This is a genomic window from Caballeronia humi (assembly GCF_001544475.1).
GTDB classification, from domain to species: domain Bacteria; phylum Pseudomonadota; class Gammaproteobacteria; order Burkholderiales; family Burkholderiaceae; genus Caballeronia; species Caballeronia humi.
Genome location: NZ_FCNW02000006.1, coordinates 115,344 through 230,686, shown reverse-complemented (window position 1 = coordinate 230,686; position 115,343 = coordinate 115,344). Strand labels below are relative to the sequence as shown.

Here is a 115,343-nt window from a genome sequence, read left to right as displayed (position 1 = left end):
AGGATGGCGGCGCTCAGGGCCGAGCGCGCCACGTTGCTGAAACTGCGCGCCGATCAGACGATCAACGACGAAACGCTGAACAAGCTGATGCGGGAGATCGATTTGTCGGAGACGGCGATCGTGACGAGGAAGAGAGGGGCGACGGTTTGAGGTTGTTCAGCGCGTTTTGACCGCGCTTGAGGCGCGCTGGTTAGCGCTTTCTTCCGACCGCGCGCGAGTCGCGCCGGACTGAGCGCATTTCGATCGCTCACGAGCCGCGCCGGTCTGCGCCCGTTTAAACCGCGCGCGAACTGTGTCCCTTCAAGCACCCTCAAACCACCCCCGACCCACGCCGACGCAGCAGCGCGTACAAAATGATCGCGCCGAACGTCGCCGTGCCGATCCCGCCGAGCGCGAACCCACCGAGCTTCAGCGTGAAATCGCCCGCGCCGAGCACGAGCGTGACAGCCGCGACGATCAGATTGCGGTTGTCCGAGAAATCGACCTTGTTCACGACCCAGATGCGCGCGCCCGTCACCGCGATCAGCCCGAACACCACGATCGACACGCCGCCCAGCACAGGACCCGGAATCGTCTGAATGACCGCACCGAACTTCGGCGAGAAGCCGAGCACGATCGCGATCACGGCAGCGATCACGAACACGAGCGTCGAGTAGATTTTGGTGACCGCCATCACGCCGATGTTTTCCGCGTAGGTCGTCACGCCCGTGCCGCCTGCGAAGCCCGACGCGATCGTCGCCAGCCCGTCGCCGATGAATGCCCGGCCGATGTAGCGGTCGAGGCTCTGCCCCGTCATCGCGCCGACCGCCTTGATATGCCCGAGATTTTCCGCGACGAGGATGATCGCGATGGGCGCGAGGAGCGTCATCGCCTGGCCGTTGAAGACGGGCGCCGTGAAGTGCGGCATGCCGAACCACGCGGCGTTCGAGACGATCGAGAAGTCGATCGGTTTGCCGCCGAGGCCCATGCCGTTCGTGAGCACGGCGTAGATCGCGTAGGCGATCGCGAGGCCGATCAGGATCAGGAGCCGCTGCGCCATGCCGCGCGCGAACACCGCGACGCCGCCGACGCACAGCACCGTCACGAGCGCCATCCACGAATCGAAGTTGGTGGCCGAGACGCCCTTTACGGCGATCGGCGCGAGATTCAGCCCGATCACCGCGACGATCGCGCCGGTGACGACCGGCGGCATCAGCGCTTCGATCCAGTTGGTACCGATCGCCGCGACGATCAACCCGATGATCGCGTACACGACCCCGCAAGCGATGATCCCGCCAAGCGCCACGCCGATGTTCAGGTTCGGGCCGTGGCCGCTGTAGCCGGTCACCGCGATCACAAGCCCGATGAACGCGAAGCTCGATCCGAGATAGCTCGGCACGCGGCCGCCGACGAGCACGAAGAACAGCAGCGTCCCGATGCCCGACATGAAGATGCAGAGGTTCGGATCGAAGCCCATCAGGAGCGGCGCGAGCACGGTCGAGCCGAACATCGCGACGACGTGCTGGACGCCCATTGCGAACATCTGCGGCCAGGGAAGCCGCTCGTCGGGCGCGACGACACGGCCGGCGTCGGCGCTCGGCTGGGTCCGCCAGCGCGGGAAATAGGAATCGGACATGGGCGCTCTCCTTCTTGGCGTGGATGCGCCGTCCGTGCGGCGCGCTTGTCTTGCAAACAGGCGCGAGTGTACGGATGGGGATTCGCGCTGACAAGCGAGGGGAACGCCTTTGGACGGCCCGGGCGAGCCGGGCGGCTTTCAATGGAATTTCAAAGCCACCGCGCGCCTTAAACCCTGCGCTCCAGCTCGAACACCGCAACCGCTCCCTTCAACTGCTCGGCCTGATCGGCCATCGCGCCGGCGGCCGCCGCAGCCTGCTCGACGAGCGCCGCGTTCTGCTGCGTCACCTGGTCCATCTGCGCGACCGCGCGGTTCACCTGCTCGATGCCCGTGCTCTGCTCGTGCGATGCCGCCGAAATCTGCGCCATGATGTCGGTCACGCGCTGGACGGCGTCCGTGACCTCGGCCATCGTGCTGCCCGCGCGTTCGGCGAGTTGCGCGCCGCTGTCGACGCGTGCCGTCGATGCCTCGATCAGCTCCTTGATCTCCTTCGCCGACATCGCGCTGCGCTGCGCGAGCGAGCGCACTTCGCCCGCCACGACCGCGAAGCCGCGCCCTTCCTCGCCCGCCCGCGCCGCCTCGACGGCCGCGTTCAGCGCGAGAATGTTCGTCTGGAACGCGATGCCTTCGATCACCGCGATGATGTCCGTCATCCGTTTCGAGCCGGCGGCGAGTTCGCGCATCGTATCGACGACGTCGCCGACCAGTTCGCTCCCCTTCGCCGACACCTCCGACGCCCCGCGCGCGAGCCCGCTCGCCTGCTGGGCGCTGTCGGCGTTCTGACGCACGGTCGACGTGAGTTCTTCCATGCTCGACGCCGTTTCCTCCAGCGACGCCGCCTGCTCTTCCGTGCGCTGCGAGAGATCGGTGTTGCCCTGCGCGATTTCCCGCGACGCGAGCAGAATCGACTCGCTCGACTCCCGGATTCCGCCGACGATGTCCGCCAGCTTCGCGCTCATGCCGGCGAGGCTGTGCAGCATGCTGCTGTCGTCGCCTTCGCGGATCGCGACGCGCGTCGCGAGGTCGCCCGCCGCGATGCGATCGGCGATCTGCGCGGCATACGCCGGCTCGCCGCCGAGTTGCTTCGAGAGCCGCCGGCCAATCAGCGCCGCGAGCAGCCCGGCTGCGACGATCGAGCCGAGCACGAGCGAAATCATCACGATACGCATCGATTCGTACTCCGCCGCCGACGCTTTCTGCGCTTCGGTCGCGCTGCGCCGCTTGAAGTCGACGAGCCGCTCGAAGGCGACGCGCGTTTCACCGCTCGCGGCGATCGCTCGCTCGATGAGGCCCATCTGATCGATGGCGGCAGGCCGCGGCTTCGCGCCGGTCTGCATCAGCACGATGTCTTCCCAGGCGGCGGCGCGCTTGGCGGCGTCGTCGTAGAGCGCGATGCCTTCGGCGGACGAAACGGTCGCGCGGGTGTTGTCGAGCGCGCGATGCATGCTCGCGAGCGATGCGTTGATGTTCTGCTTGAGCTTTTCCTTGCCGGCGTCATCGGCGAAGGTGAGGTTGGCGGCGGCGAGGTCGGTGTCGAGCTTGTGCTTGTTCGCTTCCTCGACGGAATAGAGGCCGTCCATGTGATGCACGCTGATGTCTTCGGTGAGGCCGTGCATCTTCGCGAGCGCGAGGACGCCGGTCCCGCCGACGCACGCCGTAATCACGATCACGACCGCGAACGACAGCAAGAGCTTGTTCATCACGGACAGGCGGTCAAACCATTTCATCTGTGTCTCCCCTTGGTCCGACGCGCCGCCGACGAATTCGACGGGCCGCTTTGATCGGACGCTTCCACGCGAGCTAGTTGTCGCGCACAAAGCTTTTACGGCGGGGTTCTGTGGGTTCTTGAGGGTGGGATAGCGGGTATATGGGTGCTGCGATAAGCGTCATCGTGCTATGCCCCTGTTTTTAGGAGTTTCCGTATGGGGCCCGATCGCTTCGCCAAGTATGCTGACGGACATGCGTATCTCCATGTATGCGCATGTTGTCGTTGTAACTCTCCGATCTTGTCCGCTCACTGCCACCCGGCATTGGGCGGTTTTTTTTGCTTTATCAGCGAATTGGGGAGCACGCGTGATCACAGGTTTGGCTGCCCTTGGTGCCGGGTGCATTGGCATATTGCTGATGCTTTTGCTTCAACATCAAATACGCGCAGCACCAGACGCACGCATCATCGAGGCATTGGAAATTGCGGAAAGCGCATGGAACCAACGCGCAGTTGAGTCCGCGAATAACCAAGACGTTTCCCCGCCGACGACTCGGACACGTTAATGTTTTCTCGGAAAGGACGATCCAACCGAGAAGTCCCGCTGGCACGCGAGCAAGCTTCAAAGATCGATCCAAGCGTTGCCGCGTTTATGCAGGTCGTGATCAGCGTTGCTGTAATCAGTTCGGCACTCTATGTACTTTTACTAGCGCACGAAGTTCAACCAGCGATGCGTGATTGGGCCTGTGGAATGATCGGAACCATCCGGGATCCTAGCTTAGAACGTGAAGCAGCGGGGCGGAGAGGCGTACCATGCCGCCTCCAAAAACAAAAGCGCACTACACCTTCCGATGTAATGCGCTTATGCGTGAACCCTTGGTGGAGAGGAGGAGGATCGAACTCCCGACCTTCGCATTGCGAACGCGACGCTCTCCCAGCTGAGCTACCCCCCCAACGAATTTTGATTCTAGCACAGGGTCCAGACGGTCTGCCAAGTGGTCCGGACCCGAATACATACCGCCCTACTTCGCCGGCGCCCCCGCCAGAACCCAGCTCACCACGGCCTGAATATCGCCGCTGTTCATCGCTGGATGGGAGGGCATCGGGATCATGCCCCACACGCCCGAGCCGCCGTTCTTCACCTTCAACGCGAGCTTCTCGGACGCCTTTGCGTCACCCTTGTACTTCTCCGCGACCTGCTGAAACGACGGCCCCACGAGCTTTCGATCCACCGCGTGACAGCCCATGCATGCGTTCCTGCGGGCGATCGCCATCCCATCGGCCGCAGAAACAGGCTGATCGGCAGCCCAAGCCGACGCGCCCATCAACATCACAGCGCACAACAAAAAAAACAACCGCATCATTTAGTAACCGGCTTCGCAGGATTCCCCGGATGCACGTCCGAGTTCTTCACCGGCGCGGGCGCCTGCTGATCCAGCGGCTTCGAACTCACCGACGAATCCGGCACGGCACCGACTGTCGCTTCCGTCGATGCCGGCGCCGCCGTCGTGGTCGCGCTCGCGCCCGACGCAGCAGCCGCGTTGAGCGCCGTCGCCTCTTCCGGCTTGATGTACTGGAACACCTTCACGACCTGCTCGACCCCCGGCACGCGCGCGGCGACATCGGCGCCATGCGCGCCTTCGTCGGGCGTGACGAGGCCCATCAGATAGATCGTGCTCCGCTCGCACACCACCTTGTAGAAGTTCGCCGACAAATCCTTCTCGCCGACCATCGCGGATTTCACGCGGCCTTCGAGATACGAATCGTTGGCGCGCGACGAAATCGAACTCGCGCCCTGCACGGCCAACTCGTTGACGATCGCGCCCACGTTGTTGATCCCGCGCGCGACTTCCTCGGCCTTCTGCTTGGCGGCGTCGTTCGGCACTTCGCCGGTCAGCAGCACACGCCGGTTGAACACGGTCACGTTGACGTGCGCCTGGTCGGGCAGGTTCTGGTTGATCTGCGTGGCGGCCTTGACCTGGATCTCGCGATCCTCGGTCTGCGCGCCGAGCGTACGCCGGTCGGTCGCGACCAGCGCGCCGCCCGCCACGCCGCCCACGACCAGCAGCGGACATCCCTGCAGCAGCGCGACGCCCGACAACAGGCTCGCTATCAGCGTGGCTCGCGCCAGCGTCGCCTTGACGCGTGTCTTGTTCATCAACTCGGTTCCCCTTGGTTAATCAGTCTTGGTGAATCGTTAGTCAGTTCGTCAGTCTTCGCCCAGCAACATCGCGTCAATGCCGTCGCACAGACAATGAAGCGTCAGCAGATGCACTTCCTGCACACGCGCCGTGCGTTCCGCCGGCACGCAAATATGGATGTCCGTCTCGGCGAGCACTTCGGCAATCACGCCGCCGCCCTTGCCCGACAGCGCGATCACGATCATCTCGCGCTCGTGCGCCTCCTGGATCGCGGCCAGCACGTTGACCGAATTTCCCGACGTGCTGATCGCGAGCAACACGTCGCCCGCCTGGCCGAGCGCGCGGACCTGCTTCGAAAAAATCTGCTCGAAGGCGTAGTCGTTGCCGATGGCGGTGAGGATCGACGAATCGGTCGTGAGTGCGATCGCGGGCAGGCCCGGACGCTCGCGCTCGAAGCGGCCGATCAGGTCGGCGGCGAAGTGTTGCGCATCGGCCGCCGAGCCGCCGTTGCCGCACGCAAGAATTTTGCTGCCGTTGGCCAGCGCGCCGAAGAGCGCATCGACGGCGGCCGTGATCGGGACCGCCAGCGCTTCGAGTGCTTCGAGTGTGACTGCCGCGCTGTCGCGGAATTGCTGTTGAATGCGTTCGACGGACATCGAGTCTTGTGTTTGACCGCGTCGTGCGCGGCGGTTCGTTGCGTGTGACGTTTGAGCTCGCGGCAAGCGCGCTCGAGGTCGGCGAAGGATGCAGGCTCCGCGCAGTTTACCGCATGCATCAGGCGCGGCGAGTTCAAGCGTCGTCGGCGCGAAAGGCATCGGCGAGCCACACGATGCGCCCCGCATCGAACGCGACGACATCGAATCTGCACGCCGGCCACGCGCCACGCCACGCGCTCAGATAATGTTGCGCGGCGCGAATCAGCCGTCGCCGCTTGCGCACGCCGATGCTCGCGGCTGCGTCGGCAAACCGGCGGCTTGCACGCGCCCGCACTTCGACGAATACGAGCGCGCCATCGCGATCGCGCATCACGAGATCGATCTCGCCGCCGCGGCACGCCACATTGCGCGCGACGAGCCGCAACCTATGGCGCTGCAAATATTCGAGCGCGCGTGTTTCAAAAGCATCGCCGACCGTTTTGGACACCGCTCCTCCCTAAAAGTTGTCGCGCGCTCGCGTGGCACAATGTCGTCCTTCAAACGGGCCGCCCTCATGACTCAACTCACGGACCTCGCACAAGGCCAGCACTATCCGGCGGGCGCGCTCTACATCGTCGCGACGCCGATCGGCAACGTCGCCGACATCACGCTGCGCGCGCTGCACGTGCTCGGCCTCGCCGACCGCATCGCCGCCGAGGACACGCGCAACACCGCGCAACTGCTCGCTCGCTACGGCATCGCGAAGCCGTCGATCGCCGTGCACGAGCACAACGAGCGCAGCGCCGCCGAGCGCGTGATCGAGCACTTGCGTAACGGCGAGCGGATCGCGTGCGTGTCGGATGCGGGCACGCCAGGCATCTCGGACCCGGGCGCGAAACTCGTCGATGCCGTGCGCGACGCCGGCTTTCCCGTGATCCCGCTGCCGGGCGCGAGCGCGCTCACGACCGCGCTGAGCGCGGCCGGCGCGTGGGTGCAAGCGTTCACGTTCGTCGGTTTCCTTGCGACGAAATCGAAGCAGCGCGCGGCGCAACTTCAGGCGTACGCGAAGCAGCCGGCGGCGCTGGTGTTCTACGAGGCGCCGCACCGGATCGTCGAAACGGTGCGGGCACTCGTTGATGCGCTCGGCGGCGATCGGCAATTGCTGATCGCCCGGGAACTGACGAAATTACACGAGAGCCTGCATCGATGCACCCTGGCCGAAGGGCCAACGTGGCTCGCGGGCGATGCGAATCGTCAGCGCGGCGAGTTCGTGCTGGTGGTGGAAGGCGCGCCGCAGCAGGAAGACGCCGACGACGCCCATGACGCGCTGTTGGCGATGCTGCTGGAGGAGTTGTCGGTGAGCAGCGCGGCGCGACTCGCGGCGACGTTGACGGGAGCGTCGCGCAATGCGCTTTATGCGAGAGCGTTGCTGCTCAGCAAATCTGCAGAAGAATAGAAAACGGGCCGTTAGAAAACGGCCCGTTCTTGGTGATGCGCATGAAAGCGGCTGATCAGTTCATCGCCTGCGTGGAAGCGTACTCGGCGCGCGCCTCACGCGCTTCCTGCTGCGTCAGGCCTTCGATCTTCACGTTACCCGTGCCGGATCCGCGCATGCCGAGTGCGGCAGCCGCGGCATAGGACAAATCGAGGATACGACCCTTTGCGTACGGACCACGGTCGTTAACCTTCACGACGACCGTCTTGTGATTGGCCGTGTTCGTCACACGAATCCACGATGCCAGCGGCAACGAACGGTGAGCCGCCGTCAGCGCGTGCATGTCGAAGCGTTCGCCGCTCGCAGTCTTGCGGCCGTGGAAACGCGGGCCGTACCACGACGCGCGGCCGTGCTGTTCAAAGTCACTGACGTCGGGACCGCTCGTGATCGGCGCCGCATTCGCAAGCGACGGCGCCTCCGCCGGCTTGGCATCGGCGACGGCCGGCACGTTTTGGAGCTTTGACGCGTACGCAAGCGGTGCGACCGCACGGGCATCGTTTGTGCTGAGGAAATTGTTCCCCGGCTGCTGATTGGCAGCGCTCAAGTCGCTGGAACCCGGCGCGGCACAGCCAGCCAGGATCGCAACGGCAAAGAGACTCCCAATATGTCGAGTAAGTCGAGCATTCATAGACGTGTATCAACGGTTGTCGAGCCGCCCCTGCGCCGCGAAAAACCGCGCGCATGCTGGCGACTCAAGGCTTTTTCCGCGCAACGCGACACGCCGTTCGATCTTCGCGAACGGCGAATCAATGCACGGCTGCGACGTACCTCGCCGCAAACGCCCGGTTAATTTTCACGTCTGGCGCAACCTGTCCCCGGCAGCCTGACCAGACCCCACATGCCGCCATCGAACGTGGCAATCACGTTCTTGCGCGATGAACAACGCAGGAACGGCGGCGTAGGCCCCATCCAGCATCGCGGCAGCTTCGGCCGCAGCAGGCGCATCGCACCTGGCTGGACAAGACGTGTGCATCGAATGAAACGATGCTTGAGTTGCAGTTACGAGGCTTTTGGCCCCCAACAGCTTACTGACAGTGATTGTAAAAACGCGCTGGCGCCTGACAATTCACCTGTTGATGGCATGGAAGAACACATGCACAAGTGATGCCATTATAGCCAAAAACATTAGTTCGACCGGGCGAACTACGATTTTTGTCATTGATTTTCGCTATGAGCGTAAAGATTGCCGTTTTTGAGATGCTTTCGGCTCACTTGCGGCGCCGCAACGAGCCCAATCCGGCCCCGGTACAATGGACATTTTTACGCGTCGTTGTAGCCATGAAAGTGACCCTGATCCCCGTGACGCCGTTTCAGCAGAATTGTTCTATCGTCGTGTGCGAATCGACGCGGCGCGCCGTCGTCGTCGATCCGGGCGGCGATATCGAACGGATCACTGGCGAGGTCGAGCGGCAAGGCGTGAGCGTCGAAAAGATTCTGCTCACGCACGGGCATCTCGATCACTGCGGCGGCGCGAAGGCGCTCGCGGACCACTATGGTGTGAAGATCGAGGGCCCGCATCGCGATGACGCCTTCTGGATCGACCAGTTGCCCGAGCAGATGCAACGCTTCGGTTTTTCCGGTGCGCAGGCGTTCACGCCGGAGCGCTGGCTCGAAGATGGCGAATCCGTCGAATTCGGCGACGAAACGTTCGAGGTCTACCACTGCCCCGGCCACACGCCCGGCCATGTGATCTTTTTCAGCCGTGCGCATCGGGTGGCGTTCGTCGGCGACGTGCTGTTCGCCGGATCAATCGGCCGCACCGATTTTCCGCGCGGCAATCACGCCGATCTGATCCGCGCGATCCGCGAAAAACTGTGGCCGCTCGGCGACGATGTCACGTTCGTGCCCGGACACGGCCCCGCATCGACGTTCGGCGACGAGCGCCGCACCAATCCCTACGTCGGCGACGGAGTCCCCGCATGACCACCAACGCAATTCCCGAAATCTATGTGAGCACCGACATCGAGGCGGACGGCCCCATCCCCGGCCCGCATTCGATGCTGAGTTTCGCGTCGGCTGCCTACACGGCGGAGAAGGAACTGATCGGCACGTTCTCGGCGAATCTGGAGACGCTCGAGGGCGCCGCGCCTCATCCCGTGCAGGCGGCGTGGTGGAAGACGCAGCCCGAAGCCTGGGCCGCCTGCCGCACCGACTTGCAAACGCCCGAGACGGCATTGCGCGCCTATGTCGAATGGGTGGAGGCGCTGCCTGGCAAGCCCGTGTTCGTCGCGTATCCGGCGGGTTTCGACTTCACCTATATGTTCTGGTACATGATGAAGTTCGCCGAGCGCTGCCCGTTTTCGTGGTCGGCGCTCGACATCAAGACGCTCGCCTTCGCGATGACCGGCCTGCCCTATCGCAAGGCGATCAAACCGCGTCTGCCCAAGCACTGGTTCGATGAATTGCCGCACACGCACGTCGCGCTGGATGACGCCATCGAGCAAGGCGCGCTCTTTTGCAACATGCTCGCCGAACTGCGGGCGTCGGGACCGATCGCCGGCAAAACCGACGCTTCCTCCGACAGTGCAAGTCAGACAAATCCGGAAGGTAAAACCGCGCAGTCTTGACGGTGAGTTAGGGAATCTCCCTCAGTTCGGGCGCTCCGCATTGCCTTTATTTTCCGGCGCCTCTACCATGAGAGTCAGGTCGCGACCACACGGAGGCGCAGTTGACTCTCGATACGTTCTCACAAAAAATCCTGCGTCTCCTGCAACTGGACGCACGCCGTTCCGTTCAGGAAATCTCAGATCAGGTCGGGCTGTCGAGCACGCCGTGCTGGCGGCGCATCAAGGACATGGAGCAGTCCGGCGTGATTCAGCGCTATACGGCGCTCCTTGATCGCGAAAAGCTCGGCCTGCATGTCTGCGCGCTCGCGCATATTCACCTCACGCGGCACACCGAAGGCGGCGTCGAGCAATTCGAACGCGAGATCGCGACGTGCCCCGAAGTCACCGAGTGCTACAGCACGACCGGCGAATCCGACTACATCCTGAAAATCGTCGCGCCTGACATCAAGGCTTACGACGCCTTCCTTCACGATCGCATCTTCAAGATTCCGGCCGTCGCGCAAGTGCGCACGAGCGTCGTGCTGCGCGAGATCAAATTCGATACGCAACTGCCGTTGTAATTTCTAGCGCGGCTCGGCCGCGGTTTGCGTCGTGGGCGTTTTGATCGCGCGTGCAATGCGGATCTCGCGCGCGCCCAGACGACGCTTCAAAGCGTCGAAATCGACCTGTGCGAGGCGCTCCTGCGACTGCGCCAGTTCCTCCACGCTCGATACCGCCGGCAGCAGCACGTCGACGTCGAAGCCGCGGCTCAGGTAATGCAGATTCAGCGTATCGCAGGCGAGGTTCTGCGCGCTCAACGCGGTTCGCACGGCGTCCTGGACCGTTGTCCGCGTCGGCAGATGGCGGGGCGGCGGATGATCGGCGTCATTTTCGGGATCGACGTGGATCAGCGCATCGACGACACGCGCATCTTTCAGCAATGCCGCCCGCGCCGATTCCGCGATGTAATGCCCCTCCGAAACCGAAATCAGCGGATCGACGAGAATATGCGCGTCGACGATGGCGAGATCGCCCATTTTGCGCGTGCGCAATTCATGCACCTCGCGCACGCCCGGCGTGCTCAATACGGCCGCGCGTAAATCGTCGGCGGTAGCCTGATCGAGTGCGCGGTCCGACAAGTCCTGCAGCGCATCCCAGCCGAAACTCCAGCCCATTTTCCCGACCATGAAACCGACGATCGCGGCCGCGATCGGATCGAGCACCTGAAACCCCGCCATATTCCCGATAATCCCCAGCGCGACAACGAGTGAAGATGCGGCATCGGATCGCGCGTGCCATGCATTGGCGATCAGCATTGCGGATCGAACGCGCTGGGCGGCGCGCAACATGTATCGAAATAGCGCTTCCTTCGAAACAAGTACGACGAGCGCCACGATAAGCGCGCTCGAATGGACAGGCGGAATATCCTGAAGATTCGCAATGCGTTCCCCGGCTCGCCATAACATCCCGACGCCCACTGCGATCAACAATCCGCCGAGAAATAATGAAGCAACGGTTTCATATCGATTGTGACCGTAGTTATGGTCGACGTCGGGGGCGGCGGCACCGCGCCGGTTTGCGATCAGGACGACAAAATCGGAGACTAAATCGGCGAGCGAGTGAATACCGTCGGCGATCAGCGCCTGAGAGTGCGCGAATATTCCGACAAGAACCTGCGCCGTCATCAAAACCGCGTTCAGCGCGATACTCGTGTACGTTGTCTTGCGCGCGATTTCCCGTTTTTCCGCCGGCCGCGGAACATAGAGCGACATAAGATAGCTCTTACTAATTCCAATGCCTTATATTACCAAGCGCGCGACCGGATCGCTGCCTGAGTCAACAAATTACCCTTAGAAATCATCGAGTTATTGGAACAGGACGCGTTCTCATTTTTCCGACCGAGCGCACCCGTCCACACGATAAACCGGGCGCACCAAAACAAAAAAGCCGCGCTATATGGCGCGGCTCGTTGGGCACTGGCTCGATTACTTCTGGATCAGGAAGTTATCGCGTTCCTGTCCTGCGATCCACTTCGGCGGCTTGCCCCGCCCAGACCACGTGCTGCCGCTTTCCGGGTCGCGGTACTTCGGGGCGACGCCCGCGCGTGCACGCGTGGTTTTGGCACTCTTGCCGCTTCGACCGCCAGCCAGTTCCTGGAGAGTGATGCCATAATCAGCCATTTTCTGCTTGATCTCATTAAGTACTTCGGCATATTCCCGCGACTTGGCCTCTTCAATCTGTCGTTCCAGATTCTCGCGCTGAGCGAGGAGTTCCTTGTATGAAGACATGGTATTTCCCTTGTGGTTTGCTAAACAGGCGAGTCGTGTGCTCGCTTCCAATTATTGGTGTGGCCTCGGATTGGAACGCAGATTAACACAGATCGAATTAGATATGCATGTTGGCGCGGACACTAAAAATCGGTTTTTCAGATTTAGTTCGTAACAATTGATGCAGAGTGAACCATGGCGTGTGGCGTTCGCTATTCGCAATAGCCAGGATGCTTCCAAGTTCCCGCCAAATGAAATTGAGTCAAAACCCAAGTGAGCAAAGTTTCATAGGATGAGAGTTCCACCTAGACCTTCCCATGTTCAACCCGAGTTCAACCCGAGTTCAACCGATTGTTACGCCGGCAAATATATCGGGTCGAATCGTTTCTCGCCGCGCGATGAAATTTTAAGTAATGTTAGCGATGCCGCTCTATCCAGTCGAACAAAGCGGCTTTCAGATCGGTAAAGGAAAGTTTCGGCTTATCGAATGTAAAACGATTGCGACGTCCGTTCTGCCGGAAATCGCATCCATAACGGTCGACGCCCAATAAATCGAGTGTCGGCTGGCGCCGTTCAAAATCATCAAAAAAGGCACAAAGCTGCGACTCCTCATTCGTCGATACCGGTTCGAGCGGATCGAGTGCTTCGGCATCGAGCCAGCCCATCGCGCCGAATCCGCCGATAAACCGCATGCGTTCCAGCGACATCGTCCAAAGGGTGAAATCGCCTAATTCGAGATAGCGCCCCGCGTCCGGGTGATAGCGCAGATAGCGGCGCGCGAAAGCCGGCGCGTCTTCGGGCGACGCAGGCGCGAACGAGCCGAGCATCGTGAGCCGCTGACCTTCGAGGACGCTGCCGTCCACGGCGTGCGCGACGAGAAAGCCCGCGCGCGCATCCGCCTGCAGGTTGCGCGTGTGCTCGGCGAGATGGCTGATGAGCAGCATCGGCAGATGGCGCGCGGTCGGCGCGAACGGCAGCGCGGTCGGATACGGGAAGCCGCGCGGCTCGCGTGAATGCGTGGCGAGCGTGCCGTCCGGCACCCGGTGCAGCAGATGGAGCGGCGCTTGCGGCGGAATGTTCACGGCTTGGTTCTCCTGTGCGTTGTGCCGTCCGCGCTTGGCGTCAGGCACCGATCGATCTTAATGCACCACGCGCGAGCATGTCTCTAGGCCGTTCGATAGAATCGAAAGCTCCGCGCATTCGCTTTAAGCTGTCGCGATTCCCCTTCAAAAGAGCCTTTTCGTGTCCGAATCGACGCCTTCCGCCACTTCCCCAGATCACCACGATCACGATCACGACCACGCGCTCGCCGCGCATCGCCAGTTGCCGCCCACCGAGCGCGAGCGCGCCCGCTACGCGACGATGGCGATCTTCTTCATCGCGGGGATGATCTACGCGTCGTGGGGCGTGCACGTCCCGACCGTGCGCGACAAGTTTGCGCTCAGCCCCGGCATGCTGTCGTTCGCGCTGCTCGCAGTGGCGTGCGGCTCGATTCTGGCGATGCTGACCACCGCCTCGTGGATCGCCCGCGCGGGCACGCGCGCCGCCAGCCTCGCGGGCGGCATCGCAATGGCCGTGAGTTGCGCGCTGATCCTCGTTACGCCGTCGTACGGGATGTTGCTCGGCGTGCTTGCCGCGTTCGGCTTCGGCATGGCGACGCTCGACGTCGCGATGAACGCCGAGGCGAGCGCGGTCGAACAGGCACTCGGGCGGCCGATCATGTCGTCGCTGCACGGCATGTTCAGCGTCGGCGGGATGGCGGGCGCGGCCGTCGGCGGCGCGCTGCTCGCGCACGGCATGGCGCCGGAGATGCATCTGGCGCTGGCGTCGGCGGTGAGCGTGGCCGTGTTGCTGATCTCGATGCCCGCCGTCCTGCCGCACGTGCCGCATCACGCCGCGCACGCGAAGGCGTCGTCGTCGAACCGGTGGCGTTCGTCGGCGCTGTGGGCGCTCGGCGGCGTGGCGCTGATCGCGCTGATCGCCGAGGGCGCCATGTACGACTGGGCGACCGTTTACATGCGCGACGTCGTCCTCGCGACGCCCGCGCTGTCGAGCGCGGCGTACGCGGCGTTCACCGGCGGCATGGCGGCGGGGCGCTTCGGCGGCGATTTCGTGCGCGCGCGCTTCGGCGCGCCGCAGCTCGTGTTCGGCAGCGCGGCGCTCGCGTTCGTCGGGATGGTGATGGCGCTCGTGCTGCCCTACGCGTTCGCGACGATGACCGGCTTGACGCTGATGGGTCTCGGGCTCGCGAACATGATGCCGGTACTGTTCGCCGCGGCGACGCGTGTCAAGGGCGTAAGCGCGGCCGAAGGGCTCGCGCACGTGGCGGGACTCGCGTATTTTGGCTTGCTGATCGGGCCGGTGCTGATCGGCGGGGTCGCGCAGGTGAGCACGCTGCCGATCGGACTGTCGGTGGTCGCGGCGTGCTGCGCGTTGATCGCGCTGGTGGGGCCGAGGATTTTGAGGCGGTTGAGGGTTTGAGGGGAGCGAGGCGCGCTTGGATCGCTGGCTTTCGGCGTCGGCGCTCGGCTTTCCCCTTTCTGCCAACGGGCGGCTCTGGCTCTGGCTCTGGCTCTGGCTCTGGCTCTGGCTCTGGCTCTGGCTCTGGCTCTGGCTCTGGCTCTGGCTCTGGCTTTGGCTTTGGCACTCGCTTCGGCTTGGCTTCGGCTTGGCTTCGGCTTGGCTTCGGCTTGGCTTTGGCTTTGGCTTTGGCTTGGCTTCGGCTCGCGGCTCGCGGCTCGCGACTCGCGGCCCTCAGCTTCGGCTCGGCTCGCAGCTTCCCTATTCCCGCTTCGCCTTCGCCGCGCCCCCCGCCCCACGCCCCCACGCCTCACGCCCCAAGCCCCACGCCCCCACGCCCCACGCCCCACGCCTTCAGCCCAAGCAAACCCAACCCACCAGCCCAAAAAAAAGCACGCGATTCCGCGTGCTTTTTTCATCCACGAAGGCGGTTCCGCAAGAAACCGCCCATCGCGAATTTACATCTTGACCACGTCGAGCAGCGTCTTCTTGCCCTTCTTGTAGTCGTACAGCGAGATCACGCCGTGCTTCAGGTCGCCCTTCGAATCGAAGGTCGTCTGGCCGATCACACCCTTGTAGTCGGTGTTCGGCATCGCGGCCAGAATCTTCGCCGGATCGGTCGAGTTGGCGCGCTTCATCGCGTCGGCGACGATGTACACCGCGTCATACGTGAACGGCGCGTAGATCTGGATCGGCTGGCCAAAACGCTTCTTGTACTTCTCCGCGAACGCCGCGCCGCCTTCCATCTTCTCAAGCGCCATGCCGGCTTCCGAGCACACGACGTTGTCGGTCGCGTCGCCGGCCAAGTCGGCCAGCTTTTCGGTACAGACGCCGTCGCCGGCCAGCACCTTGGCGCGCAGGCCGAGCTGCTTAGCCTGCTTGGCGAACGGGCCGCCCGTCGCGTCCATGCCGCCGAACATCACGGCATCCGGGTTTTCGCCCTTGATCTTCGTCAGAATCGCGCGGAAGTCGACAGCCTTGTCGTTCGTCGCGTCATGCGAGATCACCTTCAGGCCGAGCGACTTGGCAGTCTTCTCGAACTCGTTGGCAAGACCCTGGCCGTAAGCCGTCGAGTCGTCGACGATCGCGACGCTCTTGATCTTCAACTGCTTCGCGGCGTAGTTGGCGAGCGCCGGACCCTGCTGCGCATCGGTCGCAACGACGCGGTACGTCGTCTTGAAGCCTTGCTGCGTGTAGGTCGGGTTCGTGGCCGACGGCGAGATCTGAACGATGCCCGCATCGCTGTAGATCTTCGATGCCGGGATCGACGTGCCCGAGTTCAAGTGACCAATGACGGCGACGACCTTGTCGTCGACGAGTTTCTGCGCAACTTGCGTGGCGGTACGCGGGTCGGCCGCGTCGTCTTGCGGGTCGAGGACCAGCGTGACCTTCTGGCCGTTGACCGTCAGGCCCTTCGCGTTGATTTCTTCGACTGCGAGCCGCGCGCCGTTTTCGTTATCCTTGCCCAAGTGAGCAATGCCGCCGGTCAGCGGTGCAACGTGACCGATCTTGACAGTTTCGTCGGCTGCCGCGGTCGTTGCCAACGCAGCGAACATCATTGCTGCAGCGCTGATCGGCAACAATTTTTGAAGCTTGGTGTTCATGTAAGTCTCCAGTTTCGGTCCCAAAAACAACGTAATCGCCCTGTGCCCCGTCTTTCATCACGATCGCTCAGTCCCGTGGACGACCACGCCGGATGCATCGTCATGCACTTGGCAAGTCCTTCCGGCTGGCCGTTTTTGGCAGCCGCCATCCGCACTGCGCGCAAGTGTAGGGTTGTCAAATTAATTTGGGGAAGTTTTTTAAGATAGTGGTGTCACTACTGATTAAAGTCTTGTTGAGAAGCGCTGAGGAATGTGCTGGAGTCCGCGCAAAGCCCCTGTACATGCGGGTTTCCGAGCATCGGGAACGAGTGGGCAATGGTTTGGCGGGCGAGTCGATTCAAGTTTTACGATTGCGCGCCGTTAATCGCCGGACGCGTTTTTTATAACCTTGTTTTTAAAAGCTTATTTGTAGAAGCGATGCTCTAATTCAGAAGCGCCGTCAAGCATCGTGCCTGGTTGGCTTTTCGAGGATTTCCGGCGCAGCGGAAAGGTGTCCGAAAGCGCCCGGGAGCCGCGCCAGCATTGGGTGTTGAATGGTGGCACACTCCCTCGCCTGACCTCTTTCACGCACTATAAGGAGCAACGACGTGACGACGACCGTGACTTCCCGCTGGATCGACATTCCCGCCGGCACCGACAGTTTCCAAGGCTATCTGGCGCTGCCGAAGACGGGCACAGGCCCTGCCGTCATCATCCTGCAGGAGATTTTCGGCGTGAACGCGCACATTCGCAGCGTCGCCGACCAGTACGCCGCCGATGGTTATGTTGCGCTCGCGCCCGATGTGTTCTGGCGCACGCAACCGCGCGTCGAGCTCGGCTACGAAGGCGCCGACCGCCAGAAAGCGATGGAACTGCTGCAAAAAACCGGCGTCGAGCAGGCCGTCGCCGACGTCGGCGCGGCTGCGCAAGCGTTGCGCGCGCTGCCTGAAGTGAGCGGCAAGGTTGCGGCGATCGGTTATTGCTTCGGCGGACGCCTCGCGTATCTGGCCGCGGCGCAGGGCGCGATCGACGTGGGCGTGGCGTACTACGGCGGCGGCATCCAGACGCAACTCGACAAGGCCGACAGCATCAAGGTGCCGATGCAGTTCCACTACGGCGAACTCGACGCGCACATTCCGCCGTCGGCGGTCGGCGAGGTGCGCGAGCGCTTCACCGGCCGTAACGACGCCGAAGTCCACGTCTATCCGAACGCCGATCACGGCTTCAATTGCGGCGATCGCGCGTCGTACAACGCGCAGGCATCGGCGCTCGCGCACGGACGCACGCTCGTGTTCCTCGGCGAACATCTCAGATAAAGGCCGTCTGGCGTCGCGTGAAGAGATAGTGCGCGACGCCCCACTCCGCGCCGCCCGCGTAGCCGAACAGTTCCGCGACCGCCATATAGAACATGCGCCAGCGCTGGAACCAGCGCGCGGCGTCGGCGGGGCCGTAGGTGTCGGTGAACAGCGGCATCAGGCGCGAGCGCGCCGCGTCGAGATTGCTCAGCCAGTCGTTCGCGGTGCGCTCGTAGTGCGTGCCGCTGACCCACCACTGGCGCTCGATCGCCACGTCGTCCTGAAAATAGAGCAGCAGCGACTCCGACGGCATCGTCCCGCCGGTGAAGAAGTATTTCGACATCCAGTCGCGGCCGTCCTTCACCTCGAAGTGATATGCCAAAGTCCGGTGCGCGAACACATGCACGAAGAGTTTGGCGTCGACGCGCATCCAGCCCGCGATTTTCCGCAGCAGGAGCCGGTAGTTCTTCATGTGCTCGAACATTTCGACCGACAGCACGCGATCGAATCCGCCGACTGCGAGCGTCCCGCCGAACTCGAAATCGACGATATCGCCCGTCAGCACGCGCAGGTTCGACAGCCCGCGCTCGACCGCGCGCGCCTCGATGAACTCACGCTGCCCGCGCGAATTCGATAGACCGACGATCTCCGCATTCGGATAACGCGCCGCCAGCCACAGCGCGAGCGATCCCCAGCCGCAACCGAGATCGAGGATGCGCTGGCCGTCGGCCAGTTCGGCGCGCGCGGCATATTCCTCGAACATCGCGCGCTCGGCTTCGGCGAGCGTCTCGCTGCCCTCTCGATACAAACAGCACGAATACTTCAGATGCGGCCCCAGATGCGCGTGGAAAAACGCCGCCGGAAGCTCGTAATGCTGCGCGTTCGCGGCATGCGTGTCGATCGCGATCGGGCTCGCGCGCAGTTCGTCGACGAGGCGATTCAGGCGCAGCGAGCGGGCTTCGCCGTCGCCGGCGGATTCGTCGGCGAGACGGCTTTTCAGCAACTGGCGCATGCCGAAGCGCACGAGCGCATCGGGAATGCGGCCGCGTTCGCACAAGTCGATCAGCCAGCCATCCGGCGCCGCGCGTTGGGGGACGGTCAAGTCGCTCATGGTTTCATCAGGTTCGAGGGCGCGGCGGCCACGGGATCAGCGCGCTAGTCGTGCGCATGTAGTCGGCGTAGCCCGCGCGCTTTTTCGCCGATTCGGCTTCGACCATCGGCACGCCGGAGACGCGCATGAGGAGCCACGCCATCAGAACGGGCGGCAGGAGCATCGCCCAGAACCACGCACCCGCGCCGCCCGGGCCTGACCCAACTGCCAGCGGAATGTACGCGACCCAGTGCACGCATTCGAAGAAGTAGTTCGGGTGCCGCGAATAGCGCCAGAGGCCAGCACGGCAGACCTGTCCGTGGTTCTCCGGATCGGCTTTGAAGTCTCGTAACTGGCGGTCGGCGAGGGCTTCGCCTGCGATCGATGCTGCCCAGATCAACGTCGCCAGCGCGACCCACGCGGGTGCGGGCGGCGTCGCGCGATAGGCGGGGATCAGGAAAGCGATGGAAAGCAGCATCGAAATCACGACTTGCAGCAGGAAGAACAGGAACATGTTGCGGTTCGCCACTTCGCCCCACTTGTCGCGCAATTTCCGATAGCGCGGGTCTTCGGCGTGGCCTGAATTCCGCCGCCACAGGTGCGCGCCGAGCCGCGCGCCCCACACTATCCCGCCGATTCCTACTATCAGGCGTGTGTGTGGGTCGCCGTTCGCCAGGGCCGCGTACAGCACGGCGACGCCGCCGAGCGAGAACGCCCAGATCGGGTCGATCATGCCGGCATTGCGAGAGCGAAGTTGCCAGGCCCAGACGGCTGCGAACACCGCGAGAAGCGCGGCGAGTGCGATAGCGGCGACGGTGAGGAGCGGCATGGGAGCTCGTTGCAATTGATGCTGTGCTGTGAATACGCGTGTCGAAGCACGGTGGATGCGATGTTGCGTGCAGATGGCGTGCCTGGGGGACGGCTCGCGCGCGAACGATGGGGCGTACAACTACGCGCTTATGTCTGATGATCCGAGCGGCTCGCCCTGCCCGGCAGGAGCACGCTACGTGTCTGATTCGGACCCGATGTGAAACTTCGCGGAGAACGGATTGTTTGCATCGCGCGCGGTCGGCGGCATGCGGGTTCGGCTTGGGAGGATCGACGCATGAGTACGCGGCGTCTGCTGGGAAATCGTCGAAGCTTCCGAACCTGCGCGGCAGGATGCAAGATCCGGTTCGGGCGCATCGAAGTATCGGTACGCGGCGTCTGCGCCGCAACGGTCGAGGCAGCCACACCGGCGCAGCCGGTGCACGCCTGGGCGCACGCGGATGAAGAATCGAAACGGGGCGTCTGCGGGGAAACGGTCGAGGCGTCCGAACCGGCGCGGCGTGGAGCGCGGCGCCTCGACACAGCGATCAGAAAACGCGAATCGCAAATCGCGACGTCACGCAGAGGCGTGTGGCGCCGAAGAGAAATGTACCCGCGGGGAAGCGGTCCAGTTTGCCCGGGCGGCCGAAGCGCATGGCGCCAGAACGGAGCGATCCGCGCATCCCTGCGCGAACGTCGGGAAACGCGAAGGCCGCAAGCGAAAACTTTTGGAGGATAAATCCCGAACGTGGCGCGCTCAGACGCTGGGACATGTCGACGCCCCGCGTCAAGCGAATCGCAAAACCGCCGCCAGCGTCGAACGCAAGCACGCGCGTGCGTCACCAAGTGCGCGGCTCGCCAACGCGAAGAAGCCCTATATCAACGCAGGCAGCCCTTCGACCAGCAAAAACGCCACCAGCACGCCGACCAGCGCGCCGAAAGCTCTGAGCACATTGTTCTTGAAGTGAGACGCGCAAGGAATCGCGCCTAGAAACAGCGCGCCGGCGAGCGCCATTGGGATGATCAGGATGAAGTCACCGATTGTGAAGTACGTCGTCATTGCTCGTCTCCCATCGTCTTGCTTTTGCGTCGAGCCGTTCGCCCGGCGCTGCACTGGCGATTCGAGTATAGGCCGCGTATCACGGTGTGTCGCCGGATATCCGCGTTTCTGCGTGGCGGAGCGAACGGCCGTGCCTTATGCCGCAAGCCTTTGCGGGCGGTCGATTTAAGCGGACGCGGAAAAACCCTGATACGCCGGCGTTTTCGTTTTCCTTTCGATCAGACGAAAAGACTATGCCTCCCGCCGACTCAAATGCACCGCCCCCGCCAGCCCGATCAGCAACAACGCGCCGACGAGCCCCGCGACGCCGCCCCATCCGAACCCCGTCCAGAAGTGCCCGCCATACGAGCCGATCAGACTCGACCCGATGTAATACGCCAGCAGATAAAGCGCCGCCGCCTGCCCTTTCGCTTGCGTGGCCAGGCGCCCGACCCAACTGCTCGCCACCGCGTGCCCCGCGAAGAACCCGAACGTGACGCAGGCAATTCCGCCGATGATCATCGGCAGCGAATTTGAAAGCGTCAGCAGCACGCCGCCGAACATCAGCAGAAGACTCGCGATCAGCACGCGCCCGCGCCCGAAGACATCGGCCATCTTCCCGGACCACGGCGACGCCACTACGCCCGTCAGGTACACCGTGAAAATCGCGCCGATCTGCGTCTGGCTCAGCCGGAACGGCTCATCGATCAGCCGGTAGCCGACGAAGTTGTAAAGCGTGACGAAGCTGCCCATCAACACGAAGCCCATCAGGAAAAGGAACGGCAGGTCGCGGTTGCGAAGGTGCGTCGCGAGCGCCAGTCGATGATGGCGAAAGCCCATGCCGCGTCGCGGAACGAAGCGTCGCGAGGGTGGCAGAAGCGCGCGGAACGCGAGCGTCGAGAGCAGTCCGAGCGCGCCGATCCCGCCGATCGCCACGCGCCACGAGAAGAAATCCGCGAGCACGCCGCTGATCACGCGCCCGGCCATCCCGCCGATCGCCGTGCCGCCGACGTACAGTCCCATCGCGAGACCAAGACCTTCGGGCTCGACCTCCTCGGCGAGATAGGCCATCGCGACGGCCGGCACGCCACCGAGCGCGAGCCCTTCGAGCGCGCGCACGACGAGCAACCCGTGCCAGCTTGGCAGAAACGCGGCGATGATCGTCAGCACCGACGACGCCGAGAGCGAAAGCGTCATCAGCCGATGCCGGCTCCATCCTTCGGAGACGAATCCGGCGACGAAAATCGCAATCGCAAGCGATGCAGTCGATACCGACACCGCCAGCGCGCTCTGCGCCGGACTCACGCCGAACGTCGCGGAGAACTCCGGCAGCAGCGGCTGCACACAGTACAACAGCGAGAACGTGGCGTAACCGGCAAACAGCAGCGCGAGCGACGCGTGCCAGTAAGCGCGCGAGCCGCGTTCGAGGTACGGCGTGGGATCGGGGGAAGGACGACGGGCGTTGGAAGAAGACGCAGACGAAGCGGGCCGGTCCGGCGCCGGCGAGGAAGTCACGACAAAGCCTCCTGCAAAGCAAAGTCCATCACCTTACGCCGAACGGCTGCGCCCTGCCCGCTAACGCGTCAGTGGCTTTCGCGCGGCTTTCATTGACGGCGTCTTTACCGGCGGCCTTCGCGGCCCGCAAGTCGCCAAAAATCGCTACGTTGGCTTCCGCGCACGCGCTCTTGGACCGCGTGCATCGCGATGCGCTAAAGTAGTAGCGCAACGTCTTGTCACAAAGCCGCGCGCGCCCGCCTCAGGCGACGCCGAGCGGCCTGCGGTCTGGTGCACGAACCCTGGACAGTCCGTGCTTGGTAACCAAAATTGACCGGTACAGCCGGCACTCTGACGGGGATTCATCATGCAAATCGGCTCGATCGTCCGCTCCGTGCATATCGCCGTGCCTCAAGGGGCGCGCGGCATCGTGATGCGAATTCTTGGCGACATGGCAATGGTCGCGTGGTACGCGGGCGAGCCCGGTGTGTCGCAACTGCTCAACACGGAGCCGTTCTTCCTCGAAGACCTGATCGATACCGGCGACGTCGTCCGGCCGGCGAATTCCGTCGTTCACTGAAGGCGGGTTGGGCGCCGGCTGATCAAAGCCGATGCGCGGATAATGCCGGAATGAACTCAGACCATTCCGAAGCACCCGGCACGCCGTCGTCCGGCGACGCGCATCCGGCTCCCCCCTTCGCCGATCTCACGCCCGAGCGCGTCCTCGATGCGCTCGACAGCGTCCTCCTCCCGCTCGGCGAACGCACCGACGGGCGCATGCTCCCGCTCAACAGCTACGAAAACCGCGTCTATCAGGTCGGCATGGAAGACGGCCCGCCGGTCGTCGCGAAGTTTTACCGGCCGCATCGATGGTCGGATCAGGCGATTCTCGAAGAGCACGCGTTCGTCGCGGAGCTGTATCGGCGCGAAATACCGGCGGTGCCCGCGCGCGTGTTCGACGGCACGTCGCTGCATCGTTTCGACGGCTTTCGCTTTTCGATCTTCGAGCGCCGTGGCGGCCGCGCACCGGATATCGATCGTTCCGACACGCTCGAATGGCTTGGGCGCTTCATCGGGCGGATTCATGCGGTGGGCGGCATCGAGCCGTATCGCGAGCGGCCGACGCTCGATATCCAGAGCTTCGGCTACGAGCCGCGCGAATTCCTGCTGACGCACGGCTTCGTTCCGCGCGACGTGCGCGAGGCTTATGAGACGGTCGTGAAAATGGCGCTGGAGGGCGTCGAGCGCTGTTTCGAACGCGCGGGCGACATCACGCCGATTCGTCTCCACGGCGACTGTCATCCGAGCAACGTGCTGTGGACCGACGCGGGCCCGCATTTCGTCGATTTCGACGACAGCCGCATGGGCCCCGCGATCCAGGACCTGTGGCTGCTGCTGCCGGGCGAGCGCGCGGAGGCGTCGCGCGCGCTGGGCGATCTGCTCGCCGGCTACGAGGATTTCTGCGATTTCGAGCCGCGCGAACTACATCTCGTCGAGGCACTGCGCACGCTGCGGCTGATTCACTACGCGGCATGGCTCGCGCGCCGCTGGGACGACCCCGCGTTCCCCGCCGCCTTCCCTTGGTTCAACACGCAACGGTATTGGGAAGACCGCATCCTCGAACTGCGCGAGCAGGTCGGCGCGATGGAGGAAGGGCCGCTCTGGCCAGTCTGAATTTTTACGCTTTATTGCAAAGCGTTGTCTAAACCCCTTGGCCATGTAATGATAACGATTCTCATTTGTGGCCAAAGTGGGTCGATGCGTCGACCGCTGTTGGCCTTTCTTTTTCTGCCGAACAACGGAGAGACGCGTGAACGCGCCCGAAACCATCAAGCCCCCGCGGACATCGAACGCATCCCCGATGCAGTACAAGGAACACGGCGCGCATCGCCTTATCGACGACGCCGACCAGGCCGTCCGCAAGAACCGCTCGCGTCGCGCGACGTTCATCAAGTGGCTGCGCAAGATTCACGGATGGGTCGGTTTGTGGGGCGCGGTGCTTGGGCTGCTGTTCGGCACGACGGGGTTCTTGCTGAATCATCGCGGCGGGCCGCTGCGGATTTCGACCGGCGAGCCGCAGGTCTCGCAGATGCAACTGGCGCTTCCCGCCGAGGGACTGAAATCGCCGAAGGAGCTTGGTGGCTGGCTCAAGCATGAACTGAAGCTAGAAGGCAATCCCGGACGCGTGAAGCGCGAACCGGCGCGCGCCGTCGCATGGGGCGATCAGAAGACGATGCAGCCCGAACAGTGGACGGTTATGGTGGCGTCGCCGAGTGGCGGGGTATCGGCGGAATATTGGGTGGGGAACGGGTTCGTGTCGGTGAAGCGCACGGACAACAGCTTCCTCGCAACGATGAGCAATCTGCACAAGGGCGTGGGATTGAGCGTCGGATGGGTGCTGCTCATCGATACGCTTGCGGGCAGCATTATTTTGCTGTCGCTGACGGGGGTGTTGCTTTGGACCGAGCTTAATAAGCGGCGGACGGTGGGCGCGGTGCTCGTCGGAGCGTCGATCGTGGCGATGGTGGTTTGCGGGATGATGTGATCGTTTGACTCCGAACAAGGGCCGTATCCGGTCCTTTTTTACGCCGATGCGCCGCGCTTGCGCTTGTTATGGCGCGTCAGCCAGAGATACAAGCCGCTCCCCAAAACAACGATCGTCAATACGTCGAACGCTGCCCAGAAGATCTTGAGCGGCATCCCGCCGAAGTCACCGAAGTGCAGCGGCTGCGAACCCAACAGCAGCTTTAAGTACCACGGCAATTCGCGTGAATCGGTAAGCGCCCCAGTCGATGCATCGATGAGCACCGGCCGCAGCATCCGCGTCGTGAGAATTCCGTCGCCGCGCATGAACACCGTGTAGTGATGCGGGCTGCTGAAGCGCGTACCCGGAAACGCGACGAACGACGGGATCATCTCCGGCGCGACGCCGCGCGCGACTTTCACGGCATCATCGACGGAGGCGCTCGCCACCATTGGCGGCTTGCCGTGATACGGCGCGAGCATCTGCGCGAGCTGATCGTTGCGCCAGGCTTCGAGCAGCAGGTCGGCGAGCGTGTTGATCGACCCCGTCCCGCCGACGATGATCGCCCACACGAGCGTCAGCATGCCGAGCGCGTTGTGCCAGTCTAGCCACACGATGCGCCGCTTCTTCTTCAGCCGCACGCGCCCGAGCCCGACCTTGCGCCAGAACGGCATATACACGACAACGCCCGATACGACCGCCGCCAGGAACATCACGCCCATCGCGCCGAGAAAGAGCTTGCCGGCGAGGCCGGCGAACATGTCGACGTGCAGTTTCAGCAGCACGAACTTGAGCGAGCCCTTACCGGGCGGCAGGCCGAGCGCCTGCGCGGTGCGGCCGTCGACGACGGTGCTCAAGGTGTCGTCGGGCGGGGTATCGGCGCGCGGCGCAGTGACGATGACCGGCAGCAAAGGCTCGTCCGGCTCCCAAATCATGTATTGCGGGACGTGGCCAAGGTGTTGCTTCAGTGCCGCCGCCAGGATCTGGTCGTAGGTCGCGCGCGCGTTTGCCTGCGCGGCGGGCAGTTCGGGCGCTTCGATCGCATCGCCGAGGACGACGTCAAGCTCGTGGCCAAAGACCAGCGGCAAGCCCGTCAGGCAGAGCAAAAGCATGAACGCGGTGCAGATGAGGCTCGTCCAGCGATGCACGATCGACCAGACGCGCAATGAACGCTGGCTCATCCCGCGCTTGCGGTGATTGTCGCCGGCGGTAGGCTGCGAGGGGGCTTGCTCTGATGGCGTCGGCTTGGCGGGGCGTTCGCCGGTCAGGAAGTTGCCTCGCATTCGATAGTCCTTGTTCGTTGCTTTGACCCGCAGATGGCCAAATGAGAATGATTATTATATGGGAGGGTAGGGAAAGGCGTTTGTGAGATGGTTGAGGTTTGCAATCGTTGACGATTTAAAGTGCTTTTTGAGACAAGCCAACTCCTAGAATCGGCTGACGCGGATGTTTGAGGGTTCGATCCCCGGCATCGAGCGATAAAAGAACTGGGAGACAATTTGGCTGATTCACCGCGCTTCTACGCGCATTCAACAAAGAACGCAGATCGCAGCGACTGGCAGCCTCTTGCGGTACATCTGAACAGCGTTGCCGATCAGGCCGCGAAGTTTGCGCGTACGTTTGGCTTCGAAGAACTCGCCCGTGCGGCAGGACTGCTGCATGACCTCGGCAAATACACTGTCGAATTCCAGCGACGCCTCGTAGATGGTCCACGCGTCGATCACGCGACGTGGGGCGCGAAGATCGCCAGTGAGCGTTACGGTCTGCCAGGCCGGTTCATCGCGTTTGGCATCGCGGGGCATCACGCGGGACTCGCCAACGGACGCGATCCCGGCAAGCGAACCGCTTTCGACGAACGGCTAAAAGCGCGTCTGCCTAAGCTGCTGCCTGACTTTGAGCAGGAACTCACGTTACCGGCGTCAGCGGCTGAATTGCAGCCCAGCGGATGGCGACCGGCCATAGCGCGTCCGTTCTTCCAATACTCGCTACTCACTCGGATGCTTTTCTCGTGCGTCGTTGACGGCGATTATCTCGATACGGCACGCTTCTACGGCAGGAAGGAAGACGAGCCACCACCGTCGTTGGAAGAACTGCGCACCGAACTCGATAAACATCTCGCGCGTTTCACGATCAAGAATCCCATCGACGCCACGCGCGCGGACATCCTCACGCATGCCCGCGAGCGCGCGAGGGAAGCGACCGGCACGTTCTCGCTGACGGTCCCAACCGGCGGCGGCAAGACGCTGACTTCGCTAGCCTTCGCACTCGATCACGCGATCGCACACCAGCTCGATCGTGTGATCTACGTGATTCCGTTCACCAGCATCGTCGAGCAAAACGCGGCGGTATTTCGAAAAGCCCTCGGCGAGCTCGGCAAACTGGACGGCGTCATCGTCGAGCATCACAGCGCCTACACAGAGCCCGGCGAACTGGAGCACACCTCCATCGCGAAACTTCGCATCGCGACGGAGAACTGGGACGCGCGCATCATCGTCACCACGTCGGTGCAGTTCTTCGAGAGCCTCTACGCCGCGCGACCGTCGAAATGCCGCAAGCTGCATAACATCGCGAACAGCGTCGTCATTCTCGACGAAGCGCAGGCGCTTCCCTTGCGCCTCTTGCGACCGTGCGTCGCCGTGCTCGATGAACTCACGCTGAACTACCGCACGAGCATCGTCCTCTGCACCGCGACGCAACCCGCGCTCAACGCGCCGCAGTTCGACGGCGGCTTCACCAACGTGCGCGAACTCGCGCCCGATCCGCAGCGTCTCTTCCATACCCTCGCACGCGTGCGCGTCGAAATTGCCGGCCTGCTCGACGACGAACAGCTCACGCAACGCATGCGCGATCACGATCAGGTGCTGTGCATCGTGAACAACCGTCGGCATGCGCAGGCGCTCTTCGAATCGATCAAGGACGAACCCGGCGCGCGCCATCTGACGACGATGATGCACGCGAAGCATCGTACGCGTGTGCTTGGAGAAGTGCGCCAGCGACTGAAAGACAGAAAAACCTGCCGCCTCGTCTCGACCTCGCTGATCGAAGCAGGCGTCGATGTGGATTTCCCGCATGTTCTGCGTGCGGAAGCCGGCATCGACTCGATCGCGCAGGCGGCTGGGCGCTGCAATCGCGAAGGCGAGCGGTCACGCGACGACAGCGTCGTCACCGTGTTCTCCCCTGCAAATTCCGACTGGCAGCCGCCTCAGGAACTCGAAGCACTTGCCGACCGCGCGCGCGAAGTGTGGCGAAAGCATGGTCACGATCCTTTGTCGCTTGCCGCGATCGAGCAGTATTTCGGCGACGTGTACTGGCGGAAAGGCCACGCGGAACTGGACGAGCACAACCTGCTCGGCTACATCGAGGACGACCGCGACGCCTTCGCTTTCGAGCGCATGGAGAACGACTTTCGCATGATCGATAACGCCGACATGCCGATCATCGTCGCCGACGATGTTGAGTCGAAAGGGCTTGTCGCCGAGCTTCGCAAGGCGAAGCAATGTGGCGACCTTCCCCGCAAGCTCCAGCCGTATCTCGTGCAGGTTCGTCCGAAGGTGCTCATGCGGCTTGTCGCGACAGGCGCGGTTCAGCCCGTAAACAAAGATGTGTTCGGCACGCAGTTCATGGAGCTGATCAGACTCGATCTCTACGACCCGAACTGCGGCCTCAAGGTCGATGCCGACAACGGCCCGAGCATCGACAGCCTGATCCAATAGCAGCCGCCGCATCGCGCTCAATCCAGAACCAGCCCGCAAGGCAAACATTAGCGAGACTACATGGCATACGGAATCCGCTTGCACGTCTGGGGCGACAGAGCCTTGTTCACCCGGCCGGAGATGAAGGTCGAACGCGTGTCCTACGACGTGATGACGCCATCGGCGGCACGCGGCATCGTCGAGGCGATTCACTGGAAGCCCTCGATCCGCTGGGTCATCGACCGCATTCAGGTGCTCAATCCGATTCGCTTCGACACGATCCGTCGCAACGAAGTCTCGAGCAAAATTTCCGCGACGAGCGCACGCTCGGCGATGAAAGCGCAGCGCATCGAAGGCCTTGTGAATTACGTCGACGTGGACCGTCAGCAACGCGCGTCGATGATCCTGCGCGACGTTGCGTACGTCATCGAGGCGCACTTCGTTCTGACCGACAAGGCCGCCGAAGGGGACAGCGTCGGCAAGCACCTCGACATCTTCAACCGGCGCGCGCGCAAGGGGCAATGCTTTCACACGCCCTGCTTCGGCGTGCGCGAATTTGCCGCCGACTTCGAGTTACTCGAAGACGGCAAGGTCGCGCGCGCGCCGCATGAATCGCTGATCGACGAGCGCGATCTCGGCTGGATGCTTCACGACATCGATTTCGATGACGGCATGACGCCGCACTTTTTCCGTGCATCGATGAAGAGCGGATGGATCGAGATTCCGTTGCTCCAGTTGAAAGGCGGCGCACGATGATTTTCTCGGCCTTGACACAGCACTACGACCGGCAGGCGAGGCGCGGCGAATTGCCCGCGTTCGGTTTGTCGCAGGAAAAGATCAGCTACGAGATCCTTCTGACGGAAGACGGCACACTCGTCGATGTCAACAACATCCAGGCCAGGTCGGACAAGAAGCCGAAGTGGAGAATCATGACGGTGCCCGCGTCGTTCAAGCGGCCTGGCATCTCGCCCGCACCGTTCTTTCTGTGGGACAAGACCGCGTTCGTGCTCGGCGTCGAGCAGAAGGCGGGGATGGAAGTGCCTGCGCTGAACGAAAAGGCACATGCGGCGTTCAAGGCGCTGCACGCCGAGCGTCTCTCCGATGCAACCGACGTCGGGCTCGTCGCGTTGCGCAAGTTTCTCGATGCGTGGGTGCCAGGGAAGTGGCGTTCGTTCGAGTGCATCACGCGACATGGACCTGAACTGTTCGCGGCGAACGTCGTGTTCCGAATCGATGGCGTGAGAGGCTATGTCCACGAGACCCACGCTGCGAAGGAATTGATCGCACGCTATAGCACCGATGAAGACGGCGCGATCGGCAAGTGCCTCGTCACCGGCGAAACGCGGCCGATCCAGCGAATTCATCAGGCGATCAAGGGCGTGTACGGCGCACAGAGTTCGGGCGCATCGATCGTGTCGTTCAACCTCGACGCCTTCGATTCCTACGGCAAGGACCGCGGCGCCAATGCACCAGTCTCAACGCTCGCCGCCTTCGGTTATACGACCGTCCTCAATCATCTGCTGCTGCGCGATCCGCACCACCGGCAATGCGTCCAGGTCGGCGATGCCAGTGTCGTGTTCTGGGCCGAGGCGGAAGCGCCGCAGGCGCAACACGACGCCGAGACATTCTTCCTGCATGCGGTCGATCCGCCGGTCAGCGATGCGTCAGAGGCGGCGGAGTTGCGGTCTGCGCTGGAAGCGGTATCGGAAGGGCGCGCGGCCGATGTGCTCGATTTGAAGCTCGAAGCCGACACAAAGATGTTCGTGCTGGGTCTTTCGCCTAACGCGTCGCGCCTATCGATACGTTATTGGGCAACCGGCACGCTACAAGAGTTCGCGATGCGGTTGAAGGAGCACTACGACGATCTATCGATAGAACCGGTGCCGTGGCGCACGCCCCCGGCCGCGTGGCGCCTGCTCGCCGCCACCGCTGCGCAGGAGAAAAGCGAGAACGTCCCGCCGCAACTGGCGGGCGCGATGATGCGCGCGGTGCTCACTGGCTCGCGCTATCCGCGCACGCTGCTGAGCGCCGCGGTCACACGCATGCGAGCGGACAAGCAGGTTTCAGGTCTGCGTGCCGCGTTATGCAAGGCCGTTCTCGTGCGCGACCTGCGCTGGAACGTGAAAGGAATCGAAACGGAGATACCTGTGAGTCTGGACAGAAACGATGCCGCACCGAGCTACCGGCTCGGCCGCCTGTTTTCCGTGCTGGAAAGCATCCAAACCGCCGCGTTAGGCGAAAAAGTGAACGCGACGATCCGCGACCGGTATTACGGATCGGCGTCCGCGACCCCCGCGCTCGTGTTTCCGGTACTGATGCGCGGCGCGCAGAACCATTTGTCGAAAGCGATGAAAAACGCCTCGATGAAAGGCTGGGCGGTCGTCCTGGAACGCGAGGCGACTGAAATCCTCGACGGCATCGGCAGTCATTTTCCGCGCACGCTGTCGATGGAAGATCAGGGTCGCTTTGCCATCGGCTATTACCACCAGCGCAGCGAGCGTTTCCGGCGCAAGTCCGGCAACACCGACGCCCCCGACCTCATCGACGCTCCCACCGACGACCTCACGGAAGAAGAAACCGCATGACCACCATCGCCAATCGCTACGAATTCGTCTATCTCTTCGATGTCACCAACGGCAACCCGAACGGCGACCCCGACGCGGGCAATCTGCCGCGCCTCGACCCTGAAACGAATCATGGGCTCGTCACCGATGTGTGCCTGAAGCGCAAGATTCGCAACTATGTGAGCCTGGAGAAGGAATCCGAGGCGGGCCACGCCATCTACATGCAGGAGAAGGCGCTGCTGAACGACCAGCACAAAAAGGCTTATGAGGCGGAGGGGATCGAACCCAGCGCAAAACTTCCCAAGGATCCGCAAGGCACGCAATTGACGCAATGGATGTGCAAGCAGTTCTACGACATCCGGGCGTTCGGCGCCGTGATGAGTACCGGCGTCAACTGCGGTCAGGTGCGGGGGCCGGTGCAGCTCGGCTTTGCGTCGTCGATCGAGCCCGTTGTGCCGATGGAAGTGTCCATTACGCGCATGGCCGTCACGAACGAGAAGGACGCCGAGAAGCAGAAGGAGCAGCGCACGATGGGGCGCAAGCACATTCTTCCTTACGGCCTTTATCGTGCGCACGGGTTTATCTCCGCGAAACTCGCGGAACGCACAGGCTTCTCGGAGGACGATCTGGAGCTTCTGTGGCGCTCGCTCACGAGCATGTTCGAGCATGATCGCTCGGCGGCGCGCGGCGAGATGGCGGCGCGCAAGCTGATTGTTTTCAAGCACGATCATCCGATGGGCAATGCGCCAGCGCATGTTCTCTTCGATGCCATCAAGGTGCAGCGTGCGGCCAAGGACGCTGATCTTCCAGCTCGGGGTTTCGCGAACTATGAGGTGTCGATCGATGCGGCGAGGGTTCCGTCGGGGGTGACGGTGGTCGAGCGGTTTTAGGATGAGCGATGACGATACGATCCTGCTTTCGTCGCTGCAGCACTACCTCTTCTGTCCGCGTCAATGCGCGCTGATTCATGTCGAGCGGATCTGGACGGAGAACGTGTACACCGCCGAAGGACGCGTGTTGCACGAGCAAGCCGACAAGCCGCGCACGGAAAAGCGACGCGGCGTGCGGACGGTCACGGCGATGCCGTTGTCGAACGCGAAGCTCGGCATTGCGGGTATCGCGGACGTCGTCGAGTTTCACCGACCGGACGACGGCTCAGCGGAGCACGCTTATCCGGTCGAGTACAAGCGCGGCCGGCCAAAGGCGCATCGCGCGGACGAGGTGCAGTTGTGCGCGCAGGCGCTTTGCCTGGAAGCGATGCTCGCGCAATGCATCGATGAAGGTGCGCTCTTCTACGGCAAGACGCGCCGGCGTCGGGTCGTGCCGTTCGACGACGAATTGCGGCGCCTGACCGTTGCGACGATCGACGGCGTTCGCGCCCTCTTGCGTGAAGCGCGGACCCCGTCAGCGACCTATGAAGCGCACCGCTGCGACGCTTGCTCCCTGATCGATGACTGCCAGCCCCGGACGCTTGGCCGTCATGTGTCGGTTAAGGCGTGGTTCGCAGCCAAACTCGAGGACTGACGCATGCGACGGCAACTCAATACCCTATACGTCACGACCGAAGGCGCGTGGCTGAAAAAAGACGGGGCGAACGTCGTCATGGAGGTCGAAGGCGATGAGCGAGCGCGACTGCCCATTCACATGCTGAAGAGCGTTGTTTGCTTCGGACGCGTGCTGGTCTCGCCGCCTCTTCTCGGCTTCTGTGCAGAGCAGGGAGTGAGCCTCGCGTACCTGTCGTCGAACGGGCGGTTTCTGGCGCGCGTCGAAGGACCGGTCGCCGGAAATGTGCTGCTACGGCGTGAGCAGTATCGAGTGAGCGACGACCTGCCGCGCGCCGCGCCAATCGTGCAAAACATTCTCGCTGGAAAGCTGTACAACCAGCGAGCGGTAATCAGTCGCGCGCTGCGGGACCACGGCGACAAGCTCAACGACGCGGCTCGCCAAACGCTCGAACGGACCCGGATGCGACTGACGATCATCGCGCGGCGTCTGCCCATCGAGAGCGATATTGATGTTCTGCGCGGGCTGGAAGGCGAAGCTGCGCAGAGTTATTTCGGTGTGTTCGGCCATCTGGTTCGCGTCGACGATCCCGCGCTCCAGTTTCGTGGCCGCAGCAGGCGGCCGCCGCTCGATGCGATCAATGCGCTGCTTTCCTTTATCTACACACTGCTTACGCACGATTGCCGGTCAGCGCTCGAAACAGTCGGGCTCGATCCGGCCGTCGGCTTTCTGCATCGCGACCGGCCGGGGCGTCCGAGTCTCGCGCTCGATCTGATCGAGGAGATGCGGCCGGTCATCGCGGATCGTCTCGCGCTCTCGCTGATCAATCGCAAGCAATTGAACAAGCGCGACTTCAAGACGCTCGACAACGGCGCGGTGACGATGACCGATCAGGCTCGCAAGGCGATCCTCGTCGCTTATCAAGAGCGTAAGCGCGACGAGGTGCTGCATCCCTTCATCGATGAGAAGATCCGGCTCGGCATGGTGCCGTTCGTGCAAGCGCAGTTGCTCGCGCGGCATCTGCGCGGCGATATCGATGCTTATCCGGCTTATCTTTGGCAGTGAGGTGCGAGCGATGATGGTGCTGGTGAGTTATGACGTCGCAACGACGTCCGATGGTGGGTCGGGGCGCTTGAGGCGGGTCGCGAAGGCGTGTAGGGATTTCGGGCAACGGGTGCAGTACTCGGTCTTTGAGATTGAAGTCGATGCCGCGCAATGGGTCATGCTCAAGCGTCGATTGATCGGGGTTATCGATCCCGAGGTGGATAGTTTGCGGTTCTATTTTTTGGGGAATAACTGGGAACGGCGGATCGAGCATGTGGGGGCGAAGGCGGCTGTTGATATAAATGGGCCATTGATTGTTTGACGCTGGTTTTGAGGGCGATTGCTTGGGCGCGAACGTGGAGCGGCTGGGGAAATGGCGGGAGGTTCGCGGGATTTGTAAGTCGTTGATCTTTCTTTGATTTTTCGCTTCGCGTCGGGGGGTGAGAAGCTGGCGTCGTAGTTTGTTGCAGTGAGCCCTCCCGGTTCGCGGGATGGGCTCTTTTTTTTGTTTGCTATCAATCGCTTATGTGCGATGCGGTCGCGCTCTACGCGAGCGCGTGGGTTGAAACCATATTGCAGGCTGGATCAGGAACCGCCCTAAGTCGCGCTCTACGCGAGCGCGTGGGTTGAAACAATGACGGACAGCGCGTGCGGCTCGATTACACGTGTCGCGCTCTACGCGAGCGCGTGGGTTGAAACCATGCGATATATCCACCCGCGTCCGCGAACCATTGGTCGCGCTCTACGCGAGCGCGTGGGTTGAAACTTCAGCGCGCGTCGCTGCAGGCGGACGGCAGCGGCTGGGTCGCGCTCTACGCGAGCGCGTGGGTTGAAACATCTTCGACTCATTCATCCGCATCAAAGCGGCCGTCGCGCTCTACGCGAGCGCGTGGGTTGAAACTTAGGACGTCTTCTCGACAAGTTCCGCGGCGTCCGTCGCGCTCTACGCGAGCGCGTGGGTTGAAACTCCTTCGTCGTTCGGTTTTTTCACGGCGTCCGCGTCGCGCGTCGCGCTCTACGCGAGCGCGTGGGTTGAAACACCGACAGGCCCGGCATCCCCCGTCGCACCCTTGTGTCGCGCTCTACGCGAGCGCGTGGGTTGAAACGAGAGACGCGCGCTCGACCCGGCGCGACGCGTGGGTCGCGCTCTACGCGAGCGCGTGGGTTGAAACGCGCTTGTGGCCGGCCTCGTAGGCGGCTTCATCGGTCGCGCTCTACGCGAGCGCGTGGGTTGAAACACTTGGGCGCTCGCACACCCCGGCCGGATTTGCGGGTCGCGCTCTACGCGAGCGCGTGGGTTGAAACAATGCGGCAAAGGAGGCGCACCACGCCTATCGGAATGTCGCGCTCTACGCGAGCGCGTGGGTTGAAACCATTTGCGCGTGCCGCGTCGGCCTGCTGCTCGGCTGTCGCGCTCTACGCGAGCGCGTGGGTTGAAACGTCCTCGCGCATACCACTCGGCATTTGGGCGCCGGTCGCGCTCTACGCGAGCGCGTGGGTTGAAACGTGATCGCGTGCTTCGGAAACTTTGAGCGGTCCGTCGCGCTCTACGCGAGCGCGTGGGTTGAAACTACTCTATCAAGTTTGGTGCGCGGCAACATTTGGTCGCGCTCTACGCGAGCGCGTGGGTTGAAACCAGCCAACGGCGATTGCTGCGGGACAGCGTTAGGTCGCGCTCTACGCGAGCGCGTGGGTTGAAACAGAAGCAGGACGCGCAAGGATTCGGCTCTGCCATGTCGCGCTCTACGCGAGCGCGTGGGTTGAAACCCATTGCTGCGCTGGCTGTGCGCGCTGATCGGCGTCGCGCTCTACGCGAGCGCGTGGGTTGAAACAGGATCAACGCTTGAACGCGATCGAAAGGCGTCTGTCGCGCTCTACGCGAGCGCGTGGGTTGAAACGCCGGACGACGTCACGACGACGGTAACGCGGGTCGCGGCGTCGCGCTCTACGCGAGCGCGTGGGTTGAAACGCCGGCCCAGGCGTCGAGCGCAGAGAGATCATCGGGTCGCGCTCTACGCGAGCGCGTGGGTTGAAACGGTCGCGGCCAGCTGACCGGCGACGGCGTTACGCCGTCGCGCTCTACGCGAGCGCGTGGGTTGAAACTTGTTCCGGTATATGTGGACGAAGTACTTCCGGGTCGCGCTCTACGCGAGCGCGTGGGTTGAAACTCTGTCCCTCAGGTTAACTCACCGTTAGGTGGCTAGTCGCGCTCTACGCGAGCGCGTGGGTTGAAACAACGCCCAACAAGCTGGCTACGCTCGCGACTAGTCGCGCTCTACGCGAGCGCGTGGGTTGAAACATCTTTGCTGCTCTCCAAATTATGGCCTTATGGCGTCGCGCTCTACGCGAGCGCGTGGGTTGAAACAGGACCAGCGGCTCAATGCGATCGAAAGGCGGCTGTCGCGCTCTACGCGAGCGCGTGGGTTGAAACAGCAATAAGTGGGTGGGCCTCGCGCTCGCGAGTGGTCGCGCTCTACGCGAGCGCGTGGGTTGAAACTTCCGTCGCGCTCATTGCGCCTCCAGTGTGTGGTGTCGCGCTCTACGCGAGCGCGTGGGTTGAAACTTTGCGCACACCGCTCGCGCAGTGCGCAGCGTCGCAGGTCGCGCTCTACGCGATCGCGTGGGTTGAAACCGACTTCCGGCGGCAAGCCGACAAGCCGCGCGAGTCGCGCTCTACGCGAGCGCGTGGGTTGAAACGAGAGCAGCGGCTCAAGGCGCTTTATGGTCCGGTCGTCGCGCTCTACGCGAGCGCGTGGGTTGAAACGACTGGAGCGGCGCGTTCCATGACAGCTTAGGCGCGTCGCGCTCTACGCGAGCGCGTGGGTTGAAACAGCGTGATCTTATTTCCGGTGTCGCTGACAACGTGTCGCGCTCTACGCGAGCGCGTGGGTTGAAACGTCGCCTCCATCACCGTCAGATTGCCTTTGACCGTGGTCGCGCTCTACGCGAGCGCGTGGGTTGAAACGTCTTAATATGCTTGACGACGGCGATCTGGTAAGTGTCGCGCTCTACGCGAGCGCGTGGGTTGAAACGGATTGAGCGGACGATCCCCTTGTGGGGGGTGGGTCGCGCTCTACGCGAGCGCGTGGGTTGAAACCGCTCGACAAGCCGCTGCCGGTCACGATTCCGACGTCGCGCTCTACGCGAGCGCGTGGGTTGAAACTCCGTCCAGTCGTGGATTTCGGCCGATGCGGCGGCGTCGCGCTCTACGCGAGCGCGTGGGTTGAAACGTCGTGCGCGACCGCGCCTGCCTCGGCATACTGCCGGTCGCGCTCTACGCGAGCGCGTGGGTTGAAACGTCAGCGTCACGTCGCCGATGCCGTGCGTCAGCGGTCGCGCTCTACGCGAGCGCGTGGGTTGAAACACTTTCCAGCGCATTGACGGCATCTTTATCCAGCACGTCGCGCTCTACGCGAGCGCGTGGGTTGAAACCTGCGCTCCCCTGTCCGCATTGACCACCACCACCGGTCGCGCTCTACGCGAGCGCGTGGGTTGAAACGCTCGGTGACGCGCGTTCCGGAACCATTGGAGCGTCGTCGCGCTCTACGCGAGCGCGTGGGTTGAAACTGGACGCGCCGGCGAGGGCTGATGAAGAAGGCGCGGTCGCGCTCTACGCGAGCGCGTGGGTTGAAACAATGGATGACTACGCACGCGGTTACGCCCGCTCGCCGTCGCGCTCTACGCGAGCGCGTGGGTTGAAACCACGTGATGATGTTGACCATGCGGCGGTAAGTCGCGCTCTACGCGAGCGCGTGGGTTGAAACACCGTCCTCCCCCAAGATGCGAATGATTCGCGGAGGTCGCGCTCTACGCGAGCGCGTGGGTTGAAACTTTTGCTGCTGGACCTGAGCGGCAAACTGAGGAAGTCGCGCTCTACGCGAGCGCGTGGGTTGAAACTGGCGTACGCGCATCGTCAGTCCGGCGAAGCTGCGGTCGCGCTCTACGCGAGCATCTGGGTTGAAACGCGACCTTCGCCGACATGTTGTCGACGACACAGGTCGCGCCCTACGCGAGCAGGTAATTTGAAACTTGCGTGGATGCCGCAGGATCGCGCTCCACGCGAGCGCGTGGATTGGAACGCCGTACCGAGCGATGCATTGCGGAACTCGAAAGTCCCGCTCTCCATGAACGCGCGACTCCTGACGCGATCCGCCTGGCACCTCCAAACTCAAACCCCGCAAACCACCCCGCTCGCCCCCTCAACTTCCCTGGCCGCTTTAGCCCCTTCCACCTTAAGCAACTCCGGCAACGAAACCCCATTCTTCGCCGCCGTCACTTCGGCCAGAATCGAAACCGCGATTTCCGGCGGAGTGCGACTGCCGATATAAATCCCGACCGGCCCATGCAACCGCGCCAGTTCCAGCTCAGAAAGGTCAAACTCCTTCAACCGTTCCCGCCGCGCCGCATTATTCCGTCTAGACCCTAAAGCCCCCACATAAAACGCGGGCGTTTTCAAAGCCTCCATCAACGCAAGATCATCCAGCTTCGGATCATGCGTAAGAGCAATAACCGCACACCGTTCATCGAGCTTCATCTCCATGACAGTATCGTCGGGCATGGTCCGCACGACGCGGGTCCCCGGCACGTCCCACTCGTCCGTGTACTCTTCGCGCGGATCGCACACCGTCACCTGATAATCCAGTCCCACCGCGATATTGCACAGATACCGCGACAACTGCCCCGCCCCGATCACCAGCATCCGATACCGCGGTCCGTGAATCGTCAGCAGCGTCGCTTCATCGAAGACAACGCCATCGGTGGCCTGCGCCGGCTCCATGCGCACCGCCCCGGTCGCCATATCCAGCGAGCGCGCGACGAGCCGCCCCGCCTCCACCGCCTCGCATAGTTCCGCGATCCCGCTCGACAAAGTCAGCGGCTCCAGCACGAGCTGAATCGTCCCGCCGCAAGGCAGCCCGAAGCGATGCGCCTCCTCCGCCGTGATCCCGTACTTCACGGCTTCCGGCAACGTCTGCTCGATCCCACGCTGCCGCACGCGATCGATCAGGTCGTCCTCGATACACCCGCCCGACACCGAGCCCACCACGTGTCCGTCATCGCGAACGGCAAGCATCGCGCCCTCCGGCCTCGGCGACGATCCCCACGTCTTCACCACCGTGACGAGCAGCACGCGATGCCCCTCGTCGAGCCATCGTGCGCTGTTCTTCAGGACTTCGAGATCCACGCTGTCCATGATTTCTTTCCCTTGCTTTCCCCATCGGCATCGGCGGGCGCTTCCCCTTCCTCCGATGCCTCGTTGCCCTGCGCTTCAGGCGCGCCCTGCAACTGCGCGCTGAAGCGCTTGAAAAATTCCCCGGCGATCTTGCGCGCCGCGCCATCGACGAGCCGCGAGCCGATCTGCGCGAGCTTCCCGCCAACCTGCGCGTTCGCGCTGTACGACAGCACCGTCGACTCGGCATGGTCGCCGGGTTCGAGATTCACCTTCGCGCTGCCCTTGCTGAAACCCGCCGCGCCGCCCTGTCCTTCGAACACGATCGTGTACGTGTGCGGTGCGTCGATGTCGGTCAGGTTCATGCGTCCCTTGAAACGCGCCTTCACCGGCCCGACCGATGCCGTCATCGCCACCGCGTACGCGTTCTCGCCATCGGCATCGATGCTCTCGCAGCCCGGAATACACGCGCGCAGGATTTCGGTGTCGTTCAGCGCTTCCCACGCGCGTTGCTGCGGCACGGGCAGCGTGTGGGTCTCGGTCAGTTCCATCGCATGTCTCCTGTTGGCCGGGCCGCCGTGCGTCCGTTGAGCGACGCCAGTTCCCGCCCGACAGCGGCCAGGCTGTCGAGGTTATGCGCCGCGAGCATCGCATCGACGTGCGGCAGGATCGCGCGCACGCCTCGCGCGCGCGGCGTGAATTCCGGGTATCGCAACAGCGGATTGAGCCACACGAGCCGATGCGCGAAACGTGCGAGCCGCGCCATTTCCTGATCGAGCACGTCGATGGCTTCGTGATCGAGACCATCGGTCACGAAGAGCACCGTCGCCCGACCTGCCAGCACGCGGCGCGCCCAGCGCCGGTTGAACTCGGCGAGCGCCGCGCCGATCCGCGTGCCGCCCGACCAGTCGACGACCTGATCCGCCAGCCCCGCAATCGCGACATCGGGATCGCGCTCGCGCAGCGCGCGGGTCGCATTCGTCAGACGCGTGCCGAACAGAAACACCTGCAGCCGTTCGCGCGATTGTAAAAGTGCATGGCAGAAGTAAAGCACAGCGCGCGAATATGCGCTCATCGAACCGGAGATGTCGAGCAGCAGCACGAGCGGCGGACGGCGCTCCACGCGTGCGCGATATTTCCAGACGGTCCAGTCGCCGCCGGAATGCACGGCGTGACGGGCACTGGCGCGCAAATCGGCATGCGTGCCGTGCGACGCCGCTTTGAGACGCCGCGTGCGCTCGGTCGCGAGCGGCATCCGGTGCGAGCGGATCTGATGGCGCAACGTGCGCCATTCGTCGGCGGTGAGTGTGTCGAAATCGCGATGGCTCAGGCGCTCCTCCGCGCTGAACGTCATACGCGCGTGCAGTTGCTCGGGTTCGCGGTCGTGTTTAGGCGCTTTCGGTTGCGATATCGCCGCGCGCGCCGCGAGCGCATCGGCGAGGCGGTTGTTGCGCTTCGGCGGCGGCGCGCCGCCTTTCACCTTCGGCAGGAGCATCGCGCGCAGCTTGCCTTCCCAATCCGGATCGCGCCAGAAGAGGTCGAAGGCGGCATCGAAGATGTCGCGCTCATCCGGCGCGTGCACGACAAGCGACGCGAGCGTCGCGCGCACGTCGTCCCGCCGTGCGATGTCGATCCAGCGGAGTGCGTCGAGCGCATCGACCGCATGCGACGGCGACATGCCGAGCCCCGCGCCGCGTAGCAGCCGGACAAAATGCACGACGTTGCGCGCGAACGATTCCATCGCGGCTACGCGGGTGCGGCGAGACACTGCGCGATCGCGCCGCCGTCGACGCGCGCGAGATCGTCCTGATACTTCAGCAGGACGCCGAGCGTGTCCTGCACCGATTGCGGATCAAGTTCGCTCACGCTCAACGCGGCGAGCGCGCGGCACCAGTCGATCGTTTCCGCAACGCCCGGCGCCTTGAACAAATCGAGCGTCCGCAGCCGATGCACGAACGCGACGGCCCGCGCCTGCAATTCGGCGCCCGCTTCCGGCGCGCGCGCCGCGACAATCGCGAGTTCGACATCACGCTCGGGATAGCCGATCCACTGATACAGACAGCGCCGCTTGAGCGCATCGTGCACTTCGCGCGTGCGGTTCGACGTCATCACGACGAGCGGCGGCCGCTCGGCGCGCACCGTTCCGTACTCGGGAATCGACACCTGAAAATCCGACAGCAATTCGAGCAGGAACGCTTCGAACGGCTCGTCGGCGCGATCGATTTCGTCGATCAGGAGGACGCGGCGGGCATCGGGATTCAGTGGATCGGGCAGCAGCGCCTGCAACAGCGGGCGCTTGAGCAAAAACTCGCTGCGATACAGCGAATCGTTCGACGGCGCTTCGCCCGATGCTTCCGCGAGCCGCAGCGCCATGATCTGGCGCGGGTAGTCCCATTCGTACAGTGCGCTCGCGGTATCGAGCCCTTCATAGCATTGCAGCCGCAGCATCGACGTGCTGATGAAACCCGCAGCCGCCTTCGCCAGATCCGTCTTTCCGACGCCCGGCTCGCCTTCAAGAAAGAGCGGCCGCTGCATCTTGAGGGCGAGAAAGAGCGCAGTCGCGAGTTCGCGGCTGGCGAAGTACTTTTGCTCGCCCAGGCGGGCGAGCGTGTCGTCGATCGACGCGGGCTCCATGACGCTCCCGAAATACCGCTAGAACGAGTTGGCCCGCTCGATCGCCCGCCCGGCAAGCACCGGGATCAGATGCGCGCGATAGATGGCGCTCGCGTGCATGTCGTCGTTGAGGTTGTCGGGCGGGATCGTGACGCTGCGCGCCGAAACGACCGAGAAATCCGTCGACAACGCCGCCTCCAGCTCCTTCGCGCGAAACACCGACGGCGCCGCGCCCGTCACCGCGACGCGCACACCGTCCGCACCTTTTGCGACGAACACGCCAACCAGCGCGAAGTGCGACGCCGGATTGCGAAACTTCTCGTACGCGGCGCGCTCGACGAGCGGAAACTCGACGGCGGTGATCAGCTCGCCCGGTTCGAGCGCGGTTTCATACATGCCGACAAAAAAGTCGTCGGCGGCGATGCGGCGGCGGTCGGTAATCACCGTCGCGTTCAGCGCGAGCACGGCGGATGGATAGCACGCGGCGGGGTCGTCGTTGGCAAGCGAGCCGCCGATCGTGCCACGCTCGCGAACCTGCCGGTCGCCGATGCGTCCCGCCAGATCGGCGAGACCCGGCAGCGCTTTCTTGACGTCGGCGTTCGCGGCGACCTGCGCGTGACAAGCCGCGCCGCCGATCGTCAGCGTGTCGCCTTTGAACGCGATCTCCTTCATCGACGCGATGCGCGTCACGTCCACGAGCGCGGACGGCTGCGCGAGCCGCAGGCGCATCGTCGGCAGGAGGCTTTGGCCGCCCGCGAGGTATTTCGCGTCGGCGTCGGCGTTCATCAGGGCGGCCGCTGCGTTGGGTTCGCCCAGCCGCTTGTAGTCGAATGTGTACATGTCGAGCTCCTCAGGCGTGGGTGGAAGTCGCGGCGTGCATCGCCTGCCAGACGCGGTGCGGCGTCGCGGGCATTTGCAGGTCCTTCACGCCGAGCGGCGCGAGCGCGTCGAGAATCGCGTTGATGACGGCCGGCGGCGAACCGATCGCGCCCGCCTCGCCGCAGCCTTTCACGCCGAGCGGATTGTGCGTGCATGGCGTGCCCTTCGCTGTTTCGACGGTGAAATTCGGCAGGTCGATCGCGTGCGGCATCGCGTAGTCCATGAACGAGCCGGACAGCAACTGGCCGCTCTCGTTGTCGTACACGCAGCGCTCCAGCATCGCCTGCCCGATGCCTTGCCCGAGCCCGCCGTGCACTTGCCCCTCGACGATCATGGGGTTGATCACGTTGCCGAAATCGTCGACGGCGGTGAATTGTTGAATGCGCGTCTCGCCCGTGTCCTGATCGACTTCGACCTCGCAAATATACGCGCCCGACGGATACGTGAAGTTGGTCGGATCGTAGAACGCGTTTTCGTTGAGGCCCGGTTCGAGCGTCTCCAGCGGGAAGTTGTGCGGCACGTACGCGGCGAGCGACACGTCGACGAAGGTCTTCGTGCGGTCCGTGCCCGCCACGCGGAAGATGCCGTCCTTGAACTCGATGTCCTCCGCCGACGCCTCCAGCAAGTGCGCCGCGATCTTTTTCGCCTTCGCTTCGATCTTGTCGAGCGCCTTCATCAGCGCCGAGCCGCCGACCGCGATCGACCGTGAGCCGTACGTGCCCATGCCGAACGGAATGCGGCCGGTGTCGCCGTGAATGATCTCGACGTTGTCGATCGACACGCCGAGCCGGTCCGCGACCACTTGCGCGAACGTCGTCTCGTGGCCCTGCCCGTGGCTGTGCGAGCCGGTGAATACGGTGACCGAGCCGGTCGGATGCACGCGCACTTCGCCGGCTTCGAAGAGGCCCGCGCGCGCGCCGAGCGCCCCCGCGATGTTCGACGGCGCAAGTCCGCACGCTTCGATGTAGCACGAGTAGCCGAGGCCGCGCAGCTTGCCCTTTTGCTTCGCTGCGTCGCGGCGGGCGGGGAAGCCCTTGACGTCGGCGATTTCGAGCGCGCGGTCGAGGATCGCATCGTAGTCGCCGGTGTCGTAGGTCAGGCCGACCGGCGTCGCATACGGAAACTCGCGGATGAAGTTGCGCCGCCGGATCTCCGCCGGATCGATGTTCATCTCGCGCGCCGCCGTCTCGACCAGCCGCTCGACCACGAAGGTCGCTTCAGGGCGGCCCGCGCCGCGATAGGCATCGACGGGAACCGTGTTGGTGAAGACCGCCTTCACCTCGGCGTAGATCGCGGGCGTCGCGTACTGGCCGGCGAGGAGCGTCGCGTAGAGGATGGTCGGCACGGAGGACGCGAATGTCGAGAGGTACGCGCCCATGTTCGCCGTCGTGTGCACGCGCATCGCGAGGAACTTGCCGTCGGGGTCGAGCGCGAGTTCGGCTTTCGTGACGTGGTCGCGGCCGTGGGCGTCGGAGAGGAATGCTTCGGAGCGCTCGGCCGTCCACTTGATGGGACGCCCGACCTTCTTCGATGCCCACGTGAGCGCTACATCCTCGGCGTACAGAAAGATCTTCGAGCCGAAGCCGCCGCCCACGTCCGGCGCGATTATCCGCAGCTTCGATTCCGGCAGCGAGAGCACGAACGCCGCCATCAACAGCCGTTCGACGTGCGGATTCTGATTCGCGACGTAGACGGTGTAGCTGTCGTCGTGCTTCGAATAGCTGGCGTTGACCGCGCGCGGCTCGATCGCGTTCGGGATCAGGCGCTGGTTCACGATGTCGAGCGTCGTGACGTGCGCGGCCTGCGCGAACGCGGCGTCGGTCTTCGCCTTGTCGCCGTGGCCCCAGTTGTAGCAGATGTTGTCCGCGACGCCGTCGTGCACGAGCGGCTGGCCGGCGTCCGCCGCGCGCGCCGTATCGACGACGGCGGGCAGCACGTCGTAATCGACATCGATCAGTTCGACCGCGTCCTTTGCTTCCTTGATCGACTCGGCGACCACGAGCGCCACCTGGTCGCCGACATGACGCGCCTTCTCATGCGCGATCACGGGATGCGGCGGCTCGTTCATCGGCTTGCCGTCGGTGCTGTGGATCAACCACCCGCACGGCAATCCGCCGACGTTATCGGTGGCGAGATCGGCGCCGGTGAACACGGCGATCACGCCGGGCGCCGCTTTCGCGGCGGCTGTATCGATGCTGCGGATTTTCGCGTGCGCGTGCGGCGAGCGCAGGAAAACGCCGAAGCTCTGTTGAGGGAAAACGACGTCGTCGGTGTACTGGCCCGCGCCCGTCAGGAAGCGATAGTCTTCCTTGCGTTTGACGCCGGCGCCAATCAGGTGCTGCTGTTCAGGGGCATTCATTGCGGTCTCCGGTCGGCCAGGGTTGGCGCTTTAGCGCTTGCCTCGGCCCCATGGCGCTTCAGCGCCTGACCTTGTTTCTGCGGGGAGCAGAGCAAGGCGCGATTCTTCGAAAGATGATTTCGGTAAGGCATGAGCCGAGTCGTCTTTCAACCCGTCTTCATAGCCTGCGCGCCCTGCAGGACCGCTTTCACGATGTTGTGATAGCCGGTACAGCGGCACAGATTGCCGTCGAGTTGCTCGCGCACTTCTTCTTCGGTGAGATCGGCGCTTTGCGATGCGAGCGCGGTCGCGCTCATCACCATGCCCGGCGTGCAGAAACCGCACTGCAAGCCGTGACACTCCTTGAACGCCGCCTGCATCGGATGAAGCTGGCCATCCTTCGCGATGCCTTCGATCGTCGTGACTTCGGCGCCGTCCGCCTGCGCCGCGAGGATGTTGCACGACTTGATCGCGCGGCCGTCGAGATGAACGGTGCATGCGCCGCATTGCGCGGTATCGCAGCCGATGTGCGTGCCGGTGAGCCGCAGTTGATCGCGTAAAAACTGGACGAGCAGGATGTGAGGTTCGACGTCGGCGGTCACGGCTTTGCCGTTGACCGTCAGACTGATGCTGAGCGTCATTGCTATGTCTCCTTGGGGATGGACCAGCCGGCCAACCCAAAGCGCGCACTCACGATCACTACGTCCTTAATCTGCCTTGCTGCCGCTCGTGAGCGTCCGGCTGGGAATTCGTGTTCGTTGTTATCGCAGTGAGTAAAACACAAATCCGCAGGGCTCGCCATCGGGCCTGAGCGCTCGGCGCTACGCTGCTTTGCAGCATTATTCCTTTCAACAGGTGCCGCCCAAAAAAGCGAAGCGCCGCTTTAAAGGGCGGCGCTTTGTGAGTGACGAAAACCCGAATGCTTTATCAACCCGCCATCGCCGGATTCATATCAACAAGGCGATTGCTCATCACATAGAACGTCAACTCGGCGTTGTTCGCGAGTTTCATCTTGTCGAGCAAACGCGAGCGATACACGCTCACCGTCTTCACCGAAAGCGACAGCGTCGTCGCGATATCCGTCAGGCGCTTGCCCGATGCGAGCATGCACAGCGTCTGGTATTCGCGATCCGAGAGCTTTTCATGGGGCAACTGCTCCGAATCCAGCGCGACGTAGGTCGCGAGCGCCTCCGCCATCGCCGGGCTCACGTATTTGCGTCCAGCCGCGACCTGCTGGATGGCGCCGATCATCAGCGCCGGATCGGCCGTTTTCGAGAGATAGCCCGCCGCGCCCGCCTTCAACGCGCGCACGGCGTATTGATCCTCGCGATACATCGAAAACATCAGCACCGGCATACGCGGCGTCTGGCGCTTCAGGCGCTTCAGCACATCGACGCCATTGATGTCGGGCAGCGAGATGTCGAGCAGCGTCACATCGACGGGGCACTGGCCGGCGAGGCTGATCGCCTGCGCGCCGGTTTCGGCCTCCAGCACCTCGGATGCGATGCCGCGCTCAAGCAGCAACTGCGCGACGCCGCGACGCACGATCGCGTGGTCGTCGGCGAGCAGGATCCTGAGTGTCAAGACGAAGCCCTCACGAATCAGGCGCACGCGGCGTCCGGCGGACCGGCGTCGGCACAGCGCTCAAAGGCGCAGTCAGCGGGATTCGCGCGCGTACCGTCGTGCCGCCCGCTTCCGGCGTCTCGACGCGCAGGCTGCCGCCGAGCGCCGCGCAGCGCGCGCGCATGCCAGCGAGGCCAAAACGCCCGCGCTTGCGACGCGCGGTGGCGCTCATGCCGATGCCGTCGTCGGACACGACGAGCGTCACGAACCGCGCGCCGCCCTCGATTCGCACCGACGCATTGTTCGCTTTCGCGTGACGCGCGACGTTGTTCAGCGCCTCCTGCGCGACGCGGAAGACGGCGAGCGCGGCGGCGTCTGAAAGCTGCGCGAGGCGTTCATCGCCGGACGATTCGACGCTCACGCGCAACGACGTGCTCATCGCGAAGCGCGCCGCCCAGCCGGCGAGCGCGCGACTCACGCTGTCTTCGAAGCACGGCCCGTTCAATCCGCTCACGATGCGGTGGTTCGCATCGCAGGCTGCCGCTATCGACTGGCGGGCGGTGTCGAGCGCTTCGGCGCAGGGCGCGGGAGCATCGGCCGGAAGCCAGGTCTCGATGCGCGCGATCGCGAAGCGCGCGGCTGTCAGCGCAGCACCGGCATCGTCGTGAAGGTCCTGCGCGAGCGAGCGGCGAACACGTTCTCCGACGGCAGCAAGCTCCGCGGACAACTGCGCGACGCGCGCGGAAAGCTGCTGGACTTCGCGATCGGCGGCGATTTTCGCGTCGATCAGCGCGGACAATTTCTCGCGCTCGAACGCAGAGGCGCGCGCCGTCGACTGCACCCCGCAGCGCGGCAGGCTCGGTTCCGAGAACGCAACAGTCGACGGCTTCATCTGATCCTCCTGGCTAGGAGCGCATGCGGGGCGGCGTCGCAATCCGACGTCGCAAGTAACTAAATTTACATTCGGTAACAGCGAGAACGGCCGACGAGTCACGTTTCGTCATCGTCCCAATGTTCGCGGATCATATCTCAAAAAAATTAAAATTCCATGCCTGACAAGGCTCGGGAAGGAGAACCTCATGTGTTTTAACAAGTTTGCGACATTTCTGTGTGTCAGAAAAATGCCTACAGCGCGTTGGCGGCTCACGCGAAGTTGTAACCAGCATCACTTTCGGCGCGCGAAAAAAAACCGGAGCACATGGCTCCGGTGTCTATTCCTGCCGCCTTTGTCGCAAAAATCAGCCGACGAACGCCTTCTCCACAACGTAATGCCCAGGATGATTGTTGCTGCCTTCCTCGAAGCCCATTTCATCGAGCAACTGGCGCGTGTCGCGCAGCATGTGCGGGCTGCCGCAGAGCATTACGCGGTCGTTTTCCTTTGAGAACGGCGCAACGTCGAGGTCGGCGAACAGCTTCTTCGTCTCGATCAGGTCGGTGATCCGGCCGCGATTCGCGAACTCTTCGCGCGTGACGGTCGGGTAATACACCAGCTTTTCCTGGATCAGATCGCCGAGATGCTCGTGCGCCGGCAAGTGCTCGGTGATGAAATCCTTGTACGCGAGTTCGTCGACGAAACGGCAAGTATGCGTGAGCACGATCTTGTCAAAACGGTCGTAGACGTCCGGGTCCTTGATGATCGACATGAACGGCGCGAGACCCGTGCCGGTCGAAAGCAGCCACAGCGTCTTGCCGGGCAGCAGGTTGTCAGCGACGAGCGTGCCCGTCGGCTTCTTGCCGATCAGCACCGGGTCGCCCACCTTCAAATGCTGGAGGCGCGACGTCAGCGGGCCGTCCTGGACCTTGATGCTCAGGAATTCGAGATGCTCTTCGTAGTTCGCGCTCGCGAGGCTGTAGGCGCGCAGGAGCGGCTTGCCTTCGACTTCGAGGCCGACCATCGTGAACTGGCCGTTTTCGAAGCGGAACGCGGCGTCGCGCGTGCAGGTGAAACTGAAAAGCGTATCGGTCCAGTGATGGACGCTCAGGACGGTTTGCGGATTAAGGTTGCTCATGGCTTCTTGGATAGTGCGAAAACGGGTGGCGCCAACGGCACGCGGCCGGGCCGGCTAGGAACGGGGCGCTGCGCGAAAAGACTGACGAGTGGGCTGACCCGCGCAACTTCAGTGCAAAAACAGTGCGTTTTCCGCGCTTCTCGCGAAGCTCATGCGGCGACTGCGCAGCCCGGCGCAATCCGCTATTTTAACGCGACACGCATTTTTACGTTGCGGCGCGGCAAATTGTCGATTTGCCGGCGCGGCACGGTGGGCGCGGGGCCGCGTCGTGGGCGGCGGTGGCGCTTTGTGGCTGATGGACTCGGGCGGAGCGGAAAGTCGCCTCCGCCCGATTAAGAACGCGCTGAGCCCGCATGATAGCAACCGGCGAGCACCGCGCCGGCGAATGTCCCTGCTGGCGTCAGGTCGCGGGCAGCGTCAGATACGCTGATCCGTCGACGGTTTTTCCCACAGGTTGACGCCGCCTTCCTGCGCGTACTGGTCGATTTCGGCGAGTTCCTCTTTCGAAAACTCGAGATTCTTCAACGCGCCGACGTTCTCCACGACCTGTTCCGCCCGGCTCGCGCCGATCAGCACGGACGTCACGCGCCCGCCGCGCAGCGCCCACGCGAGTGCCATCTGAGCGAGGCTCTGGCCGCGCCGTTCCGCGAGTTCGTGCAGCTTTTTCACATGGGCGATGTTGGCCGCGCTCAGATGCTCCTGCTTCAGCGACCCGCCGCCCGGCTTGTTGACGCGCGCGTCCTGCGGAATGCCGTTCAGGTATTTGCTCGTGAGAAGCCCTTGCGCAAGCGGAGTGAACGCGATGCTGCCCGCGCCGACGTCGTCGAGCGTATCGAGCAATTCCTCCTCGATCCAGCGGTTGAGCATGTTGTACGACGGCTGGTGAATCAAAAGCGGCACTTTATGCTCGGCAAGCAAACGCGCCATGTCGCGCGTTTTACCCGGCGAATACGACGAAATCCCGACATACAGCGCCTTGCCCGAATGCACCGCCGTCGCGAGCGCGCCCGCGGTTTCCTCGAGCGGCGTGTCGGCATCGAAACGATGCGAGTAGAAGATATCGACGTAATCGAGGCCCATGCGCTTCAGGCTCTGGTCGAGGCTCGCGAGCACGTACTTGCGCGAGCCGCCGCCCTGGCCGTACGGGCCCGGCCACATGTCCCAGCCCGCTTTCGAGGAAATCAGCAGTTCATCGCGGTACGGCTTGAAATCGTCCTTGAAAAGACGGCCGAAGTTCGTTTCCGCGCTGCCGTACGGCGGCCCGTAGTTGTTCGCGAGGTCGAAATGCGTGACGCCGAGATCGAAAGCGGTGCGCAGGATGTCGCGTTGCGTGGAAATCGGCGTGGTATCGCCGAAGTTGTGCCAGAGCCCCAGTGACAACGCCGGCAACTTCAGGCCGCTCTTGCCGCAAGTGCGGTAGGCCATCTGCGAATAGCGTTCGGAGGCTGCTTCATAAGGCATGACGGATTTCCTCGATCGATGTGAAAAGTGGCACAGGAAGCGCACAGGCGTATCAAAAATTGCGCGCCAAGCCTGTCATGGTAGCCAATCGCGCAGCGCGGTGCAGGCTGCGACAGCGGCGTCTCGCTATTGGGACTGGCCTGGGCTGTCCGTTTGGCCGACGCAGGGAACGATCGCGTCCGACAAAAGCCCAACGCTGATCTTTAGCAAGGAGCCACGCATGGAACCCATCGAACGACTACGCCCCGCCTACGACCTGATGATCGCCGCCGGCCTGAATATCCTGATCGCGCTGTTGATCGTCGCGGTCGGCTGGTGGCTGTCGAACCGCGTCGCGAACATGCTGCGGCGCGCGCTCGGCCGCACCAACGCCGACGCCACGCTCACGCCCGTGCTCGCGAGCCTCGCGCTGTGGTCGATCCGCGTGATCGCGATCGTCGCGGCGCTCGGCAAGTTCGGCATCGCGGCGGCGAGCATTCTGACCGTCCTCGGCGCGGCCGGCCTCGCAATCGGCCTGGCGCTGCAAGGCACGCTGCAGAACATCGCGGCTGGCTTGATGCTGTTGCTGCTGCGGCCGTTTCGCGTGGGCGATTACATCGAAGGAATCGGCACGACGGCGGGCACGGTGAACGAGATCGGCCTCTTCACGACGCGGCTCACAAAAAACGACGGCGTCATCATGTTCGTCCCGAACAGCACGATCTGGGCGAATCCGGTGACGAATTACAGCGCGAACGAGCGCCGGCGCGTGGTGCTGACGTTTCACGTCCCGCACGCGCAGAGCGTCGAGCATGCGCTCGGTGAACTGCAAAAACTGGTGGCAAACGATCCGCGCGTGATCGACGTGCCGGCCAAGCCGTGGATCGCCGTCACGGACTACACGGACACGGGCGTGAAGCTGAACGTCGGCGTGTGGACGCGCGCCGGCGACCATGCGGCCCTGCAGGCGGACCTGCTGCGCCGTATCCAGCCGCTGACGAAGCCCGAGCCCGCGCCGACACTGGACGAGCCGCAAGTCGCCTTGTAATCTGGCGCGCCTCGTATCCCGAAAAAGAGGAATTCATGCTCAAGGCGATTTCCGCGGCGCTGCTGGTCGGCGGCATCGTGCTGCTGTATTTCGGCGGCACGTCGTTTCATTCACTGTCGAACGACGTCTCGCGCTTTTTCACCGGCTCGCCGACCGACAAGACGATCTGGCTGATCGCGGGCGGCGTCGTCGCGACTCTCGTCGGGCTCATCGGCCTGACGGTTCCCTCGCGACGCCGCTAGACCTCAGAGCAGGTCGACTTCCGGCTTCGCCGCCGAGCGCGTCCCGGGTAGCGGCGCATTGCTCGCGCCGTGATAGGTGTAAACAAGCGAGAACTTCACCTGATCGGAGAGGTTTTTGCCGGCGGAATGCAGCGTGTTGCAGTGGAAGAACACGACATCACCCGCCTTCAGTTCCGGCGAAACGGCCGTGCGGATCAGCGCCTCGTTCTCGGGGATGTCGGAGCGGAAGAACTTGGCGTCGTCGAAACGTTCGGACGTGAACGGCAACTTGTGCGACATCGGCACGAACCAGAGCGCGCCGTTTTCCACTTTCTCCGACCCGAGCGCGATCCAGGCGGAAACGAGATCGTCGCGCTCGAACGCCCAGTAGCGCACGTCGCGATGCCAGCCCGTCAGGCTGCCGTACGCCGGATGCTTCGTCATCACGCAGTTGTGATGCGCGCGCGAAAGCACCGGCGTCTCGCCGAAATACAGCTCCATCCATGTACGCACGTCGGGTGCCGTCGCCCATTCGGCGAAGAGCGGATCGCGCACGTACGCGTCGAGCAGACGCCGCGCCGTGTGGCCACCGGGCGCATCCTTCGAATCCGGCGCGCCCGGATATTTGAGATCGGCTTCGAACTCGATGGGCGCCGCCGCTTCCTTCAACTGACGTCGCGCGATTTCGAGCAGCGCCGCGCAGCGATCGGGTGGCACGAGTCCCGGCACGATCACATAACCCGTTTCGCGCAGTTCGCGAACCTGATCCTTCTTCGACAGCAACGACTTTTGATCAGACATTTCCAGCTCACATGTAAGGCGCTTTTGCTTCCCTCGCGTGCAAGGCGCGAAAGCAAATTAGGGCGAATACACGATTGTAAATCCACGCGCATTGCCGCGGTTTTCGGGCTCACGCTTGAGACTTCCAAGTTATCTGTCTGAAGCGCTTCCTACGTTAATTGCGGGAAAACGCGGACTTACGACGGTCATCTTTGTCTTGTAACCTTCGCGCATCAATTCGGTGCAACTTCGCCGTCGCAATCGGATCGAACTGAAAAACACGCATTGAACGACTTTTTTGAGACGACTATCGTCGAGTTGAAGCGCGATTCTCGCGAACGCAACCGGCGCACAACCAAGCCATGACCAACCGATTTGCCTTGAGCCTTACCCGCGTCGCCGCTCGTGCGGCGCGTCCTGCCCGTCGCGGCGTCGTTCGCGCGCTGCGTCATCACTCCGCGCGCACGAAGGCCATCGCGGAGCAACTGAAGTACGTGCACCCGGTCGACGGCATCCGTTCGTGGTTTCGCGGATTTTTCCTGACGCTGCGCGTGCGCGCGGCGTCGCGACGTGTCTCGCTGAAGGCGCTGCTGCGGCGTCCGGCGCAATTGCGCGCGCCGGTTCCGAAGCCACGCGCTGCTGCACTCACGAGCCGCCGTCCGCGGCGCCTCTCGACCAGCAGCGCCGGCTGGTTCGCCTTCGCGGCGCGCTGATTTTTTAAGCACCGGCTTCGGTTTCGTCGAGCGTCGGACAGACAGTGCAGCCTCTTCACCGTCGCCGCGTTCGCTGAGCCGCGCGCGAGAGTCTGATGCGCTCGTCCTGATCGGGATTCGCCAGAAACGCGCGGTCTAAGGCTGCAGCATCTCTGCGCTTCGCTTTCCCCGCCGTATTTTCCCGAAGCCGTTGGTTTTTCTTGACGCCAATTCGCCAGAAGCGCGACCAAAGTCCACGGCATCCGCGCGCCCTGATTTCTCCGCATCCCGCCGCCCTTCTAGGTGAACCGCGTTCTCCTTGACGCGAATTCGCCAGAAGCGCGGCCAAAGGGCCACAGCATCCGCGCACCTGCTTTCTCCACCATCCCGAAACCGTTGTAGCGAACCGGGCCTTTCTCGAAGCGAATTCGTCACAAGCGCGCGGCCAAATGCCACGGCATCTGCGCGCCCTGCTTTCACCACCGCATATTCCCCGCAGCCGTCGAAGCGAATCGCGAAAATCGTCCGATACAGCACCGTGCCCTTCGAGCGGACGAAAAAAAACCCGGCGAACCGGGTTTTTTATGAAGCGATGCTGGACCGCTTTCAGGCGACCTGAACGACCGGCTCCGTACCGGCAGCTTCTGCAAGCGCGAGCGCCCTATCGGTGAATTCCCAGGAGAATTCCGGTTCTTCGCGGCCGAAGTGACCATATGCCGCAGATTTTTCGTAGATCGGACGCAGCAAATCGAGCATCTGGATAATGCCCTTCGGACGCAGATCGAAGTGATCGAGCACGAGCTTCGTGATTTCCGCATCCGACACGCGGCCGGTGCCGAATGTGTTGACCATCACCGAAGTCGGGCGCGCCACGCCAATGGCGTACGACACCTGGATCAGGCAGCGCGAAGCCAGCCCTGCCGCGACGACGTTCTTCGCGACATAACGGCCAGCATAAGCCGCCGAGCGATCGACCTTCGACGGGTCCTTGCCCGAGAACGCGCCGCCGCCGTGGGGCGCCGCGCCGCCGTACGTATCGACGATGATCTTGCGGCCCGTCAGACCGCAATCGCCTTGCGGACCGCCGATCACGAAACGCCCGGTCGGGTTCACGAGGAACTTGATGTCGCCCTTGATGAGATCGGCGGGCAGCGTCGGCTTGATGATCTCTTCGATCACGGCTTCGCGCAGATCGGTGAGGTCGATGTCCGGCGCGTGCTGCGTGGAGAGCACGACGGTGTCGATGGAATGGGCCTTTCCATCGACGTAGCGCACGGTCACTTGCGACTTCGCGTCCGGGCGCAGCCACGGCAGACGGCCGTCGCGGCGCAAATTCGCCTGACGCTCGACCAGGCGGTGCGACAGGTGGATCGGCAGCGGCATCAGTTCGGGCGTTTCGTCGCACGCGTAGCCGAACATCAGGCCCTGGTCGCCGGCGCCCTGGTCGAGGTTGTCGTCGTGGGCCGTGTTCACGCCCTGCGCGATGTCCGGCGATTGCTTGTCATAGGCGACGAGCACCGCGCAGCCGCGATAGTCGATACCGTAATCGGTGTTGTCGTAGCCGATGCGCTTGATGGTTTCACGCGCGACCTGGATGTAGTCGACGTTGGCGGTGGTCGTGATTTCGCCCGCGAGGACGACGAGACCGGTGTTGCAAAGGGTTTCAGCCGCGACGCGTGAATACTTGTCCTGTGCCAGGATGGCATCGAGGATGGCGTCGGAGATTTGATCGGCGACCTTGTCCGGGTGGCCTTCGGACACAGATTCGGATGTAAACAGATAGTCGTTTGACACGCTTCAGACTCCATTAAGTACGGTTGATTTGCTCACGTAGCCGACTTCGTTTGGAGTCTGAAGCGGCGACGCTTTAGCGGATTACTCTTTCCGGCCGCCCCTTTTTGGCGCTTCCGGCTTCGCCCCGCAAGTTGTCCATTAACTCGGCGAAGGTTTTATTATAGCGTTTTCCTACCTTTGTCACAGAGCCGAACGCTTGCCGCCATTCGTCCCGCCTCTACTTTCAGCCCGCTCCGAGCGGCCGTCCAATTGCCGGAGCGAGCCATGCTAGGGCGGTTCGGCATCGCGCTCGCAGTCGGTTTCCTCAAATTCCTCGCGATCATCCCGTACGGCATCACCGCCCGTTTCGGCGATGGTCTGGGCTGGCTGCTCTACCAGATCCCGAGCAGCAGAAAACGCATCGTTCACACGAATTTGCGCCTGTGCTTCCCCGAATGGACGCCTGAGCGCCGCGAAGAAGTCGCGCAGATGCACTTCCGGCACGCGATCCGCAGTTACGTCGAGCGCAGCGTGCAATGGTTCGGCTCAGCGAAAAAACTCGAAAAACTGATCGAAGTCGATAGCGCCGTCGATCTCTCCGATCCCGACCTGCCGCCCACACTCTTCCTCGGGCTGCATTTCGTCGGCATCGAGGCGGGATCGATCTTCCTCAATTACTCGCTGCACCGGCAGTGCGGGTCGCTCTACCAGCCGTTTTCGAATCCGCAGATCGAGGACATCGCGAAACGGCAGCGCGCCCGCTTCGGCGCCGACATGGCGAGCCGCGCCGACAGCGCGCGCATCGTGCTGCGCTGGCTGCGCGACCGCAAACCGGTGATGCTCGGCGCCGACATGGACTACGGCATGCGCAATTCGGCGTTCGTGCCCTTCTTCGGCATCCCGACCTGCACGCTGACCGCAGTCGGTCGGCTCGCGAAGGCGGGACACGCGCAACTGGTGCCGTTCATCGGCGAAGTGCTGCCGGGGTACAAGGGTTATCGGCTGAAAATCTTCAAACCTTGGGAAAATTATCCGACCGGCGATGACGAAGCCGACGCGCGCCGCATGAACGAATTCCTCGAAGAGCAGATTCCGCGGCTTCCCGAACAATATTATTGGGTCCACAAGCGTTTCAAGACGCGTCCGCCTGGCGAGCCGGGGCTTTACTGACACGCTGACTGAAAGCCCTCGGCGTTGGCCATTCGGCTGAAGGTCCGGCGCGCTCCGCTCACATACAATAGCGGCCATGAAACTCAAATTCACCAAGATGCACGGCGCGGGCAACGACTTTGTCGTGCTCGACGGCTACACAAAACCGCTCAACTTGAGCGAGGCGCAGGTGCGCGCGCTCGCGAACCGGCACTTCGGCGTCGGCGCGGACCAGTTGCTGCTCGTCGAGAAGCCGACCATCGACGGCGTCGATTTCAAGTACCGCATCTTCAATTGCGACGGCGGCGAAGTCGAGCATTGCGGCAACGGTGCGCGCTGCTTCGTGAAATTCGTGCGCGATCGCGGTCTGACGGGCGCGGCGAGCGTGCGCGTACAGGTCCAGCAGGGCGTCATCACGCTGACGATGCTGGGAAACGGCGAAGTCGTCGTCGATATGGGCAGTCCGGTGTTCGATCCACCCCGCGTGCCGTTCGACGCGAAGGGCCTCGAAGGCCGCCGGGAAGGCGCCGACACGCTCTGGCCGCTCGACTTGAACGGTGAGACGCGCTGGATTTCAGCGGTATCGATGGGCAATCCGCACGCGGTGCAGATCGTCGGCGATGTGGAGGCGTATCCCGTGCTGGAGGAAGGGCCGCTCGTCGAAAAGCACGCGCGCTTTCCCAACAAGGTGAACGCGGGTTTCATGCAGATCGTCGATCGAAGCACGGTGAAGCTGCGCGTCTACGAGCGCGGCGCGGGCGAAACGCTCGCGTGCGGCACGGGCGCGTGCGCGGCGGTCGCGGCGGGCATCCGGCGCGGCCTGCTCGATTCACCGGTGCGCGTCGCGACGCACGGCGGCACGCTGACGATCACCTGGGCCGGCGCCGCGGACGAATCCGCGCCGCTCCTGATGGCCGGCCCCGCCACGACCGTCTTCGAAGGCGAAATCGAACTCGCCGACTGATGCCGCGCGCATCACGCATCAATATGGATAACCAGCCGAGACCATGAACGAACGCGAAGTCGCCGATTACCTGCTCGACAACCCCGATTTCTTCGCCGAGCACGCGGAGTTGCTCGGCACTATCCGTCTTTCGAATCCGCACGGCAAGTCGGCGGTGTCGCTGCAGGAACGCCAGATGGAAATGCTGCGCGACAAGAACAAGCAACTCGAACGGCGTCTCGCCGAATTGCTGCGCTACGGCCACGAAAACGACAGCATCGCGTCGAAATTCAATCGCTGGACGATTCGCGTGATGGGCGAGCGCGATCCGCACGCGCTGCCGAAAACCATCAGCGCGGGCCTCTGCGAAACCTTCGACGTGCCGCAGGCCGCGCTGCGGGTGTGGGACGTCGCCGAGCCGTATTCGCAGGCCGATTTCGCGCGCAGCGCCGGCGAGGAAGTGCGGATTTTCGCGAACAGCCTCGCGACGCCGTATTGCGGCGCGAATACCGGCTTCGAAGCAGCGCAGTGGCTGACTTCGGCGAGTTCGGTGTCGGTGGCATCGGCGACGACGGATGGCGTCGTCGATTCCGCGAACACCACCGAATCCATTGCGCTGCTCGCGCTGCGCGACCCGCTCGCCGGACCGGAAGCGCCGGCCTTCGGCCTGCTCGTGATGGGGTCGCCCGACCCGCGCCGTTTTCACGAAGGCATGGCGACCGATTTCCTCACGCAGATCGCGGCACTCGCCAGCGCGGCGCTGAGCCGCCTGCTGCCGCACTAAAAGCCGAGCGACCAAGCGATGAACGCCGCCGATCCCGTAGCCGCCTATCTGTCGATGCTCGAGCACGAGCGGCGGCTGTCGGCGCACACGCTGCGCGGCTACACGCACGAACTCGATGAGCTGAAGAAGCTGGCGAACGGCCGCGCGCTCGAAACGCTCGCCGCGAGCGACATGCGCGGCGCCGTGTCGCGCGCGCATGCCGGCGGGCTGACGGCGCGCTCGATCGCGCATCGGCTTTCGGCGTGGCGGGCGTTTTATCGCTGGCTGGCGGAGCGCGTGGAGATGGCGGCGAACCCGGTGGCGACCGTGCGCGCGCCGAAGGGCGCCAAAACGCTGCCAAAGGCGCTCTCCGTCGACGACGCCAACACGTTGATGGAAGCGCCCCACGCCAACACGACCGAAGCGCTGCGCGATCATGCCATCCTGGAACTGTTTTATTCGTCGGGCTTGCGGCTCTCGGAGCTCGTGAGTCTCGATATTTTCGAGATCAAGACGAAGGATCACGAATCCGTCAGCTGGCTCGATCTGCCGAACACGGAAGTCAATGTGTTCGGCAAGGGCGGAAAGCGGCGCAAGGTGCCGGTCGGCCGCAAAGCCATTGACGCGCTGCGCGCCTGGATGGATGTGCGCGGTGAGTTCGTCAAGCTCGACCCGTATGCGCTGTTCCTGTCGGTGCGCGGCAACCGGATGTCGCCGAACGTCGTGCGCGACCGCGTGAAACGCATGGCGCTGCTCGCCGGCATCCCGTCGAACGTGCATCCCCACGTGCTGCGGCATTCGTTCGCGACGCACGTCCTGCAGTCGAGCGGCGACCTGCGCGCGGTGCAGGAACTGCTCGGCCACGCGAGTATCACCGCGACGCAGGTCTATACGTCGCTCGATTTCCAGCATCTCGCACGCGTCTACGATTCGGCGCATCCACGCGCCAAGAAGCGCGACTGATTCTCCCTGGCGCACTTTATAAGCGCCCAAACCTGCAGACCCATGAACACCATCACGCTCAAACCGGCGAAGGAAAAGTCGCTCGCGCGCCGTCATCCGTGGATTTACGCGAACGCGATCGAACACATCGACGGCAAGCCGGCGCCCGGCGCGACCGTTATCGTCCGCTCGCACGACGGGCGCTTTCTCGCGCGCGCGTCGTACAGCCCGCAGTCGCAGATCCGCGCGCGCGTCTGGAGTTTCGACGAAACCGAGCCGATCGACCACGCGTTCTTCAAGCGCCGCGTGCAGCGGGCGATCGCCCACCGCGCGGCGATGATCCGCGATACCGGTGCGACGCGTCTGATCTTCGGCGAGGCAGACGGCCTGCCGGGGCTGATCGTCGACTACTACATCGCCGACGATGAGTCGAAGCGCGGCCAGCTCGTCTGCCAGTTCATGGCGACGGGCGTCGAATCGTGGAAGACCGCGATCGTCGACGCGCTCACCAACGCGACCGGCTGCCCGAACGTGTACGAGCGCTCGGACGTGTCGATTCGCCAGAAAGAGGGGCTCGAACAGATCACGGGCGTGTTAGCCGGCGATCCGCCGCCAGAGACGCTGATCGCGAACGAATGCGGCGTGCGCTATCACGTCGACGTGAAAAACGGTCACAAGACGGGCTTCTACGTCGATCAGCGCGACAACCGCGTGCTCGTCGCCGAATACGCCCGCGAGCGCGACGTACTGAACTGCTTCTGCTACACGGGCGGTTTTTCGCTTGCGGCGTTGAAAGGCGGGGCGAAGCGCGTGGTGTCGATCGATTCGTCGGGCGAGGCACTGGCTTTGGCCCAGCAGAACGTGCTCGCAAACGGCTTCGACCCGGAACGCGCCCAATGGCTCGACGCCGACGCGTTCAAGACGCTTCGGCGCCTTTACGACGAAGGCGAGCGCTTCGACCTGATCGTGCTCGATCCGCCGAAGTTCGCGCCGTCGCGGGAGCATGTGGATCGGGCGGCGCGCGCCTACAAGGACATCAACCTCACCGGATTCAAGCTGCTGCGCCCGGGCGGGCTGCTTTTCACGTACTCGTGCTCCGGCGCGATCGACGCCGATCTGTTCCAGAAGATCGTCGCGGGCGCGGCGGCGGACGCAAAAGTCGACGCGCGCATCCTAAAGCGGCTTGGAGCGGGCGTCGATCACCCGCTTCTGACGGCGTTTCCGGAAGGCGAATACCTGAAAGGCCTGTTATTGCAAATCGCCTGACCGACCATAACTGATTAGCCACGAGGCGCGGTCCGCAGAGCGCCAGCTTGACAAATATGTTTCAATAATCGGCTAATCGCCGCTTTCTGGTGCATGACCGGCAAAGAGAAAGCGGCGCGAATCACCTTCTTCGACTTCAAAGCACAGGCGACCACATGATTCCCGTAACCATCCTGACCGGCTTTCTGGGCAGCGGCAAAACCACGCTGCTCAAGCGCATCCTGAACGAGAAGCACGGCATGAAGATCGCCGTGATCGAAAACGAATTCGGCGAAGAGAACATCGACAACGAAATTCTCGTGCAGGACTCGAACGAGCAGATCATCCAGATGAGCAACGGCTGCATCTGCTGTACGATTCGCGGCGACCTGGCCCGCGCGCTGGAAGACCTGGCCGACCGCAAGAAGGCGGGCACGCTCGATTTCGACCGCGTCGTGATCGAAACGACCGGTTTGGCGAACCCGGGCCCCGTCGCGCAGACGTTCTTCATGGACAACACCATCGCCGACGAATTCCTGCTCGACGCGATCATCACGCTCGTCGATGCAAAGCACGGCAACCATCAACTCGACGAGCACGAAGTGGTGCAACGGCAAGTCGGTTTCGCCGATCGCCTGTTCATCACGAAATCGGACCTGATCGATGCGGCGGCGCTGGACGATCTGAAGCATCGCCTCGTGCACATGAATCCGCGTGCCGCGATCCGCGTGGTGAATTTCGGCGACGCCGACATCAAGGAAATCTTCGACCTGCGCGGCTTCAACCTGAACTCGAAGCTGGAAATCGACCCTGATTTCCTCGTGGAAGACGACCACGATCACGCTCACGCGCATGATCACGCCCACGACGACGACCACGATCACGCGACCTGCGGCCACGACCACAGCCACGATCACGAGCATCACCATCACCATCACGCCCACCACGACGACAAGATCAAGTCGTTCGTCTACCGCAGCGACAAGCCGTTCGACGCGAACCGCCTCGAAGACTTCCTCGGCGGCATTCTGCAGATTTATGGCGAGCGCCTGTTGCGTTATAAGGGCGTGCTCTATATGAAGGGCGTCGATCGCAAGGTCGTGTTCCAGGGCGTGCACCAGATGATGGGCAGCGATCTCGCCGGCAAATGGCAACCGATCGAAAAGAAGAACAGCAAAATGGTGTTCATCGGCATCGAACTGCCGCAAGACCTGATCACCGACGGCCTCAACGCCTGCCTCGTGAAGTGAATACCCCGCGATAACCCGCACCCAACGCCGCGCTCCACTGAGCGCGGCGTTTTTTCTGACGGCTTTCGATTCGAAACTGTGACCACTCGAACGAACGCTGGTCGCTTTTTGAACGCTCAGGCGTTATATTTTTGAGATTCAGGCGCTAATCGACAGGGTTTTCCATGGTTATCGTCTGAAATTGCGATTCAGTTACAATACAGCCCCACTGAAGAAGGGCAGCGGTCCGTGTGGCGGGTCAGAGCCGCCGATCGGAACGCAGTAAAACTGAATGGACCTCGCGAATGCGGCGAGTCGAATTGTCCGGGGTATAAGAAGATTTAAGACAATTTGAGACAAAGCGTTCAAAGGTCGGAGGTGCGGGAAGGACGTTTATTTGGGCGTCGTCCCGGACACCCGCAATCGGTTACCAGAGGAGTTCGGCCCCGCGTCGACGCGTAGATCAAAAAAAAGCGCGTCACGGCAGCCATCCATGCGAGCACTTTCGCATCGACGCTGTCAGCGGGCAACGCAGAAGTGCGGGCTGTGCGTAAGACATCGCCCCACATTGAAGAAGCAAGCCAGATGACGACGAAACGACTCTTGACCGAAGCCGAAATCCTGAAGATGGGCGAGAAGGATTACATGAACGAGGATCAGCTCGCTTTCTTCAAGAGCCGGCTCGAACAGTTGCAGGCCGACATTCTTAAAAATGCCGGCCAGACGACCGAAAATCTGCGGGAAACGGTGATCGTGCCGGATCCGGCGGACCGAGCGACGATCGAGGAAGAACATGCCCTCGAACTGCGCACGCGTGACCGCGAGCGCAAGCTGCTGAAGAAGGTGCAGCAATCGCTCGCTCGCATCGATTCCGGCGACTACGGCTGGTGCGAGGAAACGGGCGAGCCGATCGGCATCCCGCGCCTGATCGCGCGCCCGACCGCCACGTTGTCGCTCGAAGCGCAGGAACGCCGCGAATTGCGCCAGAAGCTGTTCGGCGACTGACGGGGGTTTCGGCCGGCGCTTCGGCCTGGTCGCGTTGCGGGTCTTGCCCGCCGTGGGAGACCCGCCGCCTCCTGGCCACGCCGCGACTTTGAAAAGGCACACGTCAACCGTGTGCCTTTTTGCTTTTCGAGCGTCCGGTTCGTCCTTCGCTAAAAGCGTGATTTCTTCCCCCGCCTCCAAAACGCGACTTGATAAATCGGAGCGCGCCCTAAAATGCACTGGACGCGCCCAGTACGGGCGTTGGCGCGGCGCGGCTGCCGGAAGTCGAATCCGCGCGGAACCCCGCGCCGCGCACTCCATCGATTTCTCGACAGCGCGGTGGCTTTCGAGCCGCCCGCGTCCTTCGTTTTCAAAAGGAACGCACATGGAACAATTTCACGGCACGACGATCGTCTCCGTGCGACGCGGCGGCCAGGTCGCGCTGGGCGGTGACGGCCAGGTGACGCTCGGCAACATCGTCATGAAGGGCGGCGCGAGAAAAGTGCGCCGCATCTATGGCGGCAAGGTGCTGGTCGGCTTCGCGGGCGGCACCGCCGACGCGTTCTCCCTCCTCGACCGCTTCGAAGCCAAGCTCGAAAAGCATCAGGGCAACCTGACGCGCGCCGCCGTCGAACTGGCGAAGGACTGGCGCACCGACCGCATGCTGCGCCGCCTGGAAGCGATGCTGATCGCCGCCGACGCGCAGGCCACGCTCGTCATCACCGGCAACGGCGACGTGCTCGACCCGGAAAACGGCATCTGCGCGATCGGCTCGGGCGGCGCGTATGCGCAGGCCGCGGCGCAGGCGCTGACCGAGAACACCGAGCTCTCGCCGCGCGACATCGTCGAGAAGTCGCTCGCGATCGCCGGCGACATGTGCATCTACACGAACCACAATCGCGTCATCGAGACGATCGAGTAAGGCCGGAACAGCCAAAGGACCCAGCGATGACCACCATGACTCCCGCCGAGATCGTCTCGGAACTCGACAAACATATCATCGGCCAGGGCCGCGCCAAGAAGGCCGTCGCCGTCGCGCTGCGCAACCGCTGGCGCCGCCAGCAGGTGGCCGAGCCGCTGCGCCAGGAAATCACGCCGAAGAACATTCTGATGATCGGACCGACCGGCGTCGGCAAGACCGAAATCGCGCGGCGTCTCGCGAAGCTCGCGGACGCGCCGTTCATCAAGATCGAAGCCACGAAATTCACCGAAGTCGGCTACGTGGGCCGCGACGTGGACAGCATCGTGCGCGACCTGATCGAGATCTCGGTCAAGCAGACGCGCGAATCGGAGATGAAAAAGGTGCGCACGAAGGCCGAGGAACGCGCCGAAGACCGCATCCTCGACATCCTGCTGCCGACGGCGCGCCAGGTCGGATTCGGCGCATCGACGGCCGCTGAAGCCACGGACGACTCGAACAATACGACCCGTCAGACGTTCCGCAAGCGCCTGCGTGAAGGCGCCCTCGACGAGAAGGAAGTCGAGCTCGATGTCGAACAGCCGCAGGTCGGCATGGACATCATGGGGCCGCCGGGCATGGAAGACATGACCGAGCAGATCCGCTCGATGTTCGCGAACATCGGCGGCGGCAAGAAGACGCGCCGTAAGGTGAAGGTCAAAGAGGCGCTCAAGCTCCTGACTGACGAGGAAGCCGGCAAGCTCCTGAACGATGAGGAGGTCAAGGCGAAGGCGGTGCAGAACGTCGAGCAGAACGGCATCGTGTTCCTCGACGAAATCGACAAGATCGCGTCGCGCAGCGAAACGGGCGGTGCGGAAGTGTCGCGCGCGGGCGTGCAGCGCGACCTCCTGCCACTCGTCGAAGGCACCACGATCAACACCAAATACGGGATGATCAAGACCGATCACATCCTGTTCATCGCAAGCGGTGCATTCCACCTTGCCAAACCGAGCGATCTGATTCCCGAGTTGCAGGGGCGCTTCCCAATTCGCGTCGAGCTGGACTCACTGTCGGTCGGCGACTTCGAATCGATCCTGAATACCACCGATGCGAGCCTCGTGAAGCAGTACAAGGCGCTGCTCGCGACCGAAGACGTCCATCTCGATTTCGCCGACGATGGCATCCGCCGCCTCGCGGAAATTGCGTACTCGGTGAACGAAAAGACCGAGAACATCGGGGCGCGGCGTCTGTATACGGTGATCGAGAAGCTGCTGGAAGAGGTGTCGTTCTCGGCGGGCAATCACACGGGCCAGCCGGTGAAGATCGATGCGACCTACGTCGATCGCGCGTTGAACGAAGTGGCCGATGATGAAGATTTGTCGCGCTACGTGCTGTAGATAGCGCAACTAGGACTACGGAAATGCCGCTCGGTGGAATGCCGGGCGGCATTTTTTATGGCTTCGAGCTATTCCGCATTCGAGCTTCGAGCGCCCGAAACCAAGGGTTCACACGTTATCCGGGCAACCACGCCGGTAGCTCGCGAAATGCCATATGCAAGCCGGCGTTAAAGTGCCGCAACTGATAGCCCAATGAGCCGAAGAGCGCATCAAGCGAGCGTGCGGTGTGGATCGTGATATGTCCGTTGCGGGGCGCGATATACCAATGATCGAGCGTTCTTGACGGCGGCTCATCGATGGTCAGCGTTGAAAACACCAATACACCGCCTTCCTTCAGCGCGCCGAGCGCCTGTTCGGCGGTCGCAAGCGGTTCAGGTGTGTGCTCGAATACCTCGAACGCTGTTACCAGATCGAACGCTGCGCGCGGGGGTGCCGACTCGCCGTGCGCATCCATGGGGTCCCAGCTCCGCGCATCGATGCCCGCCTCGCGCAGCAGCATGGCGAGTTTTCCATTACCGCCGCCGTAGTCGAGCAGCTTGAGACCGCTGGCATTGCGAACGAAATCGACAATAGCCGGCGCCGTGCCAGAGGGACGCACATCGACATAATCAGGATCGATTTCGACGTACGCGTCGTTATAAATGTGCGCCGAAAAGTCGCTCCGAGACCAGTGGTCAAAACTGCTGGTGAACACAAGGCCACATGAACCGCAACGGTGGTAGTAGATCGGGACACCGCTTAAAGCCAGGAGTTTCCCCCGTCGTTCTTCGCAAGATTTATTGAAATCAACCACACCGCAGAGCGTTGCCTCGGCGCTGCAAACCTTGCACGGGATTGCATGCTTGAGCGTAACGACGGTGGCGTTTGATGACATGACGGTGCTCCAGGGCAAGATCGACTACGGGGCTGGCAGCAGGGACACAATGCATCGGCACGTCGTGGTCCGGATGGGAATGCACAACGATTCGGATCGCTATACGTCTGACTTATTATCTGCGCGTCGGCATTGTAGTGCACTCCCTCTCCGCATCCTGGGTTCCGCTTTCCTAATTTGAGGCGCGCACTGCGTCATTGCCGAACCGGCTTCTTGGCCAGCTTGCGCTGCAACGTCCGCCGATGCATGTTGAGCGCACGAGCCGTCGCGGAAATGTTGCCCTGGTTTTCGGCCAGCACGCGCTGAATATGCTCCCATTCGAGCCGCGCGACGGAAAGCAAAGCGGGGTGCTCGATCGCTTCTTCCGCCGTCTGTTCGCTCGCCTGTTCCTGTAGCGCCGAGAGAATCGTCTCGACGTTCGCCGGCTTTGCGAGATAGTTGTCCGCGCCATCCTTCACCGCCTGCACCGCGGTCGCGATGCTCGCGTAACCCGTCAGCACGAGAATGCGCGCGTCGGGCTGCAAGTCGCGCAGCGGCGCGACGAGCGTCAGTCCCGAATCGTTGCCAAGATGCAGATCCACCGTGATCTGGCTGAACTTTTGCGTATTCGCGAGCTTCAGCGCCTCGTCGGCGTTGTGCGCCTGGTGCGGCGTATAGCCGCGCCGCGAAAGACCGCGCGCGAGGATGCCCGAGAACACCTCGTCGTCGTCGATGATCAGGAAGTTCATGTCACTCATGCTTTTTTCTCCGTGGTGGCGGACGCGTGGCCGCCCTGTTGCATCTTTCCCGCGCGTGAATCGGGTGCCGTCGCGCTCGTTTCCGGCAAGCGCAGCACGGCGCACGTGCCGCGCGGGCTGGCCGCCGTGAGCTCGATCGATCCCCCGAGCCGAGCCGCCGACGCGAATGCCAGATACAGGCCGACGCCGTGGCCGCCCTGCGTGCTATCGACGGGCATTGCGCCGAGCGAACCGCGCAACGACGCCGGAATGCCGGGGCCGCGGTCGCAGACATCGAATTCGATCACCGATTCATCCGCGTCGCGCCTGACCGACGTGGCGAGCGTCACCGACTCGCTGCTCGCCCGCGCCGCATTATCCAGCAGAATCGTGAGGATCTGCCCGACGGCGACGGTGTCGTCGATCGATACGTCGTCGGGCGTCGTGCCCACACGCTCGAAGCGCACATGTGGATGACGCAGCCGCCATTGCGCGACGAAACTCTCCAGCCACCCGCCGAGCGGCTGCCGGCTCGACGGCACGCTCGCGCGGCTGCGCAGGCGCGCGAGCGCGGACGTGCAGAGCGTCATCTGCTGTTCAAGCAGTTCGAAGTCGGCGGAGTAGGGCGCGAGGTTGCGGTCGCTCGATGCGGCATCGCGCAGTTCTTCGGCGAGCATCGCGATCGTCGAGAGCGGCGTGCCGATTTCGTGCGCGACGGTCGCCGCCTGCACGCCCAGCGCGACGGCGCGTTCGTCGCGCAGGAGGCGCTGCTGGGCGTCGCCGAGCGCGGTGTCGCGCTGGCGCAGCGCCCGCGACATGCGCGCCACGAACCAGCCGATCAGCCCGACGCTCACCATGAAGTTCACCCACAGCCCCATGCGGAAATATTCGAACAGATTCGCCGGATTCTCGATGTTGAGCGGCACGTAGTTGTAGCTCAGGAGCGCGTAGCAGATCACGGCGAAGAGCGCGAGGACGGCCATCATCGTCCACGGCAAAACGGCGGCGGCGATCGCGAGCGACGGAATATAGAGCGTGACGAACGGATTGGTTGCGCCGCCGGAAAGAAACAGCAACGCCGAAAGCGCGCCAAGATCGACGAACAACTGCCCGAACAGTTCGAGATTCGTCTCGGGCCGCGCGCGCGAGACGCGCAGCCACGTGAGCCCGTTGAAAAAAATCTCCATGCTGATCACGAGCAGCATCGCGGGGATCGGCAGATGGGCGCCGTAAAAGATCTGCACGACGGCGATCGTCACCAGCTGGCCGATGATCGCAAGACTGCGCAGCCAGAAAAGATGGCCGAGGTTGACCCGCCCCGTGTTCGTTATGCGATGCATCGCTGTGTTTCCGCGCCCGTAATTCGGAATAGTCTAATGGTTAGCGATCGGCCGTTTGCCACACCATCGAAAGTTACTTTCCGACAACGTGGACCGGCCGTCCGCTCAAAAAATGACACGCAGCCCTAAAATTCGCCGCAATCCTACTCCCGCCACCCACTCCACCCGCGCCGTCGTTCAGGACGACATTATCTCGCGCGTGCTGCCTGTCTACTTCGCGAACGCACAAGCCGCCGCGCAGCGCTCGCAGACGTCCGAGCAGGCGGTCTGGCTGCAGGCCGCGCTGATCCTTCAGCCGGAGCACATCGAAGCGCGACTGCAACTCATCGACGTCATGCTCAAGCGCGGCGCGATCGGCGAAGCGATTACGGTCGCGGCGAATCTCGTCGAACGCGAGCCGCAGCACGCGCTCGCGCTGTGGCATCTGGGCTATGCGCTGCAACTCGCCGGCCATCACGCGGAAGCGGTGCCGTTCTATCAGCGTGCATACGACATCGATAACTCCGTGCCGACGCTGCGCAACAACTTCGCGGTCGCGCTCGAAGTGACGGGCCACCCGGACGAAGCGCTCAGGCTGCTGGAAGAAGCCGTCGCCGAGAACAACAACGACATCGAGGCGTGGACAAACCTCACGCGCATCTATCCGCAGCGCTGCGAGCTCGAGCATGCGCTCGCGGCGGGCAAGCGCGCGATGCAGATCGATCCGTCGAACGCGCTCGCGCAATCGAACTACAGTCTCACGCTGAAAGAAGCGCAACGCTGGAGCGACGCGACCGCCGCCGCCCTCGTCGCCGCCGAAACCGCGCCGCAGATGGCGCGCTTTCCGTTCAACCTGTCGCTGCTTGATCTGCTTCAACGCAACTATCCACGCGGCTGGAAGAATTTCGAAACGCGCTGGGACGGTTCGAACGAGCTCGGCGGCTCGCATCCGGAGTTCGCCGTACCGCGCTGGAATGGCGAGGCGTTGCACGGCAAAACGCTCTTGCTGTGGGGCGAACAGGGTTTCGGCGACGCGCTCCAGTTCTGCCGCTTCGTGCCGATGCTGGCGAAGCAGGTTCACGCGCAAGGCGGCAAGCTGGTGTGGGTGGCGTTCAAGGCGCTGCATCCGCTGATGGCGCGGATGGCGCCGAAAAACGTCGAATGCGTTGCCCACGACGCCGAGCTGCCGCCGCACGATTTCCAGTTTCCGCTGCTGAGCCTGCCGCTCTATTTCAACATCGACGACGAATCGATTCCCGCGAAACGCTCGTATCTCTCCGCTGACGTCGACCGCGCCGCACACTGGCGCGCCCAGATGCCTGCTGCGAAACAGTTGCGTGTGGGCCTCGTGTGGAGCGGCGGCGCCACGCATCAGCGCAACATGTTCCGCAGCGTGGGGATCGACCGGTATGCGAAGGCGTTCGGCGCGCTCGAAAACGTCGCGTTCTTCTCGCTGCAAAAGGGCGCGCAGGGTGACGTGGCGTCCGCGCAGCAAGACGGCTTGACGATCGCCGACCACACCGGCGAGTTCGACACCTTCGACGACACCGCCGCCTTCATCAATTCGCTCGATCTCGTGATCACCGTGTGCACGAGCGTCGCGCACCTCGCGGCGGCGCTCGGCAAGCCGACATGGATCCTGCTCGACGCCAATCCGCACTGGGTCTGGCAACTGGAGCGCACCGACAGCCCGTGGTATCCGACCGCGACGCTCTATCGGCAGAAGCAGTTTGCGCAGTGGGAGCCGGTGTTCGACGATCTCACGCGTGATCTGACCTCGTTGGCGACGAAGCACGCGAGCGCGGCGGCGGCGAAGCGGCGCACGGCCAAGAAGCTCACTGAATAAGCGACGAACGGCGACCCCGAAAGCGGTCGCCGTTTTTTATTCGCCGCGCTGCATATTTTCGATTTCCTTCGCAAGACACGCCGGACACAGACAACCGATCCCGCCCTTCAACCGCTCGATCGGCAATCCGGGCATCGACCCGCACCAGCACCGTGCATCGCCCGCGAGCGATCCGCAGCGAAACGTTGCGCCGCATCGCGAACACGACTCTGCGCTGCCATCGCCCTCGTGCTTCTGCTCCGTCGCCATCGTCTTTCCCGCTGAAAATAGGTCGATGATCCCACGCTGGCGGCGCCGTGCAAGCCGCACGGCAAAACGCCCTGCTGCGCTGCGTCAGTCCTGTACAATTCGGCGTGTTTAAACCGCCCTCGCCTCATTTGCCGCCATGTCCGAGCTTCCCGACCTTACGCAGATCGCGCCGACCCTGAAAGCCGAAATTCTGGCCGAGGCGCTGCCCTATATCCGCCAGTATCACGGCAAGACGATCGTGATCAAGTACGGCGGCAACGCGATGACCGAAGAGCGCCTGAAACAGGGCTTCGCGCGCGACGTCATCCTTTTGAAACTGGTCGGCATCAATCCGGTGATCGTCCACGGCGGCGGCCCGCAGATCGACCAGGCGCTCAAGAAGATCGGCAAGCAGGGTACGTTCATCCAGGGCATGCGCGTCACCGACGAAGAGACGATGGAAGTCGTCGAATGGGTGCTTGGCGGCGAAGTGCAGCAAGACATCGTCACGCTGATCAATCATTTTGGCGGGCAGGCGGTCGGGCTGACCGGCAAGGACGGCGGCCTCATCCACGCGCGCAAGCTGCAGATGCCGGATCGCGATAATCCGGGCCAGTTCATCGATATCGGTCAGGTCGGCGAAGTCGATTCGATCAACCCGGCCGTCGTAAAGGCGCTGCAGGATGACGCGTTCATTCCGGTGATTTCGCCGATCGGCTTCGGCGAGGACGGTCTCTCGTACAACATCAACGCCGATCTCGTCGCGGGCAAGCTGGCGGTCGTGCTCAACGCCGAGAAGCTCGTCATGATGACGAACATCCCCGGCGTGATGGACAAGGAAGGCAACCTGCTCACCGATCTCTCGGCGCGCGAGATCGACGCCCTCTTCGCCGACGGCACGATCTCCGGCGGCATGCTGCCGAAGATCTCGTCGGCGCTCGATGCCGCGAAAAGCGGCGTGCGCTCGGTGCACATCATCGACGGGCGGATCGAGCATTCGGTGCTGCTCGAAATCCTGACCGAGCAGCCCTTCGGCACGATGATCCGCTCGCACTGAGCCTTTTTCGCCTCACCGGCGCAGCCCACGCTGCGCCGTCCTTTCTTCTCCCCGCGCATGAAAACCACCCGCACTCAACGGCGGCGTCGCGTCAAAGAGCGCGGTCCCGTCTGGCTCTTCGACCTCGACAACACGCTGCATCACGCGTCGCACGAGATTTTTCCGGCGATCAACAAGGCGATGACGCAGTACATCATCGATACGCTGAACGTCGATCTCGATGAAGCGAACCGGCTGCGCGTCGGCTACACGGTGCGTTACGGCGCGACACTGCTCGGCCTCGTGCGCCATCACGGCGTCGATCCCGCCGATTTCCTGCGCGTCGTCCACACGTTCGCCGACCTGAAATCGATGGTGCGCGCCGAGCGCGGCCTGGCGCGGATGGTACGCGCGCTGCCCGGACGCAAGATCGTGCTGACCAACGCCCCGACGCTCTACGCGCACGCCGTGCTCGCGGAACTGGGCATCGGCAGGCTGTTCGAGCGCGTGATCGCTATCGAGGACATGCAGCATCGCGGCACCTGGCGCGCGAAACCCGACGCCGGCATGCTCCGCCGCGCGATGCGCAGCGCGGGCGTGCGGATGTCGGACGCGATTCTCGTCGAGGACACGCACGGGCATCTGAAGCGCTACAAGCGGCTCGGCATCCGCACAGTGTGGATCGTCGGCCATCTGCCGAATCGGCGCGACGCCAGCGGTCAGGTGTCGCTCCGACGCCCCGGCACTGGAAAGCCGCACTACGTCGATCAGCGCGTGAGGTCGCTGCGTTCGCTCCTGCCGCGCAACTGACGTTTGCGCATTTTCCGCTATACTTCTTCGCTATCTCGAATTGCACTGACGCGCCGATTTGCTGACTCGATTGCGGGCGCGCGAACCCTTCGCCGGGTTCACTATAAATGCGGCTAAAGAGGTCGTCAGCCGCGCATCGTCCCTTCTCGCGCATCGCCGACACCGTTTAGCCGCCTAAGTCACTCAAGGCGGAATGAATGGAATCGATCGGTATCGTCACGCCCCAAACACTGCATTTCTCCGAGCCGCTGCGCATGCAGAACGGCAGTCTCCTCGCCGACTACGATCTCGTCGTCGAGACCTATGGCGAGCTGAACGCCGCGCGCTCGAACGCCGTGCTTGTCTGCCATGCGCTGAACGCGTCGCATCACGTCGCGGGCGTCTACGCCGATAACCCGAAGGACGTCGGCTGGTGGGACAACATGGTCGGCCCCGGCAAGCCGCTCGACACCAATCGCTTCTTCGTGATCGGCGTGAACAATCTCGGCTCGTGCTTCGGGTCGACCGGGCCGATGAGCATCGATCAATCCACCGGCAAGCCTTACGGCGCGAGCTTTCCCGTCGTGACAGTCGAGGACTGGGTGCACGCACAGGCGCGCGTCGCGGATACCTTCGGCATCGAGCGCTTTGCCGCCGTCATGGGCGGCAGCCTCGGCGGCATGCAGGCACTGGCGTGGAGCATGATGTACCCGGAGCGGATAGGCCACTGCATCGTGATCGCGTCGACGCCGAAGCTCTCCGCGCAGAACATCGCGTTCAACGAGACGGCGCGCTCGGCGATCCTCTCCGATCCCGATTTCCACGGCGGCGACTACTACGCGCACAACGTGAAGCCGCGCCGCGGCTTGCGCGTCGCGCGGATGATCGGCCACATCACATATCTCTCCGACGACGACATGGCCGTCAAGTTCGGCCGGGCGCTGCGCCGCGCGGAAGGCGCGCTCGACGCGTACAACTTCAACTTCGACGTCGAGTTTGAAGTGGAGTCGTATCTGCGTTATCAGGCCGACAAATTCGCTGAATACTTCGACGCCAACACATACCTGCTGATCACGCGCGCGCTCGATTATTTCGATCCGGCGAAGGCGTTCGAAGGCGACCTGACGAAGGCGCTCGCCCACACGACCGCGAAATACCTGATCGCGAGCTTCTCCACCGACTGGCGTTTCGCCCCCGCGCGCTCGCGGGAACTGGTGAAGGCGCTGCTCGATCACAAGCGCACCGTGAGCTACGCCGAAATCGACGCGCCGCATGGCCACGACGCTTTCCTGCTCGACGACGCGCGCTATCACAACCTGATGCGCGCCTATTACGAACGCATTGCCGCCGAGGTGGGCGCATGAACCAGAACACGCTCGACTCCCTCTCGCTGCGCTCCGACTTCCGCGCGATCGCGCGCTGGGTCGAACCGCGCTCGACCGTCCTCGATCTCGGCTGCGGCGACGGATCACTCCTGTCGCTGCTCGGCGAGGAACTCGATGTGAACGGCTACGGCATCGAAATCAACGATGCCGGCGTGCTCGCCTGCGCGCAAAAAGGCGTGAACGTGATCCAGCAGAATCTGGAAGACGGCCTGCGCCTCTTCGAAGACGACAGCTTCGACTTCGCGGTCCTCTCGCAGACGCTGCAGACGATCCACCAGACCGCCGCGATCCTGCGCGAGACGGTGCGTGTGGGGCGCGAGTGCATCGTGTCGTTCCCGAATTTCGGATACTGGCCGCATCGGCTGGCGGTGATTCAAGGGCGCATGCCAGTGTCGAAATCGCTGCCTTATCAATGGCACAACACGCCGAACGTGCGCGTTTTGACGATCAAGGATTTCGAGGCGCTGGCGCCCGAAGTCGGCATCGAGATACTCGATCGCGTGGTGCTGCACGGCGGACAGTCGATCCGTTGGGGCGCGAACTGGCGTGGTAGTCTTGCGGTCTATCGCGTGAAGCGCGGCTAGCTGCCGCAACGCTCGCGCATCGACAACCGCATTGCCTCCAACGATATGCCCAACTCGCCACATGAGGCGCCCGCTCTTACTGCTCACGAAGAACATCCCGGCTGGCGCGCGTTCCTCAACGCGCGCATCCTGATTTGCGTCTTTCTCGGCTTCACCTCGGGTCTGCCGCTCTTCACGCTCGTCTATCTGGTGCAGGCGTGGCTGCGCACCGAGGGCGTCAACCTGAAGGAAATCGGCCTCTTCGCGCTGATCCAGTTTCCCTATACGTGGAAGTTCGTCTGGGCGCCGCTGATGGACCGCTACGTGCCGCGCCTGCCCGGCTGGCGGCCGGGGCGGCGGCGCGGCTGGATGATCGTCACGCAATTGCTGGTTGCGGTGGCGATCGGCACGCTGGGCTTCGTTTCACCGGCGAAGGAAATCTGGACGGTCGCCGCGCTCACCGCGCTCGTCGCGTTCTTCGGCGCGAGCCAGGACATCGCGATCGACGCCTATCGCCGAGAACTGCTGCACGACGCCGAGCAGGGCCTCGGCAACGCCGTCCACGTGAACGCGTACAAGATCGCCGCGCTCATTCCAGGCTCGCTCGCGCTGATCCTCGCCGACCATCTGCCGTGGACCACGGTCTTCATCATCACGGCGGCGTTCATGCTGCCGGGCATGGTGCTGACGCTCGTCGTCAAGGAACCGGAAGTGCACGGCGAGCCGCCGAAGAACCTGCGCGAAGCGATCGTCGAGCCGTTTCATGAGTTCATCACGCGCGGCGGCTGGCGCACGGCGCTGCTCGTGCTCGGCTTCATCTTCCTGTACAAGCTCGGCGACGTCATGGCGACCACGCTATCAACGTCGTTCTTCCTCGATATCGGCTTCAACATGACGCAAATCGGCGTGATCGCAAAGACGGTCGCGTTCTGGGCGAGCATCGCGGGCGGCATTATCGGCGGAGTGTGGCTCGTGAAGATCGGTACCGCGCGCGGCCTGTGGATTTTCGGCGTGCTGCAAATCGTCTCGACGCTCGGCTTTGCGTGGCTCGCGAAGATCGGGCCGTCGCCGCTCGCGCTCGGCGTACTGTACGGATTCGAAACCTTCGCGACGGGCCTGACCACGGCGGCGTTCATCGCCTACATCGCGAGCACGACCGACCCGCGCTACACCGCGACGCAGTTCGCGCTTTTCACGAGCCTCGCTTCGGTGCCGCGCACGCTGGCGTCGGCGTCGAGCGGATTCATCGTGGCGCAGACGGGCTGGTTCGAGTACTTCATGATCTGCACTGCGCTCTCCATTCCGGGCATGTTACTGTTGCCGAAAATCGCGCCCTGGAGAGCACAACGATGACGGTGCATGTCCCGTTCCGCGCCGCGTTTTTGAACGTTTTCGCCTTGTTCGCGCTGGCGTTTGTGCCGGTCGCACCGTCTCACGCGCAAGACCCCCAGCGTCCCTATTCCGCGCCCAGCAATCAAATCCGCTTCGGCAATACCGCGCTCTTTCGCAACCTGATTCCGTCGGCGACGCTTGAAACGCAGGCGGCGCAGGAATACGTCCAGATCCTGCGCGAAGCGGAGCACAACAAGACGCTGCTGAATGACGACAACGCGCTCGTCAAACGCGCGCGCGATATCGTGAATCGCGAGATTCCGTTCGCGCTGAAGTGGAACGACCGCTCGAAGCAATGGAAGTGGGAGATCAACGTCGTCAAGTCGAACGAGATCCGCATGTATTGCCTGCCGGGCGGCAAGATCGTGATCTACAGCGGGCTGATCGACAAGCTGCATCTGAACGACAACGAAATTGGCATGATGGCCGGCCATGAGATCGCGCACGCGCTGCGCGAGCACGCGCGCGAGCGGCTCGGCCGGCAGCAGGCCGCGCAACTGTTTTCGGGCACGGTGCCGCAGCTTTTCGGCTACGTGGACATGGGTTCGACGCAGCTAGGCATCGGCGAGCAGTTGCTGGCGATGCGCTACTCGCCCGCCGACGAAACCGAAGCCGACGTGATCGGCAGCGAGATCGCCTCGCGCGCCGGATACGATCCGCGCGCGGCGATCACGCTGTGGAACAAGATCGATACGGCGACGCGACGCTCGGACAACGGCTTCATCTGGATGCATCCGTATGGCTCGGAGCGGAAGCAGGATTTGCTCAAGCGCATGCCGGACATGATGCCGCTCTACGCTAAGGCGATTGGCAAGACGATCGACCAGTTGCCGGCGTATGCGGGAATGGGCCGCTTCAAGAAGAACGGCCGCTAGCTCACTTTTTCACTTTCCAGTCGTAATCGACCGTCAGCGGCGCGTGGTCGCTGAACTTCACCTCGCGATACACCGACGTCCCTTTCGCGGTCGCCGCGACTTCCGCGGTCGCGATCTGGTAATCGATCCGCCACCCGACGTTCTTCGCGTAAGCCTGTCCGCGATTGCTCCACCACGTGTATTGCTCGGGGCGCTGGTCGAGTGTGCGGAAAACGTCGACGTACCCGACGTTATCGAACAGCTTCGTCAGCCATTCGCGCTCTTCCGGCAGGCAACCCGAATTCTTCTGATTGCTCTTCCAGTTCTTGATGTCGATTTCCTTGTGGACGATGTTCACGTCGCCGCAAAGAATCACCTCGCGTTCCTTCGACAACTCCGCGAGATGCGGCATGAATTCGTCCATGAAGCGGTACTTGGCCTGCTGGCGCTCATCGCCGCTCGACCCCGACGGCACGTACACCGACACCACGGAAAGCTTCCCGAAGCGCGCTTCCACATAGCGTCCTTCAGGATCGAACTCCTCGCTGCCGAAGCCGATGACGACTTCATCCGGTTCATGCCGCGTATAGAGTCCGGCGCCGCTGTAGCCTTTTTTCACCGCGTGCTGGAAATAGCCCTGGAAGCCGTGCGGCGCGAGGAATTCCGGCGTGAGATCGTCCTGCGAGCACTTGATTTCCTGCACGCAGACGACGTCCGCGTTCTGCTCGCCGAACCAGTCGAAGAAGCCTTTTCTGGCCGCCGAGCGGATGCCGTTCAGATTGGCGGTGATGACGCGAAACATGTTCTTTTTCCTTCCGTGTTGTGTTTGGTATGCGCTTACTCGACGATGACGCCCTTAAGCGTCTCCTTCGCCGGCGGAAACGCGAGCTTCATTCCCTGAAGCGTGCGCAACAGCAACTCCGCGATCATGACATTGCGATGCGACTTCGAATCAGCCGGAACGACATACCACGGCGCGAATTCCGTGGATGTCGCGCCGAGCGCCGTTGCGTACGCCTTCTGATAATCGTCCCATTGCTTGCGCGCTTCGAGATCGGACGTATCGAATTTCCAGTGCTTGGTCGGATCGTCGATGCGCGCCTGCAGGCGCTGGCGCTGCTCGTCCTTCGAAATGTGCAGAAAACATTTGATGACCGTCGTTCCGCTGTCAGCCTGTAGCGCCTCGAATTCGCGGATATGCCGGTAGCGCCGCTCACATTCGTCATCGTCGATGGCGTTCAACACGCGCGGCACGAGCACGTCCTCGTAGTGGCTGCGATTGAACACGCACAATTCGCCGACTTTCGGCGCCTGCGAATGGATGCGCCAGAGAAAATCGTGCGCCAGTTCGGTTTCGGTCGGCGCCTTGAACGGCACGATGCGCAGGCCAAGCGGATCGACTTCGTGGAACACGGCCCGGATCGTTCCGTCCTTGCCGCTCGTGTCCATGCCTTGCAGCACGAGCAATACGCGCTGGCTGCGCTGTGCGTGCAATTTCTCCTGCAACTCGTCGAGCTGCGCGCCGATCTCCGACAAACGCGCCCGGTCCGCTTCCTTCGATCCGAGCGAAAACGGTTTCGCGGCGCAATCGACCGAGGTGAGATCGAACGTCTTGAGCTTCTTTCCGCCATCGAAGAACGGCACGCGAAAATCGTCGAGTTCGGGTTTTTTTGCCACGTCGCGCTCCAAATGAAAACGGGCCGCTGCCAAGCTAGACCGGCAACAGCCCGTTGATTCCTGACCTGCAAAGGCTATCAGGATAGTTTCTTCTTCAAAAGCTCGTTGACCTGCTGCGGATTTGCCTTGCCTTTGGTCGCCTTCATCGCCTGGCCGATCAGCGCGTTGAACGCCTTTTCCTTGCCCGCGCGGAACTCGTCAACCGATTTCTGGTTCGCCGCGAGCACCTCGTCGATGATCGCTTCGAGCGCGCCCGTGTCGGAAATCTGCTTCAGGCCCTTCGCTTCGATGATGCGGTCGGCGGCCGCTTCGTCGGTGGCTTTTTCGTCCCAGATCGCCTGGAAGATGTCCTTCGCGATCTTGTTGGAAATCGTGCCATCGGCGATACGCTGCAGAATCAGCGCGAGTTGCGCGCTCGACACCGGCGAAGCATCGATATCCAGCGATTCGCGGTTCAATTGCGCTGAAACGTCGCCCATCAGCCAGTTAGCCGCGACCTTTGCCTGCGCCGCGCCCGCCTTGCCGACAAGCGCTTCGTAGTAAGCCGCCATCGCCTTCGACGAAGTGAGCCCCGCCGCGTCGTAACGCGTCAGGCCATATTGCGCTTCGAAGCGCGTTTGCATCGCTTCTGGAAGCTCGGGCAGCGCTTCGCGCACGCGCACGACCCAGTCGTGATCGATCACGAGCGGCATCAGGTCCGGATCGGGGAAATAGCGATAATCGTGCGCGTCTTCCTTGCTACGCATCGACCGCGTTTCGCGCCTGTCGGGATCGTAGAGTCGCGTTTCCTGCACGACGGTGCCGCCGTCCTCGATCAGCTCGATCTGGCGGCGCACTTCGTACTGGATCGCTTCTTCGAGGAAGCGGAACGAATTCAGGTTCTTGATTTCGGCGCGCGTGCCGAATTCCGCCTGTCCGACCGGCCGCACGGACACGTTCGCGTCGCATCGGAACGAGCCTTCCTGCATGTTCCCGTCGCAGATGCCGAGCCACACGACGAGCGTGTGCAACGCCTTTGCATAGGCGACGGCTTCGGCGGCGCTGCGCATTTCCGGCTCGGTGACGATTTCGAGCAGCGGCGTGCCAGCGCGGTTCAGGTCGATGCCGGTCATGCCTGCGAAGTCTTCGTGCAGCGACTTGCCGGCGTCTTCTTCGAGATGCGCGCGCGTCAGGTTGACGATCTTCTCGTACGCGTCCTTGCCGGTTTTCTCATTGGCCGGGACCTGAATCGTCAGCGTGCCGCCCTGTACGACCGGAATCTCGTACTGACTGATCTGGTAGCCCTTCGGCAGATCAGGATAAAAGTAGTTCTTGCGCGCGAAAACGCTGCGCGGCGCGATATGCGCGCCGATCGCGAGACCGAAACGGATCGCCCGCTCGACGGCGCCGCGGTTCATGACCGGCAGCACGCCCGGCAACGCGAGATCGACGGGACAAGCCTGCGTGTTCGCCGGCGCGCCGAATTGCGTCGATGCGCCCGAGAAAATCTTGGAGACCGTCGACAACTGCGCGTGCGTTTCGAGACCGATTACGACTTCCCACTCCATGCTCATACTCCCGCCGGTGCCGATGGTGATTTTTGATGCCAGTCGGTCGCGCGCTGGAACGCGTCGGCGACCTGGAGCATCCGGGCTTCGTTGAAATAGTTGCCGACGATCTGGAGGCCGACCGGCCGCTTAGCATTGGCGCCAGCGCCGAAGCCGCACGGCACGCTCATGCCGGGCAGGCCCGCAAGGCTCGTCGACAGCGTGTAGATGTCGGCGAGGTACATCTGGACAGGATCGTCGGCCTTTTCGCCGAGGTTCCATGCGACGGTCGGCGCGACCGGGCCCATGATGACGTCGCAATGGCTGAACGCTTCCTGAAAATCGCGCGCGATGATGCGGCGGATTTTCTGCGCTTGAAGGTAATACGCGTCGTAGTAGCCATGCGACAGCACGTACGTCCCGACCAGAATCCGGCGCTTCACTTCGGGGCCGAAGCCTTCCGCGCGCGATTTCTTGTACATGTCGAGCAGGTCGGTGTAGTGCGCCGCGCGATGGCCGTAGCGCACGCCATCAAAGCGCGACAGATTGGACGAAGCCTCCGCCGGTGCGATGATGTAGTACACGGGAATCGAGAGCTCGGTTTTCGGCAGCGACACTTCGACGAGCGTTGCGCCGAGCGCTTCGTATTGCTTGAGCGCAGCATCGATGGCGGCGCGCACGTCGTCAGCGAGGCCCGGGCCGAAGTACTCCTTCGGCATGCCGATGCGCAGGCCGGCAAGCGGCTTCGCGGCATCGTCGCCCGACCAGCGCTGGCCGAGATAGCGCGTGTAGTCTTCGTCCTCGCGCTGGAGGCTCGTGGAATCGCGTTCGTCGAACGAGGCCATCGCGTTGAGGAGCGTCGCGCAATCTGCGGCGGTTTGCGCCATCGGCCCGCCCTGATCCAGCGACGACGCGAACGCGATCATTCCGAAGCGCGACACGCGGCCGTATGTCGGCTTGATGCCGGTGATGCCGGTGAACGAGGCGGGCTGGCGGATCGAGCCACCGGTGTCTGTACCTGTCGCGGCGGGCGCGAGGCGCGCGGCGACAGCCGCCGCCGAGCCACCCGACGAGCCGCCCGGCACGGCTTTCAGATCCCACGGGTTCTTCACGGCGCCGAAATGCGAGTTCTCGTTCGACGAACCCATCGCGAATTCGTCCATGTTGGTCTTGCCGAGCGTCACCATGCCGGCGCGGCCCAGGCGCTCGACGACGGTCGCATCGAACGGACTCGCGTAGTTTTCGAGCATTTTCGACCCCGCCGTCGATGCCCAGTCGCGCGTGACGAACACGTCCTTGTGCGCTATCGGCAAGCCGGTGAGCGGACCGGCGTTGCCTTGCGCGATGAGCGCGTCGGCGGCTTTCGCCTGCGCGAGCGTGAGATCGCGATCGACGCTGATAAAGGCGTTCAAATCCTTCGCGGCTTCGATGCGCTGCAGGTAGATCTGCGCGAGTTCGCTGGCGGAGATTTCCTTTCCGTCGAGCGCCGCGCGCAGTTCGGTCAGACTTTTCTGATGCATTGCGTGTTTCCTGATGGGCGCCGCGTCATTCGGGACGCGCGCCGGGCTTGAGTCCGGTAAGCGAAGCCGCTTGGCTTAAGCCCCGCTTATTCGATCACCTTCGGCACGAGAAAGAGGCCATCTTGCACGGCGGGCGCCGAGCGCTGGAACTCTTCGCGGTTTACCTGCTCTGTAACTGCGTCGTTTCGCAGACGCAATGCCACCTCTTCGATCTGCTCGATCGGATGCGCGAGCGGCTCGATGCCGGTCGTATCGACGGCCTGCATCTGCTCGACGAGGCCGAAGAAGTCGTTCAGACGCGCGAGCGTCGGTTCGGCCTCCTGTTCGGGCAATTCGAGCCGCGCGAGGTGCGCAATGCGTTTTACATCGGTCAGGGTCAAAGACATTCGATCACCGGAGAAAGCTGGGACTGTCACGAAAGCGAAAATATTCGTTGCGACAGAGAGTTACGTCACTGGAAGGCGGTCCTGAAAACGGGCCTGATGACGGCAAAAAGTACCGTCCATTTCCTATAGATCATCCAAAATTATAAGGTATCATTACGCGTTCGACCCAAATCCGGATCGATTGAACAGCGGCCTTCTCCCTGATTCACTTTTTGCGAGAAAGGTTTGGCTTGTTGATTCGCATCCTCCGGTAGATTTCTTCGCAGTTTTGCATCACGCGGCGACACCTCTCGCTGCCTGCAAACTGTTATTTTTTCCGCTGCCGTCCCAGGCGCTCGAAGCGAGGCACGGCTCCCAGCGAGACAGGATTTTTGAATGTTCGGTTTTTTGCGCAGCTACTTTTCCAACGACCTGGCGATTGATCTCGGTACCGCCAACACGCTGATCTACATGCGCGGCAAGGGCATCGTCCTCGACGAGCCGTCCGTGGTTTCCATCCGCCAGGAAGGCGGCCCGAACGGCAAGAAGACCATTCAGGCGGTCGGCAAGGAAGCCAAACAGATGCTCGGCAAGGTGCCGGGCAACATCGAGGCGATCCGCCCGATGAAAGACGGCGTGATCGCCGATTTCACCGTCACCGAGCAGATGATCAAGCAGTTCATCAAGACTGCGCACGAATCGCGGATGTTCTCGCCTTCGCCGCGCATCATCATCTGCGTGCCGTGCGGTTCCACGCAAGTCGAACGCCGCGCGATCAAGGAAGCCGCGCACGGCGCCGGCGCCTCGCAGGTCTACCTGATCGAGGAGCCGATGGCCGCTGCGATCGGCGCGGGGCTGCCGGTGTCGGAAGCCACGGGCTCGATGGTCGTCGACATCGGCGGCGGCACGACGGAAGTCGGCGTGATCTCGCTCGGCGGCATCGTGTACAAGGGCTCGGTGCGCGTCGGCGGAGATAAATTTGACGAAGCCATCGTCAACTACATCCGCCGCAATTACGGCATGCTGATCGGCGAGCAAACCGCCGAAGCCATCAAGAAGGAAATCGGTTCGGCTTTCCCGGGCTCCGAAGTCAAGGAGATGGAAGTCAAGGGCCGCAATCTCTCCGAAGGCATTCCGCGCAGCTTCACCATTTCGAGCAACGAAATTCTCGAAGCTTTGACCGATCCGCTGAACCAGATCGTTTCGTCGGTGAAGATCGCGCTGGAACAGACGCCGCCGGAACTCGGCGCCGACATCGCCGAACGCGGCATGATGTTGACCGGCGGCGGCGCGCTGCTGCGCGACCTCGACCGCCTGCTTGCCGAAGAAACCGGCCTGCCGGTGCTCGTCGCGGAAGATCCGCTGACGTGCGTCGTGCGCGGTTCGGGCATGGCGCTCGAGCGCATGGACAAGCTCGGCAGCATCTTCTCCTACGAGTAAAGTCGACAGGGCGCGTTTTCCAGATGACCCCGACGCACTGAAACAGCACCCCGCGTCACGCGACGCCCGCACGGCCCGGCTCATCCCGGGCCGTTGTCGAAACAGCGTAGGGCAGGTCGGGCCACGAGCCTCGTGCCTGCAGCTTCGTCCAACCGCTCACGCCCTCGGCGCCGACCATGGAATACAGTCCGCCGCCACTTTTCAAGCAAGGCCCGTCTGCGCTCGCGCGGCTGATCTTCTTCGTGGTGCTCGCAATCGCGCTGCTCATCTCCGATGCCCGCTTCAACACGCTCGAAATCGTTCGCGGCGTGCTTGGCGCGGGCCTTTATCCTTTGCAGCGCGCCGCGCTCGTGCCACGCGACATCTTCATGGGCGCAACCGATCTGGCCGTCACCAGCGCTGCGCTGCGCAACGAAAACCAGGCCCTCGCCGATAAAAACCTCCAGCTATCGATCAAGGCCGGTGATGCCTCGCAACTGAGCATCGAAAACACGCATTTGCGTGCGCTGTTGAACCTGCAATCGCGCGCAACGACGCAAACCACGCCCGCCGAAGTGCAGTACGACACGCGTGATCCGTTCACGCAGAAGGTCGTGATCGGCAAGGGCGCGCAGCAGGGCATCCAGGACGGCGCCCCGGTCGTCAACGAGGACGGCGTGATCGGTCAGGTGACGCGCGTCTTTCCGCTGCAATCCGAAGTCACGCTGCTGTCCGACAAGGATCAGGCCGTGCCCGTGCAGATCGTGCGGACGGGCCTGCGCAGCGTGATTTACGGCACGCCGAAGGGTGACACGCTCGATCTGCGATTCGTGCCGATCAGCGCCGACGTCCAGGCCGGCGACGAACTCGTGACCAGCGGCCTCGACGGCATTTATCCGCCGGGGCTCGCCGTGGCGAAGGTCGTGCGCGTCGACAAACAGGCGGATACCGCGTTCGCGCGCGTCGTTTGCCTTCCGGTCGCGCCGGTGCGCGGCGCGCGCCAGTTGCTTGTGCTGCATTACAACGTGAACGTGCCGCCGAATCCTATCGAAGTCGAAGCCGCTGCCGCCGCGAAAGAGGCGAAGGAAAACAAGGGCAAGAAGGGTAAGGGATCAAAGACGGCGGTTCCGGCCGCGGGCAGCGCGGCATCGGCCGCAGCGCCTGCAGGGCCGGCCAGCAGCGCCGCCGCCGCGAAGCCTGCGGCACCCGTCGCCGCAAAACCGGCAGCGCCAGCGTCCGGAGCGGCCGCCGCACCCAAGCCCGCGTCCGCAGCGACGCCGCACAAGAGCAGGAAGGCGCATCTCCCGAGAGCCGCGTCCGGAGTCGCGCAATGAATCGTCCGCAATACATCCTGCAACCGGTCAATCCGTACTTCATCACTTTCAGCCTGGCCGCGGCCTTTCTGCTGAACCTGATGCCGTGGGGCCGGCTGGTTGGCGTCCCCGATTTCGTCGCGGTCGTGCTGCTCTTCTGGAACGTCCACCAGCCGCGCAAGGTCGGGATGGGCATCGCGTTCATGCTCGGCCTCCTGATGGACGTGCACAATGCCAGCCTGCTCGGCGAACACGCGCTCGCGTATACGCTGCTGTCGTATGGCGCGATCACGATTCACCGGCGCGTGCTTTGGATGTCGCTGCCCGTGCAGACGTTCGTCGTCGCGCCGTTGCTGGTCGGCGCGCAGATCGTGCCGTTCGTGATTCGTCTTCTGACGGGCGCAGCGTTCCCCGGCTGGGGCTATCTGATCGACGGTTTCGTCGAAGCGCTGCTGTGGCCGGTCGCGAGCTTCCTGCTGCTGATGCCGCAACGGCGCGCAGCCGATCCCGACGACACCCGTCCGATCTGAACACGGCCGCGCACCGCTGATGGCGGTTTCGCGCGGCGTGGCTACACTGAAATAAATCGCGTCCTAGCGCGAAACTTGCATGACCGAAATCAAGAACGCCGAACAACTGTTGTCGAGATTCCGCCTGCGCGTTGCGGCAGCGGGGCTGTTCGTGTTCGTCTGCTTCGGGCTGATCGGACTGCGCTTTTTGTACCTGCAGGTCTGGCATTTCAGCAAGTACTCGCTGCAAGCGAACGAAAACCGCATCTCCGTTGCGCCGATCGTGCCGAACCGCGGCATCATCACCGACCGCAACGGCATCGTGCTCGCAAAGAATTATTCGGCTTACACGCTCGAAATCACGCCATCGAAGATCGGCGGGACGCTCGACGAAGAAATCGACGCACTCGCGCAAGTCATCCCGATCGACTCCCGCGACCGCCGCCGCTTCAAAAAGCTGCTCGAAGATTCGAAGAATTTTGAGAGCCTGCCCATTCGCACGCGCCTGACCGACGAGGAAGTTGCCCGCTTCACGGCGCAGCGCTATCGCTTTCCCGGCGTCGAAGTGCGCGCGCGCCTCTTCCGCCAATATCCGCTCGGGCCGACGGCGGCGCACGTGATCGGCTATATCGGGCGGATTTCGCAGCGCGACCAGGAACGCATCGACAACGCCAGCGACCAGAACGACGCCGATCAGGAACACTACGACCCGCGTCTTGACGCGAACAACTACAAGGGCACGGATTACACCGGCAAGATCGGCGTCGAGCAGAGTTATGAGACGGAACTGCACGGCCTGACGGGCTTCGAGGAAGTCGAAGTGACGGCGGGCGGCCGGCCGGTGCGCACGATGTCGCGCACGCAGGCGACGCCCGGCAACAATCTCGTGCTATCGCTGGATATCGGCTTGCAGCAGGTCGCCGAGCAGACGTTCGCGGGCAAGAAAGGCGCGCTCGTCGCGATCGAGCCTTCCACCGGCGACATCCTCGCGTTCGTCTCCGCGCCGAGCTTCGATCCAAATTCCTTCGTCGACGGCATCGACCAGCAGACCTGGGACACGCTCAACAACTCGCCCGATCATCCGCTGCTCAATCGTCCGCTGCACGGCACGTATCCGCCGGGCTCGACGTACAAGCCGTTCATGGCACTGGCCGCGCTCACGCTCAAGAAACGCACGCCCGGCTGGGGCTTCCAGGACCCTGGCTACTTCACGTTCGGCGGCCACACGTTCCGCAACGACGTGCGTTCGGGCCAGGGCTGGGTCGACATGAACCGCGCGATCGTCGTCTCGAACGACACGTATTTCTACATACTTGCCCGCGATCTCGGCGTGAACGCGATGGCCGGCTTCATGAAACCGTGGGGTTTCGGCCAGATTACCGGCATCGATATTTCGGGTGAGGCGCGCGGCATTCTTCCGTCGACGGAATGGAAGAAGAAGGCGTATCGCAAGCCCGAGCAGCAGCGCTGGTACGAAGGCGAGACCATCAGTCTCGGCATCGGGCAGGGTTACAACTCGTTCACGATCCTCCAGCTCGCGCACGCGACCGCGACGCTCGCGAACAACGGCGTGGTGATGAAGCCGCACCTCGTGCGCGACATCGAAAATCCGATCACGAAGGCGATGCGCGCGACGGTCCGCGGCCCGACCGACAAGATCGCCGTCCGCCAGCAGGACATCGACGTGATCAAGCGCGCGATGGAAGGGGTCGTCACGAACGGCACGGCGTCGAAGGTATTCATCGGCGCGCCGTATCTTGCGGCGGGCAAGACCGGCACGGCGCAGGTCTATTCGCTGCAGGGCGCGAACTACAAGGGCCACGCGATCGCCGAGCATCTGCGCGATCACGCGCTTTTTATCGCATTCGCGCCGGCGGAACAGCCGAAGATCGCGGTGGCGCTGATCGTCGAGAACGGCGGCTGGGGCGCGGAATCGGCCGGTCCGATCGCGCGCAAGGTGCTCGACTATTACCTCGTCGACCGACTCAAGCCCGGCGCGCAGGCGGCGGCCGTGGCGGCGGCGGCATCGGCGACGGAAGATACCGGCATGCCTGTGATCGGCGGCCCGCAAACGGCGGTCGATGCGGCACTGCCGGCATCGGTGGCGAACAAATCGGCGGCGTTTTCGCCGGCGGCGGCGTCGAATCCTGCGGTTGCGAAGGCGGCTTCGCGGGTCGTCGCGGGCGGGGCGCCAGCGGCGGCGCCCGCACTGGCGGCTTCGCGTGCCGTTACGGGCGCGGCGCGCGGTGCCTCCGCTCCGGCCGCAGCGTCGGCATCGGCTGCTGCACCCGCCGCCCCGGCGAGTGCCGTTGCGCCGAACAGGAAGCGCGCGCCGAAAGGCCCGGCGGCGGCATCGACGCCCGCCATCCCGCGCAACGATAGCCGCGACACCGTCCAAACCTTGACGCCTACGGGCGGCATCGACGAATAAGGGAGACAGGATGCAACTCGACAAGCGCGCCTGGATCGACCGGGCAAAGCGCATGTTCGCGGGCTTCGACCGCCCGCTCGCGCTGATCGTGTTCTTGCTGCTGTGCGTCGGGATCGTGACGCTCTACAGCGCGAGCCTCGACATGCCCGGCCGCGTGGAAGACCAACTGCGCAATATCATGCTGACGTTCGGCCTGATGTGGATCCTCGCCAACATTCCGCCGCCGACGCTGATGCGCTTCGCCGTGCCGCTTTACACGTTCGGCGTCGCGTTGCTGATCGCGGTCGCGATGTTCGGGCTCACACGCAAGGGCGCGAAACGGTGGCTGAACGTCGGCGTCGTGATCCAGCCGTCCGAGCTGATGAAGATCGCGATGCCGCTGATGCTCGCGTGGTACTACCAGCGACGCGAGGGGCAGATTCGCTGGTGGGACTACATCGCCGGCTTTGCGATTTTGATGGTGCCGGTCGGCCTCATTGCGAAGCAGCCCGATCTCGGCACCGCGGTGCTCGTTTTCGCGGCGGGCTTTTTCGTCATCTACTTCGCGGGACTGAGTTTCAAGCTGCTGGTGCCGGTGCTGGCGGCGGGTGTCGTCGTGATCGCGTGCGTCGCCGTGTTCCAGGACCGCATCTGTCAGCCCGACGTGAACTGGCCGCTGATGCACGATTATCAAAAGCACCGCATCTGCACGCTGCTCGATCCGACCTCCGATCCGCTCGGCAAGGGCTTCCACACGATCCAGGCGGTCATCGCGATCGGTTCCGGCGGCACGCTCGGCAAAGGCTGGCTGAAAGGCACGCAGGCTCACCTCGAATTCATCCCGGAAAAGCATACCGACTTCATTTTCGCGGTGTTTTCGGAGGAATTCGGCTTGGCGGGCGGACTCGTCCTGCTCTTTCTCTACATGGCGCTGATCGCGCGCGGCCTCTATATCGCCGCGAACGGCGCGACGATGTTCGGGCGATTGCTTGCGGGATCGCTGACGCTTGCGTTCTTCACCTACGCGTTCGTCAATATCGGGATGGTGAGCGGGATTTTGCCGGTGGTCGGCGTGCCGCTGCCGTTCATGAGCTACGGCGGAACGGCGCTGACGACGCTCGGCGTCGCGACGGGGCTGATCATGAGCGTCGCGCGACAGAAGCGGTTGATGCAGAGTTGACCGCTCTCTGCTTCCGATGTCAAAAGGCCGTTCCGGATCGCTCCGAACGGCCTTTTGCTATTGCGGCTTGCTGCGCTCCAGTTCCGCGCTGAGCTGCAGATATTTCAGCTTCGCGGCCGGATCGCCCTGCGCCGCCGCCGCCGCGTAATACGCGCGTGCGACATTCAGATTGCGCTCGACGCCATCGCCGCCGCGCTCGTAGAACGAGCCCGCGACGTATTGCGCGGTCATGTCGCCGCCCTGCGCTGCTTTCTTGTACCAGGCGAACGCCTGCGTGTTGTCGCGCGCGGTGCCGCGGCCGTCGAGGAACTGGTTTGCGAGCGCGAGTTCCGCCTGGACGTGCCCTTGGTTCGCGGCGCGCAGGAACCAGCGATGCGCCTCCGCCGGGTCCTTGTCGACGAACTGGCCGTCGTCGTACATCTTTCCGTAGACGTACTGCGCGTGCGTCATGTCGGCGTCGGCGGCGCGGCGTAGCCATACCTTGCCTTCGTCTACGTCGGCGGGGCCGCCTTCGCCGTTGAGCAGCATCATCGCGTAGTTGAATTCGGCGAGGCGACTGCCTTTCTGCGCCGCGCGCTTGAACTCCGAGCGCGCCGCATTCAGATTGCCCGCGTTGTAGTTGGCGACGGCGTTTTGCGTCGCGAGATCGGTGGATTTGAGCTGGGTCTGCGCATGCGCTGCGCCGCAGAACGCGACGAAGAGCGCCATCGACGCCGCCACTGCGCCCGACCGGAATCCCGTAGTCATGTTCGAACCTCCTGCAACGCCTGACGCGTCGCCTTCAACAGCCAAATCGCATCCGATGCCAGCGCGATCACCCGGACGCCCGCCTGCGCGTACTGCCGCGCGCTCGCGGTATCGAGCGCGAAGATGCCGCTCGCGATGCCCGCGCGCTTCGCGGCATCGACGATTCTGTCGATCGCGGATTGCACGTCGGGATGCTTCGCGTCGCCGAGGTGGCCTAAGCTCGCGGCAAGATCAGCCGGGCCGATGAACAGGCAATCGATGCCCGGCGTCGCGGCGATCGCATCGACCGCTTCGAGCGCCGCCGCCGATTCGATCTGCACGATCGTCGCGATCTGCGCGTTGGCGGTCGTCATGTAGTCGCGACGCATGCCGTACGCCGCCGCGCGCACCGCGCCGGCAGCGCCGCGCAGGCCGTCGCGCGCTTCCGTCGTCGGGTATTGCGTGAGTTGCACGATGCGTGCCGCCTCCTGCGCCGACTCGACGTTCGGAAACATCAACGTTCGCGCGCCGGCATCGAGCACACGCTTGACGAGCCAGCCCTCGGCGGCGGGCACGCGCACGATCGGCTCGCTCGGCAGATGCGCGGCGCCGATCGCGCGCAACTGGTCGGTGACGTCGCGACTGTCGTTCGCCGAATGCTCCATGTCGATGCAAAGCCAGTCGAAGCCGGCGTGCGCGAGCGCTTCGGCGGCATCGGCACTTCCGAGCGACAGCCACAAGCCGTACAGCGTGCCGGATTCGGCGAGACGTTGTTTCAGGGGATTGGTGAAGGTGCTCATCGCGCGGCTCCCCGGGGAGCCGCGCTGCGTGACGGGCAGAAGAAGGATGACGGCATGGTCTCGCTCCGTGTGCGCCGCCCGGATCAGAAGCGGCTTATCGAGCGATCATACCGTGAGAATAATGGAGCGTCCGGACGCGCCCGAAGGCTCAGGCGCGTTCGACGTCGGCCCAGCAATTCGGCGTTTCGTACAGGCGCACGCGCTTCAGCTTGAGGTTCACACCGTAGTGGGCGTCGTAGACATCGGCGAGGATGCCGAACGCCACGGCCGCCATGTTTTCCACCGTCGGAATGCGGTCGAGCACGACGGTCTTGTGGCCCGCCATCGAATCGAGGAATTCGCGCACCTGCGTGTCGCCTTCGTAGACGAGGAACGCGTGGTCCCACTTGTTCACCAGATGCTCCATCGCGAGCGATTTGACGTCGGCGAAATCCATCACCATGCCGCGATCCGGCGCGCCTTCCGTATCGACGAGATCGCCTTGCAGCGTGATTTCGAGCACGTAGCGATGCCCGTGCAGGTTACGGCACTGGCTGCGGTGATCGGGGATGCGGTGGCCCGCGTCGAATTCGAGTTTTCGGGTAATCGTCTGCACGTCGGCTCAATCGTTCTGGATCGTTCTGTATCAGGGGATGTTCAGGTACTTGTGGGTCTGCATCGACAGGCGCCACTTCGGATGGCGTTTACACCAGTCGATCGCGAGCTTCGTGTTGATGTCACGCGACGGGCCGTCCATCGGCTGGACCAGGAAATACTCAAAGTCGAGCTGCGCGTAGTCGGCAAGACGCTGGTTGTCCTGCGGCACGACCACTTTCAGCTCGTTGCCCTTCGTCACGACGAGCGGCGCATCGGCCTTCGGACTCACACAAATCCAGTCGATCGTTTCGAGCACCGGCAGCGAGCCGTTCGTTTCGATCGCGATCTCGAAGCCGGCTTCGTGCAGCGCATCGACGAACGGCTGGTCGATCTGGAGCATCGGCTCGCCGCCGGTACACACGACGAACCTGTGCGCCTCGCCCTCGGGCCAGAGCGACGCGATCATCGCGACCAGATCGGCCGGCGTGCGGTATTTGCCGCCGTTTTCGCCGTCGGTGCCGACGAAATCGGTGTCGCAGAACTGGCAGACGGCGTCCGCGCGATCTTCCTCGCGACCCGACCAGAGGTTGCAGCCGGCGAACCGGCAAAACACGGCCGGGCGTCCGGCGTTCGCGCCCTCGCCTTGCAACGTGTAGAAAATTTCCTTTACCGCGTACGTCATGACTGCTCTGTCGTTTCCAAAAGTGTTCAGACCGGCTCGGTCGTAACCTGCTCGCCCGCGCGATACGCCTCGAAACCGCGCTTGCGCAGCTTGCACGCCGGACACTGGCCGCAGCCGAAGCCCCACTCGTGCAGCTCGGCGCGCTCGCCGACATAGCACGTATGTGTCTCGACGCGAATCAGCTCGACGAGCGTTTCGCCGCCGAGTTGCTCGGCGAGTCGCCAGGTGTCGGCTTTATCGAGCCACATCAGCGGTGTTTCAAGCGCGTAGCGCGTCTCCATGCCGAGGTTCAGCGCAACTTGCAGCGCTTTCATGGTGTCGTCGCGGCAGTCGGGATAGCCCGAGAAGTCCGTTTCGCACATGCCGCCAACCAGCACCTTCAGTCCGCGCCGATACGCAACCGCCGCCGCGATCGTCATGAACATCAGGTTGCGGCCCGGCACGAACGTGTTCGGCAAGCCGCTCGCGGTCGCCTTGATTTCGATTTCGCGGGTCATCGCGGTGTCGCTGATCGCGCCGAGCACCGACAAATCGATCATGTGGTCCTCGCCGAGGCGACCGGCCCATTGCGGAAACTCCCGCACGACCGCAGCGCGAAAGCCGCCACGACATTCCAGTTCGACGCGATGCCGCTGGCCGTAATCGAAGCCGAGCGTCTCGACGGTCGTGTAGCGTTCGAGTGCCCAGGCGAGGCACGTGGCCGAGTCCTGGCCGCCGGAAAACAGCACGAGCGCGCTGTCCTTAGCGTCTATCCGAGTCACCGTGAAACTCCGTGAAAGTGTCTGATGTGGCGCGGCGCGGGATGTCGCGCAAGATTGCGGTCCACATCGGGCGACGCGGCCGGCCGGGCCGGCTCGTCCAGTATAGGCGGCGTGGATCGAGGCAGGCGCGAGCGGTAGTTATGCCGCTGATAGGACGCTGCCGCCAGCGACGAATGCTTCACGTGGACTTTCAGCCGCTCAAACAAAAAGGACCTGCGAGCCGATGAAGGTAGCGCAAGTCCTTAAATCGCTTGAGATTTTAGCACGGCACTATTTTTCCGGCTCAGCGTCACCACAAAGGAAAAAGCCCAAGAACCGATAGGCTCTTGGGCTTCCTTGCAACTTGGTGGCCTGGGTCGGAATCGAACCAACGACACGCGGATTTTCAATCCGCTGCTCTACCAACTGAGCTACCGGGCCAACGAGAACGAGAGTATATCAAAGCGGTTTATGTCGCTCAAGGGCTTTTGGGCAATTTTCCTAAAATCGCGGAAAGGCCGCCAGCAGGGCCTCAGGCCTCGCTTTTGTTCTTTCCGAGATCGACGCCGAGCTGCTTCAGCTTGCGATACAAGTGCGTCCGCTCGAGCCCGGTCTTCTCCGCGACGCGCGTCATGCTGCCGTTCTCGCGTGCGAGGTGATACTCGAAGTACGCGCGCTCGAAGGCATCGCGGGCGTCGCGCAACGGGATGTCGAAGGAAATCGATGCCGTCTGCCCCGGCTGCGCGTGCGCCGTTCCAGCCGCACCGGAGTCCCCCGACGCATTCAACGCCGACGCGCTCGGCAGCGCCGCCGCGGCCGGCACGCTCGATGCGCCCGCCGGCAACGGAGGCTTCGCCGTCGTCGAGAGGATCGGCGCCGCCGCTGTACCGTGCACCAGACCCTGCTCGACCGCCTTCAGCAGCTTTTGCAGCGCGATCGGCTTTTCAAGAAAGTTGAGCGCGCCGATCTTCGTCGCCTCGACGGCCGTATCGATGGTCGCGTGCCCCGACATCATGATGACCGGCATCGTCAGCTTGCCTTGCGCGGCCCACTCCTTCAGCAAGGTGACGCCGTCGGTGTCGGGCATCCAGATGTCGAGCAGGACGAGATCGGGCGCTTGCCGCAGACGGTAGTCGCGCGCCTGCTGCGCATTCTCCGCCGCCTCCACCACATGCCCCTCGTCGCTCAGGATCTCCGAGAGCAATTCCCGGATACCCATTTCGTCGTCTACCACCAGGATGGTTGCCATTTACGCTGCCCTTGTCTGCACTGTTGCTTTTGTCGTTCCGTGACCCAGCGCCGCGCTCGCTGCCGGCGGGCTCGCGCCCGGCTGGGCGGCGTCGTCCGCGAGTTGCAGGAACAAAATCGAAATCTGCGCGCCTTCGATCACCTCTGCCGCCTTCGACCGATTGCGAATGTCGATGCGCGCGCCATGCTCGTCGACGATCTTCTTCACCGTTGCAAGACCCAGTCCCGTGCCCTTCGCCTTCGTCGTCACGTAAGGTTCGAACGCGCGCGACAGTATGCGCGCAGAAAAGCCCGGACCGTTATCCGATACCGTCAGCCGCACCGCGACACGCGCATGGCCGGACGAATCGGGGTCGCCATATTCTACTGTCCTCGTTTCGAGCAGCACGCGCGGCTCGTCGACGTCGGCCACCGCATCCTGCGCATTTTGCAGGAGGTTGTGGATCACCTGCCGAAGCTGCGTCGCATCGCCGCGGATCACCGGCAGCTTCGTGAGATCGATGGCGATCGCGCTCTTGCCTTCCTCGATGCCGTACAGCGTCAGCACTTCGCCGACGAGATCGTTCAGTTGCAGGTTGCCGAGCACGGCCGGCGGCGTGCGCGCGTACTCGCGGAAATCGTCGACCATCTGCTTCATCGCCTGCACCTGGTTCACGATGGTCGTGGCGCCGCGCTTGAGCACGTCGGCGTCGTGCGGCGAGAGCTTGTCGGCGAGCTTCATCTGCAGGCGCTCGGCGGAAAGCTGGATCGGCGTGAGCGGATTCTTGATCTCGTGCGCGAGACGCCGCGCCACCTCGCCCCACGCCACCGACCGCTGCGCCGAGATGACGTCGGAGATATCGTCGAACACGACGACGTAGCCGGTCGTCTCGGCGTCTTCGGTGTCGCTTTCGGTGGCGCTCAGCAACTGCGTGCCGCGTACCAGCAGCGTGAGCGGTTCGTTTTCGCCCGGCACCGCGACGGCCAGTTGCTGCTGCCAGTGTCCGCGATCGCCGACCGGCTGGCCGCTGCCGATCGATGCCGCATCGCGCTCGGCGAACGCCTTCCTGACCATCGCGCCGAAGTCAGCGAGCACGTCGATCTGTTCGAGCGGCAGATTCAGCGACGCGTTGAACGGCTGCCGGAAAATGCGCTCGGCGCCGCGATTCGCGGTGGTCAGTCGGAACTGACGGTCGAAGACGAACACACCCGCCGTCAGATTCGCCAGAATGCTCTCGAGATACGCCTTCGAATGTTCCAGCGCGATGCGATTGTTCTCGACCGCCGCGCGCGCTTCCGATAACTGCCGCGTCATCGCGTTGAACGACTGCGTGAGAAAGCCGAGTTCATCGCGCGATTTCACCTCGCGTTTGGGCGTGTAATCGCCTTCCGCGACCTCCTTCGTCCCTTGCGCGAGCAGGAAAAGCGGCCGCGCGAGCTGATTCCCGAGCGCGAGCGCGAGCATCATCGCGATAAAAGTCGCGAGGAAGAGCGCGAGCGTCAGCGTGCCGATGTACATCTTCCGCAAGCCGGTGCGCCCGAGACGCTTCTCCTGATATTCGCGATACGCGCGCTGCACGGCGTCCGCGTTGTGCGCGAGCGCCTGGCTCACCGGCTGCTCGATCTGCAGGAAGCGCTCGACGGGCTGCAGTTCGGTCGTCGTCGGATCGGGGATTTTCACGATCACGCGCAGACGCAGCGCGCCCTTCGGGCCGGTCACGCCCGGCTCGCCGTCGACCTCGCCTTCGATTGCGCCATACGGACGGTCGCGCGCCTGGTTGATCATCAGCGGCGTAGGCAGGTTGTCCGGCACGAGCGCCGAGAAATTGCTCGACGCCTGCGCGACCACGCGCACGTCGGGCGCGGTGCCGCCGCCGCTGCGCATCGGCTCGACGATGGTCGCGTCCTGCACGTTGAACTGGTCGCGCAGCCGCAGGAGCGCAAGCGTAAGGCTATTCGGATCGGCGCTGGACAGTTGGTCGCTCATCAGCCGGCCCTTGTTCTGCAAGTCCGAGAGCGATGCGTCGAGCATGCCGCGCCCGAGATTGAGTCCGGACGTGAGCGCGGTTTCGACGTTCACGTCGAACCACGATTCAATACTGCGCGACACGAACTGATACGACACGACGTAGATGATCGCGCCCGGCACGACGCCCACGAGCGCGAAGATGAACGCGAGTTTCGCGAGCAGGCGCGTGCCGAACTTCCCCTGCCGAACGCGCGACACGATGATCAGCACGAGCCCCGCGACGATCGCGAGGAACGTCACCGCGACGGCGACGTTCGCGGCATAGAGCCACGAGTAGTAGCGATCGAAGAATTCGGTGTTCGCACTCGCGAGCGCCAGCATCACGAGCAACAGGACTGCCGTGATGGCGACGGTCGAAACGAGCAGTCGAACGACGAAGCTCTTCATGTCCGTGCGACGGCGGCGGAGTTTATTTAGCACGCTCGGCCGCCGTAAAGTTGAATCGTTTCCAGTCGGAAGACAGGCTCCAGTCGCGGTTGTTGACCGCGTCGATCTGGAAGGGCTTGGGCATCAGCGCGATGTCGAGCTGCATGCGCACCGATGCGATATAGGTCTCGCCGGGCTTCACCTGATTGCGGTCGATGACGTGCCACGAAGTCACGTGCTTGATCACGTCGAGCGCTTCACTGAGCGAGCCGAAGCCGAGTTGCAGGCCGCCCGTCGACACGCGGTACTCGCGCGTGAGCGGCTGGAAGGAAAGGCGAATGCTCTGCGACACGTTCACCGGTTCTTCGTCGAACCAGTACCAGCGCGGCCGCGAGAGGTTGAAATCGGTCGTGAAATAGAGGGGGACGCCTTTGTTGACGGCGTCTTCGAGACTGCTGTTGAGGTCGAATTCGAAGCGGGCGTCGATGCTCCAGCCGCTGCCGTCCGCCTGCAGCGACGCGCGCTGAACGGCGATCGGGTCGGCGAGTGCGGGTTCGGCTGCGACGAAGCTCAGAAAGAGCGCCAGCGCAGTCCAGACCACGGCCACGAGCCGAAGCGGGAAAAGGCGTTTGATCGTCACCGTTTCTGAAAGCGCGCGTAGAAGAATCCGTCGTGGTCCGCGAAGGGTTCCGCGTCCCGGTTCGAGGTGGAAGAAGCGGCGCTCGCGCGGGCGTTGGTCGGCAATAATTGCCCCGGCGCGTCCAATCGTACCGCATCTTCGTGCGTGTCTCCAAACCACTGCGCCTGCAATTCGCCCTCTTCGGGAAAGATGGAACACGTGACGTAGAGCAGCTCGCCGCCCGTTGCAACGAGGGGCCACAGCGCCGTGAGAATGCGCCGCTGCTCCTCGACGAGCGCCGCGATGTCCGACGGACGACGCAGCCAGCGAATATCAGGATGACGCCGCACGATGCCCGACGCCGAGCATGGCACGTCGGCGAGAATGCGGTCGAAGGGATCGCCGTCGGACCATTCGGAGGGCTCGCCCGCATCGCCGACGCGGATTTCCGCTTCGAGCTTCAGTCGCTCCAGGTTCTGCCTGATGCGGCTCGCGCGCTGCGCATCGCTTTCGAGCGCGATCAGCTCGACCTTCGCCAGCTCCAGCACGTGGCCCGTCTTGCCGCCGGGCGCGGCGCACGCGTCGAGCACTCGCATGCCGTCTTTCGCGCCGAGCAATTGCGCGGCGAGCTGCGCCCCGGCGTCCTGCACGGAGACGACGCCATCGTCGAAACCGGGGATCTTGTCGACCGGCATCGGCGTTTGCAGGCGAACCGCGTGTTCACCGGCGGCGTGCGCCTCGATGTTCGCGGCCTTCAATGTTTCGAGATAGCCGGCGACGCTCGTGCGGCGCGCGTTCACGCGCAGCGTCAGCGGACCTTGGCGGTTGCCCGCTTCGAGGATGCTTTCCCACGCGTCGGGCTGGCCGCGCTTGACGGCGTCGATCCACCACGACGGGTAGTTCCAGCGCGCCACCGGGTCTTGCGTGACATCAACAAGCGGCTTTTCGCGATCGCGCAGGAAGTTGCGCAACACGGCGTTGACGAGGCCCTTGGCAAATGCGAACTCGCGGCGCGCGGCGATCGCGTTGACCGCCTGATCGACGACGGTGAACGGCGTGTACGCGGCGTGCGCTTCGTCGTCGACGAGCAAGGCGAACGCGCACGCGAGCACGTTCGCGACGTGCGGCGGCGGGGCCTTGCGCATGAGCTTGTGGAGGAGCGCATCGACGAGGGCGAGACGGCGCATCGTTCGATACGCAATGTCTTGAGTCGCGCCGCGCGCCGCCGCGTGGTTGTGCGACGCCATCACGGTTTGCAGCGCCGCGGGCAACGCCGCTCCGGCGCGCACGGCAGCGACCGCTTGCGCAGCGCCATCGAGCGCGAACGCAAGCGAATCAGGAGCGAGATGCAACGCGCTGAGACGGGCGTCGGACGACGCTTTCGGCTGATCGGCCGAGGGAGCGGCGCGCCGGCGGGAAGGCTTGTCGGTCATGTGTGAGCCAGGACGTCGAGCGGCAAAATGCCGGCTCGCACAAACGAGGCATTGTAACTTGCGGGGGAGAGGGGGATTACAGCGGGCAGGAGCGCGGCGGCTGAGCAGCCGCCGCGTCAAGACAAGGCGTGCTTATTCCATCCGCCCCGTGCGCGCCATCTCCATCAACCGGGCGACACGCTCCTCGGTTGCCGGGTGCGTGGAAAACCATCCCGCGATGCCCCCGCCCGACAGCGGGTTCATGATCATCATCTGCGCGGTGGCCGGATGCGCCTCGGCCGTGGGGAACGGCACGCCCGACGCATACGCGTGAATCTTCTCCAGCGCGCTCGCGAGCGCCTGCGGATCGCCGGAAATCTGCGCGCCGCCGCGATCCGCCTCGAATTCGCGCGCCCGCGAAATCGCCATCTGGATCAGCGCGCCCGCGATCGGCGCGAGGATCGCCACCGCGATGCTCGCAATCGGATTCGATGGACGGCCTTCCGAATCGCGCCCGCCGAAGAACATCGCGAAGTTCGCGAGCGCCGATATCGCGCCGGCCATCGTGGCGGAAACCGTCGAGATCAGGATGTCCCGATGCTTGACGTGCGCCAGTTCGTGCGCCATCACCCCGCGCAATTCGCGCTCGGAAAGCACGCGCAAGATGCCCGTCGTCGCCGCGACGGCCGCGTGCTCCGGATTGCGGCCGGTCGCGAACGCGTTCGGCGCGTCTTCGTTGATCAGATAGACCTTCGGCATCGGCAACTGTGCACGCTGCGCAAGGTCGCGCACCATGCGATAGAACTGCGGCGCGCTGGATTCGTCGACTTCCTGCGCGTTGTACATGCGCAGAACCAGCTTGTCCGAGAACCAGTACGAGAAGAAATTCATGCCGAGCGCAACGACGAGCGCGAGCATCATGCCCTTCGACCCGCCGATCATCCCGCCGATGACGACAAAAAGGGCCGTGATCGCTGCCATCAGCATCGCGGTTTTGACCCAGTTGAACATGTGTGGAACTCCTCACCCTTGATCAGATGCGCGTCACGCGCGAACGGCCCGAAGCACGATTGCTCATGGACCCGACTGTAAGCAAAACGTTAGATATGGGCGCCGTCCGATAATTCAATTACCTGTGCGAAGTCGCGAGCTTTATTCCAAGTCCGACGAACGCGCCGCCGACGCCTCGGTCCAGCCAGCGTTTCACACCCGGCTTGCCCGAGAAGCGCTGCGTCACGCTGCCGGCGATCCAGGCCACGAAACCGTTCCAGACCGTGCTCATCAAGATGAATACGAGCCCGAGCGCGAGAAACGCGAGCACCTTGTGCGGGCTGTCGGCGGCGACAAACTGCGGGAAAAAAGACACAAAAAACAGCACGACTTTCGGGTTCAGCACGTTAGTGATGAAGCCTTGCGTGAAAAGCTGGCGAAGCGACTTGGGCTTTTGTTCAGTGGCGGCGGGCGCATCGGCGTCGGGTTTCGCGAAAATCAACCGCACGCCGAGATAGATCAGATAGATCGCGCCGGCGAATTTGACGACGGTAAAAGCCGCCGCCGATGCCGCGAGCAGCGCCGTCAGACCGAACGCGCACGCGAGCGTGTGCACGATGCAGCCGGCTGAAATCCCAAGCGCGGAAACGATACCGGCGCCCCGCCCTTGCGCGACGCTGCGCCCGACGATGTAAGCGGTATCGGGTCCGGGCGTGACATTCAGCAGGAAAACCGCGACGAGAAAGAGCGTGAAACCGGTGATGCCGAGCATGAGGAACTCCAGGCGACTCGTTAGCTATGTTGAGTCTTCAATTCTAGCGCCTGGAGCGGAGCGTCTACGCTTCAGGCAAGCGCGAATCGCTGGCCTTTCGCGAACTGCGCTCCAGCGAGGAATTCGCGCACTGACAAGCGCTTTCCGCCGGGTTTTTGCAATTGCGTGAGCCGCAACGCGCCCTCGCCGCATGAGACAACGACGCCGTCCATCGAGACATCGACGAGCGTGCCGGGTTCCTTCGTGGGCACGTCGCCGGTAATTACTTCGGCGGCCCAGATTTTCACCGCGACGCCGTCGAGCGTGCCGAACGCGCCCGGAAACGGATCGAATGCGCGGATCTGGCGCGCCAGAACATCGGCGGGACGGCGCCAGTCGAGCGCGGCTTCATGCTTCGCGATCTTTTCCGCGTATGTCGTGCCGTTTTCCGGCTGCGGCGTGGACGGGAGCTTGCCGTCTCGTTCGAGATCACGCAGCGCCTGCACGATCAGGTCCGCGCCGAGTTGCGCGAGGCGGTCGTGCAGGGTTGCCGTGGTGTCAGCCGGGAGGATCGGGATGCGCGCCTCGCGGATCATCGCGCCCGTGTCGAGGCCGGCGTCCATCTGCATCAGCGTGATGCCGGTTTCGACGTCGCCGGCTTCGATCGCGCGGTGGATCGGCGCGGCACCACGCCAGCGCGGCAGCAGCGACGCATGGATGTTGATCGAGCCGTGCGGCGCGACGTCGAGCACTTCCTGGGGCAGGATCAGACCGTAGGCCGCCACGACCATGACGTCATGCGGCGTCGTGCGCAATAGATCGATTGCCGCCGAAGCTTCCTCCGGATACTTGCCGTTTCGACGCAGCGAAGTGGGCTGCGCGATCTTCAGGCCGTTTTCCAGCGCATAACGCTTGACCGGGCTTGCGGTCAGTTTCATGCCGCGCCCGGCGGGCCGGTCCGGTTGCGTCAGCACGAGCGGCACGCTGAATCCGGCTGCATGGATGGCCGCGAGCGCGGCCGCGGCAAACTCCGGTGTTCCGGCAAAAACGACACGCAGCGATTGAGTCATTGATCAGGCAGCCTGCAAATCCAAGTCCATGTGGTACGAAAAGCGCGTCACAGTGCCTTCTCGAGCTTCTTCATCTTGCCGCGAATCCGCGTCTGCTTGAGCGTCGACAGGTATTCGACGAACACATGGCCCGCCAAATGATCCATCTCGTGCTGGATGCACACGGCGAGCAGCCCGTCGCAGTCGATCTCGAAGGTTTCGCCCTTTTCGTTCAGCGCCTTCACGCGCACTTTCTCCGGCCGTTCGACGAAATCGTAGATGCCGGGCACCGACAGGCAGCCCTCTTCCCACTCCTTCTTCGTCTCGCTCGACCAGACGATCTCCGGGTTGATGAAGACGAGGAGTTCGTCGTGCGCGTCGGAGATGTCGATGACGATCACGCGTTCGTGCGCGTCCACCTGCGTGGCCGCGAGGCCGACGCCGGGCGCGGCGTACATCGTCTCGGCCATGTCGGCGACGAGCTGGCGGATGCGGTCGTCGACGGCGGCGACGGGTTTCGCGACCTTGTTCAGCCGCTTGTCGGGGTAGTTGAGTATCTTGAGCAGAGCCATGTTGTGGATTATCGGCGCGCACGGCAGCGCGCGAAAGTCGGCCATTCGGCCAGGTTGCGGGTGAGGGCCGGGGTACGGAAGATATGCGGCTGAACCTCGTCGATTCAACGCAGCCGGCCTCTGGAAGCACCGCGTGTAAGTGCGTCGCGAGCGCGCGAGCGCAACCGGACGACGACCCTTTTTGTGTTTCGGAATATGAAAATTTTAGCATGACGACTGCCGACCTGCTGACCGTCTCCGCCGCGCCAGAACGGGCTCCCGCGCTTATTCACGACCTGCGCGCGTGGCTTCGGCTCGCTCACGCGCGCGGTTTGCGCCCTATCGAGTTGCGTGCGTTGCTGGGCGAATTCGGTGGGCCGGAGGCTGTGCTGGAACAATCGTTCGGGGCGCTTGCGGCGGTTGCTGGCGAAAGGGCCGCGAGGGCCGTTCTTGCGCCGCCGCCTCGTTTCGATGAGTACGTGCAGCGCGCCGCTGACTGGGCGTCGATGCCGGGCAACTACGTGATCACGCTCGCCGATATTGCCTATCCGCGCGCGCTCCTCACCATGCCCGATCCGCCGCCGCTTCTATATATAAAGGGGCGGCTGGATCTGCTGCAGGCGCGCGCGGTCGCGATCGTCGGGAGCCGTGGGGCGACGCCGCAGGGTATCGAGGACGCGCGGCGCTTCGCACGCGCGTTGTCGGATGCCGGGCTGACGGTCGTGTCGGGGCTCGCCCTCGGCATCGACGCCGCCGCGCACGACGGCGCGCTGGAGGGCGTCGCGAGCACCATCGCCGTGATCGGCACGGGCGCGGACCTCGTGTATCCGCAGAAGAACCACGCGCTCGCGCACCGGATCGCGGAAGACGGCGCCATCGTCTCGGAGTGGCCGCTCGGTACGCCCGCGCGCTCGGAGAATTTTCCGCAGCGAAATCGGCTGATCGCGGGGCTCGTCGAAGGCGTGCTGATCGTCGAGGCGGCAATGCGCTCCGGCTCGCTGATTACGGCGCGGCTCGCCAACGAAATGGGGCGCGATGTGTTCGCGATACCGGGATCGATCCACGCGCCGCTCGCGCGCGGCTGTCATCGGATGATCAAGCAGGGAGCGAAGCTGGTGGAGACGCCGGAGGATGTGCTGGAGGAATTTGATCTGGCAATGGCCGTCGATAAGCCAGCACGCAGCCACAAAAGCGCCGGGCGAGCGGAAAGTTGCGCGGCCGAATCGGGCGTTACGGCGAAGGCGATCCGCATGGAGAAGGAGGCCGTGACAGAGGCGGAGGCAATTCGCGTTGACGCGGCCGTCATTACAGCGGCGGAGACAACTCGCGCCGACGAAGCTCGCGCCAAGCCGACACCCAGGCGCGCGCCGCCGCCCGCAGCCACCGTCTCCTGGGCCTCCGCCCGCGCCGCACCTGCAACCGACGAAACCACTCGGCTCCTGACCGCGCTCGGCCATTCCCCCGCGACCCTTGAAATCCTCGCAGCGCGCACCGACTTGCAGAGCGCAACACTCCAAGCGCTACTGCTGCAACTCGAACTGGCAGGCCGAATCGAAACACTCCCCGGAGGCCGCTTCGTGCGTATCGAGCGCTCTTGACGCGGCCTCATGCTACATTCGCGGAAATTACCGGCAAAAAAGCCTCGCACTAAAAAGAACCGTCAAGGAAATCCATGCCTGCGCTGAATCTCGACACCGACGCCGAGCAGATCGCCGAACGTATCGGAGACCCTGACACGCTTTTCGTCGCCTGCCTGTGCGCCGACTGGTGCGGGACGTGCCGTGATTTTCGCGAGGGATTCGACCGGCTCGCCGACGCGCATCCGGACATCTGCTTCGCGTGGATCGACATCGAAAACCAGGCGGACCGCTTCGAGGATCTCGACGTCGAAAACTTCCCGACGATCCTGATCGAGGACGCCATTACGACGCGTTTCTTCGGCACCGTGCTGCCGCAGGCGTCGATCGTCGGGCGTATGCTCGTCGACCTGACGGCGCTGCCGGGCATCGTCGGCGCGCCGAAACTGCGTCCCGCGCTCGCCGACGCGTAACCGGCAGGAACAGCCTTCATCGCGGATACGTGAAACGTCCGCGCGCATCATTCGACAGGCCGCTTTTATATGACATGGGAGGCGCGCTCCGCGCACCGTGTGCTATAAAGCGGCGTTAAAGGGTCCCAAACCGGAGCCCAGCCAGTCCCCAACCAAATCGAGTCATGTCCAAAGCCCTGATCATCGCCGAGAAGCCATCTGTCGCGAACGACATCGCGCGCGCGCTGGGCGGCTTCACCAAGCATGACGAATACTACGAAAGCGACGAATACGTGCTTTCGTCCGCCGTCGGCCACTTGCTGGAGATCGCGGCGCCCGAGGAATACGACGTCAAGCGCGGCAAGTGGAGTTTCGCCAATCTGCCCGTCATCCCGCCGCATTTCGACCTGAATCCGATCGCAAAGAGCGAATCGCGCCTGAAAGTGCTGACGAAGCTGCTCAAGCGCAAGGACATCGACCGCCTGATCAACGCCTGCGACGCCGGGCGCGAAGGCGAACTGATCTTCCGCCTGATCGCGCAGCACGCGAAGGCGAAGCAGCCTGTGCAACGCCTCTGGCTCCAGTCGATGACGGCCGGCTCGATCCGCGACGGCTTCGCGCACCTGCGCAGCGACGCCGACATGCAGCCGCTCGCCGATGCCGCCCGCTGTCGTTCGGAAGCGGACTGGCTCGTCGGCATCAACGGCACGCGTGCGATGACCGCGTTCAACAGCAAGGGAGGCGGCTTCTTCCTGACGACCGTCGGCCGGGTGCAGACGCCTACGCTGTCGATCGTCGTCGAACGCGAGGAGAAAATCCGTCGCTTCGTGCCGCGCGACTATTGGGAAGTGCGCGCCGAGTTTATCGCCGCGAAGGGCCTGTACGAAGGCCGCTGGTTCGACCCGAAATTCAAGCGCGTCGAGGGCGATCCCGAGCAGCGCGATTCGCGCCTCTGGAGCCTGGCGGCGGCGGAATCGGTTGTCGCGGCCTGTCGCGGCAAGACCGGTACCGTCACGGAAGAATCGAAGCCGTCGACGCAAATGTCGCCGTTGCTCTTCGACCTGACGAGCCTTCAGCGCGAAGCCAACGGCCGCTTCGGCTTCTCGGCGAAGAACACGCTCGGTCTCGCGCAGGCGCTGTATGAAAAGCACAAGGTGCTGACGTACCCGCGTACCGACGCGCGCGCGCTGCCCGAGGACTACATCGCCACGGTGAAGGACACGCTCGCGATGCTCAAGGAGAGCAACAACTATCTCCCGCACGCGAAGCAGGTGCTCGACAAGGGCTGGGTGAAGCCGAACAAGCGCATCTTCGACAACTCGAAGATCAGCGATCACTTCGCCATCATCCCGACCCTGCAGGCGCCCAAAGCGCTGTCCGAGCCGGAGCAGAAGCTGTACGACCTCGTCGTCAAGCGCTTTCTCGCCGTGTTCTTCCCGCCGGCCGAATATCTGGTGACGACGCGCATCACCGAAGTCGCCGGGCATCAATTCAAGACGGAAGGCAAGGTGCTCGTCGAGCCGGGCTGGCTGCAGGTTTACGGCAAGGAAGTTTCCGGCGAAGACGCCAACCTCGTGCCGGTGCAGAAGGACGAAAAGGTCGATGTCGAGAAGGTCGCGGCCCATGGCCTCGTCACCAAGCCGCCCGCGCGCTACAACGAAGCGTCGCTGCTCTCGGCAATGGAAGGCGCGGGCAAACTCGTCGAGGACGAGGAACTGCGCGAGGCGATGGCCGCCAAGGGCCTCGGCACGCCAGCGACGCGCGCGGCGATCATCGAAGGGTTGCTCGGCGAAAAGTACATGGTCCGCGAGGGCCGCGAGCTGATCCCGACGGCGAAAGCGTTCCAGCTCATGACGCTGTTGCGCGGCCTGGGCGTCGAGGAACTGACCGCGCCAGAGTTGACCGGCGAGTGGGAGCACAAGCTGTCGCAGATGGAGCGCGGCAACCTGCATCGCGATGCGTTCATGCAGGAAATTGCGCGCATGACGCAGACCATCGTCAAGCGCGCGAAGGAATACGACTCCGACACGATCCCCGGCGATTACGCGACGCTCGAAACGCCGTGTCCGAATTGCAGCGGTCAGGTGAAGGAAAACTATCGCCGCTTTGCATGTACGAAGTGCGAGTTTTCGATCTCGAAGATCCCCGGCGGACGCCAGTTCGAGATTCCGGAAGTCGAGGAATTACTGCGCGAGAAGACGATCGGACCGCTGTCGGGATTCCGCAGCAAGATGGGCCGTCCGTTCTCGGCGATCCTGAAGCTCTCGTTCGACGACGAAATCAAGAACTTCAAGCTCGAATTCGATTTCGGTCAGGACAGCGGCGGCGAAGACGGCGAACCACCTGATTTCTCCGAGCAGGCGCCGGTCGGATCGTGCCCGAAATGCCGCTCGCGGGTGTACGAGCACGGCATGAGCTATGTCTGCGAAAACTCGGTTTCGAACCCGAAAACCTGCGATTTTCGCTCCGGCAAGGTGATTTTGCAGCAGGAAATCGCGCGCGATCAGATGGCGAAGCTGCTCGAAGAAGGCCGCACGGATCTGCTGACGAACTTCAAGTCGTCGCGGACCGGGCGCAATTTCAAGGCGTTTCTCGTGAAGCAGCCGGACGGCAAGATAGGCTTCGAATTCGAGAAGAAGGAACCGAAGCCGGGCGCGAAAACCGCCGTCAAGCGCGGTGCGGCGGCAGCGGCACCCGCCGAGAGCGGTGACGATGAAGGTGATGGCGACGTCGCGGTAGCCGCGGCCAAGAAGACGGCCAAGGCACCCGCGAAGAAAGCGCCGGCCAAGAAGGCGGCTGCGAAGAAGGCACCCGCTAAAAAGACCGGCTGAGGCTTCTTGCTCGACTCATGCAAAACGGCCCGTGAATCGCTTCACGGGCCGTTTTTTTAACGCACGAGGCGCTTGAAACTCAATAAGGCGAATGCGCTGGAATCCGCATTCGTGTCCGCGACTGCTTCGCCAGCTTCGGCCCGAGCTCGCCATCGACTTGATGTGGCGTTGAGTGCGCATACGCGGCATGCGCGACGAGCGGCTCCGTCGATTGCTCGCTGATCGCCGGCTTGCCCGCACCGTCCTTCAACCACTGCTCGCCGAGCTGGTGATTCGGTGTCTGGCTGAAATGCTCGACGAGGTGATCGATGAACGTCCGCACCTTCGCCGGCAGATGCCGACGGCTCGGATACGCGACGTTGATCTCGACCTGCGGCAACCGGTAGTCGGAGAGCAGCCGCACGAGCGTGCCGCGCGTCGTGTCGTTGCCGATCAGGTAGCTCGGCAAAATCGCGATGCCCATGCCGAGCAGCGCGAACTGCCGCAACATCTCGGTATTGTTCGCGACGATCACGTTCGACGGCCGCACGCGCACCTCGCCGTCCGGCCCGGTGAACACGCGCTCGTCGCCCCAATATTCCGACGGCAGACTCAGACACGGATGCGCGAGCAGTTCCTCGGGACGCGTCGGCGTGCCGTGCGTTTCGAGATACTCGGGCGTCGCGCACACGGTCATGCAACCGGTCGTCAGGCGCCGCGTCACGACGCTCGCGCTCCGCACCTGCCGCGCGATCACGATGCCCACGTCGAAGCCTTCCTCGACGAGATCCACCTGCCGGTCGACGAGCGTCACATCGGGGACGACCTTCGGATAGCGTTGCGCGTAGGTCTGAAGCACCGGCGCGAGGTTGTGCAGCCCGAACACGACCGGCGCCACGATCCGCAGCGACCCGACCGGCTCGTGATTGCGCGCGACCACCATCTGCTCGACGTCTTCCAGTTCATCAAGAATCTGCCGCGCGCGCTCCAGATACACCTGGCCCGACTCGGTCAGCGAGAGGCTGCGCGTCGTCCGGTTGAGCAGACGCGTGCCGAGCCGTCCTTCCAGATCCGCGACGTGGCGGGTCGCCACGGCGTTCGAAATATCCAGCGCGCTCGCGGCGCGGGCAAAACTGCCGAGATCCGCCACGCGGACGAACACCTTCATCGACTGCAAATGATCCATGGGGACAACTCCTGCCGCCAAAGCGGCTTACCTAAAGATTTTCTGCTGCGCAATTGCGAATTATCCTAGGACTTCCGAAAACGTGCAGAAGTTGCCGATTCTTGGTGTTTTTTCGATGAAAGCTTGCGCCTTTGCGCCCTAAAAACGTGAAAACTCACCGATTGTTGCGCAATACACAACATCAGCGTGGGGATTATGTAAGCGGATGGGTAACGGATAAGCTGGCCGCGCCAATTTTGGCGGGATAGACGCCCCAAAACCGGAATCTGCAGATGCAGACCCGGTAATGGGGATTGATCGATGAAACCGTCCTAATCGACTAAAGCCGAATCAAACGGCGAGGCGTTTCTCGATGCCGGCTTTCGCCTCCGGCAACTGCTCCGGCAGCCCCTGTTCGAGTTTGGTGAACAGTTCGTCATGCAGCGCCAGTTCCGCGCGCCACGCGGCATCATTCACGGAGATCACCTGATCGAACTGCTCGCGCGTGAAGCCGAGCCCGCCCCAGTCGATGTCCTCGTAACGCGGCGAAATGCCGAACGCGTGTTCCTCGCCTTTGGCCGACCCTTCGATCCGTCCGACCATCCAGTTCAGCACGCGCATGTTCTCGCCGAACCCCGGCCAGACGAACTTGCCGTCGTCGCCCTTGCGGAACCAGTTGACGCAGAAGAACTTCGGCGGCGTCACCTGCATTGCGTCGAGCCGTTCGCCCATCTTCAGCCAGTGGCCGAAGTAGTCGCTCATGTTGTAGCCGCAGAACGGCAGCATCGCGAACGGATCGCGGCGCACGATGCCCTGCTGGCCCGCCGCGGCCGCCGTCGTCTCGGAGCCCATCGTCGCGGCCATGTAGACGCCTTCGTTCCAGTTGCGCGCCTCGGTCACGAGCGGCACCGTGTTGGAGCGCCGTCCGCCGAAGATGAACGCGTCGATCGGCACACCCGCCGGGTTCTCCCAGTCAGCATCGATCGAGGGACATTGCGACGCCGGCGCCGTGAAGCGCGCGTTCGGATGCGCGGCCTTCGCGCCCGTCTCCTTCGCGATTTCCGGCGTCCAGTCGCGACCCTGCCAGTCGATCAGGTGCGCGGGCGGCGTGTCCGTCATGCCTTCCCACCAGACGTCGCCGTCGTCGGTCAGCGCGACGTTCGTGAAAATCACGTTTTCCTTGAGCGTTGCCATCGCGTTGAAGTTGGTCTTTTCGCTCGTGCCCGGCGCCACGCCGAAGTAGCCCGCCTCCGGGTTGATCGCGTAGAGACGCCCGTCGCGGCCCGGCTTGATCCAGGCGATGTCGTCGCCGATCGTCGTCACTTTCCAGCCGCTCATGTCCTGGGGCGGGATCAGCATCGCGAAATTGGTCTTGCCGCATGCCGACGGGAACGCCGCCGCGACGTGGTACTTGCGCCCCTCGGGCGACGTCACGCCGAGAATCAGCATGTGTTCGGCGAGCCAGCCTTCGTCGCGGCCCATCGTCGAGGCGATGCGCAGCGCGAAACACTTCTTGCCGAGCAGCGCGTTGCCGCCGTAACCCGAGCCGAAGCTCCAGATTTCGCGCGATTCCGGGAAATGGACGATGTACTTCGTGTCGTTGCACGGCCACGGCACGTCCTTCCGGCCATCGGCGAGCGGCGCGCCGACCGAATGCACGCACGGCACGAATGCGCCGTCGGTGCCCAGCACGTCGTACACCGCGCGGCCCATGCGCGTCATGATCCGCATGTTCGTCACGACGTACGGGCTGTCCGACAATTCCACGCCGATATGCGCGATCGGCGAGCCGAGCGGGCCCATCGAGAACGGCACGACGTACATCGTGCGGCCGCGCATCGAGCCGTCGAAGAGGCCGTCGAGCGTCGTGCGCATTTCCTGCGGGTCGATCCAGTTGTTGGTCGGTCCGGCGTCTTCGGGACGCTTCGAGCAGATGAACGTGCGATCTTCGACGCGGGCGACGTCGGATGCATCAGAACAGGCTAGGAAGGAGTTAGGACGTTTCGCTGGATTGAGCTTCTTGAGGGTACCGGCGGAAACCATCTGTTCGCAGAGGCGGTCATATTCCGCCTGACTGCCGTCGCACCAGACGATGCGGGCCGGTTTGGTGAGTGCGGCGACGCGCTGCACCCAGTCGATGAGTTTTCGGTGCCTGACGTACGCCGGGGCATCGATTTCGACGGTGTTGTTCTGTTCGACTACTGCGGGCTGATTCATCGAGCTGTCTCCGTTCCTAAGGATGAAAACGGTGTTCGCTCATCGACGCTGCCTTGCGAGAGGCGCATTCGGCGTAATCCCGAAGACACGTGGGCAACGTTTGGCGGCGGGCTGCACGCGAAACGGCGGTCATCGGTATTACGCGAAACGGGCATGACGTGATGAGCCGATCAGTCTGCCGGCCGCGGCCGTCTGGAATCGCGGCTTGCGTCGGCACGGAACAAACTGTTAAAAAGAGATACTAATTTGCCTTGTCTCCTCGCCAATAACCGGGTTTACCGGCATTTATCGCATTCGGATCTCTTTCGGTACGTCGTGCTTCGTTCCCAACAAGTGGAGTTGAAGCATACCATCCGAGTGCATGAATTTCCTTGACGCGGTGCAATAAGCGGAAAATCGCCGAATTTATCGGTAATTACCCGAAGTTAGCACGCCCATTTTCTTCCATAGCGAAAAAGCAGCACGTTTGATGCCCAACAAAAGCCAATCGATATCCATGAAAATCGCCATCCTCGACGACTACCAGGACGCGGTCCGGAAGCTGGATTGCTTCCATCTGCTCGACGACCACGAGGTCAAAGTCTTCAATAACACGGTACGCGGTCTCGGACAGTTGGCTAGCAGACTGTCGGAAGTCGATGCGCTCGTTCTCATCCGCGAACGCACGCGGATCAGTTCGCAGCTGCTCGACAAGCTGCCGCGTCTGCGCATGATCAGCCAGACGGGCAAGGCGGGCGGCGGGCATATCGATATCGATGCGTGTACCGAGCGCGGTATCGCCGTGCTGGAAGGCACCGGCTCGCCGATCGCGCCCGCCGAACTGACCTGGGCGCTGATCATGGCGGCGCAGCGGCGCATTCCGCAGTACGTCGCGAACCTGAAACAGGGCGCGTGGCAGCAGTCGGGGCTGAAAACCTCCGCGCTGCCGCCGAATTTCGGGCTTGGACAGGTGCTGCGCGGACAGACGCTCGGTATCTGGGGCTACGGGAAGATCGGGCGTCTGGTCGCGGGATACGGCAAGGCGTTCGGGATGAACGTGCTGATCCACGGACGCGAGCATTCGCTGGAACTCGCGCGCGAGCATGGGTATGACGTCGCGGAGAGTCGTGAAGCGCTGTTCGAACAGAGCGACGTGCTGACGCTGCATTTGCGTCTGCACGACGACACGCGCGGCATCGTCACGCAGCAAGACCTGATGCGCATGAAGCCGACCGCGCTCTTCGTCAACACGAGCCGCGCCGAGTTGCTTGAGGAAAATGCGCTGCTGAACGCGCTGCATCACAACCGGCCGGGGATGGTCGCAATCGACGTGTATGAAAGCGAGCCGATCCTGCAGGGCTACGGCTTGTTGCGCATGGAAAACGTGATCTGCACGCCGCACATCGGCTATGTCGAGCACGAGAGCTACGAGCTCTATTTCAGCGCCGCTTTCAAGAACATCCTCGCTTTCGATGCCGGCGATACGTCGAGCGTGTCGAATCCGGATGCGCTCGTCGGCGGGCGGCGGCGTTAAAGCGTCGAGACGTCGATAGACGGCTCGCAGCGGACCGGAAAATTCACCGAGTTCGCGATGAAACAGAAGCGGTGCGCGTCCTCGTGCAGCCGCTTCGCCTTTTCGATGTCACCGCCCGCGCCGATCGTCACGCGCGGGCGCAGCAGTACATCCGTGAAACGGCCGTCGCCTTTGACGCTCTCTTCCATCGTGCCGAGCGCGGCATCGGCGTAACCCGTCACGACGACGCCGTTCGTCGCGCACAAGTGCAGATACCAGAGCATGTGGCACGACGACAGCGACGCCACGAACAGTTCCTCCGGATTGTGGCGCGTGGAATCGCCGCGAAAGGCCGGGTCGCTCGACGCCTCGATCGCGACCTTGTTCGGCACGCGCACGAGATGGTCGCGCGAGTAGGCGTCGTAGCGCGACGTGCCCGAGCCCTGATCGCCGGTCCAGGCGATTTCCACTTCGTAGCGATGATTTTTCGACACGTTTCCTCCAGTTTCAGAGATGCGCCGCCGCGCTCATGAGACGCGGCACGCGCGTGAGGAACTGCTCGCCGTCGATGCGTCCCAGGTCATAAGCATGCTGCATCTGCGACGGGCTGGTGTAGTCCCAGCTCGAAATCGGCACCTTGCGTGACGGCTGCACGTAGATGCGCTGCTGCTCGCCGTGCGGCACGACGAACGTCTGCGGCCGCGGATACAGGCGCGTCACCATCACGAGGACGACACCCGGCGCGGCATCGAGCGCGCCGACGGGCACGTTGTCGACCATGCCGCCATCGAGCACGGGCCGGCCATTGCGGCGCAGGACCGGCGTGAACGGCGGCGTGCTCGACGATTGCAGGATCAGGTCGGCGAGATCGTCGACTGTCGCGCATTCCTGCGCCGTCACGAATTCGGGATGAAAGCCGAGCGCCTGGCCGAGCGTCGGATGGAGCGTCTTGCGCACGTACTTTTCGATGTTGTACGCGATCAACCCGGCCGCGACAGCACTGCGCGCACCGAGCCAGCGCGGCAAATGCGAGACTCCGATGCGGATTTCCGGCGCGGTTTGCAGCGTCGGGAATTGGTCGCTGAAGATATCGAGGAGCGCCTGACGATAGATGCGGTAGTGCGGAAACACTGATTGTCCGCGCAGCAGGTTGCCCCAGTAGGCGTTCTTTTTGTTGTCGCGCAGCGCGTGCGAGTAGTAGTCCATGACCCACTGCGCGTTGTTCGTGTAGAGCATGCAGGCCGTGGCGGCGCCTGCCGAGATGCCGGTAATCACGCGCGGACGCAGGTTCAGCGCGGGCTGCACGATGTCCCAGAATCCGGCTTGCCACCAGCAGCGGTTGCCGCCGCCCGCGAATACGACTTGATCGAACATGGGTTTTTGTTAGCTGAGAAGCGTATAAGTGGTCGTCGCGTGGGCGGCGAGTTCGCCTTCGGCGTCGCGCATTTCGATTTCGCCGAAGACAAGGTTGCGGCCGCGGCGCAGGACTTTCGCCGTCACGAAGACGTCGCCGGTTTTCACAGGGCGCATGAAACTCGTGTTGAGGGAGACGGTGGTCATCGGCTTGAAACCGCCGAGGACGTGTGAGATCGCGACGACCATCGCGGTATCGGCGGCGGCCATGAAGACCTGGCCGCAGACGACGCCGCCAGCGTGGCGTAGAGCTTCCGAGTATGGGAGGCGGAGGGTGACGGCGTCTTCGTCGGTGCGCTCGGGCGCGAGCGCCAGTTCGCGCACCCAGGGCGCGAGGATGCTGTCGAGGAGTGCGCGGATTGCGTGTTCGTCCATTTTTTTGCCTTTGAGTCTGCTCGCGGTGAAGCGAACGAGGGTTCGATATCTGCCGTAATGATAGCGAGTTGGACGTTTTTGAGATTAGGCCGGCGTGCTGTCAGGCTTTGCGGCGTGGACGTTGGCAGTTTCTTTGAGATTTTTTGTCGGAAAGGACTTGCGCTCGCCAGAAAAACGTCGCTATAATTCGGATTCAGTTTTTCGGGGCGTTAGCTCAGTTGGTAGAGCAGCGGACTCTTAATCCGTAGGTCGAGTGTTCGAGTCACTCACGCCCCACCAGGATATCAAGCAAAAAGCCCGGTCATTTGACCGGGCTTTTTGCTTTCCAATCGCCGTGTGGGCACGTGCAGATTTTCCGCAGAATCAGGGCTGCCATGAGTCGTGAAAGACTTTCAGCCTCGCTCTCGACGCGCTGTGATTGACACTCATGGCCCGTCGCGCACTGGCCAGCATTTCGATCAACCCTCTTTCTGAAGCATCGCGAAATGGGGCTTCTTTCAATCCGTTCGTAAAGAATGTGCGTATCGCCGCGAGGTAGGAAAAATACGTCGACACCTCCTCGACCAACGAAACCAGCGCTTTAACATCCGGCTCGGGTGGAGCGGATTGACCGCGCCTCGGCCTGGGCTGAATCATCAGATCGGTGAGTTTGTCGGAGACTGCTTGAAGTTCGTCGGCGGACACCGTGGAAGACGCAAGCGGATATAAAACTCCTAAAAACTCGCTTCGCATCGGTTCGACGCTCATTCGCTCCACTGCTGCGGTTACAGCCTGAATCTTGGCATCGATATCTGATTTAACAAGTCGATGCGTAATCGATTCAAGGTCGTTGGCGGGCTGCGTCGAAACGAGTTCCGCAAGATCGCGACATGACCGGACGATTTCCCGTGCTAGTCCGCCGGAGATGCAATAACAGAGCGCTTGGAACTGCATCGGCATTCCGACCACGCGCTGGACTATGAGTCGGCGCGCGGTATCGAAATCCATGAAGTCGACTGAGATGATGTCGTCGAAGGAACTGTCGAAGGCGTCTCTGAACGGCAGCCCGCGGCGTTCGAAATTGCTCATCGCGTTTTGCGATACCGAGATCAGGTAATAGACGCCTCTCACGCCGAAAATCGCCTTGATCTCGTTCAGAAAGTTGTGTGCTTTCTCATCGGACTGAAGTTTATCCAGTTCGTCGATGCCGATGATTACCGTGTATTCAAGCGTTGCACGTTCAAGCAAATCCAGCAGCCCGCTCACGATTTCGGGAAGCGTAAGCTGCAATTGCGCCAATGATCGAGCTTTGTTAACAGAGCCTTCGACGCCGCCCGGGATTTTCAACGCCCCGGCCCACCCCGACGAAAAACTCTGCTGAAACTTGATCTCGGTAAGCCATGCGACGGCCCGCCTGAGAAGCGGTGCAAGATTTCGAGGGCGCTCGAGTTCTTTCGCCGTATCCGTTAAGCGCTGAATCTCGGTCAAGAAGCGAATCAGAAATAAAGCTGCAAATCTGGCGCTTGATTCACGCTTGGTAGCGCCGCCTTCACTACGTGCCTGTTGCGCCTGTCCTTCCCCGCCCGGTGCGCGAGCGATTCCCCTGAACTGTTCGAGACGCTGAACGCGCGAGGTGAGAATCAGAGTCAGAAGAAAATTAATAAGAATGCATGCCAATGCGCAAACCAGAAGTTTTCCTGCGCCCATCCCTAATTCGGAGAATAGGTCGCTGACTGCACGCGCTCCGGGATCAAAGGAATTCTTGCTTGGAGTTGCTGACGCGATTGCCGTGCTTGCAGCGGACGCGGGAGCCTGCGCCGCATTGACCGACGACGCACCAGGATTGAGCCTTGCCTCATGGACAATCACATTCAGTGAAGCCACAACAAGCGAGAGCGCTATCAAAGCGATTCCGAGTAAATAGAGCGACCTCGCGACGACCGGAAAATAGCGGTAGACCGTCGAAGCCGGAGCGGAATCAATGTCCTGCCAATCTTTCCACGTCGCCCGGTCGTATTTTTCGTCCGAACACTCCATGATGCGATGGCAGAGCGTCGCGAAAAGATGAAGGATAAAGTCGCGCGCCTGGTATTCCACTGGCGCCGAAGTCGACACCGTGAGCACTTTTTTTCCATCGAGTTCCCGCATCGAATCGTTGCATACCGACGCAATCAAAGTCGATTTTCCCGCGCCGCGCGGTCCCGCTATGCCGATGCTTCCGCCACTCATCGCGCGTAGCAGGAACTGCAATTTTATTAGTGCAGCCGTCTGGACTTCGTCGCCTGGTATCAAGGACGCCGATAATGAAGGCGGCACCGAGAAACTGATGGACGTTCCATATACCGGCGTGATCCAGCGATCGATAATCGTTCGCGTCACTGGAAGTACGCCGTGTTCGAACAAAGTCGAAGTAATCTCGTCCTTCGCTTCGTTCAACAACGACCGCGTGACGGCAGGCTGCCCATTTTCACGCTGATCCTTTATGAATCGTGCTCTGGCAGATTCGAATTTTTCGTTCTGGATCGTGTAGAGGGCAAATACTGCAAGGCAGCCGAGCAGGATCCCGATAACAATCGCTACGCCTGTCGTGCTAACGCCCAGTCCCTTGATAGCTCCCAGATAAATAGAACCGGCGATCAGTGCCACGATCACAACCGGAATTCCGATCCCAACCGTCAACGCGGCCAGTTTCAATCCCTGCGACTCCACGGGAGCGCTCATTTCAATGCTTTGATACTCTTCATCCAAGCGGAGTTCGAGATTATTAAATCTCGATACCTCTGCTCCCGCGGATTTCCAAATGTGATCGGATTGCTGTTTGATCTCCGCCTTGAACTTCGAAACGTCGCGAGGCGTTGCGCCCTTGATCTGTTCGCTGATCTCCTTGCTTCCGAATGCCTTCGAGACCAATTGATCCAGATCGAATGCTTCGATTGAAATTGGCATGATCCGCGTTGAACCGGTTGGCCATCAAAGCGCCCGATGCCTGCTTGAATCAACAGCCTTTTCGCGGTCCGAGCGCGACGATCCGAAAAAGGCAAAGCGGCTATGCGTCCATCCAAAGGACCTTTGCATGTTTTCGGAAGACATACAAGCATCAAATTCGAGTGCAGCCGTGCGTTCAACGGCGTTTTCGACACCAGGGTCGCCGCCTACGACATGCTCGCGGGATTTCAAGCAACCTAACAAGGCGCACAAGCCGCCGTCACTCCCCACTCCACCTCTCCCGCCGGCATCGGCCTGCCCAACAAGAACCCCTGCAACGAGTCACACCCCAGAGTGGTCAGCAGATCTCGTTGAGCCCCCGTCTCCACGCCTTCCGCGACGATATCCAGATTCATCGTCTGCCCAAGCGCAATAATCGCCGACACGATCGCCGCATCCTCCGACCCCTGCGCCAGATCGTTGATGAACCCGCGATCGATCTTCAACTCGCTCGCCGGCAGCCGCTTAAGGTAAAGCAAACTCGAATACCCGGTCCCGAAATCATCGATCGAAATCCGCACGCCCAGCGCCCTCACGCGATGAAGAATATCGAGACTTGCATCGACATCGCGCATAGCCGTCGACTCCGTGATCTCCAGCGTCAGCGCCGCCCCCTCTATCCGATGCCGCGCCAGCGCCGCTTCCACCGCCGGCACCAGCCTGCTGCTGTTGAACTGCAGCGCCGAAATATTCACCGCCACGCTCAACGCCGCATGCCCCGCCGCGCGCCAGATCGCGACCTGCCGGCACGCCTCGTCGATGACCCATTCGCCGATCTGCACGATCAACCCCGTGCGCTCCGCCAGCGGAATGAAGCGATCCGCCCCCAGCATCCCGCGCGTCGGGTGATTCCACCGCAGCAACGCCTCGACGCCCGTCACCGGCCCGCTAGGCGCCTGAAACTTCGGCTGGTAATACAGCATCAGTTGTCCGCGCTTCTGCGCCAGCCGCAAGTCCTGCAACAGCGCCAGATGATCCTCGCTGTTCGCATTCATCGATCCCTCGAAGAAGCACGCCTGATCGCGTCCGAGCGACTTCGCGTGATACATCGCGACGTCTGAGTTCTTCAGCAACTCGTGTTCATCGGCGCCGTTGCCGGGATAAACCGCGATCCCGATGCTCACCGATACCCTCAAATCGTGTCCCGAAATCAGGAACGGCTCGCGGATCGCGGCGACGAGTTTGTCGGCGATCGTCGCGGCATCGCCCGGTTCGCGCACGTTCGCAACCAGCACGAACTCGTCGCCGCCCACACGCGCGCTCGTGTCCTGCGCGCGCACGCTCGCGCGGATGCGATCGGCCGCCTGCGTCAGCAGCATGTCGCCGACGTGATGGCCGAACGTGTCGTTGATCGTTTTGAAGCCGTCCAGATCGAGGAACATGACTGCGAAACGCGCCTTTTCGGCGTTCGCGTGATCAATGGCCTGCTTCAGACGATCTTCGAGCAGCAGCCGGTTCGGCAGCTTCGTGAGGTTGTCGTGCAGGACGAGATACGACAATTCCTGATTCGCCTCGGCGAGCGACGTCGACAATGCAGCCGTCCGAATCTCGAGCCGCATGTCGAGCACCGACGTGATCAGCGCGACGGCCAGTACCGCGATCGTCACGACGATGATCGGCAATGCGAGCGATTCGCTGCCAAGCCCGCCACCCGCCGCGCTGCAAATCGAGCCGAGCGGAAACTCGGCGGCCGCCATGCCGGTGTAGTGCATCGCGACGATCGCGACGCCCATCACCAGCGCCGCGCCCATCCGGTAGCTGCGCACGCGCGCGCTGTGGCGCCGCAACTGGAACGCGATCCAGAGCG

General features: G+C 63.1%; 103 protein-coding genes, 3 tRNA genes and 1 CRISPR repeat array (2 of these 107 cut by a window edge). Of the genes, 46 read left to right on the top strand and 60 right to left on the bottom strand.

What is annotated here, in order from left to right; translation table 11 throughout:
- Positions 1-150 carry the 3' portion of a Na+/H+ antiporter gene (locus tag AWB65_RS09855; protein WP_087666976.1) on the top strand. 1,518 nt of this gene lie to the left of the window's left edge, so 150 of the gene's 1,668 nt are visible here — the last part of the coding sequence; its start codon lies beyond the left edge, outside the window; the stop codon is at positions 148-150.
- A gap of 160 nt (positions 151-310) precedes the next feature.
- Here the strand turns inward: AWB65_RS09855 and AWB65_RS09850 are convergent, their stop codons facing one another.
- The 7 genes from AWB65_RS09850 to AWB65_RS09820 all read right to left on the bottom strand — a co-directional run bounded on the left by AWB65_RS09850 (position 311) and on the right by AWB65_RS09820 (position 6,604).
- Complete coding sequence (locus tag AWB65_RS09850) at positions 311-1,615, bottom strand: solute carrier family 23 protein (protein ID WP_087666975.1); 1,305 nt, start codon at positions 1,613-1,615, stop codon at positions 311-313.
- Between the two features lie 167 nt (positions 1,616-1,782).
- Positions 1,783-3,342: a methyl-accepting chemotaxis protein gene (locus AWB65_RS09845; protein ID WP_087666974.1), complete on the bottom strand. Its 1,560-nt coding sequence runs from the start codon at positions 3,340-3,342 to the stop codon at positions 1,783-1,785.
- 855 nt (positions 3,343-4,197) lie between these two features.
- Positions 4,198-4,273 (bottom strand) — tRNA-Ala (locus tag AWB65_RS09840).
- A 69-nt stretch (positions 4,274-4,342) separates the two neighbouring features.
- The gene (locus AWB65_RS09835; RefSeq protein ID WP_235007568.1) at positions 4,343-4,651 is read right to left on the bottom strand and encodes a c-type cytochrome; all 309 of its coding nucleotides are present in this window, start codon (positions 4,649-4,651) and stop codon (positions 4,343-4,345) included.
- A gap of 29 nt (positions 4,652-4,680) precedes the next feature.
- Complete coding sequence (locus AWB65_RS09830; protein WP_087666973.1) at positions 4,681-5,478, bottom strand: BON domain-containing protein; 798 nt, start codon at positions 5,476-5,478, stop codon at positions 4,681-4,683.
- Between the two features lie 51 nt (positions 5,479-5,529).
- Complete coding sequence (locus AWB65_RS09825; protein WP_087666972.1) at positions 5,530-6,117, bottom strand: phosphoheptose isomerase; 588 nt, start codon at positions 6,115-6,117, stop codon at positions 5,530-5,532.
- Positions 6,118-6,250: 133 nt separating this feature from the next.
- Entirely contained in the window at positions 6,251-6,604 is a 354-nt protein-coding gene (locus AWB65_RS09820) for a YraN family protein (protein WP_087666971.1), read from the bottom strand.
- 66 nt (positions 6,605-6,670) lie between these two features.
- Here AWB65_RS09820 and rsmI point away from each other — a divergent pair, with 66 nt between their 5' ends.
- Complete coding sequence (gene rsmI, locus AWB65_RS09815; protein WP_087666993.1) at positions 6,671-7,552, top strand: 16S rRNA (cytidine(1402)-2'-O)-methyltransferase; 882 nt, start codon at positions 6,671-6,673, stop codon at positions 7,550-7,552.
- A 55-nt stretch (positions 7,553-7,607) separates the two neighbouring features.
- On the opposite strand, the gene AWB65_RS09810 is transcribed toward rsmI, so the two are convergent.
- Positions 7,608-8,219 (bottom strand): septal ring lytic transglycosylase RlpA family protein, encoded by a 612-nt coding sequence (locus AWB65_RS09810; protein WP_087666970.1) that lies wholly within the window; start codon positions 8,217-8,219, stop codon positions 7,608-7,610.
- Between the two features lie 650 nt (positions 8,220-8,869).
- Between AWB65_RS09810 and AWB65_RS09805 the strand changes: the two genes are divergently transcribed.
- From AWB65_RS09805 to AWB65_RS09795, 3 genes are all read left to right on the top strand, one after another.
- Positions 8,870-9,514, top strand: a complete 645-nt coding sequence (locus tag AWB65_RS09805) for an MBL fold metallo-hydrolase (protein WP_087666969.1) — start codon at positions 8,870-8,872, stop codon at positions 9,512-9,514.
- Positions 9,511-10,158 (top strand): 3'-5' exonuclease family protein, encoded by a 648-nt coding sequence (locus AWB65_RS09800; RefSeq protein ID WP_087666968.1) that lies wholly within the window; start codon positions 9,511-9,513, stop codon positions 10,156-10,158. Before AWB65_RS09805 ends, AWB65_RS09800 begins: the two co-directional genes overlap by 4 nt.
- Positions 10,159-10,259: 101 nt before the next feature.
- Positions 10,260-10,718: an Lrp/AsnC family transcriptional regulator gene (locus AWB65_RS09795; RefSeq protein WP_008352298.1), complete on the top strand. Its 459-nt coding sequence runs from the start codon at positions 10,260-10,262 to the stop codon at positions 10,716-10,718.
- A 3-nt stretch (positions 10,719-10,721) separates the two neighbouring features.
- On the opposite strand, the gene AWB65_RS09790 is transcribed toward AWB65_RS09795, so the two are convergent.
- From AWB65_RS09790 to AWB65_RS09780, 3 genes are all read right to left on the bottom strand, one after another.
- A complete protein-coding gene (locus AWB65_RS09790) occupies positions 10,722-11,909 on the bottom strand; it encodes a cation diffusion facilitator family transporter (RefSeq protein ID WP_087666967.1) in 1,188 nt (395 codons plus the stop codon).
- Between the two features lie 213 nt (positions 11,910-12,122).
- A complete protein-coding gene (locus tag AWB65_RS09785) occupies positions 12,123-12,425 on the bottom strand; it encodes an H-NS histone family protein (protein ID WP_087659906.1) in 303 nt (100 codons plus the stop codon).
- A gap of 395 nt (positions 12,426-12,820) precedes the next feature.
- The gene (locus tag AWB65_RS09780) at positions 12,821-13,486 is read right to left on the bottom strand and encodes a HugZ family pyridoxamine 5'-phosphate oxidase (RefSeq protein ID WP_087666966.1); all 666 of its coding nucleotides are present in this window, start codon (positions 13,484-13,486) and stop codon (positions 12,821-12,823) included.
- A gap of 160 nt (positions 13,487-13,646) precedes the next feature.
- Here AWB65_RS09780 and AWB65_RS09775 point away from each other — a divergent pair, with 160 nt between their 5' ends.
- Positions 13,647-14,885, top strand: a complete 1,239-nt coding sequence (locus AWB65_RS09775; protein ID WP_374729739.1) for an MFS transporter — start codon at positions 13,647-13,649, stop codon at positions 14,883-14,885.
- A 497-nt stretch (positions 14,886-15,382) separates the two neighbouring features.
- On the opposite strand, the gene AWB65_RS09765 is transcribed toward AWB65_RS09775, so the two are convergent.
- On the bottom strand, positions 15,383-16,528 hold the full coding sequence (locus AWB65_RS09765) for a branched-chain amino acid ABC transporter substrate-binding protein (protein ID WP_087666964.1): 1,146 nt from the start codon (positions 16,526-16,528) through the stop codon (positions 15,383-15,385).
- A gap of 587 nt (positions 16,529-17,115) precedes the next feature.
- Here AWB65_RS09765 and AWB65_RS09760 point away from each other — a divergent pair.
- Positions 17,116-17,823 carry a dienelactone hydrolase family protein gene (locus tag AWB65_RS09760; protein ID WP_087666963.1) on the top strand — a complete coding sequence of 236 codons (708 nt, stop codon included), beginning with the start codon at positions 17,116-17,118 and terminating at the stop codon, positions 17,821-17,823.
- Here the strand turns inward: AWB65_RS09760 and AWB65_RS09755 are convergent.
- The 4 genes from AWB65_RS09755 to AWB65_RS09735 form a co-directional block, all read right to left on the bottom strand.
- Positions 17,816-18,913, bottom strand: a complete 1,098-nt coding sequence (locus AWB65_RS09755; RefSeq protein ID WP_087666962.1) for an SAM-dependent methyltransferase — start codon at positions 18,911-18,913, stop codon at positions 17,816-17,818. The two genes, AWB65_RS09760 and AWB65_RS09755, sit on opposite strands and share 8 nt — an antisense overlap.
- A 7-nt stretch (positions 18,914-18,920) precedes the next feature.
- Entirely contained in the window at positions 18,921-19,721 is an 801-nt protein-coding gene (locus AWB65_RS09750) for a DUF1295 domain-containing protein (protein ID WP_087666961.1), read from the bottom strand.
- Between the two features lie 852 nt (positions 19,722-20,573).
- The gene (locus AWB65_RS09740; RefSeq protein WP_035936571.1) at positions 20,574-20,759 is read right to left on the bottom strand and encodes a hypothetical protein; all 186 of its coding nucleotides are present in this window, start codon (positions 20,757-20,759) and stop codon (positions 20,574-20,576) included.
- Between the two features lie 231 nt (positions 20,760-20,990).
- Positions 20,991-22,253: an MFS transporter gene (locus AWB65_RS09735; protein WP_087666959.1), complete on the bottom strand. Its 1,263-nt coding sequence runs from the start codon at positions 22,251-22,253 to the stop codon at positions 20,991-20,993.
- A 346-nt stretch (positions 22,254-22,599) separates the two neighbouring features.
- Here AWB65_RS09735 and AWB65_RS09730 point away from each other — a divergent pair, with 346 nt between their 5' ends.
- From AWB65_RS09730 to AWB65_RS09720, 3 genes are all read left to right on the top strand, one after another.
- A complete protein-coding gene (locus AWB65_RS09730) occupies positions 22,600-22,812 on the top strand; it encodes a hypothetical protein (RefSeq protein ID WP_062638904.1) in 213 nt (70 codons plus the stop codon).
- A gap of 50 nt (positions 22,813-22,862) precedes the next feature.
- Complete coding sequence (locus AWB65_RS09725; RefSeq protein ID WP_087666958.1) at positions 22,863-23,906, top strand: SrkA family protein kinase; 1,044 nt, start codon at positions 22,863-22,865, stop codon at positions 23,904-23,906.
- Between the two features lie 136 nt (positions 23,907-24,042).
- Complete coding sequence (locus tag AWB65_RS09720; protein ID WP_374729738.1) at positions 24,043-24,777, top strand: PepSY-associated TM helix domain-containing protein; 735 nt, start codon at positions 24,043-24,045, stop codon at positions 24,775-24,777.
- Positions 24,778-24,815: 38 nt separating this feature from the next.
- On the opposite strand, the gene AWB65_RS09715 is transcribed toward AWB65_RS09720, so the two are convergent.
- Positions 24,816-26,039 carry a PepSY-associated TM helix domain-containing protein gene (locus tag AWB65_RS09715; protein WP_235007563.1) on the bottom strand — a complete coding sequence of 408 codons (1,224 nt, stop codon included), beginning with the start codon at positions 26,037-26,039 and terminating at the stop codon, positions 24,816-24,818.
- Between the two features lie 216 nt (positions 26,040-26,255).
- On the opposite strand from AWB65_RS09715, the gene AWB65_RS09710 reads away from it, so the two are divergent.
- From AWB65_RS09710 to cas2, 7 genes are read left to right on the top strand one after another with little or no spacing between them, the layout of a single operon-like run.
- The gene (locus tag AWB65_RS09710; protein ID WP_087666957.1) at positions 26,256-28,469 is read left to right on the top strand and encodes a CRISPR-associated helicase/endonuclease Cas3; all 2,214 of its coding nucleotides are present in this window, start codon (positions 26,256-26,258) and stop codon (positions 28,467-28,469) included.
- A 60-nt stretch (positions 28,470-28,529) separates the two neighbouring features.
- Positions 28,530-29,204, top strand: a complete 675-nt coding sequence (gene cas5c / locus AWB65_RS09705; protein ID WP_087666956.1) for a type I-C CRISPR-associated protein Cas5c — start codon at positions 28,530-28,532, stop codon at positions 29,202-29,204.
- Positions 29,201-31,033 (top strand): type I-C CRISPR-associated protein Cas8c/Csd1, encoded by a 1,833-nt coding sequence (gene cas8c / locus AWB65_RS09700; RefSeq protein WP_087666955.1) that lies wholly within the window; start codon positions 29,201-29,203, stop codon positions 31,031-31,033. The genes cas5c and cas8c overlap by 4 nt, the downstream gene beginning before the upstream one ends.
- Complete coding sequence (gene cas7c / locus AWB65_RS09695) at positions 31,030-31,902, top strand: type I-C CRISPR-associated protein Cas7/Csd2 (RefSeq protein WP_087666954.1); 873 nt, start codon at positions 31,030-31,032, stop codon at positions 31,900-31,902. The genes cas8c and cas7c overlap by 4 nt, the downstream gene beginning before the upstream one ends.
- Position 31,903: 1 nt before the next feature.
- Positions 31,904-32,536, top strand: coding sequence for a CRISPR-associated protein Cas4 (gene cas4 / locus AWB65_RS09690; RefSeq protein ID WP_087666953.1), 633 nt, complete (start codon positions 31,904-31,906; stop codon positions 32,534-32,536).
- Between the two features lie 3 nt (positions 32,537-32,539).
- Entirely contained in the window at positions 32,540-33,580 is a 1,041-nt protein-coding gene (cas1c, locus tag AWB65_RS09685) for a type I-C CRISPR-associated endonuclease Cas1c (protein WP_087666952.1), read from the top strand.
- Positions 33,581-33,590: 10 nt separating this feature from the next.
- The gene (gene cas2, locus AWB65_RS09680) at positions 33,591-33,881 is read left to right on the top strand and encodes a CRISPR-associated endonuclease Cas2 (protein WP_087666989.1); all 291 of its coding nucleotides are present in this window, start codon (positions 33,591-33,593) and stop codon (positions 33,879-33,881) included.
- Positions 33,882-34,096: 215 nt separating this feature from the next.
- Positions 34,097-37,523: direct repeats of the CRISPR family, unit length 32 nt; unit sequence GTCGCGCTCTACGCGAGCGCGTGGGTTGAAAC.
- Positions 37,524-37,727: 204 nt separating this feature from the next.
- Here cas2 and AWB65_RS09675 read toward each other — a convergent pair.
- The 11 genes from AWB65_RS09675 to mgrA all read right to left on the bottom strand — a co-directional run bounded on the left by AWB65_RS09675 (position 37,728) and on the right by mgrA (position 49,589).
- On the bottom strand, positions 37,728-38,750 hold the full coding sequence (locus tag AWB65_RS09675) for an XdhC family protein (protein ID WP_087666951.1): 1,023 nt from the start codon (positions 38,748-38,750) through the stop codon (positions 37,728-37,730).
- Positions 38,723-39,277, bottom strand: coding sequence for an SRPBCC family protein (locus tag AWB65_RS09670; protein WP_087666950.1), 555 nt, complete (start codon positions 39,275-39,277; stop codon positions 38,723-38,725). The genes AWB65_RS09675 and AWB65_RS09670 overlap by 28 nt, the downstream gene beginning before the upstream one ends.
- Positions 39,268-40,467 (bottom strand): vWA domain-containing protein, encoded by a 1,200-nt coding sequence (locus AWB65_RS09665; RefSeq protein ID WP_087666949.1) that lies wholly within the window; start codon positions 40,465-40,467, stop codon positions 39,268-39,270. The genes AWB65_RS09670 and AWB65_RS09665 overlap by 10 nt, the downstream gene beginning before the upstream one ends.
- A gap of 5 nt (positions 40,468-40,472) precedes the next feature.
- On the bottom strand, positions 40,473-41,360 hold the full coding sequence (locus AWB65_RS09660) for an AAA family ATPase (protein WP_087666948.1): 888 nt from the start codon (positions 41,358-41,360) through the stop codon (positions 40,473-40,475).
- An 18-nt stretch (positions 41,361-41,378) separates the two neighbouring features.
- Entirely contained in the window at positions 41,379-42,179 is an 801-nt protein-coding gene (locus AWB65_RS09655; protein ID WP_087666947.1) for an FAD binding domain-containing protein, read from the bottom strand.
- A gap of 10 nt (positions 42,180-42,189) precedes the next feature.
- Positions 42,190-44,577, bottom strand: a complete 2,388-nt coding sequence (locus AWB65_RS09650; RefSeq protein ID WP_087666946.1) for a xanthine dehydrogenase family protein molybdopterin-binding subunit — start codon at positions 44,575-44,577, stop codon at positions 42,190-42,192.
- A gap of 146 nt (positions 44,578-44,723) precedes the next feature.
- Positions 44,724-45,197: a (2Fe-2S)-binding protein gene (locus AWB65_RS09645; RefSeq protein WP_087666945.1), complete on the bottom strand. Its 474-nt coding sequence runs from the start codon at positions 45,195-45,197 to the stop codon at positions 44,724-44,726.
- A gap of 286 nt (positions 45,198-45,483) precedes the next feature.
- Complete coding sequence (gene rqpR / locus AWB65_RS09640) at positions 45,484-46,140, bottom strand: response regulator transcription factor RqpR (RefSeq protein ID WP_087666988.1); 657 nt, start codon at positions 46,138-46,140, stop codon at positions 45,484-45,486.
- A gap of 10 nt (positions 46,141-46,150) precedes the next feature.
- On the bottom strand, positions 46,151-47,011 hold the full coding sequence (locus tag AWB65_RS09635) for a sensor histidine kinase (RefSeq protein WP_087666944.1): 861 nt from the start codon (positions 47,009-47,011) through the stop codon (positions 46,151-46,153).
- Between the two features lie 346 nt (positions 47,012-47,357).
- On the bottom strand, positions 47,358-48,128 hold the full coding sequence (locus AWB65_RS09630; protein ID WP_087666943.1) for a ferredoxin--NADP reductase: 771 nt from the start codon (positions 48,126-48,128) through the stop codon (positions 47,358-47,360).
- A gap of 417 nt (positions 48,129-48,545) precedes the next feature.
- The gene (gene mgrA / locus AWB65_RS09625; RefSeq protein ID WP_087666942.1) at positions 48,546-49,589 is read right to left on the bottom strand and encodes an L-glyceraldehyde 3-phosphate reductase; all 1,044 of its coding nucleotides are present in this window, start codon (positions 49,587-49,589) and stop codon (positions 48,546-48,548) included.
- 220 nt (positions 49,590-49,809) lie between these two features.
- Here mgrA and AWB65_RS09620 point away from each other — a divergent pair, with 220 nt between their 5' ends.
- Complete coding sequence (locus tag AWB65_RS09620) at positions 49,810-50,616, top strand: mechanosensitive ion channel family protein (RefSeq protein ID WP_087666941.1); 807 nt, start codon at positions 49,810-49,812, stop codon at positions 50,614-50,616.
- A 35-nt stretch (positions 50,617-50,651) separates the two neighbouring features.
- Positions 50,652-50,858 carry a DUF3185 family protein gene (locus AWB65_RS09615; RefSeq protein ID WP_087666940.1) on the top strand — a complete coding sequence of 69 codons (207 nt, stop codon included), beginning with the start codon at positions 50,652-50,654 and terminating at the stop codon, positions 50,856-50,858.
- A 3-nt stretch (positions 50,859-50,861) separates the two neighbouring features.
- Here the strand turns inward: AWB65_RS09615 and AWB65_RS09610 are convergent, their stop codons facing one another.
- On the bottom strand, positions 50,862-51,638 hold the full coding sequence (locus AWB65_RS09610) for a phytanoyl-CoA dioxygenase family protein (RefSeq protein ID WP_087666939.1): 777 nt from the start codon (positions 51,636-51,638) through the stop codon (positions 50,862-50,864).
- 341 nt (positions 51,639-51,979) lie between these two features.
- On the opposite strand from AWB65_RS09610, the gene AWB65_RS09605 reads away from it, so the two are divergent.
- Entirely contained in the window at positions 51,980-52,330 is a 351-nt protein-coding gene (locus AWB65_RS09605) for a hypothetical protein (RefSeq protein WP_200821694.1), read from the top strand.
- A 585-nt stretch (positions 52,331-52,915) separates the two neighbouring features.
- Here AWB65_RS09605 and metK read toward each other — a convergent pair.
- Positions 52,916-54,103, bottom strand: coding sequence for a methionine adenosyltransferase (metK, locus tag AWB65_RS09600; RefSeq protein WP_087666938.1), 1,188 nt, complete (start codon positions 54,101-54,103; stop codon positions 52,916-52,918).
- Positions 54,104-54,367: 264 nt separating this feature from the next.
- On the opposite strand from metK, the gene AWB65_RS09595 reads away from it, so the two are divergent.
- From AWB65_RS09595 to hslU, 9 genes are all read left to right on the top strand, one after another.
- Positions 54,368-55,252: a lipid A biosynthesis lauroyl acyltransferase gene (locus AWB65_RS09595; RefSeq protein WP_087666937.1), complete on the top strand. Its 885-nt coding sequence runs from the start codon at positions 54,368-54,370 to the stop codon at positions 55,250-55,252.
- A gap of 76 nt (positions 55,253-55,328) precedes the next feature.
- On the top strand, positions 55,329-56,195 hold the full coding sequence (gene dapF, locus AWB65_RS09590; RefSeq protein WP_087666936.1) for a diaminopimelate epimerase: 867 nt from the start codon (positions 55,329-55,331) through the stop codon (positions 56,193-56,195).
- A 43-nt stretch (positions 56,196-56,238) separates the two neighbouring features.
- Entirely contained in the window at positions 56,239-56,958 is a 720-nt protein-coding gene (locus AWB65_RS09585) for a DUF484 family protein (protein ID WP_087666935.1), read from the top strand.
- Between the two features lie 18 nt (positions 56,959-56,976).
- Positions 56,977-57,900, top strand: a complete 924-nt coding sequence (xerC, locus tag AWB65_RS09580) for a tyrosine recombinase XerC (RefSeq protein ID WP_087666934.1) — start codon at positions 56,977-56,979, stop codon at positions 57,898-57,900.
- A gap of 42 nt (positions 57,901-57,942) precedes the next feature.
- The gene (locus tag AWB65_RS09575) at positions 57,943-59,145 is read left to right on the top strand and encodes a class I SAM-dependent rRNA methyltransferase (protein WP_087666933.1); all 1,203 of its coding nucleotides are present in this window, start codon (positions 57,943-57,945) and stop codon (positions 59,143-59,145) included.
- Positions 59,146-59,300: 155 nt separating this feature from the next.
- Positions 59,301-60,374 carry a CobW family GTP-binding protein gene (locus tag AWB65_RS09570; RefSeq protein ID WP_087666932.1) on the top strand — a complete coding sequence of 358 codons (1,074 nt, stop codon included), beginning with the start codon at positions 59,301-59,303 and terminating at the stop codon, positions 60,372-60,374.
- Positions 60,375-60,938: 564 nt separating this feature from the next.
- Positions 60,939-61,358, top strand: a complete 420-nt coding sequence (dksA, locus tag AWB65_RS09565; protein ID WP_087657747.1) for an RNA polymerase-binding protein DksA — start codon at positions 60,939-60,941, stop codon at positions 61,356-61,358.
- Positions 61,359-61,722: 364 nt separating this feature from the next.
- Positions 61,723-62,259, top strand: a complete 537-nt coding sequence (gene hslV / locus AWB65_RS09560; RefSeq protein ID WP_087666931.1) for an ATP-dependent protease subunit HslV — start codon at positions 61,723-61,725, stop codon at positions 62,257-62,259.
- A 26-nt stretch (positions 62,260-62,285) separates the two neighbouring features.
- Positions 62,286-63,632 (top strand): ATP-dependent protease ATPase subunit HslU, encoded by a 1,347-nt coding sequence (gene hslU, locus AWB65_RS09555; protein WP_087666930.1) that lies wholly within the window; start codon positions 62,286-62,288, stop codon positions 63,630-63,632.
- Between the two features lie 115 nt (positions 63,633-63,747).
- Here the strand turns inward: hslU and AWB65_RS09550 are convergent, their stop codons facing one another.
- The 3 genes from AWB65_RS09550 to AWB65_RS09540 form a co-directional block, all read right to left on the bottom strand.
- Positions 63,748-64,506: a class I SAM-dependent methyltransferase gene (locus AWB65_RS09550; RefSeq protein WP_087666929.1), complete on the bottom strand. Its 759-nt coding sequence runs from the start codon at positions 64,504-64,506 to the stop codon at positions 63,748-63,750.
- Between the two features lie 194 nt (positions 64,507-64,700).
- Positions 64,701-65,243 (bottom strand): response regulator transcription factor, encoded by a 543-nt coding sequence (locus tag AWB65_RS09545; protein ID WP_087666928.1) that lies wholly within the window; start codon positions 65,241-65,243, stop codon positions 64,701-64,703.
- Positions 65,240-66,562, bottom strand: a complete 1,323-nt coding sequence (locus AWB65_RS09540) for an ATP-binding protein (protein WP_087666927.1) — start codon at positions 66,560-66,562, stop codon at positions 65,240-65,242. The genes AWB65_RS09545 and AWB65_RS09540 overlap by 4 nt, the downstream gene beginning before the upstream one ends.
- A gap of 112 nt (positions 66,563-66,674) precedes the next feature.
- Between AWB65_RS09540 and AWB65_RS09535 the strand changes: the two genes are divergently transcribed.
- The gene (locus tag AWB65_RS09535; protein WP_087666926.1) at positions 66,675-68,387 is read left to right on the top strand and encodes a tetratricopeptide repeat protein; all 1,713 of its coding nucleotides are present in this window, start codon (positions 66,675-66,677) and stop codon (positions 68,385-68,387) included.
- Positions 68,388-68,423: 36 nt separating this feature from the next.
- Here the strand turns inward: AWB65_RS09535 and AWB65_RS36890 are convergent, their stop codons facing one another.
- Positions 68,424-68,636: a cysteine-rich CWC family protein gene (locus tag AWB65_RS36890; protein ID WP_087666925.1), complete on the bottom strand. Its 213-nt coding sequence runs from the start codon at positions 68,634-68,636 to the stop codon at positions 68,424-68,426.
- Positions 68,637-68,772: 136 nt separating this feature from the next.
- On the opposite strand from AWB65_RS36890, the gene argB reads away from it, so the two are divergent.
- The 6 genes from argB to AWB65_RS09500 all read left to right on the top strand — a co-directional run bounded on the left by argB (position 68,773) and on the right by AWB65_RS09500 (position 74,655).
- Positions 68,773-69,672 carry an acetylglutamate kinase gene (argB, locus tag AWB65_RS09525; protein WP_087657739.1) on the top strand — a complete coding sequence of 300 codons (900 nt, stop codon included), beginning with the start codon at positions 68,773-68,775 and terminating at the stop codon, positions 69,670-69,672.
- Between the two features lie 57 nt (positions 69,673-69,729).
- The gene (locus tag AWB65_RS09520) at positions 69,730-70,461 is read left to right on the top strand and encodes a pyrimidine 5'-nucleotidase (protein ID WP_087666924.1); all 732 of its coding nucleotides are present in this window, start codon (positions 69,730-69,732) and stop codon (positions 70,459-70,461) included.
- A 197-nt stretch (positions 70,462-70,658) separates the two neighbouring features.
- Complete coding sequence (metX, locus tag AWB65_RS09515; RefSeq protein ID WP_087666923.1) at positions 70,659-71,804, top strand: homoserine O-succinyltransferase MetX; 1,146 nt, start codon at positions 70,659-70,661, stop codon at positions 71,802-71,804.
- On the top strand, positions 71,801-72,409 hold the full coding sequence (metW, locus tag AWB65_RS09510; protein WP_087666922.1) for a methionine biosynthesis protein MetW: 609 nt from the start codon (positions 71,801-71,803) through the stop codon (positions 72,407-72,409). Before metX ends, metW begins: the two co-directional genes overlap by 4 nt.
- Positions 72,410-72,454: 45 nt before the next feature.
- Positions 72,455-73,741: an AmpG family muropeptide MFS transporter gene (locus tag AWB65_RS09505; RefSeq protein ID WP_087666921.1), complete on the top strand. Its 1,287-nt coding sequence runs from the start codon at positions 72,455-72,457 to the stop codon at positions 73,739-73,741.
- Positions 73,738-74,655 (top strand): M48 family metallopeptidase, encoded by a 918-nt coding sequence (locus AWB65_RS09500; protein ID WP_087666920.1) that lies wholly within the window; start codon positions 73,738-73,740, stop codon positions 74,653-74,655. The genes AWB65_RS09505 and AWB65_RS09500 overlap by 4 nt, the downstream gene beginning before the upstream one ends.
- A 1-nt stretch (position 74,656) precedes the next feature.
- Here AWB65_RS09500 and AWB65_RS09495 read toward each other — a convergent pair whose 3' ends face one another.
- The 5 genes from AWB65_RS09495 to gatC form a co-directional block, all read right to left on the bottom strand.
- On the bottom strand, positions 74,657-75,436 hold the full coding sequence (locus tag AWB65_RS09495) for an exodeoxyribonuclease III (RefSeq protein WP_087666919.1): 780 nt from the start codon (positions 75,434-75,436) through the stop codon (positions 74,657-74,659).
- A gap of 35 nt (positions 75,437-75,471) precedes the next feature.
- Positions 75,472-76,311: a PPK2 family polyphosphate kinase gene (locus AWB65_RS09490; RefSeq protein WP_087666918.1), complete on the bottom strand. Its 840-nt coding sequence runs from the start codon at positions 76,309-76,311 to the stop codon at positions 75,472-75,474.
- A gap of 77 nt (positions 76,312-76,388) precedes the next feature.
- A complete protein-coding gene (gatB, locus tag AWB65_RS09485; protein ID WP_087666917.1) occupies positions 76,389-77,864 on the bottom strand; it encodes an Asp-tRNA(Asn)/Glu-tRNA(Gln) amidotransferase subunit GatB in 1,476 nt (491 codons plus the stop codon).
- Complete coding sequence (gatA, locus tag AWB65_RS09480) at positions 77,861-79,357, bottom strand: Asp-tRNA(Asn)/Glu-tRNA(Gln) amidotransferase subunit GatA (protein ID WP_087666916.1); 1,497 nt, start codon at positions 79,355-79,357, stop codon at positions 77,861-77,863. Before gatA ends, gatB begins: the two co-directional genes overlap by 4 nt.
- A gap of 86 nt (positions 79,358-79,443) precedes the next feature.
- On the bottom strand, positions 79,444-79,743 hold the full coding sequence (gene gatC, locus AWB65_RS09475) for an Asp-tRNA(Asn)/Glu-tRNA(Gln) amidotransferase subunit GatC (protein ID WP_087657729.1): 300 nt from the start codon (positions 79,741-79,743) through the stop codon (positions 79,444-79,446).
- A 375-nt stretch (positions 79,744-80,118) separates the two neighbouring features.
- On the opposite strand from gatC, the gene AWB65_RS09470 reads away from it, so the two are divergent.
- From AWB65_RS09470 to rodA, 5 genes are all read left to right on the top strand, one after another.
- Positions 80,119-81,162 carry a rod shape-determining protein gene (locus AWB65_RS09470; RefSeq protein WP_004189550.1) on the top strand — a complete coding sequence of 348 codons (1,044 nt, stop codon included), beginning with the start codon at positions 80,119-80,121 and terminating at the stop codon, positions 81,160-81,162.
- A 176-nt stretch (positions 81,163-81,338) separates the two neighbouring features.
- Complete coding sequence (gene mreC / locus AWB65_RS09465) at positions 81,339-82,475, top strand: rod shape-determining protein MreC (protein WP_087666915.1); 1,137 nt, start codon at positions 81,339-81,341, stop codon at positions 82,473-82,475.
- On the top strand, positions 82,472-82,984 hold the full coding sequence (mreD, locus tag AWB65_RS09460; protein WP_087657727.1) for a rod shape-determining protein MreD: 513 nt from the start codon (positions 82,472-82,474) through the stop codon (positions 82,982-82,984). The genes mreC and mreD overlap by 4 nt, the downstream gene beginning before the upstream one ends.
- Before the next feature lie 79 nt (positions 82,985-83,063).
- Positions 83,064-85,394 (top strand): penicillin-binding protein 2, encoded by a 2,331-nt coding sequence (gene mrdA, locus AWB65_RS09455; protein ID WP_087666914.1) that lies wholly within the window; start codon positions 83,064-83,066, stop codon positions 85,392-85,394.
- 10 nt (positions 85,395-85,404) lie between these two features.
- Complete coding sequence (gene rodA / locus AWB65_RS09450) at positions 85,405-86,553, top strand: rod shape-determining protein RodA (RefSeq protein WP_087666913.1); 1,149 nt, start codon at positions 85,405-85,407, stop codon at positions 86,551-86,553.
- Positions 86,554-86,610: 57 nt separating this feature from the next.
- Here the strand turns inward: rodA and AWB65_RS09445 are convergent, their stop codons facing one another.
- From AWB65_RS09445 to def, 14 genes are all read right to left on the bottom strand, one after another.
- Positions 86,611-87,261 (bottom strand): tetratricopeptide repeat protein, encoded by a 651-nt coding sequence (locus AWB65_RS09445; protein WP_235007566.1) that lies wholly within the window; start codon positions 87,259-87,261, stop codon positions 86,611-86,613.
- A gap of 35 nt (positions 87,262-87,296) precedes the next feature.
- A complete protein-coding gene (locus AWB65_RS09440) occupies positions 87,297-88,079 on the bottom strand; it encodes an HpcH/HpaI aldolase family protein (RefSeq protein WP_087666911.1) in 783 nt (260 codons plus the stop codon).
- A 148-nt stretch (positions 88,080-88,227) separates the two neighbouring features.
- Positions 88,228-88,674, bottom strand: a complete 447-nt coding sequence (queD, locus tag AWB65_RS09435; RefSeq protein WP_087657723.1) for a 6-carboxytetrahydropterin synthase QueD — start codon at positions 88,672-88,674, stop codon at positions 88,228-88,230.
- Positions 88,675-88,704: 30 nt separating this feature from the next.
- Entirely contained in the window at positions 88,705-89,337 is a 633-nt protein-coding gene (gene queE, locus AWB65_RS09430) for a 7-carboxy-7-deazaguanine synthase (protein WP_087666910.1), read from the bottom strand.
- A gap of 26 nt (positions 89,338-89,363) precedes the next feature.
- A complete protein-coding gene (gene queC / locus AWB65_RS09425; RefSeq protein ID WP_087666909.1) occupies positions 89,364-90,098 on the bottom strand; it encodes a 7-cyano-7-deazaguanine synthase QueC in 735 nt (244 codons plus the stop codon).
- A gap of 344 nt (positions 90,099-90,442) precedes the next feature.
- Positions 90,443-90,518, bottom strand: a tRNA-Phe gene (locus AWB65_RS09420).
- 91 nt (positions 90,519-90,609) lie between these two features.
- Complete coding sequence (esaR, locus tag AWB65_RS09415) at positions 90,610-91,326, bottom strand: response regulator transcription factor EsaR (protein WP_087666908.1); 717 nt, start codon at positions 91,324-91,326, stop codon at positions 90,610-90,612.
- Positions 91,327-93,720, bottom strand: a complete 2,394-nt coding sequence (locus tag AWB65_RS09410) for a sensor histidine kinase (protein ID WP_087666907.1) — start codon at positions 93,718-93,720, stop codon at positions 91,327-91,329.
- Between the two features lie 22 nt (positions 93,721-93,742).
- Positions 93,743-94,339 carry a DUF4390 domain-containing protein gene (locus AWB65_RS09405; RefSeq protein WP_087666906.1) on the bottom strand — a complete coding sequence of 199 codons (597 nt, stop codon included), beginning with the start codon at positions 94,337-94,339 and terminating at the stop codon, positions 93,743-93,745.
- Positions 94,336-95,751, bottom strand: coding sequence for a 16S rRNA (cytosine(967)-C(5))-methyltransferase RsmB (rsmB, locus tag AWB65_RS09400; RefSeq protein WP_087666905.1), 1,416 nt, complete (start codon positions 95,749-95,751; stop codon positions 94,336-94,338). Before rsmB ends, AWB65_RS09405 begins: the two co-directional genes overlap by 4 nt.
- Before the next feature lie 132 nt (positions 95,752-95,883).
- The gene (gene htpX, locus AWB65_RS09395; protein WP_087657716.1) at positions 95,884-96,741 is read right to left on the bottom strand and encodes a zinc metalloprotease HtpX; all 858 of its coding nucleotides are present in this window, start codon (positions 96,739-96,741) and stop codon (positions 95,884-95,886) included.
- A 118-nt stretch (positions 96,742-96,859) separates the two neighbouring features.
- Positions 96,860-97,492 carry a LysE family translocator gene (locus AWB65_RS09390; protein WP_087666904.1) on the bottom strand — a complete coding sequence of 211 codons (633 nt, stop codon included), beginning with the start codon at positions 97,490-97,492 and terminating at the stop codon, positions 96,860-96,862.
- A gap of 71 nt (positions 97,493-97,563) precedes the next feature.
- On the bottom strand, positions 97,564-98,541 hold the full coding sequence (fmt, locus tag AWB65_RS09385) for a methionyl-tRNA formyltransferase (protein WP_087666903.1): 978 nt from the start codon (positions 98,539-98,541) through the stop codon (positions 97,564-97,566).
- Positions 98,542-98,588: 47 nt separating this feature from the next.
- Positions 98,589-99,092 carry a peptide deformylase gene (gene def / locus AWB65_RS09380; RefSeq protein ID WP_087666987.1) on the bottom strand — a complete coding sequence of 168 codons (504 nt, stop codon included), beginning with the start codon at positions 99,090-99,092 and terminating at the stop codon, positions 98,589-98,591.
- A 209-nt stretch (positions 99,093-99,301) separates the two neighbouring features.
- Between def and dprA the strand changes: the two genes are divergently transcribed.
- The 3 genes from dprA to AWB65_RS09365 all read left to right on the top strand — a co-directional run bounded on the left by dprA (position 99,302) and on the right by AWB65_RS09365 (position 103,931).
- Entirely contained in the window at positions 99,302-100,669 is a 1,368-nt protein-coding gene (gene dprA / locus AWB65_RS09375; RefSeq protein ID WP_087666986.1) for a DNA-processing protein DprA, read from the top strand.
- Between the two features lie 74 nt (positions 100,670-100,743).
- Entirely contained in the window at positions 100,744-101,121 is a 378-nt protein-coding gene (locus tag AWB65_RS09370; RefSeq protein WP_087666902.1) for a thioredoxin family protein, read from the top strand.
- Between the two features lie 164 nt (positions 101,122-101,285).
- Positions 101,286-103,931 carry a DNA topoisomerase III gene (locus AWB65_RS09365; protein ID WP_087666901.1) on the top strand — a complete coding sequence of 882 codons (2,646 nt, stop codon included), beginning with the start codon at positions 101,286-101,288 and terminating at the stop codon, positions 103,929-103,931.
- A gap of 79 nt (positions 103,932-104,010) precedes the next feature.
- Here the strand turns inward: AWB65_RS09365 and gvmR are convergent, their stop codons facing one another.
- Together gvmR and AWB65_RS09355 are read right to left on the bottom strand one after the other, a co-directional pair.
- Positions 104,011-105,096 (bottom strand): transcriptional regulator GvmR, encoded by a 1,086-nt coding sequence (gene gvmR / locus AWB65_RS09360; protein WP_087666900.1) that lies wholly within the window; start codon positions 105,094-105,096, stop codon positions 104,011-104,013.
- Positions 105,097-105,426: 330 nt separating this feature from the next.
- The gene (locus tag AWB65_RS09355; protein WP_087666899.1) at positions 105,427-107,292 is read right to left on the bottom strand and encodes a phosphoenolpyruvate carboxykinase (GTP); all 1,866 of its coding nucleotides are present in this window, start codon (positions 107,290-107,292) and stop codon (positions 105,427-105,429) included.
- A gap of 496 nt (positions 107,293-107,788) precedes the next feature.
- Here AWB65_RS09355 and AWB65_RS09350 point away from each other — a divergent pair, with 496 nt between their 5' ends.
- On the top strand, positions 107,789-108,805 hold the full coding sequence (locus AWB65_RS09350; RefSeq protein WP_087666898.1) for a D-2-hydroxyacid dehydrogenase family protein: 1,017 nt from the start codon (positions 107,789-107,791) through the stop codon (positions 108,803-108,805).
- Here AWB65_RS09350 and AWB65_RS09345 read toward each other — a convergent pair.
- The 3 genes from AWB65_RS09345 to AWB65_RS09335 are packed head-to-tail and all read right to left on the bottom strand — an operon-like array spanning position 108,802 to position 110,572.
- Entirely contained in the window at positions 108,802-109,278 is a 477-nt protein-coding gene (locus AWB65_RS09345; RefSeq protein ID WP_087666897.1) for an OsmC family protein, read from the bottom strand. The genes AWB65_RS09350 and AWB65_RS09345 overlap by 4 nt on opposite strands.
- Before the next feature lie 13 nt (positions 109,279-109,291).
- Entirely contained in the window at positions 109,292-110,158 is an 867-nt protein-coding gene (locus AWB65_RS09340) for a patatin-like phospholipase family protein (protein ID WP_087666896.1), read from the bottom strand.
- Between the two features lie 9 nt (positions 110,159-110,167).
- Positions 110,168-110,572, bottom strand: coding sequence for a PaaI family thioesterase (locus AWB65_RS09335; RefSeq protein WP_087666895.1), 405 nt, complete (start codon positions 110,570-110,572; stop codon positions 110,168-110,170).
- 203 nt (positions 110,573-110,775) lie between these two features.
- Here AWB65_RS09335 and AWB65_RS09330 point away from each other — a divergent pair.
- A tRNA-Lys gene (locus AWB65_RS09330) sits at positions 110,776-110,851 on the top strand.
- Positions 110,852-110,935: 84 nt separating this feature from the next.
- On the opposite strand, the gene AWB65_RS09325 is transcribed toward AWB65_RS09330, so the two are convergent.
- The gene (locus tag AWB65_RS09325) at positions 110,936-113,497 is read right to left on the bottom strand and encodes a P-loop NTPase fold protein (RefSeq protein WP_087666894.1); all 2,562 of its coding nucleotides are present in this window, start codon (positions 113,495-113,497) and stop codon (positions 110,936-110,938) included.
- Positions 113,498-113,733: 236 nt separating this feature from the next.
- Positions 113,734-115,343, bottom strand: partial view of a putative bifunctional diguanylate cyclase/phosphodiesterase gene (locus AWB65_RS09320; protein WP_087666893.1) — the 3' portion only. The gene runs 466 nt beyond the window's last position; only the last 1,610 of its 2,076 coding nucleotides appear in the window; its start codon lies off the right edge, out of view; its stop codon occupies positions 113,734-113,736.

Bases quoted from the DNA above. Each gene is read 5' to 3' on its own strand.
- AWB65_RS09850 (WP_087666975.1), bottom strand. From the start codon at position 1,615: ATGTCCGATTCCTATTTCCCGCGCTGGCGGACCCAGCCGAGCGCCGAC.
- AWB65_RS09845 (WP_087666974.1), bottom strand. From the start codon at position 3,342: ATGAAATGGTTTGACCGCCTGTCCGTGATGAACAAGCTCTTGCTGTCG.
- AWB65_RS09835 (WP_235007568.1), bottom strand. From the start codon at position 4,651: ATGTTGATGGGCGCGTCGGCTTGGGCTGCCGATCAGCCTGTTTCTGCG.
- AWB65_RS09830 (WP_087666973.1), bottom strand. From the start codon at position 5,478: ATGAACAAGACACGCGTCAAGGCGACGCTGGCGCGAGCCACGCTGATA.
- AWB65_RS09825 (WP_087666972.1), bottom strand. From the start codon at position 6,117: ATGTCCGTCGAACGCATTCAACAGCAATTCCGCGACAGCGCGGCAGTC.
- rsmI (WP_087666993.1), top strand. From the start codon at position 6,671: ATGACTCAACTCACGGACCTCGCACAAGGCCAGCACTATCCGGCGGGC.
- AWB65_RS09810 (WP_087666970.1), bottom strand. From the start codon at position 8,219: ATGAATGCTCGACTTACTCGACATATTGGGAGTCTCTTTGCCGTTGCG.
- AWB65_RS09805 (WP_087666969.1), top strand. From the start codon at position 8,870: ATGAAAGTGACCCTGATCCCCGTGACGCCGTTTCAGCAGAATTGTTCT.
- AWB65_RS09800 (WP_087666968.1), top strand. From the start codon at position 9,511: ATGACCACCAACGCAATTCCCGAAATCTATGTGAGCACCGACATCGAG.
- AWB65_RS09790 (WP_087666967.1), bottom strand. From the start codon at position 11,909: ATGTCGCTCTATGTTCCGCGGCCGGCGGAAAAACGGGAAATCGCGCGC.
- AWB65_RS09785 (WP_087659906.1), bottom strand. From the start codon at position 12,425: ATGTCTTCATACAAGGAACTCCTCGCTCAGCGCGAGAATCTGGAACGA.
- AWB65_RS09765 (WP_087666964.1), bottom strand. From the start codon at position 16,528: ATGAACACCAAGCTTCAAAAATTGTTGCCGATCAGCGCTGCAGCAATG.
- AWB65_RS09755 (WP_087666962.1), bottom strand. From the start codon at position 18,913: ATGAGCGACTTGACCGTCCCCCAACGCGCGGCGCCGGATGGCTGGCTG.
- AWB65_RS09750 (WP_087666961.1), bottom strand. From the start codon at position 19,721: ATGCCGCTCCTCACCGTCGCCGCTATCGCACTCGCCGCGCTTCTCGCG.
- AWB65_RS09740 (WP_035936571.1), bottom strand. From the start codon at position 20,759: ATGACGACGTACTTCACAATCGGTGACTTCATCCTGATCATCCCAATG.
- AWB65_RS09730 (WP_062638904.1), top strand. From the start codon at position 22,600: ATGCAAATCGGCTCGATCGTCCGCTCCGTGCATATCGCCGTGCCTCAA.
- AWB65_RS09725 (WP_087666958.1), top strand. From the start codon at position 22,863: ATGAACTCAGACCATTCCGAAGCACCCGGCACGCCGTCGTCCGGCGAC.
- AWB65_RS09715 (WP_235007563.1), bottom strand. From the start codon at position 26,039: ATGCGAGGCAACTTCCTGACCGGCGAACGCCCCGCCAAGCCGACGCCA.
- cas5c (WP_087666956.1), top strand. From the start codon at position 28,530: ATGGCATACGGAATCCGCTTGCACGTCTGGGGCGACAGAGCCTTGTTC.
- cas8c (WP_087666955.1), top strand. From the start codon at position 29,201: ATGATTTTCTCGGCCTTGACACAGCACTACGACCGGCAGGCGAGGCGC.
- cas7c (WP_087666954.1), top strand. From the start codon at position 31,030: ATGACCACCATCGCCAATCGCTACGAATTCGTCTATCTCTTCGATGTC.
- cas4 (WP_087666953.1), top strand. From the start codon at position 31,904: ATGAGCGATGACGATACGATCCTGCTTTCGTCGCTGCAGCACTACCTC.
- cas1c (WP_087666952.1), top strand. From the start codon at position 32,540: ATGCGACGGCAACTCAATACCCTATACGTCACGACCGAAGGCGCGTGG.
- cas2 (WP_087666989.1), top strand. From the start codon at position 33,591: ATGATGGTGCTGGTGAGTTATGACGTCGCAACGACGTCCGATGGTGGG.
- AWB65_RS09675 (WP_087666951.1), bottom strand. From the start codon at position 38,750: ATGGACAGCGTGGATCTCGAAGTCCTGAAGAACAGCGCACGATGGCTC.
- AWB65_RS09670 (WP_087666950.1), bottom strand. From the start codon at position 39,277: ATGGAACTGACCGAGACCCACACGCTGCCCGTGCCGCAGCAACGCGCG.
- AWB65_RS09665 (WP_087666949.1), bottom strand. From the start codon at position 40,467: ATGGAATCGTTCGCGCGCAACGTCGTGCATTTTGTCCGGCTGCTACGC.
- AWB65_RS09660 (WP_087666948.1), bottom strand. From the start codon at position 41,360: ATGGAGCCCGCGTCGATCGACGACACGCTCGCCCGCCTGGGCGAGCAA.
- AWB65_RS09655 (WP_087666947.1), bottom strand. From the start codon at position 42,179: ATGTACACATTCGACTACAAGCGGCTGGGCGAACCCAACGCAGCGGCC.
- AWB65_RS09650 (WP_087666946.1), bottom strand. From the start codon at position 44,577: ATGAATGCCCCTGAACAGCAGCACCTGATTGGCGCCGGCGTCAAACGC.
- AWB65_RS09645 (WP_087666945.1), bottom strand. From the start codon at position 45,197: ATGACGCTCAGCATCAGTCTGACGGTCAACGGCAAAGCCGTGACCGCC.
- AWB65_RS09635 (WP_087666944.1), bottom strand. From the start codon at position 47,011: ATGAAGCCGTCGACTGTTGCGTTCTCGGAACCGAGCCTGCCGCGCTGC.
- AWB65_RS09630 (WP_087666943.1), bottom strand. From the start codon at position 48,128: ATGAGCAACCTTAATCCGCAAACCGTCCTGAGCGTCCATCACTGGACC.
- mgrA (WP_087666942.1), bottom strand. From the start codon at position 49,589: ATGCCTTATGAAGCAGCCTCCGAACGCTATTCGCAGATGGCCTACCGC.
- AWB65_RS09620 (WP_087666941.1), top strand. From the start codon at position 49,810: ATGGAACCCATCGAACGACTACGCCCCGCCTACGACCTGATGATCGCC.
- AWB65_RS09615 (WP_087666940.1), top strand. From the start codon at position 50,652: ATGCTCAAGGCGATTTCCGCGGCGCTGCTGGTCGGCGGCATCGTGCTG.
- AWB65_RS09610 (WP_087666939.1), bottom strand. From the start codon at position 51,638: ATGTCTGATCAAAAGTCGTTGCTGTCGAAGAAGGATCAGGTTCGCGAA.
- AWB65_RS09605 (WP_200821694.1), top strand. From the start codon at position 51,980: ATGACCAACCGATTTGCCTTGAGCCTTACCCGCGTCGCCGCTCGTGCG.
- AWB65_RS09595 (WP_087666937.1), top strand. From the start codon at position 54,368: ATGCTAGGGCGGTTCGGCATCGCGCTCGCAGTCGGTTTCCTCAAATTC.
- dapF (WP_087666936.1), top strand. From the start codon at position 55,329: ATGAAACTCAAATTCACCAAGATGCACGGCGCGGGCAACGACTTTGTC.
- AWB65_RS09585 (WP_087666935.1), top strand. From the start codon at position 56,239: ATGAACGAACGCGAAGTCGCCGATTACCTGCTCGACAACCCCGATTTC.
- xerC (WP_087666934.1), top strand. From the start codon at position 56,977: ATGAACGCCGCCGATCCCGTAGCCGCCTATCTGTCGATGCTCGAGCAC.
- AWB65_RS09575 (WP_087666933.1), top strand. From the start codon at position 57,943: ATGAACACCATCACGCTCAAACCGGCGAAGGAAAAGTCGCTCGCGCGC.
- AWB65_RS09570 (WP_087666932.1), top strand. From the start codon at position 59,301: ATGATTCCCGTAACCATCCTGACCGGCTTTCTGGGCAGCGGCAAAACC.
- dksA (WP_087657747.1), top strand. From the start codon at position 60,939: ATGACGACGAAACGACTCTTGACCGAAGCCGAAATCCTGAAGATGGGC.
- hslV (WP_087666931.1), top strand. From the start codon at position 61,723: ATGGAACAATTTCACGGCACGACGATCGTCTCCGTGCGACGCGGCGGC.
- hslU (WP_087666930.1), top strand. From the start codon at position 62,286: ATGACCACCATGACTCCCGCCGAGATCGTCTCGGAACTCGACAAACAT.
- AWB65_RS09550 (WP_087666929.1), bottom strand. From the start codon at position 64,506: ATGTCATCAAACGCCACCGTCGTTACGCTCAAGCATGCAATCCCGTGC.
- AWB65_RS09545 (WP_087666928.1), bottom strand. From the start codon at position 65,243: ATGAGTGACATGAACTTCCTGATCATCGACGACGACGAGGTGTTCTCG.
- AWB65_RS09540 (WP_087666927.1), bottom strand. From the start codon at position 66,562: ATGCATCGCATAACGAACACGGGGCGGGTCAACCTCGGCCATCTTTTC.
- AWB65_RS09535 (WP_087666926.1), top strand. From the start codon at position 66,675: ATGACACGCAGCCCTAAAATTCGCCGCAATCCTACTCCCGCCACCCAC.
- AWB65_RS36890 (WP_087666925.1), bottom strand. From the start codon at position 68,636: ATGGCGACGGAGCAGAAGCACGAGGGCGATGGCAGCGCAGAGTCGTGT.
- argB (WP_087657739.1), top strand. From the start codon at position 68,773: ATGTCCGAGCTTCCCGACCTTACGCAGATCGCGCCGACCCTGAAAGCC.
- AWB65_RS09520 (WP_087666924.1), top strand. From the start codon at position 69,730: ATGAAAACCACCCGCACTCAACGGCGGCGTCGCGTCAAAGAGCGCGGT.
- metX (WP_087666923.1), top strand. From the start codon at position 70,659: ATGGAATCGATCGGTATCGTCACGCCCCAAACACTGCATTTCTCCGAG.
- metW (WP_087666922.1), top strand. From the start codon at position 71,801: ATGAACCAGAACACGCTCGACTCCCTCTCGCTGCGCTCCGACTTCCGC.
- AWB65_RS09505 (WP_087666921.1), top strand. From the start codon at position 72,455: ATGCCCAACTCGCCACATGAGGCGCCCGCTCTTACTGCTCACGAAGAA.
- AWB65_RS09500 (WP_087666920.1), top strand. From the start codon at position 73,738: ATGACGGTGCATGTCCCGTTCCGCGCCGCGTTTTTGAACGTTTTCGCC.
- AWB65_RS09495 (WP_087666919.1), bottom strand. From the start codon at position 75,436: ATGTTTCGCGTCATCACCGCCAATCTGAACGGCATCCGCTCGGCGGCC.
- gatB (WP_087666917.1), bottom strand. From the start codon at position 77,864: ATGAGCATGGAGTGGGAAGTCGTAATCGGTCTCGAAACGCACGCGCAG.
- gatA (WP_087666916.1), bottom strand. From the start codon at position 79,357: ATGCATCAGAAAAGTCTGACCGAACTGCGCGCGGCGCTCGACGGAAAG.
- gatC (WP_087657729.1), bottom strand. From the start codon at position 79,743: ATGTCTTTGACCCTGACCGATGTAAAACGCATTGCGCACCTCGCGCGG.
- AWB65_RS09470 (WP_004189550.1), top strand. From the start codon at position 80,119: ATGTTCGGTTTTTTGCGCAGCTACTTTTCCAACGACCTGGCGATTGAT.
- mreC (WP_087666915.1), top strand. From the start codon at position 81,339: ATGGAATACAGTCCGCCGCCACTTTTCAAGCAAGGCCCGTCTGCGCTC.
- mreD (WP_087657727.1), top strand. From the start codon at position 82,472: ATGAATCGTCCGCAATACATCCTGCAACCGGTCAATCCGTACTTCATC.
- mrdA (WP_087666914.1), top strand. From the start codon at position 83,064: ATGACCGAAATCAAGAACGCCGAACAACTGTTGTCGAGATTCCGCCTG.
- rodA (WP_087666913.1), top strand. From the start codon at position 85,405: ATGCAACTCGACAAGCGCGCCTGGATCGACCGGGCAAAGCGCATGTTC.
- AWB65_RS09445 (WP_235007566.1), bottom strand. From the start codon at position 87,261: ATGGCGCTCTTCGTCGCGTTCTGCGGCGCAGCGCATGCGCAGACCCAG.
- AWB65_RS09440 (WP_087666911.1), bottom strand. From the start codon at position 88,079: ATGAGCACCTTCACCAATCCCCTGAAACAACGTCTCGCCGAATCCGGC.
- queE (WP_087666910.1), bottom strand. From the start codon at position 89,337: ATGACGTACGCGGTAAAGGAAATTTTCTACACGTTGCAAGGCGAGGGC.
- esaR (WP_087666908.1), bottom strand. From the start codon at position 91,326: ATGGCAACCATCCTGGTGGTAGACGACGAAATGGGTATCCGGGAATTG.
- AWB65_RS09410 (WP_087666907.1), bottom strand. From the start codon at position 93,720: ATGAAGAGCTTCGTCGTTCGACTGCTCGTTTCGACCGTCGCCATCACG.
- rsmB (WP_087666905.1), bottom strand. From the start codon at position 95,751: ATGACCGACAAGCCTTCCCGCCGGCGCGCCGCTCCCTCGGCCGATCAG.
- htpX (WP_087657716.1), bottom strand. From the start codon at position 96,741: ATGTTCAACTGGGTCAAAACCGCGATGCTGATGGCAGCGATCACGGCC.
- AWB65_RS09390 (WP_087666904.1), bottom strand. From the start codon at position 97,492: ATGCTCGGCATCACCGGTTTCACGCTCTTTCTCGTCGCGGTTTTCCTG.
- fmt (WP_087666903.1), bottom strand. From the start codon at position 98,541: ATGACTCAATCGCTGCGTGTCGTTTTTGCCGGAACACCGGAGTTTGCC.
- def (WP_087666987.1), bottom strand. From the start codon at position 99,092: ATGGCTCTGCTCAAGATACTCAACTACCCCGACAAGCGGCTGAACAAG.
- dprA (WP_087666986.1), top strand. From the start codon at position 99,302: ATGACGACTGCCGACCTGCTGACCGTCTCCGCCGCGCCAGAACGGGCT.
- AWB65_RS09370 (WP_087666902.1), top strand. From the start codon at position 100,744: ATGCCTGCGCTGAATCTCGACACCGACGCCGAGCAGATCGCCGAACGT.
- AWB65_RS09365 (WP_087666901.1), top strand. From the start codon at position 101,286: ATGTCCAAAGCCCTGATCATCGCCGAGAAGCCATCTGTCGCGAACGAC.
- gvmR (WP_087666900.1), bottom strand. From the start codon at position 105,096: ATGGATCATTTGCAGTCGATGAAGGTGTTCGTCCGCGTGGCGGATCTC.
- AWB65_RS09355 (WP_087666899.1), bottom strand. From the start codon at position 107,292: ATGAATCAGCCCGCAGTAGTCGAACAGAACAACACCGTCGAAATCGAT.
- AWB65_RS09350 (WP_087666898.1), top strand. From the start codon at position 107,789: ATGAAAATCGCCATCCTCGACGACTACCAGGACGCGGTCCGGAAGCTG.
- AWB65_RS09340 (WP_087666896.1), bottom strand. From the start codon at position 110,158: ATGTTCGATCAAGTCGTATTCGCGGGCGGCGGCAACCGCTGCTGGTGG.
- AWB65_RS09335 (WP_087666895.1), bottom strand. From the start codon at position 110,572: ATGGACGAACACGCAATCCGCGCACTCCTCGACAGCATCCTCGCGCCC.
- AWB65_RS09325 (WP_087666894.1), bottom strand. From the start codon at position 113,497: ATGCCAATTTCAATCGAAGCATTCGATCTGGATCAATTGGTCTCGAAG.